Here is a 115,343-nt window from a genome sequence, read left to right on the forward strand (position 1 = left end):
GATTCTCAACCATACAGCCAATATCGCCGGTATGAAACCATCCATCTTCATCAATTACTTTTTTTGTTAATTCCGGATTTTTATAGTAACCGAGCATAATGTTTGGTCCTCGTGCCAATATTTCTCCATCCTCAGCTATTTTTACCTCTACACCTTCCAAAACCGGACCTACTGTACCAAATTTTACATCGGGATAAGCATTTTGGTTTGCAGCAATTATAGGTGAGGTTTCAGTTAATCCATAGCCTTCCTGAACAGGGATTCCAGCAGCCCAAAATAATCTTTCCAATCGAACCTGTAGGGCAGCACCTCCTGAACACATAAACATGATGTTTCCTCCAAGGGCTTCTTGCCATTTGCTAAAGATTAATTTGCGGGCAATGCCTAATTTGAAACTATACCACCAGCCATTGCTACCATTCAATTCAAATTTCTGTCCTAGGTTAACAGCCCACATAAAAATTGATTTTTTAAGGAAGGGAAGACTTTTTCCCTTAGCCATAATCTTATCATAGACTTTTTCTAATAATCGGGGAACGGTTGCGAAGCCATGTGGTTTTAATTCTCTTAAATTATCACCAATAGTTTCCATGCTTTCGGCATAGTAAATACTAATTCCTTTATACTGATATTGATAATTCACCATGCGTTCATATACATGATTGATAGGTAAAAAACTCAAACATTTATGATTGGAATTTAAAATTAAGCGTGCCGCTGATGCCAAAACATTGCTTGTGAAATTTTTGTGAGATAGCATTACTCCTTTTGGGTTTCCTGTTGTGCCTGATGTGTAAATGATAGTTAATAAATCATCTGGTTGAATGCTCTTTTTCAGATCTAATAAGCGTTCAGATTGTTTTTCTTTAACTTCTTCTCCAATATCGAGAAGTTTGGTCCAGTGAGTTGCAGAATTGACTTTATCAAATGCAAATACATATTTTACAGATGGGTGATCTTTCAATAATGGAGCAATCTTTTTGTAAAGATGATGATCTGAGATAAAAATGGCAATGGGTTCACAATGCCTGATAATAAAATCATAGCTTTTTGGGCTGATTGTTGGATACAAAGGAACATGAACGGCGCCAATTTGAGCCAAAGCCATGTCTAAAAAGTTCCACTCTGGACGATTATTTGATATGGAGATTACCTTGTCTCCTTTGGAAATGTTCTTGTCCAAAAAAGCATAACTCATCAAGTTGGAATAGTTGAGATATTGCTTTGTTGAATAACTATGCCATTCACCATTTTCCTTTTTTGCAAAGGCATCTGTTTTATCAAGGAAATTATCCCTGTAATTATCGAGTAAATCAAAAATGCGCGTAACCATAATTTTGAGATTAAAGTATGTAAGGTATTACAGCAATTCGATCAATTTTAATGTTTAACCGAGGCGCAAAATAGAATCAGTCTCTTATAAAAGAGATGAGAGGATAAATTGTGATTTAAGTTTTGTGTAAGAAGTGATTTGGGAGTTGGGACCGAATATTTTTCGGAGTCTTATTACACTATATAAAATTTACGAAAAGGTTTTCGAAAATAAAAGAATTATTGGTGAGAACTCTTTTTTTTTTGGTAAGCGAAAAAAAAGGAAGCTTTTAAAAGCTTCCTTTGAAATATTATAAATGATAGTTGGATATTTGTTGAAATCCGCGAAGGAAATCTTCTACATTCATTCTCTTTTTGCCTGCTTGTTGTAACATATTAATAGATATATATCCACCATCAACAGCAACTTTCAGATATTTTTTTCCATCGGTATGCAGACTTCCAATTTTATGTTGGTGCGAAACAATTTCTTTGTTGGTTCCAAATACTTTTAAACCGATATTTTTTCCTTCTTCATTTGGAATTAATTCAGTCCAGGCTGCAGGATAAGGGCTTAAACCTCTTATTAAATTGTGAATAGAATCAATACTTTTGCTCCAATCTACTTTGCAATCCTCCTTGAAAATTTTTGGTGCAGATTTTAAAGTTTCTGTATCTAAACTTTCTTGTGGAATTTGAGGGTAGTCTTCAGCTTCAATTGCTTTTACTGTTTTTACGACAAGCTCAGAACCAATATTCATTAATTTGTCATGAATAACTTCAACATTGTCATTTTCGTCAATATTAGTTTTTTCTTGAAAAAGAATGTTTCCAGTATCAATTTCGTGCTGTAAAAGAAAGGTTGAAACGCCAGTTTCTTTATCGCCATTAATAATTGCCCAGTTGATAGGAGCTGCTCCTCGGTATTGCGGTAGAAGAGATGCATGTAGATTTAATGTTCCATACTTTGGCATGTTCCAAACTACTTCAGGTAACATTTTAAATGCAACTACCACCTGTAAGTCAGCTTCAAGAGCTCTAAGATCATTCAGGAACTCTTCATTTCTAAATTTTTCAGGTTGAAGAATTTTTAATCCTTTTGAAACGGCAAATTTTTTAACTGCAGCTTCTTGTATTTTTTGACCTCTACCGGCAGGTTTGTCTGGGTTGGTTACAACACCAACTATATTACATCCTGCATTTAACAGAGCTTCTAAAGGAGCTACGGCAAAATCAGGAGTCCCCATATATACAATTTTCAAACTCATAGCTTACTCTTTTATTGTTCTGTTACCTTTGTTGTGTTTTGGAAAATAAGGGCAGTGTTTGCAGCCATTACCACAGCAATAACCTCTTTCAGTTAAATATTTTTTGGTGAGAATACGATATCCATCAGGACTCATATAGTAATCTATATCTGGTTTTAAATCATCAAACATATTAGTTTTGTTTTATTTGTAAAAACTCTTTTATGCTTTCATTCTTAATGGTTACGGAAAGATGATAATGTGAGATTTTGTATTGTTCATCTTCTATAATGATAACACCAGAACCTCTGCACACACCCATCCATGTATCTAAAAGTTCATCGAACCAAATGGTTTTTTTATCAGATGAAAGATATATTTTTCGATCAAAAGGCTTAAAATCCCAGGTAGTTCCTTTGTCAAAATAGGGTTTGCAAAATTGATGAAATTCTTCCTTTGTCCATCTTTCGCCAGGATCTGTTCCAATGTAAATGGCATCTTTACTCATTAAATCAAAATAGGTGTCCAGTTTTGCATTAGCTGCTGCCTGATGCCAATTATCTATAAGATTTAAGATTTGATTTTCACCTACAGCTTTATTATTGCTGCAGGATGAAAACAGTAAGAATGTGCTAATTGTGTATAAAATAATGAATTTACGCATTTTTCTTTTTGAAGAATTGCAATGGATTAATCTTTTTAAAGAAATCAATATAATTTTCAATATTAAAAACAGCCGAATCAGTTGTTGCCTTATAGGTTAAGACTATCCCTAATGGAAGGATTATTAATGATGATATCCACATGCCAAGAGCTGGATCAAGAACTAGTTGTTTCGCAGCTCTTTCTCCTGTCATTGAAATGACATAGTAGAAGATAAAGAATAGAATAGAAATAATTACTGGCATTCCCAAACCTCCTTTTCGAATTATCGCTCCTAGAGGTGCTCCGATAAAGAAAAATATCATACAGGCAAATGGCAATGTGAATTTACGATGCCACTCATTAGTGAATTTTTTAATCCATTTTTCTTTTACCAAAAACTCACCTTCTTTTCGTGATGAATTTTCCCTTGCTTTTCGTGCAAAAGTTAAAGCATTACTAATAGATGTTAATTGCTTTGTCATTGGAATAACTTGAAAAAGAGAATCAACATCTTTAGTTTCTTTAAGTAGTTCTTTTACTTTGATCGAGTCTGATCGAAGTTTTCTTACATCTTTTTTGAAATAATGTTTGGCAAGTAAACTTTTTACGAAACGGCTCTTGTATTTTTTTAGTTCAGTGCTTAATGAATCTTCTGAATGACTCAATTGCTTTAAATTAAGCATTCTGTAGTTTTTGTTGTATCGATCTTCATCTCCACGCTTTAATTTATTGCTTCGCAGAGGTACATTGGTTTCGTAAACTCCAAATTTTATTCTTCGGGAAGGGTGTTTCTTGTCTCTAACTTTTTCTCGAACATCCTCATACATGTTACCACTATACAAAGTTAGCTTCATGTTTTGTTTGTCTTCAGAAGTCACCATTGTACCCGAATCAGCTACAGTTACATTTGTATTACCTCTATCACCTTTTCCTTTTCTATGATCGTAAATCAAAAGATCACGCATCATTCCCGTTTCCTTGTCTATTGGACCAACTTTAATGCTAAATCCAGGCAAATCATTAGTGAAAATACCTTCCTTTAGAATTAATTCTGGTTTTTGTTTTTTGATATCGAGAAGAAGGGAAGTTGTTTTTAATGATGCGATTGGCATTACGTAATTGGCGAAGAAGAATGCACTTAAACTGATACAAATAATAAGAACAATTAGTGGTCGCATAATTCTTTGCAATGATATTCCCGCGGCTTTCATTGCGGTTAACTCGTAATTTTCCCCCATGTTTCCAAAGGTCATAATAGAAGCAAGTAAAATTGCTAATGGTAATGCCATTGGAACAAGAGTTGCCGAAACATAAAACAAAAATTCACCTATAACAATCCATTCCAAACCTTTTCCAACCAACTCATCGATATATCTCCATAAAAATTGCATTAGGAGAACAAACATACAGATGAAGAAGGTAAAGGTTAACGGACCTAGAAAACTTTTAAGTATAAATGAATGTAATCGTTTCATTCCAGAATATTTTGGTTGATATCAACAATAAAAATAGATTGCTGATTTCATCAATAGTAAAAACAATAAGCTAAAAAAGACCAATTACATGAAGAAACTGGTCTCTCAAGCTTACAAAAATAAGCTATTTTATTCAGGATTTGGCGATATGATGTGTTAAAAAATCATATACCTAATACATGTTTTAATTCTGAAATTTGGGAATCCCAAAGTTCAATACTCTCATCGATTTCATCCTCTTCTGCAAAGTCAGTAATAATCAATGATAAATCGTTGGTTAGAGCATCAATTTCAATTCTAAATTCAAAAAAGCTCTCGTCGTCTTCGCTATCCAACCAATGGAATCGAATTAATCGATTGTCTTTTTTTGATAGCAGTTCGGCTTGTTGTTCTGAGCCATCCCAGAAAAAAGTATAAACTTTTCCTTTTTGATTTACATCGTCAGCAAACCACTCAGATAGACCACTTGCACTGCTTAATCTATCGAAAATAACTTTCTGAGAAGCTTGAAGTACGTATTCCAGTTCAAATTTTTTCATTGATTGGGGCATAAATTTTTTGATAATAAATATAGGGAGAACTCTACTTTTTCAAAAAGCTCTCCATGTATTAAAATACGACACTAATAAGGTGAGATGTAAGTCAATACTTAAAAATTGACGCAAAGATACTTAAGAATTATTTAAATATAAAAAACTAAGCAAAATCTTTATACAAACTCATACTGTTAATCCTATTTATGTCATCAATATGGTATAAGGTAAGTAAAAAATTACAATTCTTTAAATTTGGTAATTTGATATTTTTTTGAAAAAATAATTGGGATTGGCTTTTTTTAAACAAAAAAGGATTCTATATTTGCACCGCATTAGAAAAACGGCGAGGTAGCTCAGCTGGTTAGAGCGCGTGATTCATAATCACGAGGTCGGCGGTTCAAGCCCGCCTCTCGCTACTAAAAAAGGGAAACAGTGAAAATTGTTTCCCTTTTTTTATGCTCGAAATTGGAACAACTTTATCTTTAAAAATATTTTAATATTTTTTTTAATGCGTAACATTTCTGTATAACAGATAGTTTAATGAGCACAGCTTGGAATGATTGTTTTTTTTCAGAAAAAAGATTTTTTTTAAACAAAAAAGGATTCTATATTTGCACCGCAATCAAGCAAAACGGCGAGGTAGCTCAGCTGGTTAGAGCGCGTGATTCATAATCACGAGGTCGGCGGTTCAAGCCCGCCTCTCGCTACTAAAAGGGGAAACAATGAAAATTGTTTCCCCTTTTTTCATATCCTTAATTTTCTCTTTCTAAATCATGATGATTTCGATTCATTGGTGATTAATTTGATGAATTATCAAAGTTTTTATAAAAAAAACACTTGTTAATCTAACATTAACCCTCTTGTTAATCTACTCCCTTTATATTAGTTGCCGAATTAATAATTAGATTTTTATCGAATGAGACTATTTGTACTAACCTCTTTTATTGGACTTATTTTTTTTAGTTCATGTTCTATTAAGAAGGAAGAAAGTTCAGCGTTGGGTTTTGTAGATCCTACTATTGGGAATGTTGGTCATATATTACAGCCCACCAGACCCACAGTTCAGTTGCCTAATCAAATGACAAGAATGTATCCTGATAGGAAGGATTATTTGGATGATCAGATTTCAAAATTTCCATTAAATGTAGTTTCTCATCGAATAGCTAGTGCTTTTTCAGTAAAACCATCAGTAGGAGATGTGAATGCAGAAAAATGGAATGAAAGGTTGACCTACGATCACGATCTGGAAGTTACCAGACCTTGGTATTATTCAACACAGTTGATAGATATTGAAGCAAAAGTAGAATATACAGTTGGAGAAAAAACAGGAATATTCAGATTTATCTATCCTAATGGAGTAAAAAAGAACCTTCATTTCGATCACTATTTTAAGAATGGTAATTTTCAAACAGAAAAGAATGTTATAACAGGTTTAGAAACATTTGATAATGTAAAAATATACTTGTACGCCACTTTATCAGGGAAACCTGTGTTTGAATTGGAAGATGATAAGTTATTGGCAAGTTATGCTGAAAATTCTGAGTCTGAAGTAGAATTAAAGTATGCGACCTCTTTTATTAGTGTTAATCAAGCCAAATTAAATTATGAGGCTGAGTTAATTAATGTATCATTTGAGGAATTACAAGCCAAAGGGGAACTAGCCTGGAGTAAAGTTATTAATCAGATTGAAGTAGAAGGAGGAACTGAAGCTCAAAAACGAAGTTTTTATACTTCTTTGTATCGTTGTTACGAGAGAATGACGAATATCTCAGAAGGAGGAAAGTATTTTAGTGGTTTTGACAATAAGATTCACAAAGGAGAACGCCCATTTTATGTTGATGATTGGGTTTGGGATACTTATTTAGCTCAGCATCCATTAAGAATGATTTTGCAGCCAGATGTGGAAGCCGATATGTTGCAATCTTACGTTGATATGTATAAGCAAAGTGGTTGGGTTCCACAATTTCCGGTAATATATGGTGATCATGCATGTATGAATGGATTCCATTCTTCCATTACATTTTGGGATGCTTATCAGAAAGGAATACGAAATTTTGATGTAGATAAGGCATTTGAAGGAATGCTGAAAAATGCGGAAGAAGCAACCATGTTGCCATGGAGAAATGGTGAGAAGTGTGAGTTGGATGATTTCTATCATAGAGAAGGATTTTACCCTGCTATTAAGGAAGGTGAAAAAGAACCATGCTCCAGAGTACATTCTTTTGAAAACAGACAGGCTGTAGCTATTACATTGGGACATTCTTACGATGATTGGGCTTTGGCTGAAATGGCAAAAGAGCTTAAACAGGATAAAGTTTACGAGAAGTATATTCCTCGTGCAAAGAATTACATCAATTTATGGCACCCTGAAAAGAAAATGTTCTTGCCTAAAGACGGGAATGGCAAATGGATTGATATTGATCCAAAATTTGATGGTGGTATGGGAGCCAGATCGTATTACGATGAGAATAATGGTTGGACCTACTTGTGGCAAACACAACATGATGTTGAAGGATTGATCTCATTAATGGGAGGAACTTCACAGTTTGAAGCCAATTTGGACCAAATGTTTCGTGAAGATTTAGGTCGTAGTAAGTTTGAATTTTGGGCAAAACTACCTGATGCTACTGGATTAGTAGGGCAGTTTTCAATGGGTAATGAACCAAGTTTTCACATTCCATATTTGTTCAATTATACCAATTCACCATGGAAAACACAGAAGTGGACTCGCTTTTTGCTAGATGTTTGGTTTAAGGATAATATTTTTGGAATTCCAGGTGATGAAGATGGTGGAGGAATGACAGCATTTGTTGTATTTACTTCAATGGGATTTTATCCTGTGACTCCAGGTTTGCCTGTTTATACAATTACAAGCCCTCTTTTCGAGAAAGTAAAGATCAATTTAGAAAACGGTAAAAGCTTTACCATGATTGCGAACAATTGTTCGAAACGAAATAAATACATTCAATCTGCCAAGCTAAATGGTAAAGTACTTGAAAAACCATGGTTTACACATGAAGATTTGATGAATGGAGCAACTATTGAATTGGAAATGGGAGAGTTGCCAAATAAAAGTTGGGGAGTAAAATAACAACCATTTAAATATAGGGTGTAAAATCCTGAATAATACATAGTAAAAGAAAATAGAGGATAGGGTCGGCATTTTGTCGACCTTATTTATTTTCATAGGATTTCAAATCCTTTATCTTTGTTATCCTTTAAAAATTTAAACATCTATATCATGACAAATAATTGGTTCGAGTGCAAAGTAAAATATGTTAAAATTGACGAAGTATCGGGTAAAGAAAAGAAAGTATCTGAGCCATATTTGGTAGATGCAATGTCGTTTACCGAAGCTGAAGCGAGAATTCACAAAGAATTGGAGCAAATGATAAGTGGTGAATTTAATGTTACCAATATTAGTAAATCTAATGTTGTAGAATTGTATCCAAACGAAAATGGAGATCGCTGGTATAAAGCAAAAGTTAGTTTTGTAGATGTTGATGAAGCATCAGGAAAAGAGAAGAAGGCAAACCAATATATGTTGGCTGAAGCGAACAATGTAAAAGAAGCTTATGAGTTTTTGGAAGACTGTTTAAGCGATATGATTGTACCTTTCGAGATTCCCGCAATTACGGAAAGTCCAATCATGGATGTTTTCCCATTTTTTACAGATGAAGTTAACGAAGAGATTCCAGAAAACTTAAAACCAATTTCGGAAATTGAGCCGAATGAAAATGAATTTGAATAGATCAGAATTTTCTGATCAGGTTTTTTACGGAAACGTTTGTTTTCTGTTGAAAAACATACATGTTAGGTTCTTGTTTTTGTTGTTTTTATATGTGTAACATGTAGATTAATAGCTGTTTGAGTGAATGGTTATGGTAAGTGCTAATTTTTACTTTTTTCTTCGGTAAAAAATCTTTCTTCTTATACATTTGTTCCCACAAACAAACACAAATTATTCATGCAATGGCATTCTTAAATTTTGAAAAGGGGATATTTCAAAATTTACTAAGGAGTCAGGCAAAAAGTATAATCACACAATGAAAACAAGAACTGAGCACGACCTAATTGGATACAAAGAAGTTCCTGAAGAGGCTTATTACGGTATTCAAACTTTACGAGCAATTGAAAATTTCAATATTTGCGGAGTTAAACTTAGTGCTTACCCTAAGTTTATTAAAGGTTTAACAATGGTGAAATGGGCCGCAGCCAAAGCGAATAACGAGCTTGGTTTGATGGCTACAGATACAACCGATGCTATTCTTAAAGCTTGTGAAGAGATTATTGATGGTAAATTTCACGAGAATTTTCCAGTTGATATGATTCAAGGTGGAGCAGGTACTTCTACCAATATGAATGTGAACGAGGTTATTGCTAACCGAGGATTGGAAATTTTGGGTTACCAAAAAGGAGAGTACGATCATTGTCATCCAAATAATCACGTTAATTTATCTCAATCAACAAATGATGCATATCCAACAGGAATTAAAATTGCATTGATTTTGATGAATGAGGATTTAGTTGCTGGATTAAAAAGCCTAATTGAAGCATTCCGCGCTAAAGGAGAAGAATTCAAGGATGTTTTGAAGATGGGTAGAACTCAACTTCAGGATGCGGTTCCAATGACCTTAGGACAAGAGTTTGAAGCTTGGGCTGTAACACTTGAAGAGGAAATTGAGAGATTGAATCAGAATGCTAAATTGTTCCTTGAAGTAAATATGGGAGCAACTGCAATTGGAACTGGTATCAACTCAGAGCCTGAATATTCAGATAAGTGTGTGAAACACTTGCGTGATATCACCAACCTGGATATTGTTTTAGCTGGTAACTTGATTGAAGCAACTCCAGATACAGGATCATATGTAATGTATTCATCAGCAGTTAAGCGTTTGGCAGTTAAATTGTCGAAAATTTGTAACGATTTACGTTTGCTTTCTTCTGGTCCTCGTTGTGGATTCAACGAAATTAACTTGCCAAAAATGCAACCAGGATCATCTATCATGCCAGGAAAAGTAAATCCTGTAATTCCTGAGGTTGTAAATCAGATTGCATATAAAGTTATTGGTAATGATTTGACTGTTACATTTGCTGCAGAAGCAGGACAATTGCAGTTGAATGTAATGGAGCCTGTATTGGTTCGTGCGATTCTTGAATCAATGGAAATGTTGGAGAATGGAATGGCAACATTAAAAGAGCGTTGCATTGAAGGAATTACTGCTAACGAAGAACATTGTAAAGAAATGGTATTAAACAGCATCGGAATTGTAACAGCTGTTAATCCAACATTAGGATATGAAGCTTCTTCTCGTATTGCTAAAAGAGCTTTGGCAGAAAACAGAAGTGTTTACGATTTAATTCTTGAAGAAGGATTATTGAGTAAGGAGAAGTTAGACGAAATTCTTTCTCCTGAAAGAATGATCAAGCCTCAAAAGTTTGTGAAGGCTTAAATAACAATACTCTATCATAAGAGTTCTTGGCGCACTAAAGAGGTTGCTTCGTTTATCGAGGTCAACCTCTTTTATTTTGTGGAATATTATTAAATTTATCTGATCAGAAATCTATGACATGACAGAAATAACTTTTAAGCCAATAGGAACAATTCGTACGCCGCACCTTTCTCGTGAGGGGATGCCAATTCAGCCTTTAAGTGCAACGGGTATAAAAGCAAAGGTTGAGCTCAATCCTGAATATGTGGAAGGATTAATGGACCTGGAATCTTTCTCTCATGTTATTTTGCTGTATCATTTGCATGAATCGAATGGATACGATTTACAGGTAAAACCTTTTATGGATGATGTTATACATGGATTGTTTGCCACTAGAGCTCCACGTCGTCCGAATGCAATTGGGATGTCAACTGTAAGGCTTGTTGGTATTGAAGACAATATTCTGCATGTTGAGGATGTTGATATTTTAGATGGAACACCATTGCTTGATATCAAACCATTCTTTTCCAAGTTCGACAACAGACCAGATGCAGTTTCAGGTTGGTTGGATGAAACATGGAAAGAAAAGAATTATAAGATTAAATCAGATAGAAGATTCTTAGAAAAGAAAAAGTAATCTACTCAAGTTGATTGGGGGATACTTCCCAAAATGTTTGGGTACTACTTCCCAAGTAGCTCGGGTAACACTACTCAAGATGTTTGGGCAGTATTTCCCAAGATGTTTGGGTAACACTGCTCAAGTGGTTTGAATACTGATTTAGTTTAGAACAAGATCTTTAAGTGTTGCTATCCATTTTGGATGATCGTTTAAACTTTCCACCAATACCAATTTTTCACCACCATTTTCTTCAAATATTTCAGCATATTCCATTCCTATTTCAATGGTTGTTTCCAAACAATCTGCTACAAATGCAGGGCTGAATACCATTAGTTTTTTAGCTCCTTTTTTAGGCAGCTCTTCAACTACTTTATCCGAGAATGGTTCCAGCCAATTTTTATCCAATCGCGATTGGAAGGCAACCGTGTACTTGTCTTTTGGAATATTGAGTTTTTCAGCCAGTAATCTGCTTGTTTCAAAACAGGTAGATTTATAGCAAAAATAGTCCGTTTCAGGTTTAAATTTTTTATGGCAATTGCAGGTATGACAATCGAGCTGAGGATGAACCTTGTTTATTTGCCTAATGGGTAAGCCATGATATGAGAATACAAAATGGTCAAATTCAGTTAAATCATGCTTGTTGGCATTGTCAGCAATTGTATCCAAATAACCTTCGTGATCGAAAAACTGATTTACAAATTTAATCTCTGGAATAACCTCCCAACTTTTAATAATATCCATAGCTTTCTCGTAAGTCGAGCCAGTGGTTGATGAAGCATATTGAGGATACATTGGTAAAATGACCAATTTGGCAGGCATGTCTAATCTTATTTTTTCTAAAACCTTTTTCATTGATGGTTCCTGATAGCGCATTGCCAATTCTACAGTATAGTTTTCATCTAATTCTTTTTGCAGTAATGTCTTTACCTTTTCACCATAAATCATCAAAGGTGAGCCCTCTTTAGTCCACAATTGCTTGTATATTTTCGATGATCCCTTTGCTCGAAAAGGAACAATAATCAGGTTTACTAAAATTTTACGAAGCAACCAAGGGATATCAATAACCCTACGATCGTTTAAAAACTCGAAAAGATAGGTGCGAACATTTGAAACACTGGGACTTTTAGGTGTTCCCAGGTTTAGAAGAAGAACAGTAGTTTTTTTAGGCATAGTAATAGCTATTCGATCGAAATTAAAAAGGAAACAATAGTACCTGTTTCCTCTGTTAAATTAATATTTTTTCTGCTATATGATACAACAAATGGAAATCAGATTTGTTCTTTCCAATTGATTCCTTTCTTTAGCAGTTGGATTGTTTCTTCTTCTTTTGAGCCTTCTTTGATTTCATATTGATAGGTCCACTTTACTTCTGGAGGCATGCTTACCAAAATGGATTCTGTTCTTCCATTGGTGTCCAATCCAAACTTAGTGCCTTTGTCCAGCACCAAATTAAATTCTACATATCGTCCACGACGATGCAATTGCCAATCTTTTTCCTGTTCAGAGTATGCTTTGTTCGCATTTTTAGTTATGATATGACAATAAAGAGGTGCAAATAAATTACCAACATCCATCACAAAACTAAAAAGTTCTTCTTTACTCATGCCATTAGCACCATTCAAATGATCGAAGAATATACCTCCAATACCACGAGTTTCTTCTCTAAACGGTAGGTAGAAATAATCATCAGCCCAAGGCTTAAATTTATTGTAGAATTCAGGATGATGACGATCACAAACCTCTTTTAATTTCGTATGGAATTCTTTGGCTTCCTCTTTATCTATATAAATTGGGGTAAGATCAATTCCTCCGCCAAACCAAAAAGTTCCATCTTCTAATTCAAAGTAACGAACATTCATATGAACAATTGGCACATGCGGATTCTCAGGATGCATAATTAAAGAGACACCTGTAGCAAAGAAATTCTCATTACTAAGTTTTAGTTTGTCTTTTATTTTATCTGGTAATATGCCATGAACAGCAGAAAACTGAACACCACCTTTTTCAATGATATTTCCATTTTTAATTACCCTACTGCGACCTCCTCCGCCACCTTCACGTTCCCATTTGTCTTCCTGGAATTTAGATTTACCATCTGTATTTTCCAAAACTTTGCATATTCGGTCTTGAAGTTCTTTGAATCTATCTGCAATTTGTTCTTTGTTCATAGACTTATCGTGAGGTATAATTATAGAGTTTCGTTTACTGGTTTGTTCTTTTTTCTGGAGAATCGGCTAATCATCTTTTTCTCAAAGTTCCAAAAGAATCTAAACTGTCCAAATACAGTTCCTACAATCAAAAGTAAAACCTGATATGTAGGTGTAATAATTAGAATACTTAAAAGTATGCGAAGTAGAATATTGGTATCTGATCCTATAGAGAAATAGTCAAAAATTGGATTTCGAACCATTACCGAAAGACTACCGGTTATTGAGAATACGATGAGAATTAAAATTAACTGGATGTTAGAAGTAATACCCCAACGTTTTTTAAGCTTTTCAATCATGTATTTTATTTAGAATTGTTTTGAATAAACAAATATAATATAAAATACCTTTTAGTCTGAAATAGGATGTAGGAATTCTATTTGATTTTATTGATGGCATAATAGAATAAGCCACTGTTGAGTTTAGAGCATAAAAAAGCCGCCTCAAAATGAGACGGCTTCCTTAAAATATATTTTCAATTTGCTTAGCTAGCAACTCTTTCAAGCCACTTAACCATAGCAAGCATAACAAACATTGAAAGGGCACAAGCCGCAACAAATACGAACCATGTTAACCACATTGGACTGTTTGTATATAAAATACCACCAATAAACAGGATTGAGTTACCTAAAGCTGTTGCAGCTAACCAAGCACCTTGCATAATTCCTTGCATGTGAGGAGGAGCAACTTTTGCTACGAAAGCAATTCCAAGAGGACTGATAAACAACTCAGCTACCGTTAATATGAAATATAAACCAACCATAATCCATGGGGTTAGTTTAATCGCTTCAAGTGCTTCAGGAGTCATTCCAGCTAATTCAGCTTTAGTTGGTACTGCAAAAGAGTATACCATTAAGAATACATAAGCCAAAGCTGCGATTCCCATACCAAAAGCAATTTTCTTAGGAGTAGAAAGGTTAATACCTTTTTTCTCTAAAAATCCAAAGAACCATACAATTACAGGAGTTAAGAATACAACAAATATTGGGTTCACAGCAGCAAAGATTTCTGCACCAATAATTTGAGTGAAGCCTAAGTCCATTTTAATAGCACTTAAATCAATATAATCTCTTGCAAAGTAAGTTAAAGAGTATCCGTTTTGGTGGAAAGCAAACCAGAAGAAAATAACAACTCCGAATACAGCGAAAAGAGCGTAAACACGTTGTTTAATTTCTTTAATATCCATTTGAATTTCTTCTTTCGATGGTCCTTCTTTATCACCATTATTAGCTTTGGCAGACATATCAGGGAACTTTGATTTATTAACTAAATAAATAATCAAAGAAACAGCCATCATTACAATAGCAGTCATAAATGCATACTGGAAACCAACACTGAAAACATTCAAGTAATCGTTTACAAAAGATCCTAGTTCAGGAGTAACACTACCACCATCCATTACTTCTTTTGCATATGTAGTTAGCTGATTTAATCTCTCAGGAAGCATTTCGGTACCTGCCTTAGCATGACCAACGTATTCGTGACATAATTCAGGTAAAGATGAATTATATAGGAAACCATTTGTCTTTAACCACCAGTTTCTAACACCTACAGCAATAAAAGGAGCAAAAAGAGCACCAATGTTGATAAACATATAGAACAACTGAAAACCTGATTCTCTTTTATCTCTATACTCATCTTTGTCGTACATCTGACCTACAAGAGCTTGTAAGTTTCCTTTAAATAATCCGTTACCAAAAGCAATAACGAATAAACCAAAACAAGTGATACCTAAATATAAAGCTTGATTAGGTACAGGAGTTGGAGTTGGAATAGCAATCATTACATACCCCAAAGCCATTACAATAAGACCAGTAAAAATAGTGCCCTTGTAATTTTTTGTTTTGTCGGCAATTCTACCGCCCACTAATGCCAATAAATATATTGAGGCATAGAATGCAGAATAAATGTATCCTGTTGTTGTTTCTGATAATCCAAACTTAGCAGAAATAAATAGTGTTAAGATTGCCATCATTATATAGAAGCCAAAACGTTCCCCCATATTAGTTAATGCTGCAGCAATCATTCCTTTAGGATGTCCTTTAAACATAAATGTTAGTTTTAATTTATAATAGTTTCGTTCTAGTTATGAGAACGACAAATATATAGAAAAAATCAGAAGTCTATAATGATTTGTAAGCGAATCGTACTTATTTAAATCGTTTTCGTAAGTAAAGCTAAATTTCAAAAGTTTAGTATCTTTGATAGGAATGCCTAAAATGCTTTATGTTTCTTGAGAAAATGAGCGTAAAGAGAAAGTTTCTTTAGTGTAATTTACTCTTATTAATACGCTTTCCGAATTAGACTTTTTCGATTTGAAACGGACTGTCTTTTGATATAACTTATAACAAAATATCTATGAAAATTTTTCCTTCTTCACTGGTCGCAAAGATTGATGCTTATACTATCGAGAATGAACCCATATCTTCAGTAGATTTAATGGAAAGAGCTACGCTAAAACTTTTTAATAAAATTGTTGATAAATTTCCTGCGCCTCGAAATTGTAAAATATTTGTGGGACCGGGAAATAATGGAGGGGATGGTTTGGCATTAGCAAGGCTACTAGCCGAGAAAAATTATACCGTAGAGGTATTTCTTGTTAAGATAAGTAACACATTATCCGATGATGCCGAAGTTAATCTGCAAAGATTAAAGTTGCTTAAAGCGGTTGATATTTATGAATTGGCTTCGGCAGATGCCATGCCTTGGTTATTTCCCGATGATATCGTGATTGATGCCATTTTTGGATCCGGTTTATCACGATCGATTGAAGGTGTTGCCTTAGAGGTTGTAAAGGCTATAAATGCTAGTGAAGCAAAAGTAATTGCTATAGACATACCCTCCGGATTAATGGGAGAAGACAATTCAAATAACAATTACCATGGAATCGTAAAAGCTGATATTACCTTAAGCTTTCAGTTTCCAAAATTGGCTTTTCTCTTTCCTGAGAATGATGTTTATGTTGGAGAATGGGAGGTTTTGTCTATTGGTTTGCATCCCGAAATTATTAGTTCTGAACCGACTCCATATAAAATATTAACGCGGGAATTTGTAAAATCATTACTAATGCCACGCAGAAAATTTGATCACAAAGGAACCTTTGGTCATGGATTGTTAATCAGTGGAAGCTATGGGAAAATGGGCGCTGCAATTCTTGCTTCACGAGCTGCATTACGTTCAGGAATAGGTTTGTTAACCTCTCATATTCCGCGATTGGGTTATGATATCATGCAAACAGCGGTTCCTGAAACCATGGTGAGTATCGATCGATCGGATATCATATTTACCGAATATCCTGAATTGGAACAATTTAAAGCCATTGCTATTGGTCCTGGAATTGACAAAAAGCAAAATTCTTACAAGGCGATGATCGATTTGCTGAAGGAAGTAAAGGTACCAGTGGTTGTTGACGCTGATGCTATTAATATTATTAGTGAGCATGCGGAGTTGAAAGAGGATTTACCAATGGGGTGTGTTTTTACGCCTCACATGAAAGAATTTGAACGTTTGGTTGGGAAATCAAACGACAGTTTTACAAGAAACAATATGCAGCGTGAGTTTGCAAGAGAACATGGATTAACAATGGTACTGAAAGGTGCTTATACAGCAATTGCTTGTCCGGAAGGGAGTTGTTATTTTAATCCAACCGGAAATCCAGGAATGGCAACAGCGGGAAGTGGGGATGTGCTTACAGGAATAATATTATCTTTGCTTTCACAAGGATATCCATCCAAGATAGCAGCGATTATTGGTGTTTATTTGCATGGATTGGCGGGAGATTTGGCAGTAGGAAAAATAGGAGTGGAGGCTCTTACTGCTGGCGATATTGTTGAATATTTGCCAAAAGCCTGGCTTGCATTAAAGAAGTAGCAATAAAACGAAAGGTAATGGCGTTAGAAATAATGTCTATATCAGTAAAATATAAATAACAATACGAATGATGCTAAGAAAATTAATGGTGTTCTGTATGATACTTGCTTTATCGTGGAACGCCAATGCTCAAAAAAGAAGAACTTTAGAAACGCCAAGTACGGTAATTTATGCTTTACCTCAAACGGTTTTAAAAGTAGATGTTGTTGCAGAGAAAACAATTCTTAAAAAAGGACCTTTTGCTGATTATGCACAAAAATATTTAGGTATTTCGGATGTGGTAAAAGCTGATGGAAACAGTTGGAAATTGAAAGCTATAGAATTAAACGGAAAAGGAGAGGTTGATTCGGAGCAGTTTCATAAACTAACTACTTCTGTTGATTACGAGCCATCTTTAATTGCCTTAACACCCGAAGGATTAATCCGTGGATTTAATTTAAGGAATAGTCAATTTGAGAATGTTGAAAAGGAAGTAATTGCTTTATCGGATCGTAATGTAGAAATTGAATATGGTAAGTTTTCAATTGATCCAATTCTGAAATATCAGGAGGATACTATATATAAGGTGGTGGAAACCGATACAGCTTTTGTAAAAATTCCGGTATTGGAAAAGCAAGCTCTTACAAAATCTTTGGAAGAGAAAGCCGAAGAGGCAGCTCACCAAATATTTAAATTGAGAAAAAGAAGATTTAAGATTTTGACCGCAAACTTTGAAGTTCTTCCACCAGATGGGAAGGCTTACCAGGTAATTGTTGAGGAGTTGGCAAAATTAGAACATGAATACATATCACTTTTCACAGGTAAAAAGGTGAGTATTAAAAAGACGTATCAGTTTTCTTACACTCCTAAGCAAGGGGAGAATGGTGGCGTTATTTTCCGTATGTCTCCACAAATGGGACCTGTTGGAGTTAATGATCTTGGAGGAAGACCAATTCGTGTCGATTTCAAAAATATGAATGTAACCGATGAATTAGCAATTCTACCTACTGCAGGAGTAGCTCCACATCAACAAATTAAATATCGAATTCCTGGAATGGCAGACGTAGCCATTTCGAATGGAAAAAGTGTTCTGTTGAAAAAGCGTATGGCAATTGCTCAATTCGGTAAGCTTGCAAGTATTCCAGCAGAAGTATTGCTTAACGAAAACTATAGCATCGAATTTTATCCTGAATTAGGATCGATTAAAAATGTAAGCAAATAGAAATCTAAAAGTTAGGGATTTCGATTGGTGTTCGGATTCTCAATAAATAGATTCTAAAATATAATGATCCCTCTCCAAACGGAGAGGGATTTTTCTTTTTAGATACATTTGTAATGTATTGATATATTGCTCCCCAGACAGGGTGGACCCCTTCACGGACACAAGGAAGTACTTCACGGACATAGGGGAGAGGCTCACGGACAAAAAAGTAGATTGACTTTATCGAGTAGCAATCTGTTTCATAAAGTGTGGCATAGCAAATAAAAGTACTGTAATTCTCTTTTTCCATTCTGAGATAGATCCGTCCAATGGGTAACTCTTAAAAATCCTTAATTCAGATTCTCTTTTTCGTATTCTCTTTCTGCCTTTATCAAAAAATATTACCTTTAGTGCTCTTAAATAATAAACACAAAAATTTAACGGAGGAAATATATAATGAGCAAAGAAATTTTAAGTCTCGAGCCAAAGGCGATCTGGGAGAATTTTTATTCACTAACTCAGATTCCACGTCCATCGAAGCATGAAGATGCAATTCAGGATTTCATGATGAAATTCGGACAGGATTTAGGTTTGGAAACCATTAAGGATGGAGTTGGAAATATTATTATTAAGAAGCCAGCTACTCCAGGTTTTGAGAATCGTCAAGGTGTGGTATTGCAAGGTCACCTGGATATGGTACCTCAGAAAAATGCTGATACTGAACATGATTTCGAGAAAGATCCGATTACTACTGTAATCGATGGTGACTGGGTAACTGCTGACGGTACTACTTTAGGTGCTGATAATGGTATGGGTGTTGCTGCGGCTATGGCTGTTCTTCAGGCTACTGATATTGAGCACGGACCGGTAGAGGCTTTGTTTACTGCTGATGAGGAAACTGGAATGACAGGTGCTTTCGGTCTTCAGAACGATGTTTTAGATGGTGATATCCTTTTAAACATGGACTCGGAAGATGAAGGTGAATTGTACGTAGGTTGTGCCGGTGGTATCGATGCTAATGTTACAATGAAATACAAAGAGGAGAAGCTTGAGAAAGGTCATGTAGCTTACAAGCTTTACATGAAAGGTCTTAAAGGTGGTCACTCAGGAATGGAAATTATTTTGGGTCGTGGTAACTCAAACAAATTGTTGTTCCGTTTCATCAAATTTGCAACTAAAAACTTCAAATTGAAGTTGGCATCTGTTGATGGTGGATCTCTTCGTAACGCAATTCCTCGTGAGTCGTTCGCAGTTGTTGCTGTTCCAGAAAAATACAACGAGAAATTCTTAGCTGCTGTTGCTGAATTTGAGGCTACTTATAAAGCTGAACTTTCTGCTGTTGAGCCAGATTTAGTATTCTTTGCAGAAGCTACAGATGCTCCTAAGAATGTTTTCAAAAAGAAATCTCAAAAGAATCTTACCAATGCAATTTACGCTTGTCCAAACGGTGTAATTCGCATGAGTGATGATATGCCAGGATTGGTTGAGACTTCTTTGAACCTTGCTCGTGTTTATAGCGAAAAAGGTACAATCATTGTTCAGGCATTGATTCGTTCGTCGGTTAATTCGGCTAAGGATGATTTGGCACAAATGGTTTCTTCTACTTTCGAATTGGCAGGTGGAAAAGTGAAATTGGAAGGTGAATATCCAGGATGGAAGCCAAACATGGATTCTCCTATCTTGAAAACCATGCAGGAAGTTTACAACAACAAGTATGGTAAGATACCGGAAATTAAAGCAATTCACGCTGGATTAGAGTGTGGTTTGTTAGGAGCTGTTTACCCAGCTTGGGATATGATCTCATTCGGACCAACTATCCGTTTCCCTCACTCTCCAGATGAGAAAGTGAAGACTGATACAGTTGTTAAATTCTGGGATTTCTTAGTAGAGACTTTGAAATATGTACCAGTAAAAGAGTCGGTTGAAGCATAAGTAAATGCTACCAGATATAAGAAAGGACGTACAATTTGTACGTCCTTTTTTTGTGCGACCTAACATGGTACGCCTCTACCTAAATCTTTTTAAAAGGAAATAGATTAGCAAAAAAAATAAGGCTCCAATTCCACTTGCTACCAATAGTGAACCAATGGCAAATTGCAGATAATTCTCCCCTAATGTTTTCAAGTTCATTAAATCGGGCACTTCGCTTTGAAAAGCCCCAGTTAAAGTAAATGTTCCCACCTGATATCCTACTATAAGAATTAAAGGAATAAGAGGAGGAATGCTACTGATATTAACCGTAATCAAGACCAAAACCTTATTCAAACGAAAAAGAACAGCCAATGAAATAGCTAAAGCTGTTTGAAATCCCCAGGCAGGAGAAAAGGCGAGAAATGCGCCTATTGCCAGAGAAAGAGCAATAACTGAATTGGAATTGTTTGCAGCTGTAATTTCAGCAACTACTACTTTTTTTACTTTTGCAAAGCTAAATTTTTCCAAATAGGCTTGATAGTTCATTTTCTTCATGTATTATCAGTAAACAAATGATATAATTGATTGTTCACTGAACGGCTAACTATTTATGGTCTTAATCCATTTTCCTTCAGTCGACAAATAATTTTTCATCAGATTAGCAGTCATGCAGGAATGAACTGGTAGGATTCCAATTAAATCTCCAATGGTAAACTGATCAAAAAGATCATCGCTACAGCGGATAATTCCGTGTTCTTGTGAAAGATTAGATAGAAAACCGCCACCTAGAATTTCACTCCATCCGTTTTCTGTAATGCGAACAATGCTTCCAAATAGTTTGGTTCCTTCATCATCAGCTTCGATAAATTCCTTAGAGAAATGTACGCCACCGCCATGAATCACCAGTTCTTTTCTATCAATGTTTCGTGCAATAATTGGACAAGCCATGGCAACAGCAATTTGATTTTCGTTGCAGGAGCCTAAAACGTATTGCATGATGTCAAAAAAGACAAAGTTACCAGGTCTGAGTTCGTCTATTCCATAAAATTCTTCGCTGATACTGCAGGCAGGAGTATCACCTAATGATACTTCAATGCTTGGAATGTCTTTGCGGAAAACATCTTTCAGTTCGTTCAGATCCAATAATGTTTTGCTGTGATTCTTGTGAATCTCATCCTGATCGCTTGCATTGTAGTTGTGTCCGGTGTGTGCAAGGAAACCTTTGCAGTTTAACTTCTCCGATTCCTTCATCAAATCAACCAATAGTTGCACAGAACCTATTGCCTCTGAAGGAATACCACTTCGTTGATATCCGGTATCCATCTTTATGAAAACATCGACTGAATGATCCAATTCAGAATCCAAAAACAGAATGCTTTCTCTCGATTCCAGAACCAGGTTCAATTGAATTTTAGATGCCAACTCATTTATCAAGTCTATTTCTCGAACATTAACAGGAATAGCAACTGTAATATCTTTCCAACCATTATCTGCAAAATATTTTGCCATGCTTAAGGATGATACGGCAATTGATTCTACACCTCGTTCTTTAAACCAAGCTCCAATTTCAGCCGATTGATGCGTCTTAAAGTGAGGTCGCAAGCGCGCATTGGCACGTTGTGCTCTTGCAATCATGTCTTCAATGTTAGCAATACATTTTGCTTTGTCTAATAATAGAGTTGGGCGAACGATTAAGGTATCGAGATTTGACATTATTGGAACGTTATTAATGAATTTGTGTATTATTTTATTTTTGATCGGATATCTTTCAACATGTTGTCTCTTAAATCGAGTAAGCTTCTAGATATACCAACTTTATAGATATGTGGACTGATAAAGCGTTTGTGTTCATCAGGTAATTGAGCAAAACGTTTTTTCAGATATTGATTGATTTCACTTGGTGTTTGTTCTTCAATAAGAATTTCTCCATTTTCCATAACCAATTGAGTCAATTCCTCATATTCAAAATTGGCAACCTCTGTATTTTTATCAGGATGAAAAGGGTGATATATTTTCTTTACATTTTCATCATTGGTTAGAAGAATGCCATCGCGAAAGAACATGCCATCCGAATCGATAAATCTTATCAACTTCTTTTTACCTGGCATTGTTATTTTTTCGATATTCTCAGATATTTTAAGTCTGGGATTTCCGTTGTTTTCAACTAACTTGTAGACACCATCGAGTGCTCCAGTATCTTTCCCGGTTACCAATTCGGTTCCAATTCCATATCCATCCAGCTGAGCTCCCTGTTCATTCAAACTCTTGATAACATATTCATTCAATTGGTTCGAGGCAAATATTTGAACGTAATCCAGATTGGCATCGTTCAACATTTTTCTGGCTTTCTTGCTAAGATAAGCAAGGTCGCCACTATCTAATCGTATTCCAATTAGTTTATGTCCTTTGGACTCCAATTCTTTGGCAACAATTATTGCATTTGGCAATCCTGATTTTAAGGTGTTGTAGGTGTCAACCAAAAGAACGGAATTCTCTGGATTGATTTCGGCATATTTTCTGAATGCTTCCAATTCTTCATCGAAACTTTGTACCCAAGCATGTGCTTGAGTTCCAGTAACAGGAATTCCATAATTGAAACCACTGTATACGTTCGATGTGGTGTCAGCACCACCAATAACAGCAGCACGACTGGCATGAACACCTCCTAATCCTTGAGCTCTGCGTAAGCCAAAGTCGGCAAAAGCTTTTTCTCCAATTACATTTCTAATTCTGCATGCTTTGGTGGCAATTAGCGATTGAAAGTTTAAATAATTTAGCAGGAGAGTTTCTACCAATTGAGCCTCGATGATATTACCTTCCACTCTAACAATGGGTTCGTTCGGAAATACAATTTCACCTTCACGAACACTATAAACTTTGGCATTGAACTTAAAATTCTCAAGATATTTTAAAAAATCATCTTTCAAACCTGCATTTTTCAAGAATTCGATATTCTTTTTATTGTAAGTAAAATTCTGAAGAATGTTCAATAAATCGTACAATCCTGCAAAAACGAGGTAGCCACCTTTATAAGGGTTGGTTCTATAGTAATAATCAAAAACCGTCTTTTCATTCTTTTTTCCGCTCAGGTAATATCCTTGAGCCATAGTGAGTTCGTAAAAGTCGGTATATAATCCAGAGTTTTCAGTTAATGTATTCATCGAATTAAATTAAATGCGAATCAGTATAAAATCTTCTCAAAGATAGGGAATATCTGCTTTGGATGTTCTAAATGTGGAATCAATATGGATAGGTTAAATATGTTGGTAGTCATTTGTTCCTGTCTCATTTAATCCTAAATTAGCGGCCTTTAAAAAATTCTTAAACACAAAAAATATTTAAAATGGTAATGACCGCACAATTACAACAAACACTTCGCGAGAGTAAAACGGCTCGTTGGATTGTTTTGGCCTTGGTATCATTTGTGATGCTAACAGGATATTTATTTACAGATATTTTATCTCCATTAAAACCATTATTGTTAAAGGATTCTGCTTTAGATTGGAACAATAGTTCTTATGGGTTTTTCACTGGAGCATATTCTTTATTTAATGTCTTCTTTTTATTCTTGATTATTGGTGGAATTATCCTTGATAAATTAGGTATTCGTTTCACAGGAATTACATTTGTTAGTTTAATGATTGTTGGTGCTGGTATCAATTACTATGCATTAACTCCTGCATTTGTTAATGGTGGTTTTGGATATGATTTCATGAATTCATTTTTCACTAGTTATAGTCCATCGGTAAAAATGGCTGCATTAGGATTTGCAACATTTGGTGTTGGTGTTGAGATTGCTGGGATTACGGTATCAAAAATTTTGGTGAAGTGGTTTAGAGGTAAAGAATTGGCTCTGGCTATGGGATTAGAGATGGCTACTGCTCGTTTTGGTATGTTAGCGGCATTTTGGTTTTCAACCAGAGTAGCCGGAGAGCAAGAAATTATTACTCGTCCTGTTGCTTTTGCAGCATTATTGCTTGTTGTTGGATTGTTGACTTTCCTAATTTATGCAATGATGGATGCAAAATACGATAAACAAGAAGGAGTTGAAGAGGCTTCTGCAGATCCAGAAGATGAATTTAAAATTTCTGATTTGGGTAAATTGTTTACGAATAAAGCATTCATGTACATCGCTATTTTGTGTGTATTATTCTATTCAGCAGTTTTCCCGTTTATGAAATATGCTGCAGATTTATTTGTAAATAAATTTGGAACAACTGCTGATACAGGTGGATTTATTGCTGGTCTTCTTCCATTAGGAACTATGGCTTTAACACCTTTATTTGGTAGTTATCTTGATAATAAAGGAAAAGGAGCAAGTATTATGATTTTTGGTTCAATCCTTTTAATTGCAGTACATTTGACTTTTGCTTTGGCTCCATCTTCAACTTTTATAGCTTGGGCTGGTATGATCGTGTTAGGTATTGGATTTTCTCTAGTTCCGGCATCGATGTGGCCATCAGTACCAAAAATTGTAGAAGATAGATACCTTGGTTCTGCTTATGCAGTAATATTTATGATTCAGAATATTGGATTGATGGTTGTTCCAATGTTGATCGGTTATGTTCTTGATGTTGTGAATCCAGGTGTTACTGAGCAAATTCAACAAGGTGTTGAAGGTGCAGTTTATAATTATACTGTTCCTATGTTGATATTTGCATCAACAGGTATTTTAGGTCTTTTGTTTGCATACTTGCTTAAGAAGGAAGATAAGAAGAAAGGATATGGTCTTGAATTACCGAACATTCAAAAATAATTTCAAAACATATATTATAGTTAAAAGCCACCTATTGGGTGGCTTTTTTCGTAAGCGGTTGTATATGATAAAATACAGGTTTGTTTTTTTAGGCATTAATCTTAATTTAGTAAGCTCTAAAATCTTAAAATAAATTTTAACCCAAAAATTATTGTAATGACAGATGCTATTAAAAAGACATTGAGAGATAGTGCAGGTGCCCGTTGGTTTGTGCTAATTCTCGTATCGGTAACTATGCTTATTGCATATACCTTCATGGAGGTTCTTTCTCCACTTCAAACTCAAATTCAGAGTACTTACGGATGGAGCGGTACTGATTGGGGAATAGTTACAGGAGCACAAGGATACTTGAATGTATTTGCTTTCATGCTGATTTTTGCAGGTATTATACTTGATAAAATGGGTATCAAATTTACTGCAGTAAGCTCAGGTGTAGTAATGATTATAGGTGCTATTGTAAAGTATTATGCATTTGCGCATAATTTTGAAATAGGTTCCACAATAATTGGAATAGATGCCAGAGTCTTTGTTTCTGCAGCTGGATTTGCAATATTCTGTGTAGGAGCTGAAGGAGCTGGAATTACCGTGTCAAGAATTATTGTAAAATGGTTTAAAGGAAAAGAAATGGCACTAGCTATGGGTACAGAGATGGCACTAGCACGTTTGGGTTCATTCCTTGCGTTATTCGGATCTCCACGTATTGCCAAAGCCTTTGATATACCTACAACAGTATTAGTAGGAACTATTGCTTTAAGTATTGCATTAATACTTTTCATTGTTTATTGTGTAATGGATGTGAAATTAGATAAACAAGTGGAAGATGAGGCTGAAGAAGAAGAGCCATTCAAAATTTCCGATCTATTGGTGATTGTCAAAAGCAAAGGATTCTGGTACATTGCTATTCTTTGTTTGTTATTCTATTCAGCAGTATTCCCATTCTATAAATTTTCGTCAGGTTTGATGGTAAATAAATTTGGTATTGATCCTTCAACAGCTGGTGATATTCCATCTATTTTGCCTTTTGGTACCATTCTTTTAACTCCATTATTTGGATATATCTATGATAGATATGGTAAAGGTGCTTCCATAATGATTCTTGGAGCTGTATTGCTTGTAATCGTTCATACTATTTTCTATTTACCTGCTTTAACAGCAACTTGGGTAGCTATTGCAGCAGTTATTCTTTTAGGTATTGCTTTCTCATTAGTTCCTTCAGCAATGTGGCCATCTGTACCTAAAATTATTCCAGAGAAGCAATTGGGATCTGCTTATGCACTTATTTTTTATGTGCAGAATATTGGACTAATGTTAGTTCCTATCTTATTAGGTGTAGTTTTGGATAAAACAAACCCAGGTATTAACGAAATGATTGAGAAAGCTATTGCTAATTTTAGAGCAGAAGGTGTTGATCCAGGAGATATTTCGTCAAAAGTTCAGGCTCTTAGAGAAGCAGGTGAAATACCAATGTTTGATTACTCATCAACTTGGTTAATTTTTGTTGGATTAACAGTTCTAGCTACTATTTTTGGTTTCTTATTGAAAGCTGAAGACCGTAAGAAAGGTTACGGACTGGAATTGCCAAATATTCAAAAATAGTTATCACAAATATTATTTTAAAAGCTGTCCTTCGGGGCGGCTTTTTTTATGCGATTACAAAAAGCTTTTGTATTTTCGGTGCTTCTTATAACTAACACTATATTAATGAATACAGAAGCTTTAAAAACCTCGTTAAGAGATTCGGCTGTTACACGATGGGCAATGTTACTTACCGTTGGATTTGTTCTTGCAGCAAATTACTATTTCTACGATGCCTTATCGCCATTAAAATCAACATTAACTAAAGAGCTTGGATTTACAAGTACTAATTTCGGATGGTTTGTTTCTGTCTATTCTGTGCCAAATGTATTTTTATGTATGGCAGTGCTCGGAGGTATTATTTTAGATAAACTAGGGATTCGCAGAACAGGCTTTATGTTTGTTTCTTTTATGGCTATTGGAGCCCTAGTTACAGCCTATGGTGCAAGCGACATGTATCGAAATGATGGAATCGGATATGCTTTTATGTCTTCATTTCTTCCCGGATATTCTCCAGAATTAAAAATGATGCTTTTAGGAAGGTTTCTATTTGGTTTAGGAGCAGAAACGAGTATTGTTGTTATTAGTAAAATCATTGTAAAATGGTTTAAAGGTAAGGAGTTGGCTTTGGCATTTGGTGTGAAGCTTGGCTTGGCAAGAACAGGTTCAATGTTGGCATTAATATTATCGCCTAGGTTGATAGGTTCTGAAGCTGGATGGACATTGGCAACATGGTTTGCTGCTCTTTTTGTAACTTCTGCACTATTGGTATTTATTGTATATATACTGTTCGATTTAAAATTAGATAAGCAAGTGCAAAAAGACACATTAGAAACAAAATCAGATCCTTTCCGTTTTTCTGACTTAGTAGAATTGCTAACCAATAGATCGTTTATTTTTGTTACATTTTTGTGTCTTACATTTTATTCTGCAGTGTTTCCATTCTTTGCTTTTTCGGCAGACTTTTTTGCAAATAAGTTTGGTTTAACTGAAATTCAAAGTGGCGATATTGCGGCTATGATGCCATTTGGTACTATGTTTTTTACACCATTATTTGGATTTTTTGTTGACAAATATGGTAAGGCAGCTTCATTGATGATATATGGCTCAATAATATTAACTGCTGTTCATCTTTGTTTCGCATTTTCTGGAATTACTCCTTATGCATTGATGGTTGTATTAGGTATTGCTTTCTCATTGGTTCCTGCGGCAATGTGGCCTTCGGTAGCAAAAATGGTGGACGAGAAGCGAATTGGAACTGCCTATGGTTTTATGTTTTCGGTTCAGAATCTTGGTTTATGGGCGTTTCCAATACTAGCGGGTATGATTTTAGATGGAACCAACCCAGTTGATGCAGAAAGATTGGATTATACTTACGCCATGATAATGTTTTCTTGTTTGGGAGTTATTGGTTTTATTTTCGCCCTATTATTGAAGCGTGAGGATAAGGTTTCAGGATATGGATTGGAATTGCCATCTAATAGCAAATAAAATTACAATTTAATTAATATGAAAAGCTGTCCCGTCGGGCAGCTTTTTTTGCTCCTGATTGTTAATGAATTGGTGCTTTTTACTAAAAGAAACTTGATTTTAAAGTAGGGTATTAGCTTGATTGCACGTTTAAATAATATATCGCATCGGCTCGCAACCTTTTTGGAGCAAGTGCATCTGTTATATAAAATGAATGCATTATGAATATGAAATTAAAAATCTTTTGTCTCGTAATTTTGCCTTTTATCTTTAGTTGTTCAACTGGGAAAATGATCTCAGAAAATGATCAGAAGGAATTTAACGAACAAACACATATAGGTTTACAATTCTCAAGAAATGGAGATTGCTGTTTTGAAACCAGGGATTGTGAAGGATTATGGGATAGGAGTAAGCAATCGATATTTCTATCCGGTCTGCTTATTCGTAAAGATAGTATTGGAACAATTGAACAATTGAATATTTCCATTAATGGAATTGATTTAAAGAACACAAGTTTTCCTCATATAATTAATGCTGAACTTGATGAGAGTGCGATGGTTGGTTGGTATAATGAGGCTGAGGTTAAACGTGAAAAATTTCTTTGTTCTGAATCTGATAATTCTTGTGAATTTCAAGGAAATGTAAAGAGAGATAAGATTAAATTAGTACTTACTAAATTTCAGAATAATGTTTTGGAAGGAAGATTCGAAGGTCGAATTTTTCTTAAGGGAACAGGAAATGTTCGATTTGTGAAAACAAGTGAATACAAAGACATAGTTGATGGTTCGTTTCGTATTAATCTTGATGATGCATCGAAAATTTCAGAAAAGAGTTTGGTTGCAGAAAAGCGATAATTTATTAGAAGCATATAAAATTCAAAGAGCGACACTTTTTATCGTATTGGGGTGTATTTTAAAAGGTGTTTATCAATGATGGGGATGTTGTTTTCGAAGTGGTGAAAACAGCATAAAAAAAATCCCGCCGTTTGGCGGGATTTTTTCATTTATTTAATTCTTGATTAGTCAAGATTTCTTTCGATTGTTTGTGCTCTGTTTGGACCAACAGAAACCACCTTTACAGGAACTCCTGTTTCTTTCTCAATAAAATCGATATAAGCATTAAATTCTTCTGGGAATTCATTTTCATGAGTTACAGAAGTCATATCAGTTTTCCAACCTTTAAATTCAGTTAAAACAGGCTTAATATCATCGGTCATTTCGTATGGTACATGCTCAACTTCTTCGCCATTTACGATATATGAAGTACAGATTTTGATGTTTTCAAAATCATCCATAACGTCAGATTTCATCATGGTCAATTCAGTAACACCATTAATCATGATTGAGTATTTTAAAGAAACCATATCTAACCATCCACATCTTCTTGGACGACCTGTAGTTGATCCATACTCGTTACCGTTGTCTCTTAATTGTTGTCCATCTTCGTCGAACAATTCGGTTGGGAAAGGTCCCATTCCTACGCGAGTACAATATGCCTTAAAAATACCAATAACTCTACCAATTCTGTTAGGAGCAATTCCTAATCCAGTACAAGCACCAGCACATACAGTGTTCGATGAGGTTACAAATGGATATGATCCGAAATCAATATCTAATAAAGTTCCCTGAGCACCTTCAGCAAGAATAGATTTACCTTCTTTTAAAGCGTCGTTTAGGAATTGTTCGCTATCAATTAATTGGAATTCGTTTAGCACTTTGATTCCTTCGAACCATTCCGCTTCGTATTCCGACATATCGTAATCGAACTCATAGAATTTGTCAAGCATTTGTCTGTGCTTGGCAACTAAAAGGTCGTATTTTTCTTTAAAATTACTGTTGATATCACCAACACGTAAACCGTTTCTACCGGTTTTATCCATGTAAGTTGGTCCAATCCCTTTTAAGGTCGATCCAATCTTAGATTTCCCTTTGGCTGCTTCCGAAGCTGCGTCAAGTATTCTGTGCGATGGCAAAATAAGATGAGCTTTTTTCGAAATAAATAAGGTTTTGGATAAATCAATACCTAGTTTTTTGATTCCTTCAATTTCTTTTTTGAAGATTACAGGATCAATAACAACACCATTACCAATAACGTTGATTTTATCATCGCGAAAGATTCCAGATGGAATGGTATGCAGTACGTGTTTAATTTCGTTAAATTCAAGTGTATGTCCGGCATTTGGTCCGCCTTGAAAACGGGTAATATAATCGTACTTTGGGGTTAGTACATCCACAACTTTTCCTTTACCCTCGTCTCCCCATTGGAGGCCTAAAAGTACATCAACTTTCATCTGTCTAATAATTTGAATTAAATCTTACATGTAAATATCCGTACCATTTTTTAATATCGGATTTATAAAACGGTTCGGTTTTCGATGTTAAATCTTGAAGGTAGGTCCCAAGTTTTAACAGTCAAAGGTAGTAATTATTTTCATTTTGCATGAGTGAAAATGAAGCTTGTTGATAAGTAGTTTAAAGACACAAAAAAACCTCTTAAAATAAGAGGTTTTTATAAAAGATGTATGTTGATAAATCTAGTTGTTTTCTAATTTTCTACATTCCTGACAGGTTCCGTAGATGTATAAAGAGTGGTGCGAAACTTTAAAATCCATGTCGTCTGAAACATTTCTTCTAACGTCATCAAGACGAGTATCGCAGAATTCAAGCACTTTTCCACAACGAGTACAGATTAAATGATCGTGCTTGTTACTATCATAAGCTTTTTCAAATTGAGCAATATTTTTACCAAACTGATGTTTGATAACTAACTTGCAATCTAAAAGAAGATCAATTGTATTGTAAAGCGTTGCTCTACTTACCCGATAGTTCTTATTTTTCATAAAGATGTACAGGGACTCAATGTCAAAGTGTCCTTCGCGAGAATAAATCTCATCTAAAATAGCATATCTTTCAGGGGTTTTTCGGTGTCCCTTTTTCTGAAGATATTCAGTAAACATCTTCTTGACAATTTCTTTGGTATCCTCGTTGCTCATATCTAAAAATAACCTAGGTGTTATCTAATCTAATTTAAAATAATGGGTCTAAAATAGTAATTTTTTTTAGAAAAGAGATGTTATTTAGAATAAATTTTAGTTTACGAGTACTCCTCAATATTTTCGATACGTTTCACATTATCCAGTCCTTTAATTTTGATTAATTTCATGATTAGATTATTGAGATCTTCGGTATTGTGAACGTAGAGATGTATTAATCCTTCGAATACACCATCGTGACTTTCAAAATGTAGGGATCTCATATTTACATCGTGATCCTTGGAAATGATATTGGTAACTTCATTCACAATTCCGATTTTATCGATGCCCGATAATTCAATAACTGCTAGAAATGACATTAATCGATGACTTGTCCAATCTGCAGCCAAAAGTCTGTCCCCCTGACTAGACATTAACTTAAGAGCATTTGGGCATTTCCTTTTGTGAATAGTTACATTATTTGCCATATCCACATAGCCTAGTACTTCATCTCCAGGGATTGGTTTACAGCAAGTAGCAATTTTATAAGTTTCATTAGCAGCCATTTCGCTAAGAACCAATGTTTTTTTCTTATCTACTTCTGGTTTTGTATCTTCCTGGGTTTCTGGAACTATTTCTTCTTTTTTATCTTTCGAATTGCCGAAGAATTGCAGTTTCCAGTATTTAATAAATTTACTTTTTGATTTTTTCTTTACTACCGATTCTATTTCATTGATATCAATTTTACCTAAGCCAATTTTATAGAAAAGTTCTTCCTTATTTGATAGGTTATAATGCTCCAGCATCTTACGGAAAGATTTGGAATTCACTTTTAAGCCAACATCTAGCAATTGACTTTCTACCATTTTGGCACCTTTAACGGTATATTCTTTTCTTTCCTTTTTAAATGCTGTTTTAATTTTTGATTTGGCTTTTGCAGTTACGATAAAATCAAGCCATTCATGTTTAGGTGATTGCTTTTCAGAGGTTAGAATTTCAACCTGATCACCACTTTTAAGAACATGACTTAAAGGCACAAGTTTATGATTTACCTTAGCACCAATACATTGATTACCTATATCGGTATGGATATCGTAGGCAAAATCAAGAGTGGTAGCATTTTTAGGTAAGGTTTTAATATGTCCTTTAGGAGTAAACACCTGAATCTCATGCGAAAAGAGGTTCAACTTGAACTCATCTAAAAAAGCCATTGCATCAGCTTCTGGATTATCAAGAATTTCTCTTACATCTTTTAGCCATTTATCCAGTTCGGACTCTCCTCCGTTTACATTGTATTTAGCTTGAACCGCAAAACCTTTTTCAGCGATATCATCCATTCGCTCAGTTCTGATCTGAAATTCCACCCAATTTCCAAGAGGTCCCATTGCAGTAACATGAAGTGCTTCGTATCCATTTGCTTTTGGAGTACTCACCCAATCTCTGATTCTTTCAGGTTTTGGTTTGTAGATATCCGTAATCAATGAATAAATATTCCAGCATTGATTTTTTTCAGGAATTCCATCTTCAGGTTTGAAAACAACGCGAACCGATAACTGATCGTAAATTTGTTCAATACTAACTTTTTGTGATTGCATTTTGGTCCAAATCGAATAGACAGATCGGGGACGGTTTTTTATTGAACTTCGAATGTTGTTTTCGCGAAGCTTAATTTTAATAGGAGCAATGATTTTTTTAATCAGTTTTTCCTGTCTCTCCTCATGTTCTCTTACTTTTTCCGAAATGGCATTATAATCTTCGGGATGTTCATATTTTAAACTGAGATTTTCAAGTTCAGTTTTAATAGAATACAATCCCATCCTATGTGCTAAAGGAGCAAAAAGGAATAAGGTTTCGCCAGCAATTTTCATTTGCTTTCGCAATGGCATCGAGTTTAAGGTTCGCATGTTGTGCAAACGATCTGCCATCTTTATTAGAATCACACGAAGATCATCCGATAATGTAAGAAGCATTTTTCGAAAATTCTCAGCTTGCATTGAAGTTGTTTGATCGAAAACGCCTTTTATTTTGGTTAAACCATCAACAATTTGAGAGACTTTGGTTCCAAATAAGTTTTCAATATCCTCAACAGTGTAGTCTGTATCTTCGACAACATCGTGCAGGAGAGAAGCAACAATCGATTTCGTTCCTAATCCCATTTCCTTAGCTGCGATATGTGCTACTTCAATTGGATGCAATATATAAGGTTCGCCTGATTTGCGACGCACTCCTTTATGAGCTTCCCATGCAAAATGGAAAGCTTTATCTATTAAATTTTTACTTTCTGCAGCGCGACTTCTTTTACAATCTTTTAAAAGAGATTCGTACGCATCAAGTACTAATTGTTTATCGTTTTCGGTCTCAACACTCATAAAAACCTTTCTGCTCAGTATTGTTAGTTGTAGTTGTTTCGTTTAAATGTAGCGAAAACTAACAATTTTTTAATATTAAAAAGAGGACTAATTTCTTTTATTTTATCGGAAAATATCGATTTTTCATCGTTTAAGACAAGAAAAGAGCAAGTTAATCCGTTCAAACTTATTATTTGTTGAAAATTTAGAACTAGTTAAGAACTGATTCGCAACTCGCAGGTCCACAAACAACTAGCTGCAAATCTTCTTCCTGGAAATATTTTATAGCCAAATTCTGAATATTTTCTGGTGTTATTTGTTTTAAATCTCTTATAAAAGTCTCATAATAAGAGTTGTCTAATCCAAATTGAAGATTTCCTTTTAAACTTTCAGAAAGAGCAAAAGGGCTATCTAAATTTCGTAACATTTCACCAGAAATGTAATTTTTCACCAGTTTTAATTCATCTTCTGGTACCAATTCATCTCTTAATCGCTTTATCTCTTTAAAAATTTCACTTATTGCATCTTTGCAAACATCGCTTCCAACTTCGGTGACAATAACAAAATGTCCGGCTTTTAAATGTGAAATTACAATTGAGTTAATACCATAAGTATATCCTTTATCTTCACGGATATTTTGCATTAATCGAGACCCAAAATAACCTCCTAAAATCAGATTGAACAACTGAAGGGTGGTGTAATCTTCATGAGTTTTGTTAATAATAGGTCTGCCAATTCTGATACAAGCCTGAACTGCATCATCCTTAGGGATAAAAGTTGATTTGTCTTTAGAGTGAACTACATCATGACCTGGATTATCAATTGGTTTACTTATTGACCATTTTTCGGATCCAAACAAATTTTCCAATTTTTCCAGAACTGTATCATCAACTTTTCCAGCAATAATAATATGGCAGTTCTCCGGACGATAGCATTTTTGATAAAAGGCTTTCACCTTTTCAAGATCCAATTGATCAAATTCTTCATCAGAAAAAGTATTGGCATAGGGATGGTTTTCACCATAAATAAGTTCGTTGAACTTATCCTTTGCCAAAACATTGGTTTTTTGATGCTCGATTTGATATTGCTGCTTTTTATTTAATAAGACTGTTTGAAACTCTTTTTTTGGAAAAGATGAATGTTTGATCAAATCTTCAGTTAGCTCTAATGTTTCAGTAAGATATTTATTGAGTGTGTAAAGACTGATGCTGGCATCGTGCTTGGCAGCCGCAAATCCAATGTAAGCACCGTAGTAATCAAATTTCTCTGCAATTTCAGCGGCATTGTATTTATTAGTTCCTTCGTTTAGCATGCTTGAAGCCATGCTAGCAATAAGTGGAGATTTTTGTGCCCAAACGCCTGCATTAAAAATGAATTCAATTTTCACAACATCCTGACTACCTCCATTAATAACGTGTACAGGAATATTGTTGCTTAAACTGTATTTTTGATCAGCTAGAATTTCAATGCTATCAACAGTTTTAAAATCGGGTGCTGTATTTCTATATAGTTTCTCCATTTTTATTTTTTCGCGTGATAATAAAGAACCGAACAATTCTCTTTTTTGAACAATTTGGCTGAGGTAGTTAAAATATCTTCCACACTTACTTTTTGATATCGATCTACTTCGGTATTGATTTCATTTGCATCACCTAATAGTTCATGAGTAGCTAAATTCATAGCTTTATTTAGGTAACTGATTTCAGAAAAAACCAATGAGGATTCAACTTTGTTCTTCACTTTTTGAAGTTCGTAGTCTGATACTTTTTCAGTAGCAATTTTATTCAGTTCTTCCCAAATTGCATCTTCTGCAACTTCAAACGACACTCCTTCTGTTAGTTTTCCGGTTACCAGAAATAAACCCGGTTCGTGATCTCCGGTTAAGTAAGCATCAATTGAAGAAAATAAGTTTTTCTCCTTTATCAGCGATTGAAAAATTCTCGATGATTGTCCATTGGATAAAACATCTGAGACCAAATCGGTTGAATAGAATTCATCATCAGTTCTTTTGCCCATATGGAATGCCATATAAATAGCATCGAAAGGAACATTTCTTTCAACATGCAAACTTCTGAATTCAGTTTGCTTTGGTTCTTCAGGAAGATTTCTTTGTGCAACTTCTCTGCGTTCAATTGGACCAAACCATTTTTCAGCCAATTGTTTTACATTTTCAGTTTCTACATTTCCTGAAACAACAAGAATGGCATTATTTGGCGCATAATGCTTAAAGAAAAATTCTTTTACTTCATCTAAATGAACGGTTTCAATTTGCTCAATTGATTTACCAATAGTAGACCATTGGTAAGGGTGTTTTTTATAAACCAATGGACGTAGATGCAACCATACATCACCATAAGGTTGATTAAAATATCGTTGCTTAAATTCTTCAATTACTACATTTCGCTGAACCTCTAGACTCTTTTCGCTGAAAGCCAAACTCAGCATTCTATCCGATTCCAACCAAAAAGCTGTTTCCAAATTTGCTTTTGGTACGGTAAGGTAATAATTCGTAACATCGTTACTTGTCCAGGCATTGTTATCGCCTCCAACAAGTTGTAATGGTTCATCGTAATTTGGAATATTAACAGATCCACCAAACATTAAATGTTCAAAAAGGTGAGCAAATCCGGTTCTTTCCGGATCTTCATCTTTTGCACCAATGTTGTATAGGATATTAACAGCTGCCATTGGTGTTGTTTCATCGTGATGAACAATCACTCGTAAGCCATTTTCTAATGTGAATTTATCGAATTCTATCATACGTTTAATTCCAAATTTGTTATGTTTGATACTGCTTCTTTATATTCTTTCTTTATCTCCGAAACAATATCAGCAACAGATTGAATTTCGAAGATCATAGCAGAAACTTGTCCAATTTCAAGTTCACCTTCATCAAGTTTACCTTCGAACATTCCTTTTTTGGCTCTTCCTTTTCCTAATATCTCTTTCATCTCTTCTGGAGATGCTCCTCTGCATTCAGCATCGTGAACCTGATCGAAAAAATGATTTTTTATCAATCGGGTAGGAGCGAGTTTTTTTAATGCTAATTTTGTTCCACCTTCAGCCAATCCAATTACAGATTTTTTAAATTCAATATGAGCTGATGATTCTTCGGCAACAGCAAAACGAGTTCCCATCTGAACTCCATCAGCACCCAAAACCATGGCGGCTAACATGCTATTTCCCGATCCTATTCCTCCTGCAGCAATAAGAGGCAATGTTGTTGCTTTTCTTGCCGATGGAATTAATGTCATTGTTGTCGTTTCTTCACGGCCGTTGTGTCCTCCGGCTTCGAAACCTTCTGCAACAATAGCATCAACACCGGCATCTTCGCATTTTTTAGCAAAGAATGCACTCGATACAACGTGCACAACAGTAATTCCATGTTCTTTTAAAAATGGAGTCCATTTTTTAGGACTTCCAGCTGATGTAAATACAATCTTCACTTCTTCCTTAACAATGATGTCCATGATTTTATCCATTTCAGGATAAAGCAGGGGTACATTTACGCCAAAAGGTTTATTGGTTGCAGCTTTGGTTTTTTGGATGTGTTCCTGAAAAGTTTCGGGATGCATCGATCCTGCACCAATTAATCCTAATCCTCCAGCATTACTTACGGCACTTGCAAGTCTCCAGCCCGAACACCATACCATTCCACCTTGAATAAGTGGTAAATCTATATTGAAAAGAGATGTGATTCTATTTTTCATCTTATACTTTACTTTTATATAATCAAAAAAAGACACAAGGCTAAAGTGTATGCTTGCGTCTTATTTGGATGTTTTGTGTGATGCAAATTTAGAAAAATTCTTGATAAGAATAAGATGTATAAGTATGATTTTAAGCATGCAATTTTCAAATGATTAGAGAATCAAGTAGTGCTTTTGTCTAATTTGTTCTTTAGATTAAATATGTATTCCAATTTCAGCCAATTTTATTGTGCTCTTTTCCATTTAGGTCTTGTATCTTAATAAACTAATTACTTATTTTTATGCCTGAAATTAAAAGAGGGGTTAACCATTGTCAATCAACGCGTTTCAGTTAATTGGCTGTATTACAAAAAAGAGTGAAGAAAAAATCATTATTAGGCCGTTTTCTAGTTTGGCGATTAAAGCATGTGAGCGATCGTCAGTTTATTTCTTTTATGGCCGTACTTATAGGTGTTACATCGGGAATTGCAGCCGTTATTATTAAGAATTCGGTGCACTTTATTAGTACTTTATTACAGAATAATTCCTCTGACGAATATCAGAATATACTATATGTGATCTATCCGACTATAGGTATTCTTGTAGCCGTTCTCTTTATAAAATTTGTAATTCGACGTCCGGTTCGGCATGGAATTCCGAATGTTTTGTATAGTATCTCGAAAACAAACGGTCAGATCAATCGTCACAATATGTTTTCATCGATTGTTACCTCTGCTTTTACTGTAGGTTTTGGTGGATCGGTAGGATTGGAGGGACCAACAGTAGCTACTGGTGCCGCTTTGGGTTCTAATATTGGTCGATTGTTTCATCTAAATTATAAACAGATTACTCTTCTATTAGGATGTGCGTGTGCTGGTGCAATGGCTGCTATTTTTAAAGCTCCTATTGCAGCTATTGTATTTGCTTTAGAGGTTATCATGTTGGATTTAACAATGTGGTCGCTAGTGCCGCTTTTGTTAGCATCAGCTTCGGCTGTTCTTACTTCGTATTTCTTTTTAGGAATGGATGTTTTGTATCCTTTTGAAGTAGAGAATGGCTTTGATATGAAAGATTTGCCATACTATATTGCTTTGGGAATTTTTACCGGTTTGATAGCTACTTATTTTACCAAGTCTTACATGTTTATTCATGGTATTTTTGAAAAGATAGATAATATCTATAAAAAATTGTTGATTGGTGCATTATCCTTAGGGGTAATCATTTTCTTTTTTCCTTCCTTATTTGGTGAGGGATATCATGCTATAAATGCATGTCTTTCTGGTGATTATTCTTATTTGTATAACAACTCTTTTTTCTATTCATTCAGTGAGAATTTTTGGGTGTTGATTGTGCTGTTTGTAATGGTAATTTTCTTTAAGGTGATTGCAGCCTCTATTACATTTGGAGCTGGTGGAGTAGGCGGTATTTTTGCGCCAACCCTTTTTATGGGGGTTAATGCGGGAGTCTTGTTTGCCAAAGTTGTGCAATACATGGGATTACGAGATTTGCAGGTGAATAACTTTGCTTTAATTGGAATGGCAGGAATGATTGCCGGTGTACTGCATGCACCATTAACCGGTTTATTCTTGATTGCTGATATTTCTGGTGGTTACCAGTTATTTGTTCCTTTGATGATTACGGCAACTATTTCTTACGCAACAGTAAAGACATTCGAACCTCACTCGGTTTATACCATTCAGTTGGCAAAGCGTAAGGAGTTAATGACTCACGATAAAGATCAAAACGTTCTGTCCTTAATGCGTGTAACTAAGTTGATAGAAAAGAACTTTAGTACCGTTAATGCAGATGCTACACTGGGCGATTTGGTTAAAGTTATTGCCAAAGCAAATCGTAATATATTTATTGTGATTGATGAAGAAAACAACTTTCAGGGTATCGTAAAAATGGATGATATCAGAGAAATCATGTTCCAACCTGAAAAATACGATGAGGTTTTTGTTCGTGATTTAATGGTTGTTCCTCAAGTAGTGATTCAACATGATGAATCGATGGCTGATGTTGCGAGGAAATATCAGTATTCGGATAAATTCAATTTAGTTGTTTTAAAAGATGGGAAATATTGTGGTTGTGTTTCTCGTGCTCAGATATTTTCTACCTATAGAAGAATGTTAAAACACTTTTCTGAAGATTAGTATTGGTTTCATTTGATTTTATAAAGAAGGAATTATAGCAAACGTTTGCTTGTTTGATGTTGTGATATAGTACTTTAACTTCTTTTTTGAAAAGTTTTTAAAAATTATTTAGAAAAGGGTTTTTCATTTCCGATTATCTATTACTTTTGCACTCACTTTTTAAAATCTGTTAAGACAATTAATTGCAGAACAGATAAGAAAATCAGATGAATACATCTTTTATTATAAGTTGCTAAACTTTTTTATGTATTTATCTAAAAGGCCGCCTGACTTCTTCAGCCATCCGACCTTTGAGTTTTAATTTAGTAGAGTTTAATTAGGCTAATCTGGATTCGGAGTAATGAAGAATAAAAGTTTGCTTTCCCGTTTTTTAATTTGGAGGGTAAAGAACATCAGGGAACGTCAATTCGTTCTAATTTTAAGTTTTATAGTTGGTCTTGTTAGTGGTTTGGCTGCCCTATTGTTGAAGAATGCCATTCATTTTACACACCATTTTTTAACACATCGTTTGCATGTTGAATCTGCCAACTTATTATATTTGGCATATCCAGCGGTGGGGATTCTCTTAACAGTTTTGTTCGTAAAGTTCTTTGTGAAGGATAATATTGGACATGGAGTTTCTAGAATTCTGTATGCCATATCGAAGAAAAACTCTTTGATAAAATCACATAATAATTTCTCTTCGGTGGTTGCCAGTACTCTAACTATTGGGTTTGGTGGATCGGTAGGAGCAGAGGCACCAGTAGTTTTAACGGGAGCATCCATTGGATCCAATTTGGGTCGAATGTTCCACATGAATCAAAAAATCATCACCCTGATGGTTGGTTGCGGTGCAGCAGGAGCAATTGGAGGAATCTTTAAAGCACCAATGGCTGGAATGGTATTTACACTGGAGGTGTTAATGCTTGATTTGACTATGGCATCGCTAATTCCATTGCTGATTTCATCGATTACAGGAGCAAGTATTTCCTATTTTTTCATGGGTAAAGGAGTGTTGCTATCCTATGATGTAACGGAGCCTTTTGTAATTGGTAACTTTCCATACTACATTCTGCTTGGTGTATTCGCAGGTTTGGTTTCTCTATATTTTACGCGTTTTTCCATGTATTTGGAATCTTTATTTGATAAGGTGACCAATTGCTATCGTAAAATGTTAATTGGTGGGCTTGCCTTGGGGATTCTAATCTTTTTATTTCCTCCACTTTATGGAGAAGGATACAGTACAATTCAAGCTCTATTAAATGGTGATCACACTTATTTAGTCAACAACAGTATCTTTTATTTTTTGAAAGATAACTATTGGTTGTTACTTGGTTATATCGTTCTGATATTAGGGTTTAAAGTTATTGCTTCAACCGTTACTACTGGTAGTGGAGGTGTTGGTGGTATTTTTGCACCATCCTTATTCTTAGGAGGTGTATCCGGCTTTTTTGTTGCTCGATTTGTGAATGGATTCAATTTTGTGAATCTATCAGAAAGTAATTTCACCCTTATTGGGATGGCTGGAATGATGGCTGGGGTAATGCATGCTCCTTTAACTGCAATTTTCCTTATTGTTGAGATTACTGGCGGTTACGAGTTGTTTATTCCAATCATGATTACGGCAACTATCGCTTACCTAACCATCATGTATTTTGAACCGCATTCTATTTATACCAAGCGTTTGGCAAAACGTGGAGAGTTGATCACTCATAATAAGGACAAAGCCGTTTTAACCCTAATGAAAATGGGTAGAGTGATCGAGACTGACCTGAAGAAAGTTAAGCCAGATGCAACTTTAGGAGAATTGGTAAAGATCATATCACATTCACAGCGAAATATTTTCCCAGTTGTTGATGAAGAGGAAAAGTTGTTGGGAATTGTATTGTTGGATGACATTCGAAATATCATGTTTAATCCAGAAATGTATGATGATACCTACGTTAGAAATCTGATGATAATGCCACCTGCGATATTGGATGCCGATGCTCCAATGGAGAAGGTGATGAGAAGATTTGAAGAAACAGGAGCCTGGAACCTTCCGGTTACTCAGGATGAAAAATATTTGGGATTTGTATCAAAAGCTAAAATCTTCAACGTATACCGAAGAGTTTTGGTGCACTTTTCAGATGAATAGTAGTTTTAGATTAGTTATAGGTTAGTTAGAAGCTTGCTCATTTATGGGCAAGCTTTTTAATTGTGTAAGATATAACACTAAAAAGCATTGCTCTTTAGTAGAATACTTATATTTGAGGCACAAAAACTATTAACAATGAACAACAAATATTACCAACCACTAAACTCTGATATTTGGCAAGGAAGAGTTGATGATGAGGAGGATTACGACTCTTTTCGATGGCATCAAATCATTCAACCATTAGATATAACAGGAAATAATATAAAGCCTGAAAAAGGATTTGGCTTACTTGGCTTTTGCTGCGATAAAGGTGTTCAACGAAATTTAGGACGAAAAGGAACCTCGAAAGCTCCTAATAGTATCCGTAAGGAGATGGCTAATTTACCATGTACTTTTCCACAGTCGACTCAAATTTACGATTGTGGAGATATTGTAAGTGAAGTTGGAGAGCTTGAAGATGTGCAAGAGGCTTTGGCTACTACTGTTTGTCGAATGTTACAGTTAGATCTTTTCCCTATTATTTTAGGTGGCGGACACGAAATAGCTTACGGACATTATTTAGGAATAGAACGATTCTTAAAACAGGAGAATCAGGAATTGGGAATCTTTAATTTAGATGCTCATTTTGACATGCGACCATATAAAAATGGGGCAAGTTCGGGAACCATGTTTGCTCAAATTGCAGATCGTTGCCAGAAACAGAGCAAAGATTTTCGCTACATGGTAGCCGGAATTCAGCAATATGGAAATACCGTAGGCTTGTTCAAAAAAGCGGACGATTTAAATGTAAAGTACCTGATGGCTCGTGACATTTCTAACGATACTATGTTTGCAGTAGGGCAGGATATAATTCGCTTTACCAAAAAGCAGAAAAAGATATACATGACACTTTGTTCCGATGTAATTTCATCGGCTTATGCTCCAGGAGTTAGTGCGCCTCAACCATTTGGTTTACATCCCGAAATAATCTTGAAACTGATCAAAACAGTCATTCAATCAGGAAAAGTAATCAGCTTTGATATTGCTGAGGTATCACCTCGTTTCGATGAAGACAATAGAACTTCCAAACTGGCAGCAATTATTATTTTTGCAGTTATCAATTCGGTAATTGAATTTGGGAATGGAGAGGATTGTAGTTGTTAGTTGAATTATAAGGTAATTCTTTTATGAGAAAATTCAATCACTATAAAAAGATGCTCCTATTTGTTTTTTCATTCCCTCTCAATTTGTTAAATTAGAAGCTATCACCCAAGATAGCTCTATGGCACAAACCACTCGTTGGCGCAGATTTCTGATTTGGAGATTGCGCCATATCACCAATCAAAACTTCATGCTTATTTTAAGTGTGTTTGTTGGAATTACTTCCGGAATGACTGCATTAATTCTAAAAACGGCAGTTTATCGTGGACGAGAGTTTTTATTGGAGGGAATCGATTGGACATATCAAAACTATCTGTTTTTTCTTTATCCAATGATAGGAGTGGGACTTACACTCCTCTTTAAGAAATACATTATTCGTGATTTTATTAAGCACAACATTACGGCACTACTGCAAGCCATATCGAAGCGAAACAGTATTGTGAAGTTTCACAAGGCTTATTCTTCGGTGATAGGTTCAATTATTACGGCAGGTTTTGGGGGAAGTATTGGTTTGGAGTCACCTATTATATCATCGGGAGCTGCCATAGGCTCGAATATGGCTCGTAATTTTCATCTTAATTATAAGGAGATTACTGTATTGATGGCTTGTGGAGCATCGGGCGCCATTGCTGCTATTTTTAATACCCCAATTGCAGCCATTGTTTTTGCTTTGGAAGTTTTACTCATTGACTTGTCTCGCTTTTCGCTGATACCACTTCTAACAGCATCGGTAAGTGGAGCAATTACCACAAAGTTATTTCTTGATGAGGATATCTTAATTGAATTTGCTATTACCTCACCATTTATGGTAAGAGATATTCCATTTTTTATTTTACTTGGGATTTTATCGGGTTTTACTTCGGTTTACTTTACCCGTATGTTTTTATGGATTGAGAATAAATTTGAAAGCATAAAGTTACGAGGAAACCGAATGTTGATAGGAGGTTTGGCGTTGGGAGTAATGATTTTCTATTTTCCAGCTCTTTATGGTGAGGGATACAATATGGTAAAAGCCTTAATTGGTGGACGATTGGATGAGGTGTTTCAATCGAGCTTGTTCGAGAATTATACTGAAGTATGGTATATGGTCATTATATTTATTGGTGCCATGGTTTTACTCAAGGTGATTGCAACATCTATTACCTTGGGAGCTGGTGGAATAGGCGGGATTTTTGCACCATCGGTATTCACCGGAGCTATGCTGGGCTTCCTTTTCGTATATATTTTCAATCATTTTCAGCTGGGTGAACCTTTGGATGCCAATAACTTTACATTGGTTGGAATGGCAAGTGTACTGGGAGGCGTATTACAGGCACCTTTAACAGGGATATTTCTAATTGCCGAAATTACCAGTGGCTACGAGCTGATTGTTCCGCTGATGTTATCAACTACTATATCTTTCATTACTGTAAAGAGTTTACAGAAAGAATCGATTGTAACCACTCAGTTGGCTAATAAAGGGGAATTGATAACCCACAATAAAGATAGGGCAGTGTTAACTTTTATGCAGTTGTCAAGAGTGATTGAAAGAGACTTGATCAGCATTAACGAAAATGCCACCTTAGAAGATTTGGTTAAAGTGATCTCTAAATCGAAGCGTAATATTTATCCTGTTTTAACCGAGGAAAGGTATTTAATAGGCGTGATTTTACTGGATGATGTGCGCGAAATCATGTTCAACAACGAAATGTATGCTACACCTATTAGCAATTTAATGATCATGCCACCTGCTTCTATATCCTATAAAGATTCTATGGAGGTGGTATTAAAGAAATTTACAGAAACAGGAGCATGGAATTTGCCTGTGATTGATGATGGAAAATACATTGGTTTTGTGTCGAAATCGAAATTGTTTTCTGCCTATCGTCAGCACTTGGTGAAAATTACTGCGGATTAATTTTGTAGGGATGTTGCATGCAATGTCTCTAAAGTTTTAAATGTCTATTTCATTGTTTGTTGACTTGTTGTGCTTGTGATATATTGAATCTCTTTTTCGGAAATATTCTTGTCTTTCTTTCATAAATTCGTTGTGGAGTGAATCCAAATCTTTGTGCATTTCTTTATTTCGTTCTTGTCTGAAAAACTGATGATTCTCCATCATTTCTTCCAATTCTTTAAAAAATTCTCTGTGGCTTGAATCTCTAAAGAAGAAATTCTTACGATTAAACTGAGGATCGAAAAAATCTTTATCGAAAAAATCATCAGAGAAGAATGGGTGGTGAAAGGATTTGTTCACCGAAGTATCTCTCTTGAAAAAATGTTGCATTCTTTCCTGCATTTCTTTTCTCATTTCATGAATATCCGAGAATTTTAAAAATACTGAATCGGGCATAAAATGATACGTGCTGTCTGATGACCAAGAATAAACATAGGTAGAGTCGTAACGAATAAGATTGCCATCTTTATCGTATTCTCGATTCACATCGATGTTTTTCTTCGGTAGATTTTTTTGAATCGTGTCTTGGCTAAATACTGAAGTAGATATTAGTAAAACACATAATGAGAGTAATATTTTACTTACATGTTTCATAATAAATAAGTTTATGGTTTTGCAAAATAAATTTACAAAACCTATGGCTTTTATCAGCGTTAAATTATTTTAAAAAGTATTAAAAAAGCTGCCCTTGTATAAGAGCAGCTGATTCCGAAACTATATATTGAATTAAAACTATTTCATGTGTTTTAAATTCACTGCATACATGATGATAAATAATATTGAAAACCCACCACCAATCATTGTATTTGTCAGCATTGCATTAAAATCAATTAAGGCAAGAGGGATTAATAGACCGAATAAGTTCGCAAAAGTATACAAGTAAAAACCATTCTTCATTAATTTAAACATCATAAAAACACCAATAAGGCTTAAAAGTGCGAATAAACCATAGGCACCTGTAATCATACCTAAATTGTTAGACATAGCCTCTAATTCTACAAGTTTATTTACTGCGCTATTGTAAAGATATCCAGAATCACTCCCAGAATCTTCCATCATTTCTACAGCTTCAGTTAATTGTTCTACTTGTTTAGGATAAGCATTCTCAAATGTAAAAAAAGTATACGCCCAGAAAATTAATCCAGCACCACTACCAATAAATGATAGTATGCAGATAACAGTCAAGAAAGTTGGTCTTTTTTTAGGTAGTTCAATAGTAGTTACATTTTCTTCCATAATTAAATAGTTTTTTTTGGGGATAAGTAATAAAATATATTAATTCATTTTTTTAAGGTTGATAGCGTAAAGGGCAATAAATAGAATTGTAAATACGCTAGAAAATAGAATTCCAATATTAATAAGTGGGTTGAATCCAATGAATATAGGAGCTGCAAAAAGCATTAATACCTGAGCCGTAGCATAAATATAGAATCCCATTTTTTTCATGCGAAACATGAGGATGGCTCCGGTTAAACTTGCAGCATACAAAAGAAATTCAGTTAAGGAGATAGCATACATGTGATCGATAGCTTTTTCAGCCATACCAAATGCCATTTCAACAATTTTTCTGGCAAAAGGTTCATCAATTTCGTCTAATGCATAAGTGTAGTCAGTCATATCGAACATCTGCATGAAAGGCGAGATGATCATTGCAATTAGTTTATTTACTAATCCCAGTCCACTGCCAATAAAGGTAAGAATGCACAATGCTGTTAATAGTCCGGGTCTTTGTTTTGGGGTAGTTTCAACAATTTCCATAGGTTCTAATTTATTGAATTCAAGTTTGATTTTGCATTTATAAATTTACAATAAACAAGTTAAGTATGAAAAAGATGTTCTCTTAATTAGATTTTATAATGGAAAATCAGGATAAGTTCAGATTTTTACACGATAATCATAACTTAAAATACTTGAGAGTGATTTAGAAACATGATAATAATCGCATTTAAGCAATGCTTTTTATTATATGCTTTATAAATGTTTGTTTAGGTATGAATTAAGCAAAGAATAATTTTTTTAATATCCCGATTTGTCTAATTTTGAACCTGCACTTTAGAAATAGAATTATTGATTAAATTTTGTGGTGCATTATCTTTTCAAGGGGGATTAAATTTCAGTAAACATGGGGCTTTAACCCTTTAAAACACTAACAAAACATTAAATCATTCCGAGTGAAATCGGGAAAAAGACAAACAACAATGGAAAGAGATATACAAATTTTCGACCTAATTGATCAGGAATACCTTCGTCAGAAAAATGGTATTGAATTGATTGCTTCTGAGAACTTCGTAAGTCAGCAAGTAATGGATGCGATGGGATCTTGTCTAACTAACAAGTATGCTGAAGGATATCCTGGAAAGCGTTACTATGGTGGTTGTCAGATTGTAGATCAGACAGAGCAGTTGGCAATTGACAGAGCATGTGAGCTTTTCGGTGCAGAGTATGCAAACGTACAGCCTCACTCTGGTGCACAGGCAAATGCTGCAGTATTTTATGCTTGTATGAAACCAGGTGATACTTTCTTGGGATTAGATTTGGCTCATGGTGGTCACCTATCTCACGGTTCTCCTGTAAACCTTTCAGGTAACCTTTACAATCCGGTTGCTTATCATGTAAATGAAGAGACTGGTTTAGTTGATTACGATGAGGTAGAAAAATTGGCTTTAGAGCACAATCCAAAAATGATTGTTGCTGGTGCTTCGGCATATTCTCGTGATTGGGATTTCCCACGTTTACGTGAAATTGCTGATAAAGTAGGTGCTATTTTAATGGCTGATATCGCTCACCCTGCAGGTTTAATTGCAAAAGGATTGTTGAGTAACCCAGTTCCTCACTGTCATGTTTGTACTACAACTACTCACAAAACTCTTCGTGGACCTCGTGGTGGTTTGATCATTGTAGGAAAAGATTTCGAAAACCCATTCGGAGCAAAAACTCCTAAAGGTGTTACTAAAATGATGTCTGCAGTTTTGGATTTCGCCGTATTCCCAGGACAGCAGGGTGGACCATTAGAGCATGTAATTGCTGCTAAGGCAGTTGCTTTTGGTGAAGCATTAACTGATTCTTATAAAGAGTATGCTATTCAGATGCAGAAGAATGCAAATGTAATGGCTGAGGAATTCATCAAATTAGGATATAAAGTAGTATCAGGTGGTACTGATAACCATTCAATGCTGATCGACTTACGTTCTAAGTTCCCTGAGATTACAGGTAAGAAAGTTGAAAATATCCTAGTTGAAGCAGATATCACTATCAATAAGAACATGGTTCCTTTCGATACTCGTTCTCCATTCTCAACTTCAGGTTTACGTGTTGGTACTCCAGCAATCACTACTCGTGGTTTAAAAGAGGAGCACATGCCAGTTATCGTTCAAATGATTGATGAGGTGATCTCAAATATCGAAAACGAAGAGGTAATTGCTTCGGTTCGTACTCGCGTAAATGAGATGATGTGTGAGCGTCCAATGTTTGCTTGGTAAATCAAATAAACAACATATAATTTCAAGAGGCTGTCATGTTTGACAGCCTCTTTGTTTTTTAACATGTTGAGATTCAATTTTTATCTGTAGTTTCGGACTATAAAATCTTTTGTTATGGAATGGTATTTTTATGTGTTGATTGTTTTGGTTGGAGTTTTTTCAGGGTTTTTAAACACTTTGGCTGGAAGTGGCTCGGTTATTAGTCTGGCAATGTTAATGTTTATGGGCTTGCCTGCTAATGTAGCAAATGGAACCAACCGTATAGCCATTCTCATGCAAAATATAGTTGGAGTTACCAGTTTTAAAAAGCAAAAGGTTTTCACCTTTAAAGAAGGGATATGGTTGGCATTGCCAGCAATTGTTGGTTCTGTAATTGGAGCAAGTTTAGCCGTTGAAATCAATGAAGATATTATGGAGAAAACCATAGGTGGACTTTTGGTATTTTTATTCTTTATTGTTCTTTATAAGCCCGATGCATGGGTTAAAGGGCAGGCAGGATTGATTCGTTCAAAGCCTAGCTTTTGGCAGATAGTGATCTTCTTTTTTATTGGTTTATACGGTGGGTTTATACAAGCCGGAGTTGGTTTTTTCCTTTTGTCAGGATTGGTTTTAGGTGCGGGCTTTGATTTGGTAAAAGCGAATGCGATTAAGGTTTTCATTGTACTTCTCTATACTCCTTTTGCCATTGGAGTTTTTATCATGAATGATCAAATTGATTACAAGATTGGCTTTATTTTGGCTGCTGGTAATATGATTGGAGCCTATATTGCAGCCAACTTCGCTGTTAGTTGGGGTGCCAAATTTGTTCGCTATATTTTATTGGGAGTTATTGTATTTGCTTCCCTTAAATTTATGGGAGTTTACGAAATGTTAGGTATTCTTTAGATCTTTAATTCAATTGAAAGTGATATGTAATTGTACCTTTTTGGTATGCAGGAGCTCCACTATCCGAATTGAATTTAGCTTTTAAAGCAGCTTTTCTTGCAGCTTCGAAAAGGGTAGCATTACTTGTTGTAGAACCTGGCATTCCTGGTCGAGCGCTCACAACTTTACCATTTTTATCTACTGTAATTTCAACTACTACTTTTCCACCTTCTTGTAAGTTGTATTGTGGTTTTGGTATTGATAATGAATTTCGTCCCTGTAAGTCGTATGAGACACCTTTGTTGCCTAATCCTGTTCCACTATAGTTATCAGAGTTAGTTGATTCTGTAGGCTGTCCCTGATTGCCTGATGGAAATGTTTTTCCCTGTGAACTATTGGAAGAAGTTCCTTGTCCGAAAACATTTTTTGCCTTGTTGTTTATGGCATCGATTTTTGCCTGACGTTCGGCTTCTTCCTTTCTTTTGCGTTCGATCTCAGCCAATCTTTGTCTTTCGGCTTCGGCTTCTCTTTGTTTTTTCAATTCAGCCTGGCGTTGATTCTCACGCTCAATTTTTGCCAATCGATCTTTTTCAGCTTTGTCTTTTCTTGCTTTTTCTTCTGCAGCTTTCTTTTTGGCTATTTCTTCAGCAGAAGGAAGTTCAGGTGCATCTTCGGTATCCTGAGTTAACACTTTCTCTTGCACATCACTGGCAGCAGGTTTCGATTTGGCAGGAGTAGGTTCAGGAAGTGAAGCCGGTAGAGTAGAAGCTATTTTTTTCTGAGTCTTTGCAGGTGCAGGATCTCTTCTTCCAGCACCTTGATTGGTATTTCCAAAGTTGACAAGAATTCCTTCCTCTTCGGGTAATGGAAGAGGAGTGTGAAATCCTAGAATGTACAATAACACTATTAATCCAATATGGAAAAAAAGTGTTCCTGCTACTCCTATTCTCTTGCTTTTGGAATTCTCCATATTTATTTTGCTCTTGTTGCTAAAATTAATTTGTACTTGTTGTTTTTAGCAATGTTCATCACTTTTACCACTTGCTCCATTGGTACCGACTTATCTACGTGTAGTGATATTGTCGGATCATCTTCTCGTGCTAATTTTCTCTGCAATTTGTGTTCTAATTGAGAAAAAGGCACCGGAGTAGTTTCCAAGAAGAAATTAAAATTCTTATCGATAGAAACTGTAGTGATTGGTTTTGCTGCGGTTTGATTACTACTTTTTGGTAACAACAACTTTAATGCATTTGGACTGATAAGAGTTGATGTGACCATAAAAAATATCAGTAACAAAAACACAATATCAGTCATAGATGACATGCTGAAAGTTGCATTAACCTTATTTCTGGTTTTAAGTGCCATGTGCTAATTACTTGATAGGTTCGTTTAATAAATCCATAAACTCAGTAGTTGTAGCTTCCATATTAAATACTACTTTTTCAACCTTGGCTACTAAGATATTGTATGCAAAATAGGCTATGATACCTACAGTAAGACCAGCCACGGTTGTTACCATTGCCTGGTAGATACCGCTTGACAATAATCCAACATCGATATTGTTACCTGCGTTCGACATGTCGTAGAATGCCTGAATCATTCCCATTACTGTTCCAAGGAAACCAATCATTGGAGCAGCACCAGCAACAGTTGCAAGTGTTGGAAGGTTTTTCTCAAGTTTAGATACTTCTAGATTTCCAATATTCTCGATTGCAGCATGAACATCGTTTAATGGACGTCCAATTCTCTTGATTCCTTTCGAAATCATTTTTGATACAGGAGTATCGTTCGTTTGACAAAGTGCCAAGGCAGAATCGATTTTTCCATCGTGAATGTAATCTCGAATGCGATTCATGAAGTTAGAATCAGCTTTAGCTGCCTTTCGAATTGCGAAATATCTTTCCAAAAAGATATACATGGCAATTACCGATAAGGCAAAAATAGGAATCATTATCCAGCCACCTTTAAAGGCTAAATCAACAAAATTTAAGGTCATTTCGGTAGCTTCAGCTCCTTGCTCTTCAATAGGTAATTCATTTTGAGCCATATCTTGCATTCCCGCAATAATCGAAAGGTAGTTCATATTTACTATTTTCTGGTTTAATCTAACACATAAAAAAACGAGATATAATACAGAATATTATATCTCGCTAAATTAATATTATTGTTTTTTAATCCCCATACAAAACAAGGGAATTTCAAACTCTAATGTAATAACATTGCTTGAAGGTAATATACACCCGCACCGGCAAGGTATCCGATAAATGCAAGAAGCGTAATTTTCTTCAAGTACCAGATGAAATCAATTTTTTCCATTCCCATTGCAGCAACACCTGCAGCCGAACCAATAATCAACATAGATCCACCGGTACCAGCACAATATGCAAGGAATTCCCAGAATAAACCATCCTGAACAAAGTTAGAAGCATAACCAACAGCTTCGGCTCCTTCGATTGGATACATACCCATTGCAGCTGCAACTAATGGTACATTATCCACAATTGAAGAAAGAACTCCAATAATCAAGTTAATGATATAGATATCATGAACATTTTTATCCAACCATGAGGCAAGAATATCTAGATGACCTGCAGACTGCATACTTGCAACAGCAGTAAGAATACCCAAGAAGAACAATACTGTAGGGACATCAACTTTTTTAAGAATTCCTGTAACATTCAAACGGCTCTTAAATTCATGATCTTTGTTTCTGTGCATAATTTCAGTAACTACCCACATTACACCCAAACCAAACAACATACCTAAGTATGGAGGTAAGTGTGTTGTAGTTTTAAATACAGGAACAAATAACAATGAAGCTACACCTAGACAAAGGATGAATACTCTTTCCTTGTGAGTAGTGTATTCTTTATCTTCACCTTCGGCAATCTGAGGGCGAGTAATATGACCTTTTAAATAAGTACTCACGATTATTAGAGGTACAATCATTGTGAATAAACTTGGAACAATTACTCGTGTAATGATATTGATAGTAGTTACTTGTCCACCAATCCAAAGCATGATTGTGGTAACATCACCAATTGGAGACCATGCTCCACCGGCATTTGCTGCCAATACGACCATTGATGCAAAGAACCAACGATCTTTCTGATCATCAATAAGTTTACGGATTAATGCAACAATTACAATTGTTGTAGTTAAATTATCTAATGCTGCCGACATAAAGAATGTTAAAACACTTAATATCCAAAGCAATTTTACTTTGTTAGTGGTTTTAATCTTATCGGTGATAATTTTAAATCCTTGATGTTGATCAACAATTTCAACAATAGTCATAGCTCCCAATAGGAAGAAAAGAATAGTTGAAATTTCAGAAAGGTGATGAAGAACTTCGTGGTGTGTAATGAAGTCTAGCATACCATGAGCATTATCCATTCCCGGGTTAATTGCAACATATTCATTCCAGGCTCTACTTACGCCAGTTGAAAGAATGTCGACACCACCAAAGACATAAATTGTCCAGGTTAATACCCCAATTAAAAGAGCAGACGCTGCTTTGTCAATTTTTAGTGGATGTTCAAGAGCAATTGCTGTATACCCAAGAACAAAAACCACAACCATTAATGCAAACATAATAATCGATTATTTTTTAGGTGAATTAAATTTTTTGTCGATAAGGTGCTAATATACTAATATTTGTTTGTCTAAATTGGGAAACAATTAAAGAAAAAAATCCTTTATTAAGACTGTTAAAAAACACTGGTTAGAGTGTTTTATAGGATCTCATATGATATTTATTTATCCTTTTTATCCTTCTTATTGCCTTTCAAAAAAGAAATGTATTTCTTGAATAGTCCGGAAAATGTATTGAAATCTTCTTTGTAAAAAATACCAATCCCTTGTGTATTTCTCGACTCTTCGTAAACCAAGTATTCATTAGAACGTGTAAAAGCTGTCAATTGTAATTTTCCTTTTTTATCCAACTTGATATTCACATCCACATCACCAACAATATCATTATCCCTTTCCTGATTGTTACCAGTTCCAACATTTCCATTAATAGTTACTTTGTCGTTAAATATTTGGGTAGATAAGGCAAGTTCTATTTCATCACTAGTTAAATCATCGCCTGGTCGATAACTTACTCCTATATCAAAATCATTACTAATTTGGCTAAGCCAATTGGATAATTGATTGGATAGTAGTTCACTAGTGGTTACCCCAACAGCATAGCTGGAATTTTTATTCTCGAAATTAGGATCGGTTGAACGCAAATATTCAGGAGTGTAAAAGCGGTTAAGTACTAGAAGAGATAGAATTTGTTTATTCATTTCATCTTCGGTAGAGAACAATCCTTCTAATATACTTTGCGTTTGCTGATCCAGAGTTGGAAAATCGATATTGAATTTGATAATAGGATTATCTAACCTTTGACTCAAATTCATATTACATTCAACTGGAATTTTACGTGTATTATCGATGTATGGGGTATTCAATAATAAATCGTACAGTGTGGTTTTTACATTGTATACTGCATTTATATTGACTGTTGCGTCGTAAGGATCTCCATTCCACTTAATATTACCACCATTTGCCAGGTCGAATTTTTTATTAATTACATTTTGCAGTGTGAACAAATAACTTCCTTTTTGAATTGTATAATCTCCAAATATCTTGAATTCTCCTTTAGTATCGATTTCTAATTTTAGGTTACCATTTCCTTTAGCCTTAAGAATGTCACCAATTTTTGAATCAAATATAATCTGAATATCGGTTTCCGGAGTGATTTCCAAATCGCAGTTCATTTTAATGCCAGATAGGTCAATTTTATAATCTTCAGAGGTAAGAGATTCAACTACTCTATTGGTATTTACAAAGGTGATGAAATTACTTTCTTGAATATCACCACTGTTATTAAGGGGAATGTTTATTCTTGTATTCTTTTCGGTTTTAGCTGTAATTTCAATATCCAAATCATTCACTGGTCCGTACAGAGCTGTTATTCCAGTCATGTATGCTTTGCCATAAAACAATTCGTTGTCGGTTATTTTTGTGTCAAGAACATTGAAATTTAAAGTGTTAATTTGCAGGTCAAAATTGAAGTTATTAAAATTATCGTGAGTAATTGCTCCAAATATTGTTGCTGTATTTTTATTTTGATCCTTAATCTGAAATTCGTTAAACCTTAGTTCTGAAGGAGTAATGATAATGCTGTCGTTGCAGGTATAGGTGGTTTTAAGTTGATTGATGGTGAATTCACTCTCCTCAAACTTTAATTTACCAGTTGGTTTTAATGCATCTGTTTCGCCTTCGATATGAATAGAACCCGTTGCATTACCTCTAATATTCGAAATATTCTCTTGTAAGTATGGATTTAAAAGATCCATTCTAAGACTATCAATTTTAATGTCCATGTTAATTGAATCAGAATCTGGAAAATATGCACCCTGTAAATCCAATTCTTTTTTTGATTTAAAATCGGTAAACGAGGAGAAGCTGAGCTTTTTTTCATATTTATCCCAATCACTAATCATGTATAAATTCCCCAGTGTATCTTGGTTTAAGATTAAGTCTTCGATTAATACATTTGAGTTGGATAGGCGATCACCATAAAAGTCAGATATTTGTACATAACCTCTAACTTTACCATTAATGCCAATATTTTGTTCTCTTGCTAAATCGTTTAGGTTTTGTAGGCTGATATTATGAATTTTGAAATTGATGCTATCATTTTGGTTCGTCGAAATTTTACCATCTAAACCAAAATATTGATTTTCACGCGCAATTCTGAAATTATCAATTTGATAGCTATTGCTATCTGCAACAAAATGAGATTTTTGAATGTGCCATACACTATCAGCCATAATAACAGTGCTTGGTAAGAGATTTACATTCCAAATTGGATTATTTGTTTTTTGTGATTTTTTTACCTTGCCTTCTGCAGATAAAAATCCACTATAGGTAACTTGATCCCAATTGTTCCAAAGAATATCTAGTTTAACTTTATTTTTACCTGCAGTAATTTTTTGGGATAAATTATAAAGTCCAAAGTCTTCTGAAAATAGCAATTGATTTGTTCTTCCCTTCAAAATTAACTCTTCCTCTGAAGTTGATAAATCAACTTTTAATTCGTCAAATGTTTTACCATCTATAATTAAACTGGAGGAATTAAAGTGCATGTCAAGTTTGTGTTCAAGAGCAATAATTTCACCATTAACCGATGTTCCAGGAGCCATGCTTATACTTGGGTAAAGAACCGAGGTAATTGGTTTGGTATCTTTTAAATTCAACGAAAATTTAAAATTGTTTATACTGTCTATTTTTGTGTACTCCTTATCTGGAGCATAAGCAGGCAAATAGTAATAGGTTAAATTAGCGATTGATGATACTAGTTTTCCAACCTCATAATTTCCTTCCACCTTCATATCTGATACGTCAGAATTTAAGATGATTCGCTTTAGTTTTGGAGAGGTAAATGAATTGATAGTAAATTTATCAAGCATAAATTCTCCCAGGCTATTTTTATAATTGGTATTATTTATTTCGATTATACCATTGGCATTATCTAAACCACTACCCGTAAAGTTTGCATCTACAGAGAAACTTAGTTCTGCTTTTTTATCCTTTGTGTTCAAATGCAGAGGATAAAGTTTAGCATGATTCAAATGAGAACTAAATTTCATAGTAGGAATTTCTTGTGAAAAGTCTACTTTCCCTGAGAAATCGAAACCAATATTCGGGTCTTGAATGGATATTTTACCATCAAATTGTTTTTCAGAGAAAAATCCATCCAATGATAAATTCTCATATTCATAGTCGTAAAAATCAACTTTAGAAATATTCCCCTTCATTACACCTTGTGTAGTTTCGGGTGATGTAAAGCCTTTAATTGCCACATTTAATGAAATGTGACCTACTTTTTCCTGATCAATTAATCCACCTAGATTGAACTCATGAGTCGTTAAATCTCCAGTAAAATCAAGTTTTCCATTTCCTTGATTTGGTTTAAAAAGAATATCTGTTTTTAGTTTTCCAAGTGCAGTTTTAAAATTACCATAAAATACAAAGTCATTTAAAAAACCATTAAATTTTCCTTTATATTCTATTAAACCTAAATTGTTGAAGTATTCAGGCAATTGAAAATGTTCCTTAGAGTAACCAGGAATGTATACCTTTTCAATATCAGGAATGCTGGTAGTAAGTTTTTTAAAGTCCGCTTCCAAATATGAATCTCTAAGATATGGTAAACCGTTCATGTAGAATTTACCCTTAAAATTAGTATTGCTTCCATAAACGATATCAATATTTCTACCTCTTAAATCGTAAATTGTGCCGTATACCTTTCCCGAAATTTTCCCACTTTCCCGAAAACCAAGTAACTTTTCATTAAAATATGCCAGATCAAGAAAACTAATTCTGGAAGAATTCAATTGAAAATCGAGCTGCATTTTTTTTGTAAACTTTGCCCAATAACCTTGTCCGGCAATATAACTAAAATACAGATGTTCTGCCTTTAAATTGCTATTTGTGGAGACAATATTAACGTCTTTTAAACCCCATTGTTTGTTAGTAATCCAGGAATGGGCGACGAAATCTTTCAAAACAAAGCCAGATTTCTCAACACAACTTAAGTGCTTGAGATCAAAATCAAGAGAATCACCGATTAATTTTATATCGCGAGCTTGTAATTTCAAATCTGTCACCAATATATCATCGTAGTTCATTCCAAAATCTTGATGAACTGCTTCTACAGTTTTGTAAGCAAATTTTGTTTTTTCAAGATCTATGTTGGAAATGCCTATAAACCAAGATTTTTTTAGTGTATCTTCGTTGGTGTTACTCGAATTACTAGAAAGAGAATCAATAAATACATCTAGGTTAAGAACCCTATCTTTATCTTCGTAAAGATTAAAGTAAGTTTTATTTAAACTCAATTTATTGATGTAAAGCTTTTTTTTCTTATAACTGAAGGAATCTATTTTTACTTTTAATTCATTTATATAAACCAAAGTGTCTTTTTGATAGTCTTCAATGTATAATCCTTCAAGAATAACACTTTTAAAAGGAGAAATATTAACACCTTCAATGCTAATTGGAGTGTTGGTTTGTTGGGAAAGATAATCAGCCAAATTGCGGCTTACATAGGTTTGAACAGTACTGCTTAAGAATAACAGATACATCAAACAGGGAATCATAATGATAACCGTTAATGCCCAAATTGATATTTTGAAAAATTTTTTAATAATTTTGCCGTTTTGTGAGATGCACAAAATTAGCTAAAAAGAAGAAGAATATAATACATACTTTGGGACGTTTAAACAGTTTTTTGATTTTTTTAACCTATTAAAGGACGAAGTTTAAGTTTGTCTCGATCTAATATAAAATTGATGAGTGTAATCATACTAGGAATTGAATCATCTTGTGATGATACTTCGGCATCGGTATTAAAGGATGGAATTATTTATTCCAATATAATTGCGAACCAAGATGTTCATATGAATTATGGTGGAGTAGTGCCTGAATTGGCTTCTCGTGCTCACCAGCAAAATATCATTCCTGTTGTTCATCAGGCTATGGAAAAAGCGGGAGTAACAGCTGATGAAATTGATGCGGTAGCTTTCACCAGAGGTCCGGGCTTACTTGGATCTTTGATGGTAGGAACTTCTTTTGCCAAAGGATTTGCCATGTCGAAAAATATACCCTTAATTGAGGTAAATCATTTGCAGGCACATATTCTAGCCCATTTTATTGATGATTTGAAAAACACATATGATCATCCTGGATTTCCATTTTTGGCTTTATTGGTATCAGGTGGTAATTCACAAATTATTGTAGTGAAAGATCATTTAGATATGGAAGTTATTGGGGAAACCATTGACGATGCAGCAGGAGAAGCTTTTGATAAATGTGCCAAAGTAATGGGCTTGCCTTATCCGGGAGGACCATTGATTGATAAAAATGCCAAACAAGGTAATCCTTTGGCATTTGAATTTAGTCGTCCAAGAATTCAGGGTTTGAATTATAGTTTTAGCGGTTTAAAGACTTCGTTTCTGTATTTTATTCGTGATAAAGTAAAAGAGAATCCAAATTTTGTTCAAGAAAACATGAATGATTTGTGTGCATCTCTGCAATATACAATTGTTGATATATTGATGAACAAAGTAAAGCGTGCGGCTAAAGAAACTGGTATTAATCAAGTAGCCATTGCAGGTGGAGTATCGGCAAATTCAGGTTTACAAAATGCTTTGCACGAGGCAGCCGAAAAACACAAATGGAAGGTATTTGTTCCTCAATTGGGATATTCTCTCGATAATGCTGCCATGATTGCGATTACAGGATACTTTAAGTATTTAAGAAATGAATTTGTAGGTCAGGATACAGCACCTTTTGCTCGAATGACTATTAAATAAAGAATAAAAAACGGAAGTCGATTGGCTTCCGTTTTTTTATTCGGTAATGTTTAAATAGTTTTTTAAAACTGTTAGCGAATTATCATTTAGATGGGAGAGATCTAAGCGAATTATCTCCTTATTTTTCATACTGATATCCATATTGTGATCAGAAATAGAGATATCCTTTATATCTTTAAGATAGACTTTAATCTCTTTCTTTTTCCATCCTGTTTTGTACTTTAATTTTCTGGAATTAATGATTAAATATTCATTTGGATAAAGAAATTTACATCCCAATAAAAGACCCGCAAAATAAATAGCAACCACGATCAATACAAGAATCGGATAATTACCATGTGGTAAAAAATCAAAATACCTATTGAATAAATAAAGGAGTATTGCAGAAATTAGAAAAGAGATTCCCATAGCAAGCTGTTTGCTTTTTGATACGTTATTGTTGATCTTATGATTCCGTATGTCAAATTCGAATTGAAGCATAATTCGTTTGCTTTAGGTTCTATCTAAAGTTAAGAAATATGATCCTTATAATAAATTAAATTTTGACTTCAATTATTCTTCAATAAATATCTGGTTGAAAAGACTATTTTGTTGCAATAAATCACTGTAGGAGTCAGAAATTAAATCTTTGGCATTTATTTCCAGGAGTTTGATGTAGAAGTTGCATTGCTCTTGTAGTTTTTCTTTGGTGGTATTTACTTCAAAATCGATTGCTTCAATTTCAATAAAATGACCAAGTCCAGCAACGGAATCAATATGAAATTTTACATTGTCGATAAAATAGATCTCTCTTTGCTTATCTACAACACATCTGGTTCCCATCGATTTTGTAAGAATTTCTTTTAAGTTCGAATCAGGAGAGGTTTTGTATAAACTAACCTTACTTTCTTTCGATCCTTTTTTATTTTCTCGGATGTAATGAATTAGGTTGTTTTCGATATTTCCTTCACGTAGTTTTAAACGTCCTGTTTTAGAATGAAAATAGGTGTCGATTTGGTGATCTAAACCTTTATATTCAGCATTATTAGCTTTTAAAATTTTTCGGATTTTATCTTGATTTTTACAATATGCTTTTATTTCGACAGTTACTGGCATGCTCTATTAATTTTATCAAAAATTTGTGAGCAAGATCGGGAAAAAAAGTCGAATTGTAATTGAATTAAAAAGGAATTAAATCTGCTTGGCTAGTTCAGTTACCTTCACTCCAATCTCTTTAATCTCCAAAATAAAATTTGGTTTCGAAGCATCAATAGCTGCTTGTGGCATAATGGAGGCAAGAGCATTTTTTGGGTTTTCTACAATCGAAATTCCACCATAATTGTTAATGGTTTTTAATCCTACAGCACCATCTTGATTTAGTCCGGTAAGAATAACACCAATTGCTTTAGTTTTACATGCCCAGGCTGCCGATTCGAATAAAACATCGATTGAAGGGCGGGAGTGATGTACTTTGGGATCGGTAGTGAAAGAAATGCTATTGTCGCTTTCAATTAACATGTGATAGTTGGGCGGGGCAAAGTAAACTGTTCCGTTTTCGATGAATTCCTTTTCTTCTGCTTCTTTAATACATAGCTCACTAATGTTATTTAGATAGGAGATAAAGGAATCGTTATTGTTATCGCCGATATGCAAAACAACAAGTACAGGCAAACAAAAATCTTTGGGTAAGGCTGGTATTATTGATTTTAAAGCCTCTAATCCTCCATATGAAGTTCCTATTACCAAAGCTTTTGTCATCGACTAATTTTTTTTTTAAATATTTTTTGTTTGGAATCAATATCTACAAAGTTGTTTTCGAATTGGGTAAACTTAAGAGATTCTTTTGAACCCAAACATAAATGACCGCTGTGAGTAAGGCTTTCGTGAAAAAGACCGATGACTTTGTTTTGCAATTCTCGGTTAAAATAAATGAGAACATTCCGGCAGAGAATAAGATTTACTTCAGCAAAAACATGATCTGTAACCAAATTGTGATCGGCAAACACAACTTTTTTAGAAAGTGCCTGATCGAATTTGATTGAACCATATTTGAGAGTGTAGTAGTCAGACAATTGAGCTTTGCCACTGGAATTAGAATAGTTTCGCTGAAATTTATCTAAATCTTGAGTGTGATAAATACCCAATTTTGCAATTTCTAATACTTTTCGATTAAAATCGGTAGCATAAATCTGACATCTGTCTAAAATTCCTTCCTCATGTAATAAAATGGCTAATGAGTAAACTTCCTCACCAGTAGAACATCCGGCATGCCAAATTTTAATAAACGGATAGGTTTTTAAGCTTGGAACAACATTTTCGCGAAACGACTTGTAAAAATCAGGATCGCGAAACATTTCTGTTACGTTTATAGATAAATCCTCAAGTAAGTCGATGAAAAACTCCTTGTCTCGAAGTACTTTTTCCTGCATTTGAGATACAGATGTAAAGTTACCAATCGACATTCGGTGCATCAATCTTCTTTTAACATGAGCCTTTGAATAATCCCTAAAATCATAACTGTATTTTTGGAAAATAGCTTCCAAAAATAAGGGAATTTCAATATCTATATTTTCAATACCAACAGAATTGCTTTGAGTCATAATGCTTACGCGATACTTTTTGAAATCTGGCTAAATATTTTTCTTAAAGCTTCTTCTTTAAACGGTTTGCTAATAAAATCATTCATACCTGCATTAATACAGTTTTGCTTATCTTCTACAAAAGCATTTGCCGTTAGTGCAATAATAAAAGTTTTATCTATTTCCGGATTTTCATTTTCAAAACTTCTTATTTTTTCAGTTGCACTAATTCCATCCAATACTGGCATTTGCATATCCATAAGAATTACCTGATAGTTATTTTCTTTATGCATTTCAAAAGCCTCCAATCCATTTTTGGCAACATCGCATTGTAAACCCATATGTCTCAAGGTTAGCATTGCAACTTTTTGGTTAATTGGGTTGTCTTCTGCAACTAGTATTGATAATTGTTTGGGAATTTCCACTTTTTCATTGTTAAACATATCTACCTCCTGATCTTTGTATCCAAATTTTAGTTCAAACATAAATTCTGATCCTACTTCTGGCTCACTTTCCAAACTTATTCTACCGCCCATTAGGTTGGTTAAGTTTTTTGAAATCGCCAATCCTAAACCTGTTCCTCCATACTGTCGAGTTGTTGAACTATCGGATTGTGTAAATTCTTTAAATAGTTTTTTTTGTGCTTCCCGAGATATTCCAATTCCCGTATCCTTTACTGAAAAGAACAAAGATACGTATTGCTTTGTTTTCTCGAGACATTTTACTGATAATTGAACTGAGCCTTTGTGTGTAAATTTTATTGCATTATTGGCAAGGTTCATAAGTATCTGATTCAACCTAAAAGAGTCACCAACTAGGTTTTTCGGAATGTCTTCATCAATATCTATAATAAAATCTATTCCTTTTTCTTTCGCTTTAAAATTTAATAAATAATAGATTGTATCTAAAAGTTTCTTGAGTTTAAAATCGATGCTTTCAATTTCAATTTGACCAGCCTCAATCTTTGAATAATCTAAAATATCATTAATTATTTGCAGAAGGTTTTCCCCTGAAGTGGTCATTACCTTCAGCATATCCTTTTGCTCATCGTTCAGTTCCGATTCTATAAGTATTCTCGATAAGCCTAAAATTCCATTCATCGGAGAACGGATTTCGTGAGACATGTTAGCCAAAAACATCGATTTAGCTCTGTTTGCATCTTCAGCTCTGGCTTTTTCAATTATTAACTCTTCATTTTTCGATTCAAGATATTTTAACAAAGAATCAAGCTCTTTTCGTTGCTGATACAAATCGAGAAATACCTTCACTTTTCCTTTAAGAATTTCAGGAATAATAGGTTTTGGAATAAAATCAACTGCTCCAGTTTCGATTCCTTTAATGATATGTAAATCGCTTTGATGAATAGCAGATACAAAAATTACAGGAAGAAGCTTAGTTTTTTTCCTTTGACGCATAAATTCAAGCGTTTCATAGCCATCCATTCCTGGCATTTGAACATCTAAGATTGCCATCGCAAATTCCTCTTTAAGAGTATGCTTTAGAGCCTCCTCTCCAGATGATGCTCTGACAAAATCAACGTCAAAATCACTCAGAATTCGCTCTAGACTAACTAGGTTCTCTAACTTATCATCAACTATTAGTATTTTTTCCTTTTTCATTTGTTATAATATCTTTTGAGCTAGTTGTAAAGCCAAATTTTCAACATTGAGAACAGTTTATTCTCATCAATAGGTTTGGACAAATAATCGTTCGCTCCTGAAGAAATTGCTTTCTGGTAATCATCTTTCATAGCTTTTGCTGTAAGACAGATTATTGGAACATCTTGTATTTCCGGAGTTTGTCGAATAACGGTCATGGCTTCATATCCATCCATTTCCGGCATCATTATATCCATTAAAACTAAATCTACATTCGCATTGTTTTTTAATACGTCAATGGCTATTTTGCCATTTTCAGCTTCAAGAACTTCCATATCCTTTTCTTCAAGAATCTTGCCTAAAGCAAATATATTTCTGATTTCATCATCAACAACCAATACTTTTTTGCCTTTAAAAATAGAGTCGTCAATTTCAGTAACCTTTACCTTGGGATTTTCTGGTGTTTTTGTTGCCACCTGATGTAAGAATAAACTTACTTCGTCCATTAGGCGTTCGTCCGATTTTAATCCTTTTAGAATAATTGAATTTGTATATTTACTCAGCTCTCTGTGTTCTTCACGAGATAAGTCTTTCCCCGTATAAATAATAGTATTAGGGACTTTAATATTTGCTTTGGATAATTTTTTTAGCAATTCATTTCCTGAGATATCAGGCAGACCGAGATCAAGAATTATACAGTCGTAATTTTTCTTTGAAATCAGGTCAAAAGCTTCTTCACCAGTTGCAGATTCATCAATCTGAACATTGGTTGGAGTCAAAATACTTTTTATCAATTGCCTAGTAGTATCATTGTCTTCAATTACCAAAATCTTTTTCGATTCGGTGAACAGTTGAGTTTTCATTTTATTAATTGCCTGAGAAACATTTGTAGCATTAACGGTTGGCAAATCTTTCAGGTCTCTTTCAATAAATCCTTCAACAGGATTTACAATATGCATTGGTAATTTAGAGGCATAAGAATTTAAACGTAATGGGTTTAAAACGTCTTCTCCTTTTTCAAGGATAAGTTCCATTCCAATAATTATTGCCGAAGGCTGATGCGCTTCAATTAATAAGATAGCATCGGCAACATTCGAAGCAACCAAAGCATGGAAACTACTCTCATGTATTTGATAGTACAGAGAAGTTGCTTCATCACGTTTAGGGTGAATTAAAACAACCGTTGAACCATTGTGAGGTATATCTCTATCATCATCAATAAAAATTGGCAATACAACCGGTTTGTTTTCGGTTTCTATAATTTCGTTTTCATTCTTAAGCGTAACAGGTTTAAGATTTTGAATTGTTGTTTTATTCTGCTTCTCAGGAATAAATAAGGTAAAACTAGATCCTTTACCTACTTCGCTTTCCAGGTGAATTTCACCACCTAACATTCTAGCCAATTCTTTCGAGATTGAAAGTCCTAAACCGGTTCCACCATACTGTCTTGAAGTACTTCCATCAGCTTGTTGAAAAGCTTCGAAAATGGCTTCCTTTTTCTCATCAGGAATACCAACTCCGGTATCTGTTACTGTAATTGAATAGGTATCTGAGGTTTTTAGATCACTTCTCCATAATTCTGAATTATCAACGGCTTTCTTCATTGAAACCGTTATTGCTCCTTTTGAGGTGAATTTTAAAGCATTTGACAGCAGATTTTTAATGATTTGATTTAATCTTAATGGATCTGTCTCAAGGTTTTTTGCGAAATCATCTGAGATATCTATATGGAAATCTAAGTTTTTCTTATCTGCCTGATGTTTGAAATCCATTAAAATTTCATTTTTGATATCATCAGGTTGAATCGATTCGAATTCAATATTCATTTTACCTGCTTCAATTTTCGACAGGTCTAAAATTTCATTAATCAGTTGGAGTAGATCTTTACCACTCTTATTTATGATTTGAGCTGATTCAATATCTTCATCAGTAAGATTTCCATTTTTATTTTTTACCAAAATTCCCGATAGAATAAGTAAACTATTTAACGGTGTTCTTAACTCATGAGACATGTTTGCCAAAAAGTCGGATTTGTATTGACTTGCTTGTTCCAATTCTCTGGCTTTAATCTCAATCTTGTCATGAGCAACAGATAATCCTTTATTTTTTTGTTCTATTTCTTCTTTCTGAATTTCAAGTTGATTTGTTCTTTCTTCAAGTTCTTCATTCGCCACTCTTAATTCCTCTTGCTGAACTTGAAGTTTTTTCTCATTTTCAGTTAAAATGCTTGTTTGTTCTGCAAGTTCCTCATTGGCAACTCTAAGTTCTTCTTGTTGAACTTGTAATTCACTTGCTTGTTCTTGGGTTGTTTTTAAAAGGTTTTCTAAACGAACACGAGCTAGAGTTGAGGCAATTTTCACGGTTATACTTTCGCGTACTGCTCTTACAAAATCAATAACTGATTCTGAGAATATTTTTATGGAAGCAATTTCCAAAACTCCCCACAATGCATCGTTGTATACTAAAGGAACCAAAAGAATATTATTTGGCATTACATCACCAGTGCCAGAAAATACATTAAAATAATCTTTAGGCAGATCTTTCAGGTGTTTTAGTTTTTTAGTTTGTGCAACTAGTCCTATTAAGCCATGACCTACACGAATATTTTTATATTGATTCTTATCAGGAATACCAAATGATGCAGCTAAGGATAAGGTTTCTTGTTCTTCGTGATAGACATATAAAGTACCTAATTCTGCAGATAAGAATTCAGACATAAAGCCTAAAGTTCTTGATGCTACTTCTTCTAATTCATGATCGCCCTGAAGTTCTTCATTTAATTGATTTACACCAGATCTGAACCAATGTGTTTCATCATTTGTAGCTTTTGAATCTTTTAATGTTTTTACCATCTGATTCAAAGAAATAGACAATTCATCTTCTTTCGATTTAGGTGTAAGATTAATACTTAAATCACCGTTGGCAACCATTCTTGTATAATCAACAACACTTTGAAAATCGTTTTGAATAATTTGGAAAGATTGAGCCAATGAGCCAATTTCATCTTTGGTATGAATACTTAAAGGAGTGTGATAATTTCCTTTAGCCATTAGTTTAAAATTACCAACCATTTCTTTTACAGGAACTGTAATTGATTTTGAGATATATTTGGCAAGTAATAATATTACAACACAAAGTATTATTGCTATAATTGCCATAGCCCAGACTAATGCACTATTAAATTTATGCGATAAGCTATTCACTTCATCACTAATTCCGGAATAATGCTTTTGTATTTCGTGCAATTCGAATTGAATTTTTTCAATATCAATAGTCGATTTTCCACTTTGTAATTCATTTTTGATAAGCTCTGCTGCATCTAAAGCTTTTTGCGAATATCCTCTCGTACTTTCAATTTCGCCACTTTTAAGACTATTTAATATTCTTAAACGGGAAACCATTAATTCTGCATTCTTTAATTCATGATTGTAAATTTCAGGAAAGCCATTAAAAAGATATTTAGCTATTTCTTTATTTGTTTTGATAGGATAAAATCCTTGTATCTTGAGAAGATCTTTTACCAGTTGGTTAGAACGATTGATATAAAAAGCAGAAGCCTCTCTGTATTTGTCTTCCTTAGTGATTTGAAATGAGTAGAAATTGTCGACCCCTTGCTGTAACAAACTTTCATGAACACGCAGTCCGTTAATCATGATGCTAACAGTTCGGCTGGTTTTGAAAAAGAAGCTGGAGGTCAGACTCAAAATTAAAATACTGATAAGAGTTAATACTGTTAATAACAGTAATTTAGATTTTAACTTCCAATCTTTGAACATTTTCATTGTAAAATGCATATTTATAATGTGCGATTAAGTAGTTGTTTCTTATTATAGTGATTTGTTTTTTTGAATCACGCAGATATTACGGTTTTCCTAGTGAATGGTTACTTTTTAAGTGTTAATATCTGTTTTTTTTCCATAAAAAAATGAAGTATCATGAAAATAAGATTATTTAAGTGGTTCTATCTCTTTTAAATATGGACTTTGTTGTTGTTTCTATTGTTAATAAAAAAATGTTAATGAATTGTTATTGTGTTTGGAAAAGAGAAAGCATAGCCATAGGTTTGTTAGTAATAAACAAAACTTATAATTAACCCATAATCAAAAAAACTATGAAATATTTAAGCTTATTGACTATGTGCCTGATGTTGCTTTCATGTAATCAAAAATCCAAGCAAAAAGATTCAGCTCCTAAGCAAGCAGAAATAAAGCAAATTGTTCAAACTATCGATCAGGTTATGCAAGCTGCAGAACAGAATGTTGGTAAACAGGTTCATTTTAAAGGTCTTGTTAATCATGTTTGTGCACACTCTGGTAAACGATGCATATTAAAAAATACAACTGGTGATTTATCTATTCGTGTTGAAGCTACAGGGAATTTGGAAGGTTTCAATAAAGAAATTGCAGGTAATGATTTAATTGTAACGGGAACTTTAAGAGAAAAAAGGTTGGATACGGCTTACATTAATGAATGGGAAAAAGATATCAAATCTAAACATGATGCCAAGGAAGGTGGAGAACACTGTAGTTCTGAAATGGCTAACATTAAGGAAATGCGCGATTGGATGAAAGAAAACAACAAAGATTATTATGCTATTTATTTTGTAGACGGAACCAGTTATGAAGTTGTGGAGTAAGAAGGGAGCAAGAAAATGGCTTAGATTAATACATCGTGATTTAGGCTATTTCTTTGTAGGAATTACAATTATTTATTCTGTTTCGGGTATTCTTTTAAATCATAAAAAAAATGGTGAAGATCCTGCATACAAAACAGAATACAAATCTTATAATTTAGAAGCAAGTCTTAGTCCTGATCAATTAACTTCATATTGGAGTGAGGAATTGGATGCTTATCCTTTAAATAGAATCCTTCCCAATGGAGATACATACGATATTTACCTTAAGGGAGGTTTGGGAAAGTATAATCCTGTAAATGGAAAGCTTACTTTTGAAGTGTATGAGAAAAAGGCTTGGGCATATTTTGTAAATAAGTTGCATTACAATAGTAAAAAAGGCTGGACAGTTATGGCGGATATTTTTGCAATTGCAATGTTAGTATTTGCATTATCGGGCATATTTATGGTGCCTGGCAAGAAAGGAGTAACAGGAAGAGGAAAATGGTTGATTGCCATTGGAATTATAATTCCATTTTTATTTTTCCTTTAAAATATAAGGTGCTGAGTCTATCAGCACCTTTTTTTATCCTAGCAAATGTAGATGCTTAATTGCAATTTGGCAGAATACTCTGTTTGGAATGATAATTGATCAGGAGAAGAGGAAATTGTAGATAACTATTTTGTTAATCGATTTATTCAAGTAAATTGCTCAATCTAAAATAAAACTAACCCATGAATAAAATTCTTATAAGTCTACTACTGATCATTTTTCATTTTAGCTCTATGAGTCAAAATAAGGAGTTGAAAAAATTGTATTCCAAAGGAAAATATGATCAGGTAATTAATAAAGCACAATCATTATTATCAGATAATACTAGTGATCCTGACTTAAATTCGATTTTAGGAAGAGCTTATACAGCATCTAAGCAATTTAAAATGGCTGTTCCGTATCTTGAAAAATCCATTCTTTCAGAATCGGTATCAGAAGAAACAAAAGCTTTGAGTAAAGCTTATTTAGCTAAGTGTTATTTTATTAATGGAGAAAAGAAAAAGGCGATAACTTATTTAAAAGAGTGCCAGAATGGCAGAGAATCGAAAGAGGCTGTTAGATACGCTCAAAAATATTTAAGCTTATTTCAAACAAGCATTTACTATAAGGCATGGGAAGTTGTTGAAGCCAAAAATATTAGATTTCATTTTCAGGATAAGAAAAAAGTTGAGAATGTGGATCAATACATGAGTAGGTTAGAGACCAACTACCAAAGAATAGTGAATTTGTTTACTATAGTTCCTACGAAAAAAATAGATGTGTTTGTTTGGAGCGATAAGCACGAAGCATATAGAAAGTTTGATAAACCTCTTAGCTTTTCAAATTCTGATTTGTGTATAGTGAATGTTTATAATAATCAGAAAGATGATTATGAATTTAACATCATGCTTGCCAATATGATGGTACGTCCAAAGTTTAAGAGCATGCTAATTGATAAAGGTCTGGCTGTGTATTTTGATACCATGGATAAAAACCTGTTTGCTATTGCTCGAAAAAGAATACCAAATGAGGATTTTTCACTGTTGGAACTTTGGGAAGATCCAACTGCTTATGAACGAAATTTAAGTTATCCTGTTGGTGCAGCTTTTGTCGAGTTTTTAATTAATAAAGGTGGAAAAGCGAAGTTAAAAGAGTTTTTAAAAGTACAAACGATTAAGAATGCAGAAAAGGTTTATCCTGATTTTGATAAACTTGTAAAAACGTTTGAAGCAATGTTACTGAGATAATATATTTGAGTTGATTTATTAATATTATAGTAAAAGCCGCCTTGGAAAGATTTCTAAGGCGGCTTTTTTTGTGTTAGAAAAGGTATTTGATTAGTGAAAAGATTATTCGTATTCTGATCTATTCATATTTTAAACTTTCTATCGGATTTTGAGTTGCTGATCTCCAACTTTGATAACTTACTGTGCAAATTGCAATTGCAAATGTCATTACAGCTACTGCAACAAACACCCACCAAGGCATGTTAATATGGAAAGCATATTCACTTAAATAGAAATCCATTGCATAGTAAGCAATTGGGAAGGCAATAATATTTGCAATTAATACCCATTTGGTAAAATCTTTAGAAAAAAGACCAATTAAACTATGTACTTCTGCACCTAATACTTTTCTAATTCCAATTTCTTTTGTTCTGGCTTCTGCCATAAACGATGCTAAGCCAAAGAGTCCTAAGCAGGAAATAATTATGGTTAGAATGGTAAAATACTTAAGAATTTTGATGGTGCTTTCTTCAGTTTTATACTGAGTGGCATAACGATCTTCCAAAAAATTAATAATTGTAGGAAAACCAGGATTGTATTTTTGGCAAACTTTTTCGATATGAGCCAATGCTCTACTATTACTGTTTGGTTCTATTCTAATAGATATAAATTGATAATAGCTACGTGAGAAAAATACCATTGGCTCAATTTTTTGATGCAATGATTTAAAATTAAAATCTTTTACAACACCAATAATTCTTGCTTCCATTTCATGTCGCTTAATGATATTATCAACAACATTTCCTTTGTCAATCATTCTGGCCAAAGTTTCGTTAATGATGATATTATTGGTGTCAGCAACAACATTTTCTTTACTAAAGAAACGTCCTTCAAGAAGTGATGTTTTAAAAACATCAATAAAATCTGGATCTGTAAAAAGTTGAGTTACTAATACATCTTTAGAATTTTCATCATTATTCCATTCATAACCACCACCATTAGAGTAAATTCCTATTGGCAGATGAGAGACTAATGTAGAAGAACTGATGGAAGGATCACGAGATAGTTCTTCTTTAATCTTATCGCTATTGCTATGCATATTGCCATTTAGTACGACAAAGGCAACATTTGATTTATCTATTCCGGTGGAAGTATTTTTTATAAAATTAGTCTGTAAACTTATTACAAGTGTACTAATTAATAAGATAACAGTAAGCGTAAATTGGAAAACGACCAATATTCTTCTAAAGTTAGATCCTTTATTTCCTGATTTTGTTACTCCTTTTATTACATCTACAGTTCGATAAGAAGTAAGGAAGAAGGCAGGATAAGCGCCAGCTAATAATCCGGTTACTATTACTACAGAAAATACAATGCCAATAAACTTCCAATCAATATAATTTAATATTAATTTTTGACCTAAAACTTGATTGAATTCGGGTAAGAATAGTCGAACAATTATTATAGCAAAATTAATTGCTATAAAAGAAACAAGAATTGATTCGAATAAGAATTGTCTGATTAGTTTCGATTTGGAAGAACCTATTGCTTTTTTTAAACCAATTTCTTTGGCTCTTTTGGCAGCTCGAGCTGTTGATAGATTCATGAAATTAAAGCAAGCTATCAGCAATATGAATAGAGCTATAATTAAAAACATTCTTATTTGTTTGATCCTAAATTCCTCACCTTCCAATGAATATAAATGAGTTTTACTGACAGGGAATAAGGATATTCTTTCTGTCGATTCTTCATCTACATGATCTTTATAAAAAGATCGTAGTTTTTCACTAACAGCATCTGGATCTGCATTTGGATCTAGTTCAACATATCCCGAATATGAATGGTTTCCCCAATGTTTCCATCCATCGTAAATCTTCTTTTTGAATTCATAAGGAAAGATTAAATCAAATTTAAAAGTTGAGTTGGAAGGTAGATCCTTTAAAACACCCGTAATGGTAAGTTCATATTTTTCCTCGAATTTAACTACTTGCCCAATTGGATCTTCGTTTCCAAAATATTTGTGAGCGAACTTTTCGGAGATTACCAAAGAGAACGGATCCTTAAAAACACTCTCTGGCGATCCCTTAAGTAAAGGGAAGGAGAACATTTGAAAGAAATCTGAATCAGCATGATATACCTCTTCGTAGTTCTTAATTCCATTAATAACAAAGAGAGAATTATCTCCCCAAGGATTATAATTTGTCGCTCGAATAATTTCGGGGTATTTTTCTTTAAGGGCGTCTGTTAATTTTCCAGGAATATTTGGCCATCCGTATTCTTGTCCACTGTATGTCTGCCAGTTTACAATTTGAAAAAGTTGTTTTTCCTTCTGATGAAACTTGTCGTAGCTCAATTCATGATTTACCCATAATAAAAGAAGTATTGTACAGGCCATACCAATGGCAAGTCCTGATATGTTTATAAAACTGTACCCTTTATTACGGATTAAGTTTCGATAGGCAATCTTTAAATTATTTAGAAACATAGTCGGCTAATATTTTTAAAGGGTTATTTTATTCATACTTTAGGCTAACTACTGGATTTTTCGTAGCTACTTTTAAGCTTTGATAGGCAACTGTAATTGTTGAAATTATAAGTAACAAGGCAAACACTGCAAGAAACAACCAGAAAGGAAAGTCAATTCTAAATGGATAACTGTGGAACCACTCCTCCATAGCAAAATAGGTAATTGGCCAGGAAATTAAAGAAGCAACAAGAATCCATTTGCTAAAATCTTTGCTAAAAATCAGAATCAACTGACGCATTGAAGCACCTAGTACTTTGCGCACACCAATTTCCTTTGTTCGTTCTTCAGCATTAAATGAAGCCAAACCAAAAAGTCCAAGACAAGAAATAATAATAGCCAATATTGAGGCATAAAGTAAGGTGCTAATAGTTGCTCTTTGGTTTTGGTACATATTATCGTAATGATCATCCAGGAAATTGTAAACTAATGGGAAATCAGGATTGTATTTAGAGCATATCTTTTCAATTTCCTGAACTGTTTTCATAGCATTTCCATCTACATATCGTACAAATAAGAAATCCGGATCACTACACTGTCGAAGCATGAATGGTTGCAGTTCTCGAGTGTTTGGTGTGCAATGATAATCTTTAACTACACCAATAATTCTTAAATCTTCGTTGTTTCCTGTGTGAATCATTTTATCAATTACAGATTCATCAGATATCATTTCAGCAAATTTCTCATTAATAATTACACAACTTGAGTCCGCCGCAGGATTATCGATATTGAAAGGTCTTCCTGAATGAAATTTAATTTTAAAAACATCGAAGAAATTTGCATCAACATTAGGATAAGTAATCAGAGGTTTAAATTCGGGATCTTTACCTTCCCAATCTTCGCCCCAACCATTACTAAAAACCCTGTAGGGTATATGTGAGCCATATGAAACATTATCAACAAGAGAGTTGCTCATGAGCTCACTTTTTATGGATTCGATCTTGTTACGCATTTGCTGATTAATATTAATAGAAATTACATTGTCTTTGTTTAAACCGACATCCATATTGGCAAGATACCTTGTTTGTAGTACAATAGTTAAGGTGCAAATTAGGAGAGATGAGGCTAATACAAACTGTGTAACCACTAAAATTTTTCTAAATCGATTGCTTCCTTTTCCACCTGAGAAAGTTCCTTTTAATACTGCAATAGGGTTGAAGGAAGATAAGTAAAATGCAGGATAGGCACCAGCAACAATTCCTGTGAATATGGTTACTCCCAAAATAATCAACCAGAATTCCAGAGATGAGTAATCTAAAATCAAATGCCTGCTCATTAAAGAATTGAATTGAGGCAAGAACAAGTGAGATAAAATAATAGCAAAATTTGCTGCAACTATCGTTATTAGTAATGATTCTCCAATAAACTGCTTGATTAATTGTGGATAGGTGGCACCAATCGCTTTTTTCAATCCAATTTCTTTAGCTCTTTTTGCTGCTCTGGCAGTAGAAAGGTTCATGAAATTGAAACAGGCAATAATCAAAATGAAAATGGCAATCATAAAAAACATCTTCACCTGAGTTATTTTGGTTGGTCTGCCATCGATATAATACAAATGCCTTTTGGTTAGCGGAAATAAAAAGACAGATTTCTCACTTTCTTTATCTACATGGTCAATGTAGAACTTATCTAATTTTTTATTTAAAACATCGATGTCAGTTCCCTTTGCGATTTTCGTATAGCCAAAATAGTTATGAGAACCCCAATGATCTGAATAAGGGTTTTGTTTTTTCAACATTTCGAATGGAGTCAAAAAGTCGAATTGAATTGAAGAATTACTTGGCACATCCTTTGTAACAGCCGTAATTACTAGAGGTTGCCTATTATCCACATTAACAATTTTACCAATTGGATTTTTATTTCCAAATATTCTTTTGGCTGCTTTTTCTGATAACACCAATGAATTGATATCATTTAAACACGTTTCCTTATTCCCATAAAGTAAAGAGAAATTAAAGATCTGGAAAAAGTCAGAGTCAGCGAATTTAATATTTTCATATTGTTTTTTGCCTTTGTACTCAATCAACAGTTTTTCTCCCCAGGCATTGTAATGAGTTGCATATTCAATTTCGGGATACTTTTCTTTTAGAACATCAATTAGTGGTGTAGGTAAATTAGGCATTGCATTTTTTTTACCATTCCAGGATTGATAGTTACAGACTTGGTAAATTGTATCAGTATCCTTATGAAAATTGTCGTAGCTCAATTCATGATTTACCCATAGCAATAATAAAATGGTACATGCCATACCAATAGCAAGACCCGATATATTAATAAAACTGTATCCTTTATTTCTGATAAGGTTACGGTAAGCAATCTTAAGATTATTTAGAAACATGCTCGTGGAGGTTATAATATTTCAGATTTTTCTTTAATTGTATTTATCTGCTTTTTGTGATTTTCACTCACAATGTGCCCGTCGAAAAGTTGAATGGTACGATTAGCACTTTCCGCATCGGAGCTGGAGTGTGTAACCATTACAATTGTAGTTCCTTCTTTATTTAATTCACTTAAAAGTTCCATAACTTCACGACCATTAGCAGAATCTAGATTTCCCGTAGGCTCATCGGCAAGAATTAAATTTGGATTTGAAACCACTGCTCGAGCGATTGCAACTCTTTGTTGTTGTCCGCCTGATAGTTGTTGCGGAAAATGTTTACTTCTATGAAGAATTTGGACTCTTTCAAGAACTTCGTTTACTCTTCTTTTGCGTTCGGAAGCGGGTATTTTTTGATAAACCAATGGTAACTCAACATTTTCGAAAACACTTAATTCATCAATTAGGTTAAAGCTCTGAAATACAAATCCAATATTCGATTTTCTCAATTGTGTTCTTTGTCTTTCAGTATAATTAGCTACTTCATCATTAATAAATTGAAATTTACCATTGGTTGGATTGTCCAATAAACCAATAATATTTAGAAGAGTAGATTTTCCACATCCTGAAGGTCCCATAATGGCTACAAATTCTCCTTTTTTAATATGCAGATTAACATTTGATAAGGCTAAAGTTTCAACTTCTTCAGTTCTAAATGTTTTACTAAGATTTTCTGTTTTTATCATGTTTTAAAGGTTTAAGTTTGATGGAAGATGTATGTCTATTTCTGTGCCAAGATCTGTATGTCTCATTATATCAGATAGAAAGGATGGGTGGTGTTATGCGTAAATTTAAAAAGTGTTTCAAAATCATCCAATACTTGTATCAAAATGGAACATTTAGTTTTTTAACTTAATGATTTGCATTAATTTTAATCGAAATAAAGAATCATACAATTTTCATGAATAAAAAAGGCAAACTTCTAATAATAGATGACAATAAAAGTGTTTTAAAATCGCTACAACTCTTTTTAAAGCATCATTTCAAGGAATTAGTTACCTGTAATAATCCAAATCAGATTCCTGGTTTAATGCTGCAGAATGAATTCGATGTAATTCTACTGGATATGAATTTTTCAGCCGGTGTAAATTCTGGTAATGAAGGTTTGTATTGGCTTAAAGAGATTCGGAAAAGATCTGAACATACCGTTGTAGTACTATTTACAGCCTATGGTGATGTAAATGTAGCTGTTAATTCGATGAAGCATGGTGCTACCGATTTTATCCTAAAGCCTTGGGACAATAAAAAGTTATTAGCTACTCTCGTAAGTGGAGTCGAATTGTACAGAACTAGGGTAGAGCTTGATGAATCGAAGCAACAAAGAAAGTTGTTAGAGAACGATTTAAAGCAAATAGTTACGAAGATGATAGGTGAATCGGACGCAATTAGAAATGTGCGAAAGATGATTGATAAGGTAGCTCAAACCGATGCTAATGTTCTAATTCTAGGTGAAAATGGAACAGGGAAGGAGATTGTTGCCAGGGAAATACACAATAAGTCGAAAAGACAAGATAAAATTTTTATGAGTGTAGATATGGGTTCATTAAGTGAATCTATTTTTGAAAGTGAATTGTTTGGACACATTAAGGGAGCTTTTACCGATGCCAAAGAAAATAGAAAAGGAAGATTTCAGGCTGCTACCGGAGGTAGTTTATTTTTGGATGAAATTGGAAACTTAAGTTCAACAATGCAATCCAAATTGTTGTCGGTTTTACAAAATCGAAAAGTTACTCCTCTCGGATCAAACAAAGAGGATAATGTCGATATTAGATTAATTTCTGCAACAAATGCAAATCTTATAGACTTAGTTGATGAAGGTTTATTTAGGGAAGATTTATTATATCGTATTAACACTGTTGTGATTGAAATGCCACCTTTACGAGATAGAGGTAAGGATATTTTATTGCTAGCCGATTATTATTTGAAAAAATTTGTTCAAAAATATGGTAAGCAACTAATGGTTTTAAATGAGGAAGTAAAAGCATTGTTACTGTCTTATACTTGGCCAGGAAACATTCGTGAATTGAGCCATTGTATGGAACGTGCCGTAATTTTAAATGATAAAAAAGTATTGGAACTTAACGATTTTCAATTAGACAATAAAAGCAATACAAATTCAATTGGTGATAAGGCAATAAGTCTTGAGGAAGCTGAGAAGATTTTAATTGAGAGTTCCATGAGAAGAAATAAAGGCAATATTAGTCATGTGGCACGAGAATTAAATATTGGCAGACAAACATTGTATAGAAAAATAGAAAAGTACAACCTTCTTTAAATATCATAAATGATCTATCGAAAATTATATATAACAGTTATAATTCGGGTTATTGGAATTGTAATAAACAGCTTTGTTTTAGCCTTAGTTTGGTTTAGTTATAGGGATATTTTAATTATTGCTAATCTTGTGGTAGTATTAATAATACAAACATGGTTGTTAATTCGAAAATTGAATAGTCTGAATTATGATTTGGAGAATTTCTTTAAATCTGTTCGAAATAACGATTCAAGCGTAAAGTTTAAATCGAAACGAAAGAATGATTATCCAGAATTGTATGCTCAGTTTGATTTAGTAAATCGAGATATTCAAAAAATAAAAATTGAGAACGAGAATCAAAATCAATATTTTAAGGTATTAGTAGAGCATGTTGGAATTGGATTGTTATCATTTGACAAAAAAGGGAAAGTATTACTGTTTAATCGTGCAGCAAAAGAGTTGTTTAATAAAATTCATTTGTTTCATATTAGTGATTTGGATAGGATACAGGAAGGTTTAGCAGAGTTAATCGAGAATTTAACTCCGTCTGAGCAGAAACTATTTTCGATATACAGGAATCACGAATTAATTCAGTTATCGCTTAAGGCTACTGATTTAAAAATGATTGATCAGAATATTAAATTGGTTTCGTTTCAGAATATTAAGAATGAATTGGATGAAAAAGAATTGGATTCATGGCAGAAGCTCATTCGAGTCTTAACACACGAAATCATGAATTCAATAAGTCCGGTGAATTCATCTATCTCTACGCTTGTAGATATGTATGCGGATAAAGTGAGTGATGGAAATGTTGATATCAATCACATGGATAATGAGATGATCGAGGATACCATTGAAGGTTTGGATATAATTGAGGAAAGAATATCCGGTATGGTTAAATTTGTAAGTAGATTTAGAGATTTGACTTTATTGCCAACTCCAGTATTTACGGAAGTGAACTTAACTGTAAAAATTCAGAGTTTAATTAAATTACTAAAGGATGATTTAAATAAAGCGAATATTGAACTGACCTTATCTTATCCCAATAACAATATTAAGGTCACAGCAGATTCAAGTATGATAGATCAAATTGTGATTAATCTAATGATGAATTCGATTCAAGCTTTAAATGATCGGGAAAATAAGAAAATAGAATTAAGAATTGGAATTAATCATCAAAACAAACCGTTTATTGAGCTGGAAGATAATGGTTGTGGTATTAATGAGGAATGCCAATCGGAGGTGTTTGTTCCTTTTTTTACAACTAAGAAAAATGGTACAGGTATTGGATTAAGTTTGTCTCGCCAATTGATGCGTTTGCATGGTGGAACTTTAACTTTTAAATCAGAACCAGATGTTTATACACAATTTACCATTCAATTTTGATTCATAAAGAAAATGTTAAAATTTGATAATAGGCTTGTTCAAGATAAAATTTTATCTAATTTTGCACTAGAAATACTAAATGAGTTCAAGTATGGCAAAATCTGATAAGGTGGAAATTCATGAATTGGTAACTAAGGTTGCAAGAGATATGATTATACGATTTGGTTTGCGTGGATTGAATATGGTAGAATTAGCTCGTGAATGTGGTTTAGCTAAGGCAACATTATATAAAATCATAGGAACCAAGGAAGATCTTGTACGTGAAATTGCTTATGAGATATTTAATTTGAACATTGTTAAAATGTTGGAACCATACAGAAGTATTGAAGATCCTATTGAGGCAACTCAAAAATTTATGGATAATTACTTTGGTTATGCAATTAAAGGACAAAAGGTATTAGTTCAGCAGATTTATAAGGAATATCCGTTAATAGAACAGGATGTTGAGAAAAAGTTCGAAGAAGAGATGAATATTGTAAATCAACGGTTTTTAGAATGGCAACAAGAAGGATACATTAGAAAGGATATTAATGTAGTGTACTGTATTGAAGCATTACAGGATCTAACGACTGTATATGTGACAAGTACTTTTGCTGAAGAAGAAACAATTGATAGATTACGTACATCATTTAAATGTATGGTGATTGGAATGGGAATTGAATTAAAATAATTAAGATGTGAGAATGAAATTAATAGGTTTCATTCTTATTTTCGCTCAAACATGAACTATATAGACTTGAATAGTCTATATTAATTATAGAAGAAGTTAAGGAAGTAGAGGTACTTCTGTATTTTTTGATTTAAAAATGAACCAAATGAACTTATATAGTTCATAAAGAATTTGAAATGACTACAAAAAAAATCTCAAAATTAGTGCTCCTGTTAGGAATTTTTGCTACAGGATTCATTTCGTGCAAAAAAGAGCCGAATACAAAAGTAGAACTGATTCAACCGGTCAAGATTTTTAAGGTTGGCAATTCAAATGGAAACTCAGCTGTTAAAGTATTTACAGGATTGGTAAAAGAATCCAGAGAGGTAAAATTAGCTTTCCAAATCCCTGGTCCTCTGGTTGGTTTAAATGTAGATCAAGGACAGTTTGTGAAAAAAGGAGAGTTAATTGCAGCAGTTAATGAGCGCGATTATCTTGTGCAATTGGAAGCAGCATGTGCTCAGTTTGATAATGCAAAGTTACAGGCAGAGAGATATGCAGTATTATACCAAAAGAAAAGTACTTCGAAAAGTGTTTTTGATCAAATGCAAGCAGTATTTAAGTTGGCTAAAGCACAGAAATCAGCTGCGGAAAATGCATTAAAAGACACCAAAATTTATGCTCCATTTTCGGGTTATGTACAAGCTATGTATGCTGAAAATTATGAGAAAGTTGGTGCTGGTCAACCTATTGTGTCATTGCTTGATTTAAATAGTCTAGAGATTGCAGTTTCATTAAGTGAAAATGATTTTTTACAAAAGAAATCATTTGTTGGATATACCGCAAAGTTTGAAAATTTTCCAGGTATTGATTTTGATTTAAAGCTAATTGAAATAGAGCAAAAACCTAACGGTGATAATTTCTTTAGAATGAGACTTGAAATTGATCGTCAAGGATTTCAAATAGTTCCAGGTATGGTGGCGAGTATTGAAACAAAGTTGGCTAGTAATTTCAGCACCACATGTAAAGTTCCTGTAGAAGCTGTGTTTAATAAAAAAGGGAAGTCGTATGTATGGATTTACGACAATACAAACATGTGTGTGAAGGAGAAAGTTGTTCGCCTTAAAGATTTTGATTCTAATGGAATGATCAATATTGAGAGTGGAATTAAAAATGGTGATTTAATTGTATCAGCAGGTGTTCATAGTTTACGTGAGGGACAAAAGGTGAAAATGTTAAGTAAGAAAGCTAATTCGAACATAGGAGGACAGTTATGAGTTTTACAGAAGCTGTTTTAAAGCAGCGGAAAGTATTGCTATTTGTTTTAATAGCTATTCTTTTTGGTGGGGTTGGTGCATTTTTAAATATGTCAAAGCTTGAAGATGCTGAAATTAGTGTAAAACAAGCAGTGATTATGACTAGTTATCCTGGAGCTTCTCCTCATGAGGTAGAGCTTAGGGTAACCGATATTCTGGAAACTGCAATTCAGGCGATGGATAATATTGACTTCATAGAATCAAGATCTTTAGCCGGATATTCTGAGATTACAGTGAATATTAAATCTTCTGTTGTAACAAAAGAACTGCCACAAGTTTGGGATATTTTACGTCGAAAAGTAAATGATATTAGTGCTTATTTACCTCAAGATGCATCTCATCCAATGGTCGTAGATGATTTTGGTGATGTATATGGTATTTTTCTCGCATTAAGTGGAGATGGTTTTCATGACGATGAGATTCAGGATTATGCTCGTTATATGAAACGAGAACTTTTATTGGTTGATGGAGTTAAGAGGATTGAATTATATGGAGAACAAAGAGCTTGCGTAAATATTGAATTGTCGCAAGAGAAAATGGCATTTTTAGGTGTGCATCCCTACAAAGTTATTGAAATTTTAAATAGTCAAAATAAAGTAGTTGATCCAGGGACTTTTAAGGTAGGAAGTAATCGGGTTCGAATCGCCTCGGAAGGAAGTTTTCATGAGCTTGAAGATCTAAAGAATATATTGGTTTCAGGAAGAGGTGAAACTTCTGTATATCTTAAAGATATTGCTAGTATTAAAAAGGATTATGTAACTCCTTATACTAACAAAATGAAATATAACCAAGTTCCTGCAATAGGTTTGGCCATTGCTATGGAAAAAGGTGGGAATGTTATTGAGTTAGGAGAACGTATTCAAAATAGAATTGATGTTTTAAAAGCAAATATTCCTGTAGGTATAAATATAAATAGAGTTTTTTATCAGCCAGAAAGAGTAAGTGTTGCCATTAGCCAGTTTATGGTTAATTTAATAGAATCGGTTTTAATTGTTGTGGTAGTATTATTAATAGCAATGGGATTTAGAACTGGATTGTTGATAGGTAGCGGGCTTATATTTACCATATTAGCCACTTTTGTCGTAATGTTAGGATTCGATATTGCATTGCAAAGGGTAAGTTTAGCAGCCATTATTATTGCAATGGGAATGCTAGTTGATAATGCCATTGTAATTGCGGATGGAATTTTGATTGACCTGAAAAAAGGTGTTCGTCGTGATCAGGCAATGATCAATACTACTAAACAAACCGCCATGCCATTATTGGGAGCCACCTTAGTTGCGATTTTGGCCTTTTTACCTATTTATTTGTCACCTGATAGCACGGGTGAATTTTGTGCAAGTCTTTTTCAGGTCATTGCGATTTCTCTTTTTATTAGTTGGATTTTGGCATTAACTCAAACTCCATATTTCTGTCATCTTTTTCTTCGAGGTAAAAAATACAGCAAAGATGAGAATGAGAACTCAGATCCTTATTCCGGTCAATTTTATCAAAAATTTCGTCATTTTGTTAAATTCTCTTTGCGTCACAAATCAGTTATTATAGGCTTAACCATATTGGTTTTCGTGTCTTCTATTTTTGTGTTTAAAAATGTGAAGCAGCTGTTTATGCCTAACCTTGAATATAATCAGTTTATTGTAGAGTATTATTTACCTACAGGAGCGGATATCGAAAATATTGAGAAAGATTTGAGCGAATTAGAAAGCTATTTATTAACTCAAGAGGAAGTTTTGAATGTTACAACTAGTTTAGGGGCTACACCAGCTCGGTATACATTGGTCAGACCTTTTACAATAAACAAAACCAATTATGGAGAACTGATTATTGATACGAAAGATTACGAGACAACAAAGCGATTTGGTAAAGAGTTGCAAAAATATGTAGATGAAAATTATTCTTGGGCACGTTGCAGAGTAAAGTACTATTCACCAATTTTTGCTGAATATATGATCGAGGCAAAGTTTTCGGGTCCAGATCCGGAAGTGTTACGTGATTTATCAGAACAAGCAGAGCAAATAATGCTTGCTGAACCTACTGCAGTTAAAGTAACAAACAATTGGAAAAATAAGGTAAAGGTTTGGAATCCGCATTTTTCTCAAGCTCAATCACGCCTAACGAATATTTCTCGTTCGGATGTTTCCAACGCATTGGCTTGTGCAACGGATGGTTTAACAATTGGGTTATTTTATCAGGCTGATGATATGTTGCCAATTGTTTTAAAAACAAAAACAAATAAGAAAAATTATATTGAAGCATTGGAGAATACACCGGTTTGGGGCAATGTTGCAAATAGTATTCCTTTGCGTCAGGTGGTTTCTGATATTGATATTGAATTTGAGGATCCAATGATTTTACGTTACGATCGCCGTAGAGCAATCATGGCTCAATGTGATCCTGCCAAAGGTTATAATGCTCCAGATGTATTTTCAAAAATACACGAAAAGATTGAGGCAATTCCTTTGCCAGAGGGATACGATTTTGAATGGCTTGGAGAGCATAAGGATAGTTTAGATGCGAATAATAATATCAATAAATTTTTGCCTTTGGCATTCCTGTTGATGGTAATTATAATCATGATGCTATTCAATAATTTTAGACAACCAATAATTATTTTCAGTATTCTTCCTTTGGCTTTTATTGGTGTAAGCTATGGCTTATGGTTAACCGGAAAACCATTTGGATTTATGCCAGTGCTTGGAACTTTAGGATTGATGGGAATGATGATTAAAAATGCTGTTGTACTTCTGGATCAAATCAATTTGGAAATTAAAGAAGGCAAGGATGTGCTAATGGCTATTGTTGATTCTGCAGTGTCGAGAATGCGACCGGTAATTATGGCATCTTTTACAACTATTTTAGGAATGATACCATTGATTTCTGATGAATTATTTGGAGGTATGGCAGTTGCTATCATGTTTGGTTTACTTATAGGTTCGGTAATTACACTAATAATTATTCCTGTACTATACGCAACATTTTACAAAGTTTCTACAAAAAATATAATGGATTTATAAACGGTTTTGAGAAAATCAATGAAAAATATATATAGTTTATTGCTTTGTGTTTTAATAACAACACATGCAATAGGTCAGGAAAAACTCTCTTTAAAAGAGAGTAGGAATTTGGCATTGGAATACAATCAGAAAATAAAAATTGCCGATGAAATGATAGGGGAAAGTAATGCGAACGTAAAATTCGCTTACACTCATTTTTTGCCAAATTTTTCAGCAAGTGCATCCTATAACTTTTATCATGATATTGATGATCTAAAAATGCCGGGATCGTTTTTACCAACAGCAAACAGTTTGACTGAAGCCAGACAAGGTATTTATTCTGGTACAAGCAATGTTTATTTTCCAGGTTTGGATATAAAAATGGGAAATATAGATTACTATTCTGCAAATCTGAATGTTTCTCAACCAATTTATTTTGGCGGAAAAATAAGAAGTTCCTATCACATGAGCCAAATGGGAGCTCAAATTTCTTCTTACAACAAAGATTTACAATCATCGGATGTGTTACTAGAGACTGATCAGGCATACTGGAATTTAGTATCGGTTAAGGAGAAAGTTGTTTTAGCAGATAAGTACACAAAAATGTTATCAGCGTTGGTTCGTGATCTTCAAAATGCTTTTGAATTGGAAATCACTACTAAAAATGAACTGTTAAAAGCGCAGGTACAATTAAATCAAGCAAAATTAGATTTATTTCGAGCTCAGAATGCACTTGTTTTATCTAAAATGGCACTTTGTCAAGTAATTGGGAAAGAAATAATGACAAATGTTGTAGCCATTGATACTACCATATCAATAGATCAAAATAATGTTGACGCGGATTACATGCAAAAGGCATTAGTGCAGCGACCCGAATTGTTAATGCTTGATAATCAGGTGAAAATATCTAAGGAACAAATTAAGAGTACACGTGCGGATTATCTTCCACAATTGGGTGTTGGAGCATCATATGGATATACAAGTAAGATTGAGAATCTGATAGGATCTTCAAAGATGTTTGCTGTTAAGGCAAGTTTATCAGTTCCTATTTTTCATTGGCAGGAACGTAAGCATAAAGTTGCAGCAGATAAATTTCGATCAAAGCAAACAGAATTGGAATTGGATAGAACAAAAGACTTAATAAAACTTGAAGTTCAACAAAGTTATTTCAATTTACAAGAAGCTTTGCAGCAAATAGAATTGGCTAAAGTTTCAATGAATCAAGCAAATGAAAATGTTGAGTTGACCCAAAATAGTTTCTACGAAGGTTTAGCGAATACCACAGAACTTTTAGATGCACAAGCATTTTGGCAGAATGCTCATAGTGAGTTAATAGATTCCAAAATCAATTACAAATTGAAAGAGGTTAGCTTTCAAAAATCAATTGGAGAATTAGCAAAATAGTGGGATGGAAGTGACCGAATCAACCAGTAGGATGGAATTGTTGGTGGTGCAACGATTTTTGATTCGGTCACTCCTTAATAAGGATATTATGGATGTTAGCGAAAAAGATCAGCGTAATAATTTGTATCAATTTGCCTTATCAAAGTTAATTGAACAAACGAATGATAATCTACGATTGTTGGAGAACCATCTTTATAGATTGAAGGTAAATCAGGATTATGTGATAACAACAGAAAATGAGATTGAAGAGCTTGTAGAATATATCAATCAGCATGGGGAAAAATAAGATTGGTATAAAACCTTGTACTATTTTAGGGTATTATTTTACGATCACCCTAACATGGATGATCGCATTCTTCTTTCTGCTGACATTTCAGATGAATCAGTATAGTTCGCTGTCAATTATGCAATTAGAGCATATTAATAGTACAATGTTATCTGGCGTAATTGCTGGTTTTATTTGGGGGACAATTTTCAAAATTGCTCAAAAACTAAAAGCTCATATACCTCTTTTTTTTCTATCAATACTACTTAGTGTTCTGGTAAATATTTCAAGTGCATATTTGCTAATTTACAGTATGTATAATTTAGGAGGTTTATTTACTTTTTCTGATTTTCCACAAAACTTCTCTCAATTAATAGATCTTTATAACTCACAATTATTCTATACAATATTAATCTATTTCTTTATTGTTGGCACTTTAATCGAAATTTTTCATGATATTGATAAGAAACTAGGAAAGGGAATTCTAATTAAATTTTTATTAGGCAGATACTATAAGCCTAAAGAAGAAGAGCGGATTTTTTTATTTATGGATTTGAAATCATCAACTTATTATGCAGAAAAATTAGGGCATTTCAAATACAGCAGATTGATACAGGATTGTTTTAAAGATATCTCTTCATCAGTGATGAAGAATAATGCAGAGGTCTACCAATTTGTGGGCGATGAGGTTGTTTTGACCTGGAAATTAGAAAAGGGAATTGAACAATTGAGATGTGTGAAATTATTTTACGATTTTTTGGAAACTATTGATAAGAAAAAGGAATATTATCAAACGAATTATGGTATGATTCCTGTATTTAAAGCAGGAATACATTCGGGCAAAGTAATGGTTGCCGAAGTCGGTGAATTAAAATCTGAGATTGCTTATCATGGCGACGCCATTAATACAGCATCACGAATTCAAGGTTTATGCAATAATTACAATTCTAGATTATTGGTTTCGGGCGATTTATTGAAAGAGCTTAAACAGAAAAATGAGTTAAGTCTACAAGTGAATTTTATTGCCAAAGTTTTACTTGCAGGTAAGGAGCAATCAACTAATTTATATACATTTTCTTCTAATTAAACTTCTACCTTTTCTCCTCTTCGTCCTTTTTTAAAGTATTTGTTAATGGTGTCCAAAAGTTTTTTCTCATCGAAAGGCTTAGCTATAAAATCATCACATCCGGCTTCCATGCTCTTATTTCTGTCTTCGCGGAAAGCATTAGCTGTTTGGGCAATAATTGGCAAATTATATCTCATTTTCTTGATCGACTGAGTAGCTTCTAATCCATTTATATCAGGCAGTCTTAGATCCATTAAAACCAAATTGATAGTTGGATTTCTTAAACTTAATTCAATGGCTTTATTTCCCGAAATAGTATGTAGTATTTTAACTTTAGTTGGCTTTAGAGCAGCTTCAATGTATTTGTAATTGGTTTCGTCATCTTCTACTACAAGAATTAGTTTGTCGTCCCATTTGTAGCCTTTCTTTTGTTGCTTCTTTTTCTCGGGAAGATTTTCACCTCCTACAGGCTTATATGGAATTGTAAAGAAGAATGTAGTTCCTTTATCTTCAACTGTAGCCATTCTAATTTTCCCACCCATTAACTCTACGAATCCTTTCGAAATTGCAAGTCCTAAACCTGTTCCACCATATTTTCTGGTAAACGATTCTTCAACCTGACGGAAGCGTTCAAAAATAATATCTTGCTTCTCTTTTTGGATACCTATTCCAGTATCTTTTACATAGAATTCAAGGAAGTCGTCTTCAATTAATTTGTAACCAAATTCAATGGATCCGGCAGAGGTAAATTTAAATGCATTACTTAAGAGGTTGGATAAAACCTGTCGGAGTTTTCTCTCCTCAGTAATGACCATTGTTTTTTCATTTGGTAAGGATTTTAGGACTCTAAATTCAATCTCATCGTCAGCAATATTATCTTTACTGAATTGCATGTGTAATTCATCCAGAATTACATTGAGAGAACACTGAGTTTCCTTAACTATTGTTTGTCCGGCATCTAGTTTCGAGATATCCAGAATATCATTGATAATTTTTAAAAGTTGATTGGAGCTTTTGTAAATAATATCGATATAAGCATTATTTTGCTCGTCTGATTTACCTGGTTTTCGAAGCATGTCGGCAAAACCAATAATACCATTCATTGGTGTTCGAATTTCATGCGACATGTTTGCCAGAAATGCCGATTTTAATCGATCACTCTCTTCAGCCTTTTCCTTAGATTTAACAAGTTCTTGTTGCGTGTTTATAATAGTGGTGATATCGTTTATAATAATCATTGAGGAGGTGTCTAAAGGCACCATAAAGAATTCACAGTGTCTAACTTCTCCAGATTTGGTTGTGATGTGAAATTCTTGTTTCTCTATATCTGTATTTTCTAATTTGGCTTTTTCTGCAGCATCACTCCAGGTCTTTTTGACCAAATCACGATACTCTTTATTTGGATAGCATGATTGGTACCAATCATCCGATGTTCTGATATCATTTAATGTATATCCGAACTGCTCGATAAATTTGTCGTTAAAATATTCAATATCTCTATTGGCATCGGTAATAACTACAGGTAGTGGAGATTTGTAAATCATCTGTTTCAAGCGACGCTCACTCTGAACAATGGCTTGTTGAGCATGTTTTCTCTCTGTAATATCACGAGCTGTTGATAATATCACGTGTTTGCCTTGCAATGTCACAAGTTGGTTAACGGTTTCCATTGGCGTTTTTTTACCATATTTAGAAACGAAAACTTGTTCACTTGTAAATTGTTTTTCTCTTGTTAATCTTTTGATAGAATCAACAACGTAATCTTCACTTAAATCTTCAATAAAATCGCCAAGTGATAAGTTCAAGACTTCGTTTCTTGTATATCCCAATTGAATACATGCTGTATCATTGGCTTCAATTAATTTAGAAGTTCCATCTCCCAAATATTCGTTCACCAAAATAATATCGGTACTTCCGTTAATAAGATTTCTGTATTTTTCCTCACTGGTAGCAAGGGCAGTAGTTCGTTCGGCAACACGCTCTTCTAATTTCTCATTAAAGGTTTTCAATTGCTCCGAATATTCATGAATTTCCTGATATTGTTCACGAATGGTTTGCTCACCTTTTTCACGTTCACTTATTTCATTTTGTAGCTTCGTATAGGTTTCAGTTAATTCCGATAAAGAATGGTTTAGTAAGTTTTCTTCGCTAATTCTTCTACCTGAACCGTGTCCATGTCCCTGATATATTGCCTGAGCCTTGTAAATGTATTTTTTTATCGGACGAGAAATACTGTCGGAAACAATAAATGTAATTGCAATACTAACCCCAATAATAAGAGCGGAAACAATGGTGAACCAAAGTAAAGTGGTGCGATGCTTTTCTGTAGCTTCTTTATAGCTTAAATTGGCATTGCTCTCTGCAAAATCAGTCATTACCTTTGTTTTCTGATTTAGCTTGTTTAAGTGCTCGGCAGCTTCACCATCAACCATTTTTTTAGCGCTTAATTCTTTTCCGCTAACTTTTAGGTCGATTATATCATTTCTTATTTCCTCCCATTCCAGAAAGGCACGATGGGCTTCTCCTACATCTCTTATATTGCCTAAAAATCTGTTAAAAACAGTATCAAATTCATTTTCAACCTTTAGGTGGTATAAATTAATGGTATCAATGGCCTGATCGAACTCTTCCTGAGTGTTGGCTAACAAAATATCCTTCATGGCACTTTCCATGATCTGGATATGTGTATTGATATCTCGAACACTATTACTTACCTTATAAGTGTGAGTATAAATAAATTCTGATTCTTTTCGGAGGTTTTTTACCTGGAAAATAGAGAGGACGAGGAATGATACCGTGAACAGTAGAATAAGTCCGAATCCGGCAAGCACTCGTGTACGAAATTTTAACTTATTTAGCATTTAGCTTCAACGTGTTATTTAGTGTGTAATTAGTGGTTGATTAGAGCCACATTGAGTTGCTTTCATTCCTAAGTTAGTTAATCTTATGGATTTACACAAGATTTTTGATTAAGGGCTTATTATTGCTTACGTAGAGAGTGTTTTATTCAACAAAAAAGGCAGCTCTAAATGAGCTGCCTATGAAATATAATGAATTGATTTTGATTTATACAATTCCGGAAAATCCCATAAAAGCCATTGCTAGTAATCCAGCTACAATAAGAGCTGCAGGAGTACCTTTCATACCTTTAGGAAGTTCAACTAAATCAAGATGTTCACGTAAACCAGCAAACAATACAAGAGCCAAGCCAAAACCAATTGCCGAAGCACCAGAGAAAACAACAGCTTCAAGCAAGTTGTAATCTTTTTGAATGGTCATAATGGCTACACCAAGAATTGCACAGTTTGTCGTAATCAAAGGAAGAAATACTCCCAATGCTTGATATAGTGCAGGACTCACCTTTTTCAAAATAATTTCTACCAATTGCACTAAAGAAGCAATTACTAGTATAAAGGTTATGGTTTGCATAAATCCAATGTTATATGGATTTAGAATATAGTTTTGAATCAGGTAAGTAACAATAGTCGCCAGAATCATAACGAAGGTAACGGCTCCTGTCATACCAACTGCAGTAGATACTTTTTTAGAAACACCGAGGAAAGGACAAATTCCAAGGAATTGCATCAATACTACATTATTAACAAATATCGCAGATATAATAATTACAATAAATTCCATAGTTTTTCTCCTTATGCTTTTCTCAGTTTGTTAATAAATGCAATTAAGTATCCTAACGCAATAAATGCTCCAGGTGCCAATACAAAAATCAACATACCGTAATTTTCGCTAAAAATTGTAATACCAAACATTTTACCAGCACCTAAAAATTCACGAACGGCACCTAACATGGTTAAAGCCATTGCAAAACCCAGTCCCATACTTAATCCATCGATGATTGAAGGAACCAATTTGTTTTTTGAAGCAAATGCTTCCGCGCGACCTAATACTACACAGTTTACAACAATTAAGGGGATAAATACGCCCAATTGTTCGTGTAACGCCGGTACATAACCTGCCATAATCAAATCAACCATTGTTACAAAGGATGCAATAATGACAATAAATGACGGTATCTTTACTTTATCAGGAATTTGAGAGCTTACCAATGAAATAACAAGGTTAGACATGATTAGTACGAAAGTAGTAGCTAATCCCATCCCCAAACCATTGATAGCAGAAGAAGTTACTCCAAGTGCAGGACACATACCCAACAATAGAGTAAAAACAGCATTTTCTTTAAAAAAGCCTTTTAAGAAATTTTCTTTATTAGTCATTACTTGGTTCCTCCTTCCATTTGTTTTGAGTACTCATTGTATGCAGTCTGTACAGCTTCCAAGAAAGCTCGTGAACTAATAGTTGCCGCTGTAATAGCATCAACATCACCACCATCTTTACTAACCGTTAAGTTTGCAGTACCAGGGTTTTTTCCTAAAATACTGCACTTAGATTTGGCAGGATCAATAGTTTTAAACCAAGGTTCCATTTTAGTACCCAAACCTGGAGTTTCTTTGTGTTCCAATACTGAGTAATTATTAATGCTGCCATCAGGTTTAAAGCCAACCATAATCCAGATATATCCTGAGAAACCATTGGTTGTATACGTTTTCACAGCAGTACCAACTAATTCGTTCCCTTTCTTTGCAGGATAGAATTCAAGCTTATCGCCACTAGGCATATCAACTGAATACATTTCGTCACTCGGGTTGTTATCGAACTCAGGCACGACTGCTTTAATCGCTTTTAATTTTTTTGCAAGCTTAGCTGCTGCAATTGGCTCCTTGGTTAACTCGTATAGTCCACCTAAGGCTGCCGAGGCTACAAGTGTTACAATGAATAACACAAGAACCATATTTATAAATGTAGATTCTTTTTTACCAGCCATGATTATTTCCTTTTTTCGCCGAAACGCTTAGGTTTAACATACACATTAATTAGTGGAACAAATGCATTCATAATAAGAATTGCAAATGAAACACCTTCAGGATAAGCTCCAAATACACGAATTACAACGGTTAATAATCCAATACCAATACCGTAAATAATCATCCCCTTGTTAGACATTGGAGAGGTGACGTAATCTGTTGCCATAAAAATTGCTCCCAATAGTAAACCACCAGTTAAGATGTGGAATAAAGGACCAGCATAAGCTTCAGGACTAGCTAGATTTAGAATACCAGAAAGAATAGCTACCGTTCCAATTACAGAAACAGGAATGTGCCAGGTGATGATTTTCTTAATTAGCATGTATATTAATCCAAGGATTAAGGCTGCACCAGCAATTTCACCCATTGAACCACCCATGTTACCTAAAAACAGATCCATATTTGATGGGATATCACCCATTAGCTTAGATAATGGCTCACCATTTTTTAAGCCCTCCTTAATAATGGCAAGTGGAGTAGCTCCGGTTTCGACATCGATATAACCTGATGATAAACCTGCAGGTTTTGGCCAGCTGGTCATTTGTACAGGGAATGAGATCAAAAGGAATACACGTCCAACCAATGCAGGATTGAATAAATTGTTTCCTAATCCTCCAAAAGTCATTTTACCAATACCAATGGCAACCAATGCACCAATTATAATAATCCAGATTGGAAGATTTGATGGTACGTTAAATGCTAAAAGAATACCAGTTATTAAAGCTGAACCATCGTTAATTGTTGGTTCGGTTTTAAGCAGATATTTGGAGATTAAAAATTCGAATAAATAACATGATGCTACGGCGGTTAGGGTAACAACTAGTGCACCTAATCCAAAGTAAAAGAACGAAAATAGTAGCGCCGGAAGCATCGCAAATACCACTCCATACATGTTTTTTTGTATGGAATCTCCACTGTGAACATGTGGAGATGGTGCGACAAGTACTTTGGTGTTCATATCTATTTGTTAATTAGTTTATTTGTAAATGTGTGAATGAGTATTATTAAATACTCAATGATAATTGCTAATTATTTACGTGCTCTCATAATTTGTCCAACTTTTCCTTTTCCTAATCGGATGTAATCCAATAAAGGACGGTTTGCAGGACAAGTAAAACTACAAGATCCACATTCGATACAGTCCATAACCGCATCTTTTTCCAAACGTTCGTAATCTTTCTTATCAGCACATACCATAAGTAAATAAGGTTCCAATCCCATTGGACAAACAGAAACACATTTACTACAACGGATACAAGCCTTGGTTGCTTTACGAGCAGTTTCTTCACGTGGAAGAAGTAATAAACCAGAACTACCTTTTGTTAGAGGTATATCAACACTTGTCAGTGCTTTACCCATCATAGGACCACCACCTACAATTTTACCTGTATCTTCAGGCATACCACCTGCAGCATCTATCAAATCTTTTATAGGTGTTCCAATTCTGAACATCCAGTTCGAAGGAGTTTGTAATGATTTTCCAGTAATGGTTGCAACTCGCTCGAAAAGAGGCTTGTTTTTTTGAACAGCTTCGTAAACCGCCAAAGCAGTTCCAACATTTTGAACCACGGCACCAACTTCAATCGGAAGCGCTCCCGAAGGAACCTCACGTTTGATAGTCGCAGATATCAATTGCTTTTCACCACCTTGAGGATATTGAGTTTTTAATGGACAGATCTCAATTCCCTGATAGTTTACTGCTAATTTGCTTAAGTGAGCTATTGCATCAGGTTTGTTATTTTCAATACCAATAATTGCTTTGTTAACACCTAAAGCCTTCATTAATATTTGAGTTCCTACCAATACTTCATCCCCTTTTTCCAACATCACTCTGTGGTCTGATGTAAGGTATGGCTCACATTCAACTGCGTTGATGATTAAAACTTCAGCAGTTTTGCCCGGAGGAACAGCTAGTTTAACATGAGCAGGGAAAGTTGCACCACCAAGTCCAACAATACCGGCATCGGCTACTTTTTTTACAATTTCTTCCTTGCTTGCGCTGATTTCTTTTACCAAATTTTTGCTGCGGTCGATATCTTCCAACCATTCGTCACCATCAACTTTAATGATGATTGCTTGACGACGGAAACCGCTGGCATCCATTATTTCGTCAACCTTAAAAACGGTACCCGAAACAGATGAATGAATATTTGCTGAAACGAAGCCTGATGATTTGGCAATTAATTGACCAACCTTAACTTCGTCGTTCTTTTTTACAATCGGAGTGGCAGGTGCACCAATATGCTGAGAAATTGGAATACTTACCATTTGAGGTATAGGCAATGCCTGGATTGCGCTATTTGCTGATAATTTGTTTTCAGCTGGATGAATACCTCCTAATGAAAATGTTTTTAACACTGATTATCCTCCTATTTATTTGTTATCAGATGTTTCGTCTTTTGAGTTATTGGCTTTAGGCTCTGTTTTTGGAGCTTTATCGGCTTTAACTTCTACTTTGGCAACAGGTTTAACTGTCTTAGGTGTTGGCTTTGCAGCTGGCTTTTCCTTACGTGGTGGAAAATTTAATTCGTGAATTGCATTTGTAGGACAAACAACAACACACTTTCTACAAAGTTTACACTTGTCGTAATCGATATATGCCAAATTGTTTTCAACGGTAATTGCATCGAAAGGACATTCCTTTTCGCACTTGCGACATCCGATACATGCTACCGAGCAAGCTTTTTTAGCTACTCCACCTTTGTCCTTGTTTACACAGGAAACAAAGATTCTGCGGCTCTTAGGTCCTTTTTTGCGAAGTTCGATAATGTTGTTTGGACATGCTTTAACACAAGCACCACAAGAAACACACTTGTCTTCAATAATAACTGGAAGACCTGTTTCCTTATCCATATACATGGCATCGAAATTACATGCATCAACACATTCGCCAAGACCTAAACAACCGTGCTGACAACCTGTTTCACCACTGTAAAGTGATGCAGCAATAGTACATGAAGTTGCTCCATCGTACTGATTGGTTTTTGGACGGTTTTCACAAGTCCCGTTACAACGAACTACTGCAACAGTTGGGTCTGCTGCTTTGATCTCGTGTCCTAAAAGGGCACCAACATGTGACATTACTGCCGCCCCACCTACAGGGCAGTTAAAATTTGAAATGTCGTCGGCTTTTACCAATGCTTCGGCAAAACCTCTACATCCGGGATAACCGCATCCACCGCAATTTGCGGCTGGTAATGCTTCTTCTACCTCGTCGATTCGAGGATCTTCGTACACTTTGAATTTTTGGGCTACAAAGTACAGTATGATAGCTGCTGTAACGCCAATCGCACACAAAGCCAGAATAGTGATAGCTATAATGCTCATAGAATTAAATATTTACGATTTTTTCGATTGTAAATGAAAACGTTTTCTTAAGACGCCCTTTAAAAAAGGACAATATGATATAATAAGGAAGCAAGATGGCTAAAGCCAGCAGACCGCTTATTAATTCGTTATTTGTAATTACGGTTGAAATGAAAAGAGTAAGAAGTACCAAAACAAATGGCAAAACGTAAGCCAGAAACAAAGCAAACCAACCCAAAGATTCCTGATAGGTAAGTTTCACTTTCTCTCCAATTGTAAATCGGTTTGTGTAATCAATAACATCAATCGATTTTTCCTTCATATCAGACATGGTGCAAGCACCTTTTGCATGACAACCAGCACAGGCAGACATATTTACGATGCCAACCGTAATCTTACCATCTTCTATTTCAAGAATGGTTCCCTCGTGATCAATTTGTTTGGGATTACTCATGTTTTTACTCCCTTTAGGTATTGAACTTTTTGAGTGTTATTATCTGTGTTTCAAATGGTTTGTGAACAGATATTATTTAACACATCGCAACAAAAATAACACTTTAGCCCACATTCTATTCTGACAAAAGTCTATTTATAGTGTGTTTAAATAGAGGGAGTTCCTTACTTTTGCAAAGTAGAGATTACAATTTTCAGTCTATCTCTATTGGTTACAGTTAGTTTGGGCAATTCAAGAAAAAAATCGCTATTATGAGCTATTTATGCAATCGTAGTAATTTAGACTGTCTTTAAATAAAATGAATAATTTATTGCTTCTCAGCAACCTGTTTAGAAAAGATGTTTTTCTATTTAAACTTGGTTGATTGTTAAAATCTATAGGGATTTATAGCAATTTAATAGGTCTTGTGAAGTGTTTAGTGCTTGATAATGAGTAAAATTAAAAGGGATCAATAAACGACTAGATATTCAGTTTTATAATACAAGAAGCACCTTATTTCTTTTATTTGATGGAATAAGGTGCTTTTATGTTGTTCCTATAAATACTACACGTTATTAAAATTGGAATTGAAGTGCAATGTATGGCATAACGGAGTTGTCAGCTTTATATTCTCCTGAATCTTGCTTATTCCAGGTCCATCGATAGTCAATACCGGTAACCAAAATAGGGCTAATTTTATAGGCAAATCGCATTAGAGCTAAGGAGTTTTCATCAAATTCGAAAGCATCGCTAAAATCTACTAAATTTCCTTTTGTGTAATATCCTTCTATGATTATTTTATCGAATAAATCCTTTGTTTTAAGATTCAACTGCATAGTAGCAGGCGTTTCTTTACTAACATTATCGGGTAAAAGTAAATTTCCGCCAACCAATAATTTATCCATGATTGATGCAGTTAAGGAGCCATAAATACCTTGTTTGTTTTTGGAATCGCCTAGCGCAAGAATTTTAGTATCCTTGTTTATTTCATAATGGGCATCGAAGAATTGAGGCATGTAATTATCGGTATACCATAATCTCTCGATTCTAGAATTCAGACGAAAGAAATTACCAATTACATTCATGTTAGCATTTAAGCCTAAACCCATTCCTTTTCCAGCTCCATACCCTTGTGTAGGAGGGATACTTTGATGATACGCTATTAAAGAATCGGATTTTACTTTAGAAAGTTTACTAAAATGAGCATATCCTGTAAGGTTGATAAAGCTGGAGTTGATAAAAGTCATTCCCATATCAAAACCATAGGCTTTTATTCCATCTGAAAGGAATTCATTTTTACCCGTATTTTCACCAAATCGGTCGGTTTGATCTTTATCACTAATATAAGTGAAGCCAAAATCAAGGGTTTTAATTACTGAAATACCACTTGCTCCAAATGGGCGAACATATGGTCGAATGGCAAACAGATTAAACGATTCGGTATTAAAATCGCTATACATTCCTTCGATCCCTACTACTTTCTTAATACGGATATCGTAGCTCAATCCAACTTTACGTTTTTCGAAACTTGGGGAGTTATTATAGTTGTTTAGCAAACTTCCGTAACCAATACTTTCGCCACGAAGTTGACCCATTTTTACATAAACTGGATCTTTCTTTTTGCGACCATAGCGAACGTAACTAATCAATCGAAGAATTCCAGATCCACTTTTTAGTTCATCACTGTAAAAATCTCCATTTTCGAGATTAAAATAGACTGGGATATCGAATCCTACGCCAACTTTACCCAAATTTAATTCAGGTTGAAATCTTGCACCAGCATAGTTTTCACCACCAATTCTGGCGAAAGCAAATGCACCTGTAAATAGGCTGATGGAGTCAGGATTACTTAAATTCTCAAAAGAATTATCATATCCATAAAAATTATTGTCTTCCTGAGCGAATACGATCCCTTTACAAAGGAATAAGGACAGAATAGAAAGGAGTAGTAGTTTTTTCATTTTAGTAAGATAATGGTTAATGTGTATGTACCGCATTACTGTTAGGACACCCTATTTTATTTTAATTATTAAATATAGTTTTAAATTATGTGAATGTTAACTTATTACACTCCAATTTATTTTGGTTTTACTCAATCGCTTTACCTGTTTGGCAAGAGTGAAATTTTCCTCTTTATCTAACAATGGGTCGTCATTTAAAATTTCCTGAGCGACATCTCTGGCGTATTGTAGCAGTTGTCCATCCTTGCCCAGATTTGCAATTTTAAGGTCATATGAAATTCCACTTTGCTGCGTACCTTCAATATTTCCGGGACCGCGCAGTTTTAAATCTACCTCAGCAATTTCGAATCCATCGTTAGTTCTAACCATAGTTTCCATACGCTTACGCGATTCGTTCGATATTTTGTAGGATGACATAAGAATGCAATAGGATTGTTCGGCACCACGTCCAACACGTCCTCTTAATTGATGTAATTGAGAGAGACCAAATCGTTCGGTACTTTCTATTACCATAACAGATGCATTTGGAACATTCACACCAACTTCGATAACAGTGGTAGCAACCATTATTTTCGTTTCGCCTTGAGCGAATTTTTGCATTTCAGCTTCCTTATCGGCAGGTTTCATTTTACCATGAACCATACTAATACCATATTTTTCGGGTGGAAAGAAATTCGCAACGCTCTCGAAACCTTCTTCTAGATTTTTGTAATCCATCTTTTCAGACTCCTTAATCATTGGGTATACCAGGTAGATCTGTCTGCCCAAGTCGATCTGTTTTTTCATGAACTCATAAACTTGTCGGCGCCTGTTCTCGAAATAATGTACCGTTTGTATTGGCTTTCTTCCAGGAGGTAATTCATCGATAACTGAAACTTCTAAGTCTCCATAAAGAGTCATTGCCAGGGTTCTTGGAATTGGTGTTGCTGTCATTACCAAAACATGCGGAGGAATGTTGTTCTTTTTCCACAAGCGAGCTCGTTGTGCTACTCCGAAACGATGTTGTTCATCGATAATGACCAATCCTAAGTTGTGAAATTGTACCACATCTTCCAGTAGTGCATGAGTTCCAATTAGTATTTGTAATTCTCCACTTTTTAGATCCTCATGAATTCTTCTTCTGTCTTTAACTTTAGTTGATCCGGTAAGTAAGGCAACATTAATATTCATTCCCTGAAGGAATTCAGTGATACTTTCAAGATGTTGAGTGGCTAAAATTTCGGTCGGCGCCATCAGGCATGCCTGGCAACCATTATCCAGAGCCATAAGCATACACATTAATCCAACCATAGTTTTACCACTTCCAACGTCACCTTGCAGTAGGCGATTCATCTGTTTACCAGAGCCAACATCTTTTCTAATTTCCTTGATAACTCTTTTTTGAGCGTTAGTTAATTCGAAAGGTAAATTGTTTTTATAGAATTGATTGAAATGTTTTCCTATTTGCCCAAATAAATGACCTTTATAAAGCACTTTACGCTTCATTTTCATTTTTAGGATGTTGAGTTGTATGTAAAACAACTCTTCAAACTTCAATCTGTATTGTGCTTTTTTTAGAATCTCGGCATTTTGAGGGAAATGAATTTGGAGGATTGCTTCATGCAGATTAATTAAACCTAATTTTTTTAGTAAGGGTGCAGGAAGTGTTTCCGGTATTTTTCCATTAACAGATTTAAGTGCATTTTCTTGCAGTTTTTGAATTGCTCTCGAATTCAAAAAACTATTCTTCATTTTTTCGGTAGTGAGATAAAAAGCTTGTAAGGATGCATTTATTTTCCCCTTCTTATTATCTACTTCCTCAATTTCGGGATGCACGATGTTTACCTTACGATTAAACTCCGAAGGCTTACCAAAAACAATATATTCTATATCAGGCTTAAGACTGTTTTTGATATATTTAATTCCCTTGAACCATACCAATTCCATAATGCCATTACCATCCGAGAAATATGCAACCAATCGTTGTTGGCGCTTCTCGCCAATTACTTCTATATCTGTTATCTTACCTTTTACCTGTATGTAAGGTAATTTTGAATGAATTTCGTTGATCTGATAAAACTTGGTTCTATCGATGTATTTGTATGGGAAATGATACAGTAAATCTTCGTAACTGTAGATGGAAAGTTCCTGATTTAATATTGTTGCCCTTTTAGGACCAACTCCTGTTAAAAATTTTATGTCTAGTCCTGCTAATTCTGACATTGATAAATGCTAATAGTTCTATAAATTTAGATCAAATCATTACTGAGTTTAGTAGGATGATTTGAAGAAGTTCAAATTTACAATTAAATTCGCCAAATATACCTACACAAGAACATGAGTCGTATTCAATATCGATTAAAAAAGAGATTGTACCGTTTAAAAGCGTATCGCAGAAAAGGCTTTGGAATTCATTCACCATATACTTTTTATTTGATAACAAGTGTGATAGAAGCAAAGTTGCATTATTATGCATTTGCGAAATTACAATTTCATCGAAAAAAGGCTATTGAGTTATTAAAAAGCAAGCTTAAGATAACAAGTGCTGATAAATCGGTTCATCTAAAATTTAAACAGGAAATTAAAAGACTAAAGGATGGGGAATCTATCGATCGATTGGTTTTTAGATTATTGAATTTTAGCAAAGCGAAGACTCCGGTATATTTTGGATCTGATTTTGGATACACTGCCAGTTATATGGCTAAAGTTGATTCCAGAAATAAGATAACAAAAGTAGGTAAGACTGAGGGGTTGAAGAGTATTTTTGATCAAATTATACATGAAGAATTGAAAATTTCAAACTTGGAAAACTTGAATTTCAATCAACTTAAAGATTCATTGCCAAAATTCGACTTTGTAGTTGTATCCGATTCGACATCCGCAGAGGTACTGAACTATTTGGAAAAAAATGATAACAAAATTTTAGCAAACGAGTGTTTTTTGATTGTTCTAAACATGTATAAGACAGAAAGGCTAGAATCTTTTTGGTTGAAGATGAGAGCAAAAGAGCATTATCGAGTTGGATTTGATTTATTTCATATGGGAATATTGATTGCCAAAGAAGGGATGCAAAAGCAAAATTATACACGAAAGTACAGGTTCTGATTCATTGCAAATTGGCTTAAAATTTTATCTTTGTTATAGCTCAAATAATTCAGTTTGAGAAAACTTGTATTATCAGCTCAAAGCATAAAATAATGGATAAATTTAAAGTATATACTAAAACTGGTGATTCTGGAACAACTGGCTTAATTGGCGGAACCAGAGTGCCAAAATATCATTTGCGTTTAGAGGCTTATGGTACTGTTGACGAATTGAATTCTTATATAGGATTAATAAGATCGCATGAATTGGAGGCAAAAACGAGAGAAGTTTTAAGTGCAGTTCAAAATAAACTGTTTTTAATTGGTTCTCGTCTAGCAACCGATGATAGTAAATCAGATTTAAAAGAGAAATTAATCATCGCCGAAGAGGATATTTTACTATTGGAATCGGAAATGGACAGGATGGATGAAAGTTTACCAGCCTTAAATAATTTTGTATTGCCAGGAGGTAGTCAATTGAATGGATTTTGTCATGTTGCCAGAACCGTTTGCCGAAGAGCGGAGCGCAGAGCCAATCAATTGTCGGCAGAGATTGACATAAATCCCTTATTATTGAAGTACTTAAATAGATTATCGGATTATCTGTTTATCCTGTCTCGTAAGGTTTTACTGGATGTTGGGGCTTCTGAAATTAAATGGGAACCTGACTTGTAAATTCGGAAAAAAAAATTATATTCGCAGAATAAAGGAATCTAAAAATATTTTGAACTTATGTACTGGACTTTAGAATTAGCCACGAAACTTGAAGATGCGCCATGGCCGGCAAGCAAAGATGAGTTGATTGATTATGCAATCCGCTCGGGTGCTCCGTTGGAGGTGATCGAGAATTTGCAGGAAATTGAGGAAGAAGGGGAGATTTTTGAAAGTATAGAAGATATATGGCCTGATTATCCTAGCAAAGGAGATTTTTTATTCAACGAAGATGAATACTAAAATAAAAAATGGGGTTTTTTAAAAACCCCATTTTTTGTATCCTTATTCTTTTAATATTGTTTGTGCATTTTTGGGTGGAATTTCTTTCCATATAAAAATATCCTCTTTCGATTTGGGTTGAATACCTTCAAACCATTTAAATTCTTTTAGAAATAGCATTTCTTTTTCTACTTCAAACAAAGGGTACATGTTGCCATCAGGCTTTTTAATAAATTTGATTTGATCAATCTTATTTTCCTGAATAAGAATGATTATATCGCTACTTTTTGCAACATTCATTCCTAATAATACTTCGTCATCTTTTGGATAGTAAAGAGTTTCACCATTTCCATCAATGTCTAATTGATAGATTTTGTTATCCTTAACATGACCTAGCATGTTTTTACCTTTTATTTGATTGTAAAAAACACTGTCTTCTTTTGCGGTTAAGAATGACGAACCTCTAAAATGAAGGTAACGTATTGCTTGATTTTGCGTTTGAATTCCAATGGTATCTGCAACCATTTGATTGCCTTGAGCCCATAAAACAGGATCTTGAAATAAACGAATGGTTGAATCTTGCATACTATAAACCAAAGAATCACATTTTCCTTGCAAATCAGGTCTGAAGAATTTCACATGATTAAATGCTTTGATTAATTCAAAATCTGCAGAGTCTTTCGAAATTGTGAGAGTATCAGAATGTAAAAACAACGAGTCTTGTTCCGCAACTTGAATAAATACGGCAGAGTCGGTCATTAATGCTTCTTCGGTATTTCTAAAAGTTTCCAAAAAATGACCTCTTAAAATAATGTTGTTGACGGTATCTTTAAGTTCTACATTGTCAAAAACTCTGGCTGTTTCGTTGTTTTTATCCAAATAGATACTATCTCCTTTAATCTGATATTCCTTACTATTTAGTGTTGTATTTTTAAAAAATTGAGATATTCCTGTGTTGGTATTGTACCATCCATCCTCAGAGTAAAGTGTTTCGTTTTCACTCACAATAGTAGTAGGACCTAAGATAAAAGCAGTTTTACTAATGGTATGGTATTTTAATGTGTCGGAATACAGGATGTAATCGTTACTGTGTACTTCAACTGTATCTTTAAAAAACAACATATCTTGTTTTGTGTAATATCTTCCAATATTACTGGTAAGAATATTTGTTGCGTCAACAATTTTACCATGGTTGAAATAGTAACCAACACTTTCGTTCATGTCAAAATCTAAAAAATCGGTTGTTATGGTGACTGATTTGTTTTTTAGTTTAACATTGTCACGCATTTCGGCAAGCCTGGTATTGCCATTGTATTTTAGATAATCGCCATATATGTGAACGGTATCAGCATTTATAATGTGTACTTTACCAAAGGCTTCAATTCTATTTTCGGTATCATATTGATTTACACTATCGCAATACATTTTAATATTACCATGTGTGATAAATACATTACCCCAAAATACATTTCTGGGTGGTTTTTCATTTCTTAAAAACAAACCATCATCTGAATTTTTAATATCAACTTTGGATTTTTTCTGAGCAGTAGTTGGAATACTACATAAACAGATGAATCCGGTTAAGATGATTAATAATATGTGTTGTTTTGCTACACTAGGCATTCGCATTTACTTTAATAATTCGCTAATGATATCTTCTAAGCTGACTCCTTCGGCTTCAGCTTTATAATTTTTCATGATTCTGTGTCGTAGTATCTCAATAGCTACGGCTTTTACATCATCAATATCAGGAGAATATTTTCCTGATAGTAATGCATGGGTTTTAGCACCAATAACCAAGTATTGTGATGCTCTTGGTCCTGCCCCCCAGTTAATATACTTATTAGCTATAGGGTGAGAATACTCCGTATTTGGTCTCGATTTGGCCGACAAATTTACAGCATATTCCAATACATTTTTATTAATTGGTACTTTTTGTACTAATTTTTGATAGTATGAAATTTTTTCCCCTGAAATTATTTTATTTAAAACAATTTCTTTGCCAGAAGTAGTGTTTTCCACAATTGTAAGCTCATCTTCAGGACTTGGGTAATCCAGGTATATACTAAACATGAAGCGATCTAACTGAGCTTCTGGTAAAGGATAAGTACCTTCTTGTTCGATCGGATTTTGTGTTGCTAGAACGAAAAATGGCTTTTCAATTTCATAATTTTTACCATTAACAGTTACCTTTTTCTCCTGCATAGCTTCCAATAAAGCAGATTGCGTTTTAGGAGGTGTACGGTTAATCTCGTCAGCAAGAAGGATATTGGCAAATAGCGGTCCTTTTAAAAAGTTGAATTTTCGTTCACTGTTTAAAATTTCTGTACCGATGATATCCGAAGGCATTAAATCAGGTGTAAACTGAATTCTTTGATATTTTAAATCTAAAACCTGAGAAATAGAATTTACAAGTAGTGTTTTTGCTAATCCTGGAACTCCTACCAATAGGCAGTGTCCGTTACTGAAAATTGAAATCAGTACTTTTTTGATGATATCATCCTGACCGTAGATTTTTTTACCAATCTCAGTCATGAGGTTTTGATAATCTTCATACAATGAATTTGCAGCTTCTACTTCTGTTTTAAAATTCATAAGAATGTCAATTTTGTACGTCCTTTAAATAATTAGACACAGCAAAAAGCTGTGTCTGAATTGTAAACTTTCAACCGTTTATTTTTGCCAACCTTTAAATCTAAAATTAGCATTTTTATAGTCGTCGTCGATATGAACGTAAGTATTAGCTTGTTTTTCTTTTATCCACTTATTAAGCACTGATTGCTGTTTTTTCTGAGTTAGCATACCTTCAAATTGGCTCCAGTCATCAGAAATGTTAGCTGCGTGTGATTTGGTTTCTGATTTAATCTTAATGATTTTATAGGCATCTTTACCACCCGAAACATCTAAGAAAGGGGCTGAAATTTCGTTAATTTTTAACTTATTTACCTGTTGGCTTATTGCAGGAGGTAAGTTGTCTTTTTCAAATTTTGAAGCTGCGGTGTAGGGATTTACTAACAATCCACCGTTGTTCCTGGTATCTTTATCATCAGAGAAGTAAAAAGCTGCTTCATCGAATTCCATTTTTTCTTTGCGAATCAAATCTGCTATACTATCCAATTGTGCAGTTGCATGTTCTCTTTTTTCTTCATCAATTTTTGGCTTTAACAGGATATGGCGAACATTGATACGTTCTCCTTTTCTATCAATTAACTGAATGATATGGAAACCGTATTCAGTTTCAACAATTTTAGAAACCTTATCCGTTTTAAGATTAAATGCCACATTGGCAAACTCAGGAACTAAGTTTGCTCTTGGAGTATATCCTAACTCTCCACCTCGTTGCGCGGTACCCTTATCTTCTGAATAAAGTACAGCCAATGTAGAAAAATTATCACCATTAAGCACTCTGTCACGATATCCTCTTAATTTTTCGCGTATTCTATCTTTTTCGTCATCAGAAATTTTAGGATATTTTACAATTTGCTGAACTTCTAATTCACCTGGAATAATTGGTAAACTGTCTTTGTTTAACTTGCTGTAAAAGTTACGTACTTCGGCAGGAGTAATGTGAATATCTTTCGTGATTTCAGCCTGCATTTTATCTTTGATCTTTTCGTTTCGTGTATCGTCACGAAGATCATTTTTCATTTCAAGAATCGTTTTGTTGAAATACTGCTCCAATTTTTCTTTGGTACCAATTCTTTGAATGTACATTTCCATTTTACGATCCAAATCATTTTCAACTTCCTGATCGGTAACTTCAATACTATCAATTTGAGCTTGCGCAATCATCAACTTTTGAATCAACAAATCTTCAAAAATTTCTGTTTTTAAATCAACACTTCCTGATGTATAACCCTGTGCCTGCAAACTGATGAATCTTTGTTCAACATCAGATTTGAGCACAACTTGATTACCAACCACGGCAATTATTTTATCAACAACATTATCCTGAGCATTTGTGGAAATAACACCCATTAACAATATTGCCAGAACCGTGTAAACTTTTCTAAAAATGTAACGCATATTTTATGGTTTAATATATTTTGAATTTGTTTTTTGATTCTGCATCCCGATAAATATTTTCTTCGAGATTTCGAATGAACTCTATTTTACGCTTATTTATTAAAATCTTTTTAATGTCGTCTCTTACAAAAGGCAGAGGAGCAACAGTATTCTTAAATTCAACTTCTTTTATTTTTGCAAAATAATAGTGCGTAGAATCTTCTGATTCAATGTGTTTTCTGTGTTTAAGAAGGTTGTCTTCGTTTTTTGAACTCACAGGCATTCTACTCAATAGATCATTTGCATTTATCCATTGATCGCTAAAATTATCAAAATTTGTTGCATTCTGAAAGCAGTAGTCTTCCAATTCTTCCCAATCTTCCTCTTTTTGTGATTTATATAGCTTTTGAATTTTTTTAAAATCCGGTACTGGTTTAGGAATTTTAATGAACAGAGCTTTTATAATATTTCTGTTTAAAATAAAGTTATTTGAAAATTTACGATAGTAATTGTCAATTTGAAAAGAGGTTACAATTGTATCTAGCTTTTGTTCGATTAATTGTTGTTGGTATTTGTGAATAATTAGCGATGATCGATAGTCTTCCACCATTTTGCTAACATCCTTATCTTCTTCGCTTAAATTTAATTCTGCTTTTGAAATAATCAATTGTTTTTTTACCCACTGATGAATATAATTGTCCGCAATTAATAGGCTATCTTCTTTATTGCTATTGTTAGGCACTATTGCCGAAATTTCACTAAAATAAAGAATATTGTCATTTACTTTTGCTGCAGGCTGATCGTTATCAGTGTTGTTACAGGCAATAATCCCAGTAAATGCAATTAGTAGTAATAGGTATTTATTCATTTTTGTTATTTGCAATTTTTAAAAATGTTGACTTTTTAATTGATAATGAATAGTTTTTCTTCAATTCATTCAACCAGATTTTTTCCAGTTCCATTCTGTAATCTTTAAGAACATTAGTCTTTATTTCGCTTAAGTCAGCATTTTTACCATATTTTTCAGAGTTTTGTTTAAAATATAGGGCTAAACCTTTAATGTTTTTCGTCGATTGATCCCATATTTTATATTTTGTAATGAAGTACACCAATACTCCATCTTCGTATTGTTTTAGTAATGATTTTAATTCAGGATTGTCTTCCTGTAAGCTTTTTTTGTAATGTGCTAAGATACTATTGTTTGTAAAACTAACATATAATCGATTGATGTATTCTTTAAAATTTTCATAAATATCCTTCGACGCTTGTTTGCTAAGAAAATCTGCAAAGCTTTCTTGTGAATAGTCTAATCCATCTATTGTAAATAAGGGTTGCCATAAATCGGCATAAGCGTAATCAAGAATTGAGTGAAAATTAGCAAGACGTTCTATGTATTCAGTGAATTGATATTCCTTTTTAAGTTTTTCGATTAGTTCGTGTTTTGATATTCTTGAGCGATCATCATTGTAAAGTAGAGCAAGCAATTCCTCTTTGCATGTATCAAAAGAAGAATAATCTTTTTTGTCTAATAGTTGAATGATATGGTAGCCAAATTCCGTTTTGATAGGCTTACTATATTCATTTTTCATTTTAAGCTGAAAGGCAGCTTTTTCTATTTTTTTATGAGTCTCAAATTGTCCAAACCAAGGAAGTTCTCCTTTATTTTTTTTGGAGGTGATATCATTAGAATATTTGTGAATTAATTGGGGAAAATCTTCTCCTTTTAACAATTGCAAATAAATTGAATCAGCCTTTTTTTTAAGTTCCTCGGATTTAGAATTCTTGCTGAATTCTAGCATCAAATGGCGAACTTTTAACTTTCCAGGGTTCTTAATTTTATCCAAGTGTTGAATGATATGGTACCCGTACTTTGTTCTTACAGGTTTCGAAAATTCTCCTTTAGGAGTATTGTAAACCGAAGATTCGAATGGATAGTCCATGTCAAACGTTGTGAAATATCCTGTTTCACCATCGTTTTTCCTTACTGAAAGATCGTCGGAATGCTGATCGGCGAGTTTGTTGAATTCTTTCCCTTTTTTTAGTGATTTATAAATACTTTTAGCTTCGTTGTATGCCTCCAATGTGTCTTTTGGAGTGGCGTGACCTTCAATTTTAACTAAAATGTGCCTTGCTTTTACAAAATGTTGAATTCTATTAAAGGTTTCTTGTAGTAGTTCCGGAGTGATATTAACAGGATATAGATAGCTATCGTAAGCTTGATTTTTATATGATTCCAATTCGAGTTGAACTTCTGGAATTGTATCAATTTGTAGCTTGTGTGCCTCCAGTGCTTTAACATGAAATTCAATATATAAATTTAATGCTTCATCAATTGGAGGAATATTGTGATGTTCATCAAGGAGTTTGCCGTTTTGATATAGCTTGATGAAGGTTTTTGAAGGGAAAGGAATATTGTTTAATGTAAAAAGGGTATCTGAATTAACCGATTGTCCATTTCCTAATAATGAGCAACACAAAAGAATTATCAGATATAAAAGACCTTTTCTCATTCAACGGTATTAAATAAAATGCAATGATCTTAAAAAAAAAGGTAACCCGAAAATACGGGTTACCTGAAAATATTAGATGTAATTATCTACTATAGTTTGGAGCTTCACGAGTAATTGCAACATCGTGAGGATGACTTTCAGCCATACCTGAAGCAGTAATTTTTACAAATTTGGCATTGTGTAATTGTTCGATATTAGCCGAACCACAATAGCCCATACCTGCTCTTAATCCACCAATTAACTGGTAAATTACTTCGTAAAGAGTACCTTTATATGGGACTCTTGCAACAATTCCTTCAGGAACTAATTTTTTGATATCATCTTCAGCATCTTGGAAGTAACGATCTTTTGAACCTTGTTGCATCGCTTCAACAGAACCCATACCTCGGTATGATTTGAACTTACGACCATTGTAAATGATAGTTTCTCCTGGAGATTCCTCAACACCCGCAAGTAATGATCCAGCCATAATACTGTCAGCACCAGCTGCAATAGCTTTTACAATATCACCAGAGTAACGAAGACCACCATCAGCAATTACTGGAACACCTGTTCCTTTTAATGCTTTTGAAACTTCATAAATAGCGCTCAACTGAGGAACACCAACACCAGCAATAACACGAGTGGTACAAATTGATCCCGGTCCGATACCTACTTTAACACCATCAGCACCAGCTTCAACTAACATTAAAGCAGCTTCAGGAGTAGCAATGTTACCAACAATAAATTGCATGTCAGGAAACATTTTCTTAGCAGTTTTTAAAACCTGAACCACACCTTTCGAATGACCGTGAGCTGTATCGATGATAATTGCATCTGCACTTGCTTGAACCAAAGCTTCAATTCTTTCTAGAGTATCTCCAGCAACACCAACAGCAGCAGCTACACGAAGTCTACCTTTTTCATCTTTACAAGCCAATGGTTTGTCTTTAGCCTTGGTAATGTCTTTGTATGTAACCAAGCCAATTAATTTGTTTTTTGAATCAACAACAGGAAGTTTTTCAATTTTATAAGCTTGAAGAATTTCCGCTGCTTTTTCCAGGTCTGTAGAATCAGAAGTGGTAACAATGTTTTCACTTGTCATTACCTCTGAAATAGGACGATCCATATCCAGTTCGAAACGCAAATCACGATTGGTAACAATACCCAAAAGAGATTTATCATTGTCAACAACTGGAATGCCACCAATTTTAAATTCCTTCATCAATGCAAGCGCATCTTGCACTGTTTTGTACGGAGCAATTGTAATTGGATCGTAAATCATACCATTCTCAGCTCTTTTAACAGTTAAAACCTGTTTAGCCTGAGATTTAATACTCATGTTCTTGTGAATTACACCAATACCACCTTCACGAGCAATTGAAATTGCAAGAGCCGATTCAGTAACAGTATCCATCGCAGCAGATACCATTGGAGCGTTAAGCGTAATTGAACGAGAGAATTTTGTTTTTAAACTCACGTCTCGTGGAAGTACTTCAGAATAAGAAGGAACCAAAAGAACGTCATCAAACGTTAGACCGTCAGAAATAATTTTATCAGATACGAATGACATTATGCAATAATTTTAGATTTAAATTGCATGCGAAATTACAAAAAAATAGCGGAATAGAACTTTATTAAAATTCTAAAAAGTGTTAATTACGCATTTCCTTATAAAAGTTACTATTTTTAATTTGTTTTTTGTCTGTCATAAATATCAATTTTAAGTCAAATTCATTGTCTGATAATAATATGGATCGTTTTAACGAGATTCTAAAAAAATATTGGGGGTATTCTGAGTTTAGACCTTTGCAGGATGAGATTATTAAATCTGTTTCTGAAGGGAAAGATACATTAGGATTAATGCCAACAGGAGGAGGTAAATCTCTTACTTTTCAGGTTCCAACTATGGCAACCGAAGGGATTTGTATTGTGGTTTCGCCTCTGATTGCTTTAATGAAGGATCAGGTTCTTAATTTAAAAGAAAAAGGAATAAAGGCGGAATTGTTATATTCTGGTCTTAGCAGTAAAGAAATTCAGATCATTCTTGACAAATGTTTGTTTGGAAATGTGAAATTTCTGTACATATCTCCGGAGAGAATTGGTTCTGATTTGTTTCGAAAAAAGGCAGTTCAGATGAATGTCTGTCTCATCGCAGTTGATGAATCGCACTGTATTTCGCAATGGGGATATGATTTTAGACCATCCTATTTAAAAATAGCAGAATTAAGAGAATTACTTCCTGATGTTCCAATTTTGGCATTAACAGCAACAGCAACCACTGATGTAGTAGATGATATTCAGGAAAGATTGGGTTTTTCTGAGAAAAATGTCTTTCGTAAGAGTTTTGAGCGTAAGAATTTGATTTATCTGGTTCGTGAAACCGAAGATAAAAACAGATATCTTTTAAAAATATTAAGCAAGCAAAAAGGAAGTTCGGTTGTATATGTTCGCAGCAGGAAAAAATGCAAAGAGATTGCAGAATTCTTAAAGAACAATAGAATTAAAGCGGAATTTTATCATGCGGGATTGCGAAATGAGGTAAAAGATTTTAGACAGGAGCGCTGGCGAAAAGGCACAGTTCAGGTTATGGTTGCCACCAATGCTTTTGGAATGGGAATTGATAAAGCTGATGTAAGAACAGTTGTACACATGGACTTACCCGATTCTTTGGAAGCCTATTTTCAGGAAGCGGGTAGAGCTGGAAGAGATGGTAAAAAGGCATTTGCTGTTCTTTTGTATTCGAATCCGGATAGAGTTCAACTTTTAAAGAGAATAACGACTGCTTTCCCTAAAAAGGAAATGATAATTCGGGTTTATCAGGCTTTAGGGAATTTTTTACAAGTTGCCGAAGGAGCAGGAAAAGATGCTGTTTTTGATTTTGACTTAGGCTTATTTTGTCAGAACTTTAAATTTAATGTGCTACAGGCATTCAATGCATTAAAGATATTGCAGCGTGCTGGTTATCTAGAGTTAACTGATGATTTGGAACATGAATCCAGAATTCACTTTGTAGTTCATAGAGATGAGTTGTATAAGTTTCAGGTGAACAATAAGGATTTTGATGCCTTTATAAAACTATTGCTGCGGTCTTTTACAGGTTTATTTACTGATTATGTGCCTATCAATTTTGATTCGTTGGCAAGTAGAACAAAAATTAAAAAGGAACTGATAATTGAATATCTTAAAGAATTGTCTCGTCACAAAATCATCAATTATATTCCTCGAAAAAAGACACCTTTTATAATATTTACACAAGAGCGATTGCCAACCAATTTTATAAAGATTACAAAGGATGTTTACGATAAGCGGAAAGATAATCTTGAAAAAAAGATACATTCGGTAATCCATTATGCCGAAACGGAAAATATTTGCAGATCAAAATTTTTATTAGAGTATTTCGGACAAGGACAAGCTCCTGAATGTGGTAAGTGCGATATCTGTAAATCGAAAGAGGATGAAGGATTGAAAAAAGAGGAGTTTAAGGCAATTTATAATGATATAATTAAACTGATAGATAAAAAGAGTGTTGAAGTGAATGAGATTGTAAAAGCACTATCCTATCCAGATGATAAAGTTTTGGAAGTGATTCGCTTTTTAAAGGATAACGAAGAAGTTGAAAGTGTAGATGGCAATCAAATAAAATGGATTCATTCCTGATGTAAAAGTAAGTGATAGTGAGATGGTTTTTGTTGAATTCCGGCGTGTCAGCTCTTATATTCATAAAATCTTGTTACTTTTGCAAGGTTATAGGAAAACATAGAGATGGAAGATAAATTTGAACACGTAGTATATTCTAAAAATGTAATTGAGTTTGTAACGGTAGCAAATGAGTTTTGTTTGTTGGTCGAAAATTCTGCTAAAGTTGAAAAGCTGGAGTTTGTTGAAACGGCTCAAAAAATATTACCATTATTATATCTTAAGGCAAGTATGTTGCCTAAAAATGAGGTCGAGCTAGACGAGGAAGTTGAAAAGTTTGTAACCGAATCCGATTGGGAGTTTATTCATTCATCAGTAAAAACAAGAATGGGAGCTCACAATGAATTTTTAGAAGTGTTCGAAGATGATATGGAGTACAGCGATACACCATTGGTTTCTTCTATTTCTGAAAATTTTGCCGATATTTATCAGGATCTTAAGGATTTTATAACATCCTATAAAATAGGAACACTTGAAGTGATGAACGATTCACTTTGGGATTTAAACAACCATTTTTATCAATATTGGGGACAAAAATTAGTGAATACACTTAGATCGATTCACCGATTGGTTGCCGACAAGGAGAGTTTAAGAGATGATGATAATATCTCTGCCTCAAATGTAGATAATATTGACATGAGTGGATCTATTTTCTCGCAGCGTCAGAGAGAATGGGGTGAGGAGAATGAGTAATCAAGGGAATAGACAAATTTCCCAAGAAAAAGAGTTATAAATGTTGCCATTTCAAAAATCAATTACGAGCGAAGAAGCGAATAAAATGCCACTAAAGGCTTTCGAAGGTGAAATTATATTGATTGATCAATATGAAGATCTGATGGAGGCAGTGCAATACTTAAAAAAGTATGATATACTTGGTTTCGATACAGAAACCCGACCGTCCTTTAAGAAAGGGAAGGTAAACGATGTTGCATTATTGCAGTTGGCTGCAAATTCAAAAACTTTTCTTTTTAGAATTAATAAGATTGGTCTTCCCTCTGAATTGACGGATTTACTAAAAGATCCGGAAATTATGAAAGTTGGCGCAGCTATAAAAGATGATATTCGTGGCTTGCAAAAGCTGAACGATTTTGATGCCAATGGATTTCTAGAATTACAAGATTACGTTTCAAACTTTGGAATTGAGAGTTTTTCATTAAAGAAATTATCAGCCATAGTTTTAAATTTCAGAATTTCTAAACGTCAGCAAGTATCCAATTGGGAAGCTTCAGAATTGAGCCCGGGACAATTGAGATATGCTGCTACCGATGCGTGGGTTTCTTTAAAGATTTTTGAAAAATTGAAGGCTTCAAAATCAGAAGAGTAGAATCGAAGTAAATTCCTATAGTAAAAAGGGGATTCGAATTAATGAAATGCAATTTTCTTTGTATTTCAACTTGATCAGAATAAAATACATTACCACATGATAAATTATCCTAAAGTATACCTAAAAAAAGGAAAGGAACATTCTATTAAACGTTTTCATCCTTGGATTTTTTCGGGTGCTGTTAGTAGAGTAGATGAAGGATTAGAGGAAGGAGACTTGGTTTCGGTTTACGATGCTCAAGATGAGTTCTTGGCTGTAGGACATATTGCAATTGGATCTATAGTTGTAAGAATTTTGTCTTTCGAAGAGAGAGAAATTAATCTGGATTATTGGATTGAGAAAATAAAATCGGCTTGCGATCTGCGTAAGGCAATTGATCTGTACGGAAACGAAAATAACAATGTATTTAGATTGGTGCATGGTGAAGGAGACGGATTACCAGGATTAATTATTGATTTTTATGCTGGAACAGCTGTTATACAGTGCCATTCGGTAGGAATGTATTTGCACAGAGAGGAAATTGCTGAAGCTTTACAAACTATTTTTGGAGCTGATTTAAAAGCTGTTTTCGATAAATCGGAAGGTACCATTCCATTTAAATCGGGAATTGAGCCTGAAAATGGATATTTATTCGGTGAAACAGAATCATTCACAGCTCTCGAGAATGGATTAAAATTCAATGTAGATTGGTTGAAAGGTCAAAAAACAGGATTTTTTATCGATCAAAGAGAGAATAGAAGTTTATTGGAACACTATTCAAAAGGTCGCTCTGTATTAAATATGTTTTGCTATACAGGTGGATTTTCGTTCTACGCAATGCGTGGAGGCGCTGAATTGGTTCACTCGGTTGATAGTTCTGCAAGAGCTATTGAGATCACAAAGGAGAACGTAGAGATGAATTTTCCTGGTGATAATCGTCATGACGCTTTTGCCGAAGATGCCTTTAAATATATGGACGAAACCTCGCAGAAATATGATTTAATTGTATTGGATCCACCGGCATTTGCAAAGCATAAAAAAGTGTTGGATAATGCCTTGAAAGGATATAAGAGATTAAATAGAAAAGGTTTTGAGCAGATTAAGCCAGGAGGAATTCTATTTACTTTTTCTTGCTCACAAGCTGTTAGTAAGGAAGACTTTAGAAAAACAGTTTTCGTAGCTGCTGCAAATGCTGGTAGAACTGTTCGTGTTTTGCATCAGTTAACTCAACCAGCCGATCATCCTGTTAATATATTCCATCCCGAAGGAGAATATCTTAAAGGATTGGTATTGTATGTTGAGTAGATACTTTTTCGTATCTTCAATGTCGTTTTATAGGGAGAGCATTCTATGTCTCTCCAATATTAATTTTAAAATCGAAACTAGTTGAAATTTTCTGAATTTGACTTTTCTCCTGAAATAATGGATGGTTTGGATGCCATGGGCTTCGAAACACCATCACCAGTTCAGGAACTATCCATACCTAAGATCATCGACAATAAAGACATGATCGTCTGTGCACAAACAGGAACAGGGAAAACTGCTGCCTATTTGTTACCAGTAATGGACAATATCCAAAAAAATAAAATTGAAGGATTTAGTACACTTATATTGGTGCCTACGAGGGAATTGGCAATGCAGATTGATCAACAAATGGAAGGTTTCGGATATTTTGTATCGGTAACCTCACTTTCGGTTTACGGAGGTGGTGATTCATCGGTTTGGGATCAGCAGAAAAAAGGCTTAATGGAAGGTGCTGATGTGGTAATTGCCACACCAGGTAGAATGATTTCTCACCTGAATTTGGGATATGTTGATACCTCGAAATTGAAACATTTGATCTTGGATGAGGCGGATCGCATGCTGGATATGGGCTTTTTTGAAGATTTGATGCAAATTGTAAGCCATCTGCCAAAAGAGCGTCAGAATTTGATGTTTTCGGCTACTATGCCTCCTAAAATTAGGGAATTGGCAGAAGAGATATTGGAAGAACCAGAAAGCATTAATATTGCCATTTCGAAACCTGCAGAAGGAGTTTTGCAAGCAGCTTATATGTTGCATGAAAACCAAAAAATTCCTTTGATCAATCACCTGTTAGAAGGTAAGGATTTGAAGAGTGTAATCATTTTTTCATCTACGAAAGTGAATGTGAAAGCGATTGCAAAAGATCTAAAAAAGCATAAATTCAGAGCTGCTGGAATTCAATCGGATTTGGAGCAGAATGAAAGAGAAGAGGTGTTGCGCGAGTTTAAAAACAGAAAGCATCAAATTTTAGTTGCGACTGATATTATTGCTCGTGGTATTGATATCGATTCTATCGATTTGGTAATCAATTTTGATGTGCCAAATGATGCAGAAGATTACGTGCACAGAGTAGGTAGAACTGCCAGAGCAGAATCGGAAGGTGTTGCTTTAACATTTATTACTCAGAAAGATCAAAACGATTTTAAGAAGATTGAAGATTTGATTGAATCGGAAGTTTATAAAATTCCGGTTCCTGCTGAATTGGGAGAAGCTCCTGATTACAAGCCAAAAACTTACTCAAAATCGAAACCAAAAGGAAAAAGAAAGTTCTTCAAAAAAAGAAGAGACAATAATAAGAAATAGAAAGCCTAAACTAACCAAGTATGACCCAAGCTGAATCTTACGACATGATTGTTGTAGGCGCAGGCATTAGCGGATTAAGCCTCGCCTATCAAGTTGCCCAATCGGGTAAAAAAGTTCTTGTTTTGGAAGCCGAAAACCGAATAGGTGGTTGTCTGAATACTTACTATCATGATAAGAATGATTTCTGGGTAGAAATGGGGGCGCATACTTTTTATGCCACTTACACCAATTTGATTCGACTGATTCAACAATCGGGATTGGAAAAGGATATTGTTGCTCGCGATAAAATCGGCATGAAAGTGTTTACCGACAAGCAAGAAAAAATCATGTCAAGAGTAAACAAATTTGAGCTGTTATGTTCTGGTCCAAATTTGTTTTTCTCGAAACGCGATGGCAAAACGGTAAAAGAATACTTCGGAAAGATTGTAGGAAAAAAGAATTATGAGAAAGTATTTAATAGAATGTTTAGTGCGGTAATCGTGCAAAAAGCAGATGATTTCTCCGCTGAATTTTTCCTAAAAAGAAGAAAAACCAAGAGTAAAGAACATCCTAAAAGCTTCGTTCTTAAAAAGGGAATGCAAAGCTTTATGCAAGCCCTAACGCAGTCCGATAACATGACTGTTCTATCCAATCAGAAAGTTTCTGATATTATAAAAGACGGGGAATATCAGGTAAAAACAGATTCGGGAATGGAATTTACCGCCAAGGATATTGCATTTGCCGTGGCTCCTACAGCTGCTGGTGAGATGCTTAGCAATGTCAGTTCAGAACTTTCGACTCTACTAAAAGAATATCAGACAAAAAATATCACTTCAAGAACAGTTGTGTTGCCAAAAGAGCAAGTAACATTCGATCCGGTATCTTTTATTATTCCTTTACAGGGATCTTGTTTGGCAATGGTAACTCGCGATGTGTTGTCACATACTGAATCAAGAGGATTCTCTTTCCATTTTGAAGAGAAGGATGGATCAAAGGAAAATCAGGAACAATTTATGTCTGAATTATTGGGCGTAGAACAATTGGGAGAAAGCAAGGAAGCCAATCATCAATTGCCAGTTTTGGAATTGGGACATGGGAAAAGAATTGAGGAGATAAAAAGGCTTGCCGAAAAGGAAAGTATTTATCTTACCGGAAATTACTTTAATGGATTGTCATTGGAAGATTGTGTAGAGAGATCGACACAGGAATTCGAGAGATACAATAATAAATGAAGAATTAGTAATGAATAATTTACTGATTTGAAATTCTAGTTTAAGAATGATAAGATGATGTTCTTTCACATTTTATAACTTAAATCTCATATCTAAAATAAACATGAAAAAATATATAGCACAAATCACGAAAAGCTTGCAATTGCAGGCTTTTCAAGTTGAAAATACAGTGCAATTGCTAAGCGAAGGAGCTACTTTACCTTTTATTGCCCGTTATCGTAAAGAGATGACTGGTAGTTTGGATGAGGTGCAAATTGCAAATGTAAAAGAAGAATTGGCACGTTTAAGCGAGTTGGATAAACGACGGGAAAGTATCCTGGAAGCCATAGATAAACAGGAGAAATTAACCGATGAACTTCGTGCAAGAATTGAAGCCTGTACAGAGTTGAA

At 34.3% G+C, this 115,343-nt stretch carries 91 protein-coding genes and 2 tRNA genes (2 of these 93 cut by a window edge); 41 read left to right on the plus strand and 52 right to left on the minus strand.

The genetic code is table 11. The features are described from left to right. From GCQ56_RS03155 to GCQ56_RS03175, 6 genes are all read right to left on the minus strand, one after another. On the minus strand, nucleotides 1-1,333 hold the 5' portion of the coding sequence (locus tag GCQ56_RS03155) for a long-chain fatty acid--CoA ligase (RefSeq protein WP_152732933.1). The gene continues 452 nt to the left of window position 1, outside the view; only the first 1,333 of its 1,785 coding nucleotides appear in the window; its start codon is at nucleotides 1,331-1,333; its stop codon lies beyond the left edge, outside the window. A gap of 289 nt (nucleotides 1,334-1,622) precedes the next feature. Further along, nucleotides 1,623-2,579 (minus strand): methionyl-tRNA formyltransferase, encoded by a 957-nt coding sequence (gene fmt / locus GCQ56_RS03160; RefSeq protein ID WP_227005974.1) that lies wholly within the window; start codon nucleotides 2,577-2,579, stop codon nucleotides 1,623-1,625. Nucleotides 2,580-2,582: 3 nt separating this feature from the next. Further along, nucleotides 2,583-2,750: a DUF5522 domain-containing protein gene (locus GCQ56_RS20240; RefSeq protein ID WP_193323698.1), complete on the minus strand. Its 168-nt coding sequence runs from the start codon at nucleotides 2,748-2,750 to the stop codon at nucleotides 2,583-2,585. 1 nt (nucleotide 2,751) lies between these two features. Then, complete coding sequence (locus GCQ56_RS03165) at nucleotides 2,752-3,222, minus strand: nuclear transport factor 2 family protein (protein ID WP_152732934.1); 471 nt, start codon at nucleotides 3,220-3,222, stop codon at nucleotides 2,752-2,754. Further along, nucleotides 3,215-4,678 (minus strand): LptF/LptG family permease, encoded by a 1,464-nt coding sequence (locus GCQ56_RS03170; RefSeq protein ID WP_152732935.1) that lies wholly within the window; start codon nucleotides 4,676-4,678, stop codon nucleotides 3,215-3,217. Before GCQ56_RS03170 ends, GCQ56_RS03165 begins: the two co-directional genes overlap by 8 nt. Before the next feature lie 164 nt (nucleotides 4,679-4,842). Next, nucleotides 4,843-5,217: an START-like domain-containing protein gene (locus tag GCQ56_RS03175; protein WP_227005975.1), complete on the minus strand. Its 375-nt coding sequence runs from the start codon at nucleotides 5,215-5,217 to the stop codon at nucleotides 4,843-4,845. A gap of 339 nt (nucleotides 5,218-5,556) precedes the next feature. Between GCQ56_RS03175 and GCQ56_RS03180 the strand changes: the two genes are divergently transcribed. From GCQ56_RS03180 to tsaA, 6 genes are all read left to right on the plus strand, one after another. Continuing rightward, nucleotides 5,557-5,630, plus strand: a tRNA-Met gene (locus GCQ56_RS03180). Nucleotides 5,631-5,847: 217 nt separating this feature from the next. Further along, nucleotides 5,848-5,921 (plus strand) — tRNA-Met (locus tag GCQ56_RS03185). 209 nt (nucleotides 5,922-6,130) lie between these two features. Continuing rightward, complete coding sequence (locus GCQ56_RS03190; RefSeq protein ID WP_152732937.1) at nucleotides 6,131-8,305, plus strand: GH92 family glycosyl hydrolase; 2,175 nt, start codon at nucleotides 6,131-6,133, stop codon at nucleotides 8,303-8,305. Between the two features lie 150 nt (nucleotides 8,306-8,455). Beyond that, nucleotides 8,456-8,965 carry a DUF4494 domain-containing protein gene (locus GCQ56_RS03195; protein WP_152732938.1) on the plus strand — a complete coding sequence of 170 codons (510 nt, stop codon included), beginning with the start codon at nucleotides 8,456-8,458 and terminating at the stop codon, nucleotides 8,963-8,965. A 295-nt stretch (nucleotides 8,966-9,260) separates the two neighbouring features. Beyond that, nucleotides 9,261-10,667 (plus strand): aspartate ammonia-lyase, encoded by a 1,407-nt coding sequence (gene aspA / locus GCQ56_RS03200; protein WP_152732939.1) that lies wholly within the window; start codon nucleotides 9,261-9,263, stop codon nucleotides 10,665-10,667. A 118-nt stretch (nucleotides 10,668-10,785) separates the two neighbouring features. After that, nucleotides 10,786-11,283 carry a tRNA (N6-threonylcarbamoyladenosine(37)-N6)-methyltransferase TrmO gene (gene tsaA, locus GCQ56_RS03205; protein WP_152732940.1) on the plus strand — a complete coding sequence of 166 codons (498 nt, stop codon included), beginning with the start codon at nucleotides 10,786-10,788 and terminating at the stop codon, nucleotides 11,281-11,283. A gap of 141 nt (nucleotides 11,284-11,424) precedes the next feature. Here tsaA and hemH read toward each other — a convergent pair whose 3' ends face one another. The 4 genes from hemH to GCQ56_RS03225 form a co-directional block, all read right to left on the minus strand. Beyond that, nucleotides 11,425-12,435 carry a ferrochelatase gene (gene hemH, locus GCQ56_RS03210; RefSeq protein WP_152732941.1) on the minus strand — a complete coding sequence of 337 codons (1,011 nt, stop codon included), beginning with the start codon at nucleotides 12,433-12,435 and terminating at the stop codon, nucleotides 11,425-11,427. A 98-nt stretch (nucleotides 12,436-12,533) separates the two neighbouring features. Further along, nucleotides 12,534-13,433 carry an oxygen-dependent coproporphyrinogen oxidase gene (hemF, locus tag GCQ56_RS03215; protein ID WP_152732942.1) on the minus strand — a complete coding sequence of 300 codons (900 nt, stop codon included), beginning with the start codon at nucleotides 13,431-13,433 and terminating at the stop codon, nucleotides 12,534-12,536. Between the two features lie 20 nt (nucleotides 13,434-13,453). Next, a complete protein-coding gene (locus GCQ56_RS03220) occupies nucleotides 13,454-13,771 on the minus strand; it encodes a DUF6787 family protein (RefSeq protein WP_152732943.1) in 318 nt (105 codons plus the stop codon). Between the two features lie 185 nt (nucleotides 13,772-13,956). Further along, nucleotides 13,957-15,522, minus strand: coding sequence for a peptide MFS transporter (locus GCQ56_RS03225; RefSeq protein WP_152732944.1), 1,566 nt, complete (start codon nucleotides 15,520-15,522; stop codon nucleotides 13,957-13,959). A 308-nt stretch (nucleotides 15,523-15,830) separates the two neighbouring features. Between GCQ56_RS03225 and GCQ56_RS03230 the strand changes: the two genes are divergently transcribed. The 3 genes from GCQ56_RS03230 (at nucleotide 15,831) to GCQ56_RS03240 (ending at nucleotide 20,454) form a co-directional block, all read left to right on the plus strand. Beyond that, nucleotides 15,831-17,342, plus strand: a complete 1,512-nt coding sequence (locus tag GCQ56_RS03230; RefSeq protein WP_152732945.1) for an NAD(P)H-hydrate dehydratase — start codon at nucleotides 15,831-15,833, stop codon at nucleotides 17,340-17,342. Between the two features lie 67 nt (nucleotides 17,343-17,409). Further along, entirely contained in the window at nucleotides 17,410-18,543 is a 1,134-nt protein-coding gene (locus tag GCQ56_RS03235; protein WP_152732946.1) for a DUF4831 family protein, read from the plus strand. 435 nt (nucleotides 18,544-18,978) lie between these two features. Beyond that, nucleotides 18,979-20,454 carry an aminoacyl-histidine dipeptidase gene (locus GCQ56_RS03240; protein ID WP_152732947.1) on the plus strand — a complete coding sequence of 492 codons (1,476 nt, stop codon included), beginning with the start codon at nucleotides 18,979-18,981 and terminating at the stop codon, nucleotides 20,452-20,454. 75 nt (nucleotides 20,455-20,529) lie between these two features. Here the strand turns inward: GCQ56_RS03240 and GCQ56_RS03245 are convergent, their stop codons facing one another. Genes GCQ56_RS03245 through GCQ56_RS03255 form a run of 3 tightly spaced genes read right to left on the minus strand, consistent with a single transcriptional unit; the run spans nucleotide 20,530 to nucleotide 23,594 of the window. Beyond that, the gene (locus tag GCQ56_RS03245) at nucleotides 20,530-20,988 is read right to left on the minus strand and encodes a DUF2062 domain-containing protein (RefSeq protein WP_152732948.1); all 459 of its coding nucleotides are present in this window, start codon (nucleotides 20,986-20,988) and stop codon (nucleotides 20,530-20,532) included. Nucleotides 20,989-21,033: 45 nt separating this feature from the next. Then, a complete protein-coding gene (locus GCQ56_RS03250) occupies nucleotides 21,034-22,146 on the minus strand; it encodes an alanine racemase (protein ID WP_152732949.1) in 1,113 nt (370 codons plus the stop codon). A gap of 29 nt (nucleotides 22,147-22,175) precedes the next feature. Next, complete coding sequence (locus tag GCQ56_RS03255; RefSeq protein ID WP_152732950.1) at nucleotides 22,176-23,594, minus strand: nicotinate phosphoribosyltransferase; 1,419 nt, start codon at nucleotides 23,592-23,594, stop codon at nucleotides 22,176-22,178. A gap of 182 nt (nucleotides 23,595-23,776) precedes the next feature. Between GCQ56_RS03255 and GCQ56_RS03260 the strand changes: the two genes are divergently transcribed. The 4 genes from GCQ56_RS03260 to GCQ56_RS03275 all read left to right on the plus strand — a co-directional run bounded on the left by GCQ56_RS03260 (nucleotide 23,777) and on the right by GCQ56_RS03275 (nucleotide 29,088). Beyond that, nucleotides 23,777-25,189, plus strand: coding sequence for an MFS transporter (locus GCQ56_RS03260; RefSeq protein ID WP_227005976.1), 1,413 nt, complete (start codon nucleotides 23,777-23,779; stop codon nucleotides 25,187-25,189). Between the two features lie 156 nt (nucleotides 25,190-25,345). Then, nucleotides 25,346-26,785, plus strand: a complete 1,440-nt coding sequence (locus GCQ56_RS03265; RefSeq protein ID WP_152732951.1) for an MFS transporter — start codon at nucleotides 25,346-25,348, stop codon at nucleotides 26,783-26,785. A gap of 105 nt (nucleotides 26,786-26,890) precedes the next feature. Further along, nucleotides 26,891-28,255: an MFS transporter gene (locus GCQ56_RS03270; RefSeq protein ID WP_193323699.1), complete on the plus strand. Its 1,365-nt coding sequence runs from the start codon at nucleotides 26,891-26,893 to the stop codon at nucleotides 28,253-28,255. A gap of 269 nt (nucleotides 28,256-28,524) precedes the next feature. Further along, on the plus strand, nucleotides 28,525-29,088 hold the full coding sequence (locus GCQ56_RS03275; RefSeq protein ID WP_152732953.1) for a hypothetical protein: 564 nt from the start codon (nucleotides 28,525-28,527) through the stop codon (nucleotides 29,086-29,088). A gap of 164 nt (nucleotides 29,089-29,252) precedes the next feature. On the opposite strand, the gene GCQ56_RS03280 is transcribed toward GCQ56_RS03275, so the two are convergent. From GCQ56_RS03280 to GCQ56_RS03305, 6 genes are all read right to left on the minus strand, one after another. Further along, nucleotides 29,253-30,524, minus strand: a complete 1,272-nt coding sequence (locus GCQ56_RS03280; RefSeq protein WP_152732954.1) for an adenylosuccinate synthase — start codon at nucleotides 30,522-30,524, stop codon at nucleotides 29,253-29,255. 243 nt (nucleotides 30,525-30,767) lie between these two features. Beyond that, the gene (locus GCQ56_RS03285; protein WP_054714678.1) at nucleotides 30,768-31,226 is read right to left on the minus strand and encodes a Fur family transcriptional regulator; all 459 of its coding nucleotides are present in this window, start codon (nucleotides 31,224-31,226) and stop codon (nucleotides 30,768-30,770) included. 101 nt (nucleotides 31,227-31,327) lie between these two features. Beyond that, nucleotides 31,328-33,574: a bifunctional (p)ppGpp synthetase/guanosine-3',5'-bis(diphosphate) 3'-pyrophosphohydrolase gene (locus GCQ56_RS03290; RefSeq protein ID WP_152732955.1), complete on the minus strand. Its 2,247-nt coding sequence runs from the start codon at nucleotides 33,572-33,574 to the stop codon at nucleotides 31,328-31,330. A 190-nt stretch (nucleotides 33,575-33,764) separates the two neighbouring features. Beyond that, nucleotides 33,765-35,072 (minus strand): pitrilysin family protein, encoded by a 1,308-nt coding sequence (locus tag GCQ56_RS03295; RefSeq protein WP_152732956.1) that lies wholly within the window; start codon nucleotides 35,070-35,072, stop codon nucleotides 33,765-33,767. Between the two features lie 2 nt (nucleotides 35,073-35,074). After that, a complete protein-coding gene (locus GCQ56_RS03300) occupies nucleotides 35,075-36,313 on the minus strand; it encodes a pitrilysin family protein (RefSeq protein ID WP_152732957.1) in 1,239 nt (412 codons plus the stop codon). Next, on the minus strand, nucleotides 36,310-37,263 hold the full coding sequence (locus GCQ56_RS03305; RefSeq protein ID WP_152732958.1) for a nitronate monooxygenase family protein: 954 nt from the start codon (nucleotides 37,261-37,263) through the stop codon (nucleotides 36,310-36,312). Before GCQ56_RS03305 ends, GCQ56_RS03300 begins: the two co-directional genes overlap by 4 nt. A gap of 356 nt (nucleotides 37,264-37,619) precedes the next feature. Between GCQ56_RS03305 and GCQ56_RS03310 the strand changes: the two genes are divergently transcribed. The 4 genes from GCQ56_RS03310 to GCQ56_RS03325 all read left to right on the plus strand — a co-directional run bounded on the left by GCQ56_RS03310 (nucleotide 37,620) and on the right by GCQ56_RS03325 (nucleotide 44,548). Further along, complete coding sequence (locus GCQ56_RS03310) at nucleotides 37,620-39,395, plus strand: chloride channel protein (RefSeq protein WP_299992906.1); 1,776 nt, start codon at nucleotides 37,620-37,622, stop codon at nucleotides 39,393-39,395. Nucleotides 39,396-39,735: 340 nt separating this feature from the next. After that, a complete protein-coding gene (locus GCQ56_RS03315; RefSeq protein ID WP_152732959.1) occupies nucleotides 39,736-41,511 on the plus strand; it encodes a chloride channel protein in 1,776 nt (591 codons plus the stop codon). A gap of 135 nt (nucleotides 41,512-41,646) precedes the next feature. Next, nucleotides 41,647-42,654 (plus strand): formimidoylglutamase, encoded by a 1,008-nt coding sequence (gene hutG / locus GCQ56_RS03320; RefSeq protein WP_152732960.1) that lies wholly within the window; start codon nucleotides 41,647-41,649, stop codon nucleotides 42,652-42,654. Nucleotides 42,655-42,772: 118 nt separating this feature from the next. Continuing rightward, nucleotides 42,773-44,548: a chloride channel protein gene (locus GCQ56_RS03325; RefSeq protein ID WP_152732961.1), complete on the plus strand. Its 1,776-nt coding sequence runs from the start codon at nucleotides 42,773-42,775 to the stop codon at nucleotides 44,546-44,548. Between the two features lie 36 nt (nucleotides 44,549-44,584). On the opposite strand, the gene GCQ56_RS03330 is transcribed toward GCQ56_RS03325, so the two are convergent. From GCQ56_RS03330 to GCQ56_RS03340, 3 genes are all read right to left on the minus strand, one after another. Beyond that, complete coding sequence (locus GCQ56_RS03330; protein WP_152732962.1) at nucleotides 44,585-45,181, minus strand: hypothetical protein; 597 nt, start codon at nucleotides 45,179-45,181, stop codon at nucleotides 44,585-44,587. A gap of 138 nt (nucleotides 45,182-45,319) precedes the next feature. Further along, nucleotides 45,320-45,823 (minus strand): hypothetical protein, encoded by a 504-nt coding sequence (locus GCQ56_RS03335; RefSeq protein ID WP_152732963.1) that lies wholly within the window; start codon nucleotides 45,821-45,823, stop codon nucleotides 45,320-45,322. Nucleotides 45,824-45,862: 39 nt separating this feature from the next. Continuing rightward, complete coding sequence (locus tag GCQ56_RS03340) at nucleotides 45,863-46,345, minus strand: hypothetical protein (RefSeq protein WP_152732964.1); 483 nt, start codon at nucleotides 46,343-46,345, stop codon at nucleotides 45,863-45,865. A gap of 440 nt (nucleotides 46,346-46,785) precedes the next feature. Between GCQ56_RS03340 and glyA the strand changes: the two genes are divergently transcribed. After that, nucleotides 46,786-48,066, plus strand: a complete 1,281-nt coding sequence (gene glyA / locus GCQ56_RS03345; RefSeq protein WP_152732965.1) for a serine hydroxymethyltransferase — start codon at nucleotides 46,786-46,788, stop codon at nucleotides 48,064-48,066. A 114-nt stretch (nucleotides 48,067-48,180) separates the two neighbouring features. After that, complete coding sequence (locus GCQ56_RS03350; RefSeq protein WP_152732966.1) at nucleotides 48,181-48,951, plus strand: sulfite exporter TauE/SafE family protein; 771 nt, start codon at nucleotides 48,181-48,183, stop codon at nucleotides 48,949-48,951. A 4-nt stretch (nucleotides 48,952-48,955) separates the two neighbouring features. On the opposite strand, the gene GCQ56_RS03355 is transcribed toward GCQ56_RS03350, so the two are convergent. The 5 genes from GCQ56_RS03355 to GCQ56_RS03375 all read right to left on the minus strand — a co-directional run bounded on the left by GCQ56_RS03355 (nucleotide 48,956) and on the right by GCQ56_RS03375 (nucleotide 57,086). Further along, entirely contained in the window at nucleotides 48,956-49,900 is a 945-nt protein-coding gene (locus tag GCQ56_RS03355) for a cell envelope integrity protein TolA (RefSeq protein ID WP_152732967.1), read from the minus strand. A 2-nt stretch (nucleotides 49,901-49,902) separates the two neighbouring features. Beyond that, a complete protein-coding gene (locus GCQ56_RS03360) occupies nucleotides 49,903-50,295 on the minus strand; it encodes a biopolymer transporter ExbD (protein ID WP_152732968.1) in 393 nt (130 codons plus the stop codon). 7 nt (nucleotides 50,296-50,302) lie between these two features. Next, on the minus strand, nucleotides 50,303-51,013 hold the full coding sequence (locus tag GCQ56_RS03365; protein WP_152732969.1) for a MotA/TolQ/ExbB proton channel family protein: 711 nt from the start codon (nucleotides 51,011-51,013) through the stop codon (nucleotides 50,303-50,305). Between the two features lie 122 nt (nucleotides 51,014-51,135). Further along, nucleotides 51,136-52,524, minus strand: a complete 1,389-nt coding sequence (nhaD, locus tag GCQ56_RS03370) for a sodium:proton antiporter NhaD (protein WP_152732970.1) — start codon at nucleotides 52,522-52,524, stop codon at nucleotides 51,136-51,138. Between the two features lie 161 nt (nucleotides 52,525-52,685). After that, the gene (locus GCQ56_RS03375; protein ID WP_152732971.1) at nucleotides 52,686-57,086 is read right to left on the minus strand and encodes a translocation/assembly module TamB domain-containing protein; all 4,401 of its coding nucleotides are present in this window, start codon (nucleotides 57,084-57,086) and stop codon (nucleotides 52,686-52,688) included. A gap of 192 nt (nucleotides 57,087-57,278) precedes the next feature. On the opposite strand from GCQ56_RS03375, the gene tsaD reads away from it, so the two are divergent. Further along, a complete protein-coding gene (gene tsaD / locus GCQ56_RS03380) occupies nucleotides 57,279-58,301 on the plus strand; it encodes a tRNA (adenosine(37)-N6)-threonylcarbamoyltransferase complex transferase subunit TsaD (RefSeq protein WP_152732972.1) in 1,023 nt (340 codons plus the stop codon). Nucleotides 58,302-58,337: 36 nt separating this feature from the next. On the opposite strand, the gene GCQ56_RS03385 is transcribed toward tsaD, so the two are convergent. The 6 genes from GCQ56_RS03385 to GCQ56_RS03410 form a co-directional block, all read right to left on the minus strand. Next, nucleotides 58,338-58,781 carry a hypothetical protein gene (locus GCQ56_RS03385; protein WP_152732973.1) on the minus strand — a complete coding sequence of 148 codons (444 nt, stop codon included), beginning with the start codon at nucleotides 58,779-58,781 and terminating at the stop codon, nucleotides 58,338-58,340. Nucleotides 58,782-58,853: 72 nt separating this feature from the next. Beyond that, nucleotides 58,854-59,396: a class IV adenylate cyclase gene (locus GCQ56_RS03390; protein ID WP_152732974.1), complete on the minus strand. Its 543-nt coding sequence runs from the start codon at nucleotides 59,394-59,396 to the stop codon at nucleotides 58,854-58,856. Nucleotides 59,397-59,471: 75 nt separating this feature from the next. Continuing rightward, complete coding sequence (locus GCQ56_RS03395) at nucleotides 59,472-60,038, minus strand: chemotaxis protein CheB (RefSeq protein ID WP_152732975.1); 567 nt, start codon at nucleotides 60,036-60,038, stop codon at nucleotides 59,472-59,474. Then, entirely contained in the window at nucleotides 60,035-60,880 is an 846-nt protein-coding gene (locus GCQ56_RS03400) for a protein-glutamate O-methyltransferase CheR (protein WP_152732976.1), read from the minus strand. The genes GCQ56_RS03395 and GCQ56_RS03400 overlap by 4 nt, the downstream gene beginning before the upstream one ends. A gap of 5 nt (nucleotides 60,881-60,885) precedes the next feature. Continuing rightward, nucleotides 60,886-62,478 (minus strand): response regulator, encoded by a 1,593-nt coding sequence (locus GCQ56_RS03405; protein ID WP_152732977.1) that lies wholly within the window; start codon nucleotides 62,476-62,478, stop codon nucleotides 60,886-60,888. 20 nt (nucleotides 62,479-62,498) lie between these two features. Further along, on the minus strand, nucleotides 62,499-66,110 hold the full coding sequence (locus GCQ56_RS03410) for a response regulator (RefSeq protein ID WP_193323700.1): 3,612 nt from the start codon (nucleotides 66,108-66,110) through the stop codon (nucleotides 62,499-62,501). A 458-nt stretch (nucleotides 66,111-66,568) separates the two neighbouring features. Here GCQ56_RS03410 and GCQ56_RS03415 point away from each other — a divergent pair, with 458 nt between their 5' ends. The 3 genes from GCQ56_RS03415 (at nucleotide 66,569) to GCQ56_RS03425 (ending at nucleotide 68,848) form a co-directional block, all read left to right on the plus strand. Further along, nucleotides 66,569-67,093, plus strand: a complete 525-nt coding sequence (locus GCQ56_RS03415) for a hypothetical protein (RefSeq protein WP_152732979.1) — start codon at nucleotides 66,569-66,571, stop codon at nucleotides 67,091-67,093. Next, nucleotides 67,077-67,622: a PepSY-associated TM helix domain-containing protein gene (locus GCQ56_RS03420; protein WP_152732980.1), complete on the plus strand. Its 546-nt coding sequence runs from the start codon at nucleotides 67,077-67,079 to the stop codon at nucleotides 67,620-67,622. The genes GCQ56_RS03415 and GCQ56_RS03420 overlap by 17 nt, the downstream gene beginning before the upstream one ends. 182 nt (nucleotides 67,623-67,804) lie before the next feature. After that, nucleotides 67,805-68,848 (plus strand): lipopolysaccharide assembly protein LapB, encoded by a 1,044-nt coding sequence (locus tag GCQ56_RS03425; RefSeq protein ID WP_152732981.1) that lies wholly within the window; start codon nucleotides 67,805-67,807, stop codon nucleotides 68,846-68,848. A gap of 118 nt (nucleotides 68,849-68,966) precedes the next feature. On the opposite strand, the gene GCQ56_RS03430 is transcribed toward GCQ56_RS03425, so the two are convergent. From GCQ56_RS03430 to GCQ56_RS03440, 3 genes are read right to left on the minus strand one after another with little or no spacing between them, the layout of a single operon-like run. Next, a complete protein-coding gene (locus tag GCQ56_RS03430; protein ID WP_152732982.1) occupies nucleotides 68,967-71,312 on the minus strand; it encodes an ABC transporter permease in 2,346 nt (781 codons plus the stop codon). Between the two features lie 28 nt (nucleotides 71,313-71,340). Further along, nucleotides 71,341-73,689 (minus strand): ABC transporter permease, encoded by a 2,349-nt coding sequence (locus tag GCQ56_RS03435; RefSeq protein WP_152732983.1) that lies wholly within the window; start codon nucleotides 73,687-73,689, stop codon nucleotides 71,341-71,343. Nucleotides 73,690-73,700: 11 nt separating this feature from the next. Continuing rightward, nucleotides 73,701-74,414, minus strand: coding sequence for an ABC transporter ATP-binding protein (locus GCQ56_RS03440; RefSeq protein ID WP_152732984.1), 714 nt, complete (start codon nucleotides 74,412-74,414; stop codon nucleotides 73,701-73,703). A 215-nt stretch (nucleotides 74,415-74,629) separates the two neighbouring features. Here GCQ56_RS03440 and GCQ56_RS03445 point away from each other — a divergent pair, with 215 nt between their 5' ends. From GCQ56_RS03445 to GCQ56_RS03480, 8 genes are all read left to right on the plus strand, one after another. After that, entirely contained in the window at nucleotides 74,630-76,003 is a 1,374-nt protein-coding gene (locus GCQ56_RS03445; RefSeq protein ID WP_152732985.1) for a sigma-54 dependent transcriptional regulator, read from the plus strand. Between the two features lie 9 nt (nucleotides 76,004-76,012). Continuing rightward, the gene (locus GCQ56_RS03450) at nucleotides 76,013-77,368 is read left to right on the plus strand and encodes a PAS domain-containing sensor histidine kinase (protein ID WP_152732986.1); all 1,356 of its coding nucleotides are present in this window, start codon (nucleotides 76,013-76,015) and stop codon (nucleotides 77,366-77,368) included. Nucleotides 77,369-77,459: 91 nt separating this feature from the next. After that, nucleotides 77,460-78,038 (plus strand): TetR/AcrR family transcriptional regulator, encoded by a 579-nt coding sequence (locus GCQ56_RS03455; RefSeq protein ID WP_193323701.1) that lies wholly within the window; start codon nucleotides 77,460-77,462, stop codon nucleotides 78,036-78,038. 176 nt (nucleotides 78,039-78,214) lie between these two features. After that, nucleotides 78,215-79,294, plus strand: coding sequence for an efflux RND transporter periplasmic adaptor subunit (locus GCQ56_RS03460; protein WP_152732988.1), 1,080 nt, complete (start codon nucleotides 78,215-78,217; stop codon nucleotides 79,292-79,294). Beyond that, nucleotides 79,291-82,347 (plus strand): efflux RND transporter permease subunit, encoded by a 3,057-nt coding sequence (locus GCQ56_RS03465; protein ID WP_152732989.1) that lies wholly within the window; start codon nucleotides 79,291-79,293, stop codon nucleotides 82,345-82,347. The genes GCQ56_RS03460 and GCQ56_RS03465 overlap by 4 nt, the downstream gene beginning before the upstream one ends. Nucleotides 82,348-82,365: 18 nt before the next feature. Further along, nucleotides 82,366-83,730 carry a TolC family protein gene (locus GCQ56_RS03470; RefSeq protein ID WP_152732990.1) on the plus strand — a complete coding sequence of 455 codons (1,365 nt, stop codon included), beginning with the start codon at nucleotides 82,366-82,368 and terminating at the stop codon, nucleotides 83,728-83,730. A 4-nt stretch (nucleotides 83,731-83,734) separates the two neighbouring features. Continuing rightward, nucleotides 83,735-84,016: a hypothetical protein gene (locus GCQ56_RS03475; RefSeq protein ID WP_152732991.1), complete on the plus strand. Its 282-nt coding sequence runs from the start codon at nucleotides 83,735-83,737 to the stop codon at nucleotides 84,014-84,016. Next, a complete protein-coding gene (locus GCQ56_RS03480) occupies nucleotides 84,003-85,082 on the plus strand; it encodes an adenylate/guanylate cyclase domain-containing protein (RefSeq protein ID WP_152732992.1) in 1,080 nt (359 codons plus the stop codon). Before GCQ56_RS03475 ends, GCQ56_RS03480 begins: the two co-directional genes overlap by 14 nt. Here GCQ56_RS03480 and GCQ56_RS03485 read toward each other — a convergent pair. The 10 genes from GCQ56_RS03485 to recG form a co-directional block, all read right to left on the minus strand. Next, a complete protein-coding gene (locus GCQ56_RS03485; RefSeq protein WP_152732993.1) occupies nucleotides 85,079-87,922 on the minus strand; it encodes an ATP-binding protein in 2,844 nt (947 codons plus the stop codon). The two genes, GCQ56_RS03480 and GCQ56_RS03485, sit on opposite strands and share 4 nt — an antisense overlap. A 205-nt stretch (nucleotides 87,923-88,127) precedes the next feature. Next, nucleotides 88,128-88,700, minus strand: coding sequence for an electron transport complex subunit RsxA (gene rsxA / locus GCQ56_RS03490; protein ID WP_152732994.1), 573 nt, complete (start codon nucleotides 88,698-88,700; stop codon nucleotides 88,128-88,130). Nucleotides 88,701-88,711: 11 nt separating this feature from the next. Continuing rightward, nucleotides 88,712-89,296, minus strand: coding sequence for an electron transport complex subunit RsxE (gene rsxE / locus GCQ56_RS03495; protein ID WP_152732995.1), 585 nt, complete (start codon nucleotides 89,294-89,296; stop codon nucleotides 88,712-88,714). Continuing rightward, complete coding sequence (locus GCQ56_RS03500) at nucleotides 89,296-89,904, minus strand: RnfABCDGE type electron transport complex subunit G (RefSeq protein ID WP_152732996.1); 609 nt, start codon at nucleotides 89,902-89,904, stop codon at nucleotides 89,296-89,298. Before GCQ56_RS03500 ends, rsxE begins: the two co-directional genes overlap by 1 nt. A gap of 2 nt (nucleotides 89,905-89,906) precedes the next feature. Then, nucleotides 89,907-90,902, minus strand: coding sequence for an RnfABCDGE type electron transport complex subunit D (locus GCQ56_RS03505; RefSeq protein WP_152732997.1), 996 nt, complete (start codon nucleotides 90,900-90,902; stop codon nucleotides 89,907-89,909). Between the two features lie 71 nt (nucleotides 90,903-90,973). Beyond that, nucleotides 90,974-92,302, minus strand: a complete 1,329-nt coding sequence (gene rsxC / locus GCQ56_RS03510; protein ID WP_299992887.1) for an electron transport complex subunit RsxC — start codon at nucleotides 92,300-92,302, stop codon at nucleotides 90,974-90,976. A 15-nt stretch (nucleotides 92,303-92,317) separates the two neighbouring features. After that, the gene (locus GCQ56_RS03515; RefSeq protein WP_152732998.1) at nucleotides 92,318-93,271 is read right to left on the minus strand and encodes a Fe-S cluster domain-containing protein; all 954 of its coding nucleotides are present in this window, start codon (nucleotides 93,269-93,271) and stop codon (nucleotides 92,318-92,320) included. 4 nt (nucleotides 93,272-93,275) lie between these two features. Further along, nucleotides 93,276-93,704, minus strand: coding sequence for a SoxR reducing system RseC family protein (locus tag GCQ56_RS03520; protein WP_152732999.1), 429 nt, complete (start codon nucleotides 93,702-93,704; stop codon nucleotides 93,276-93,278). Nucleotides 93,705-94,258: 554 nt separating this feature from the next. Beyond that, nucleotides 94,259-95,644, minus strand: coding sequence for a hypothetical protein (locus GCQ56_RS03525; protein ID WP_152733000.1), 1,386 nt, complete (start codon nucleotides 95,642-95,644; stop codon nucleotides 94,259-94,261). 96 nt (nucleotides 95,645-95,740) lie between these two features. Next, a complete protein-coding gene (recG, locus tag GCQ56_RS03530) occupies nucleotides 95,741-97,846 on the minus strand; it encodes an ATP-dependent DNA helicase RecG (RefSeq protein ID WP_152733001.1) in 2,106 nt (701 codons plus the stop codon). A gap of 114 nt (nucleotides 97,847-97,960) precedes the next feature. Between recG and GCQ56_RS03535 the strand changes: the two genes are divergently transcribed. The 3 genes from GCQ56_RS03535 (at nucleotide 97,961) to GCQ56_RS03545 (ending at nucleotide 99,660) form a co-directional block, all read left to right on the plus strand. Further along, nucleotides 97,961-98,728 carry a hypothetical protein gene (locus GCQ56_RS03535; protein WP_152733002.1) on the plus strand — a complete coding sequence of 256 codons (768 nt, stop codon included), beginning with the start codon at nucleotides 97,961-97,963 and terminating at the stop codon, nucleotides 98,726-98,728. A gap of 92 nt (nucleotides 98,729-98,820) precedes the next feature. Then, complete coding sequence (locus GCQ56_RS03540) at nucleotides 98,821-99,381, plus strand: cob(I)yrinic acid a,c-diamide adenosyltransferase (protein ID WP_152733003.1); 561 nt, start codon at nucleotides 98,821-98,823, stop codon at nucleotides 99,379-99,381. 57 nt (nucleotides 99,382-99,438) lie between these two features. Next, the gene (locus GCQ56_RS03545; RefSeq protein WP_054714819.1) at nucleotides 99,439-99,660 is read left to right on the plus strand and encodes a DUF2795 domain-containing protein; all 222 of its coding nucleotides are present in this window, start codon (nucleotides 99,439-99,441) and stop codon (nucleotides 99,658-99,660) included. Between the two features lie 42 nt (nucleotides 99,661-99,702). Here GCQ56_RS03545 and GCQ56_RS03550 read toward each other — a convergent pair whose 3' ends face one another. The 6 genes from GCQ56_RS03550 to guaB all read right to left on the minus strand — a co-directional run bounded on the left by GCQ56_RS03550 (nucleotide 99,703) and on the right by guaB (nucleotide 107,706). Further along, entirely contained in the window at nucleotides 99,703-101,262 is a 1,560-nt protein-coding gene (locus tag GCQ56_RS03550) for an OstA-like protein (RefSeq protein ID WP_193323702.1), read from the minus strand. Nucleotides 101,263-101,268: 6 nt separating this feature from the next. Further along, nucleotides 101,269-102,234 (minus strand): MoxR family ATPase, encoded by a 966-nt coding sequence (locus tag GCQ56_RS03555; protein WP_152733005.1) that lies wholly within the window; start codon nucleotides 102,232-102,234, stop codon nucleotides 101,269-101,271. Nucleotides 102,235-102,312: 78 nt separating this feature from the next. Continuing rightward, nucleotides 102,313-103,665, minus strand: coding sequence for a peptidylprolyl isomerase (locus GCQ56_RS03560; RefSeq protein ID WP_227005978.1), 1,353 nt, complete (start codon nucleotides 103,663-103,665; stop codon nucleotides 102,313-102,315). 10 nt (nucleotides 103,666-103,675) lie between these two features. Next, nucleotides 103,676-104,512, minus strand: coding sequence for a peptidyl-prolyl cis-trans isomerase (locus GCQ56_RS03565; RefSeq protein ID WP_152733006.1), 837 nt, complete (start codon nucleotides 104,510-104,512; stop codon nucleotides 103,676-103,678). Continuing rightward, complete coding sequence (locus GCQ56_RS03570; protein ID WP_152733007.1) at nucleotides 104,505-106,154, minus strand: peptidylprolyl isomerase; 1,650 nt, start codon at nucleotides 106,152-106,154, stop codon at nucleotides 104,505-104,507. The genes GCQ56_RS03565 and GCQ56_RS03570 overlap by 8 nt, the downstream gene beginning before the upstream one ends. Before the next feature lie 82 nt (nucleotides 106,155-106,236). After that, entirely contained in the window at nucleotides 106,237-107,706 is a 1,470-nt protein-coding gene (gene guaB, locus GCQ56_RS03575) for an IMP dehydrogenase (RefSeq protein ID WP_152733008.1), read from the minus strand. A 164-nt stretch (nucleotides 107,707-107,870) separates the two neighbouring features. On the opposite strand from guaB, the gene GCQ56_RS03580 reads away from it, so the two are divergent. The 7 genes from GCQ56_RS03580 to GCQ56_RS03610 form a co-directional block, all read left to right on the plus strand. Further along, nucleotides 107,871-109,793, plus strand: coding sequence for an ATP-dependent DNA helicase RecQ (locus GCQ56_RS03580; RefSeq protein WP_227005979.1), 1,923 nt, complete (start codon nucleotides 107,871-107,873; stop codon nucleotides 109,791-109,793). A gap of 105 nt (nucleotides 109,794-109,898) precedes the next feature. After that, complete coding sequence (locus tag GCQ56_RS03585; RefSeq protein WP_152733009.1) at nucleotides 109,899-110,525, plus strand: DUF5063 domain-containing protein; 627 nt, start codon at nucleotides 109,899-109,901, stop codon at nucleotides 110,523-110,525. 40 nt (nucleotides 110,526-110,565) lie between these two features. Continuing rightward, complete coding sequence (locus GCQ56_RS03590; RefSeq protein ID WP_152733010.1) at nucleotides 110,566-111,156, plus strand: 3'-5' exonuclease; 591 nt, start codon at nucleotides 110,566-110,568, stop codon at nucleotides 111,154-111,156. A 96-nt stretch (nucleotides 111,157-111,252) separates the two neighbouring features. Continuing rightward, nucleotides 111,253-112,440 carry a class I SAM-dependent rRNA methyltransferase gene (locus GCQ56_RS03595; RefSeq protein WP_152733011.1) on the plus strand — a complete coding sequence of 396 codons (1,188 nt, stop codon included), beginning with the start codon at nucleotides 111,253-111,255 and terminating at the stop codon, nucleotides 112,438-112,440. A gap of 81 nt (nucleotides 112,441-112,521) precedes the next feature. Beyond that, nucleotides 112,522-113,742 carry a DEAD/DEAH box helicase gene (locus GCQ56_RS03600; protein ID WP_152733012.1) on the plus strand — a complete coding sequence of 407 codons (1,221 nt, stop codon included), beginning with the start codon at nucleotides 112,522-112,524 and terminating at the stop codon, nucleotides 113,740-113,742. Between the two features lie 20 nt (nucleotides 113,743-113,762). After that, entirely contained in the window at nucleotides 113,763-114,953 is a 1,191-nt protein-coding gene (locus GCQ56_RS03605) for an NAD(P)/FAD-dependent oxidoreductase (protein WP_152733013.1), read from the plus strand. Nucleotides 114,954-115,056: 103 nt separating this feature from the next. Beyond that, nucleotides 115,057-115,343 carry the 5' end (the start) of a Tex family protein gene (locus GCQ56_RS03610; protein WP_152733014.1) on the plus strand. The gene runs 1,843 nt beyond the window's last position, so only the first 287 of its 2,130 coding nucleotides appear in the window; the start codon lies at nucleotides 115,057-115,059; the stop codon falls past the right edge of the window.

It is taken from the genome of Marinifilum sp. N1E240, assembly GCF_009295825.1.
Classification (GTDB): Bacteria; Bacteroidota; Bacteroidia; order Bacteroidales; family Marinifilaceae; genus Marinifilum_A; species Marinifilum_A sediminis.

Coding starts and splice junctions, on each gene's coding strand:
- fmt (WP_227005974.1), bottom strand. CDS start 2,579: ATGAGTTTGAAAATTGTATATATGGGGACTCCTGATTTTGCCGTAGCT.
- GCQ56_RS20240 (WP_193323698.1), bottom strand. CDS start 2,750: ATGTTTGATGATTTAAAACCAGATATAGATTACTATATGAGTCCTGAT.
- GCQ56_RS03165 (WP_152732934.1), bottom strand. CDS start 3,222: ATGCGTAAATTCATTATTTTATACACAATTAGCACATTCTTACTGTTT.
- GCQ56_RS03170 (WP_152732935.1), bottom strand. CDS start 4,678: ATGAAACGATTACATTCATTTATACTTAAAAGTTTTCTAGGTCCGTTA.
- GCQ56_RS03175 (WP_227005975.1), bottom strand. CDS start 5,217: ATGAAAAAATTTGAACTGGAATACGTACTTCAAGCTTCTCAGAAAGTT.
- GCQ56_RS03190 (WP_152732937.1), top strand. CDS start 6,131: ATGAGACTATTTGTACTAACCTCTTTTATTGGACTTATTTTTTTTAGT.
- GCQ56_RS03195 (WP_152732938.1), top strand. CDS start 8,456: ATGACAAATAATTGGTTCGAGTGCAAAGTAAAATATGTTAAAATTGAC.
- aspA (WP_152732939.1), top strand. CDS start 9,261: ATGAAAACAAGAACTGAGCACGACCTAATTGGATACAAAGAAGTTCCT.
- tsaA (WP_152732940.1), top strand. CDS start 10,786: ATGACAGAAATAACTTTTAAGCCAATAGGAACAATTCGTACGCCGCAC.
- hemH (WP_152732941.1), bottom strand. CDS start 12,435: ATGCCTAAAAAAACTACTGTTCTTCTTCTAAACCTGGGAACACCTAAA.
- hemF (WP_152732942.1), bottom strand. CDS start 13,433: ATGAACAAAGAACAAATTGCAGATAGATTCAAAGAACTTCAAGACCGA.
- GCQ56_RS03220 (WP_152732943.1), bottom strand. CDS start 13,771: ATGATTGAAAAGCTTAAAAAACGTTGGGGTATTACTTCTAACATCCAG.
- GCQ56_RS03225 (WP_152732944.1), bottom strand. CDS start 15,522: ATGTTTAAAGGACATCCTAAAGGAATGATTGCTGCAGCATTAACTAAT.
- GCQ56_RS03230 (WP_152732945.1), top strand. CDS start 15,831: ATGAAAATTTTTCCTTCTTCACTGGTCGCAAAGATTGATGCTTATACT.
- GCQ56_RS03235 (WP_152732946.1), top strand. CDS start 17,410: ATGATGCTAAGAAAATTAATGGTGTTCTGTATGATACTTGCTTTATCG.
- GCQ56_RS03240 (WP_152732947.1), top strand. CDS start 18,979: ATGAGCAAAGAAATTTTAAGTCTCGAGCCAAAGGCGATCTGGGAGAAT.
- GCQ56_RS03245 (WP_152732948.1), bottom strand. CDS start 20,988: ATGAAGAAAATGAACTATCAAGCCTATTTGGAAAAATTTAGCTTTGCA.
- GCQ56_RS03250 (WP_152732949.1), bottom strand. CDS start 22,146: ATGTCAAATCTCGATACCTTAATCGTTCGCCCAACTCTATTATTAGAC.
- GCQ56_RS03255 (WP_152732950.1), bottom strand. CDS start 23,594: ATGAATACATTAACTGAAAACTCTGGATTATATACCGACTTTTACGAA.
- GCQ56_RS03260 (WP_227005976.1), top strand. CDS start 23,777: ATGGTAATGACCGCACAATTACAACAAACACTTCGCGAGAGTAAAACG.
- GCQ56_RS03265 (WP_152732951.1), top strand. CDS start 25,346: ATGACAGATGCTATTAAAAAGACATTGAGAGATAGTGCAGGTGCCCGT.
- GCQ56_RS03270 (WP_193323699.1), top strand. CDS start 26,891: ATGAATACAGAAGCTTTAAAAACCTCGTTAAGAGATTCGGCTGTTACA.
- GCQ56_RS03275 (WP_152732953.1), top strand. CDS start 28,525: ATGATCTCAGAAAATGATCAGAAGGAATTTAACGAACAAACACATATA.
- GCQ56_RS03280 (WP_152732954.1), bottom strand. CDS start 30,524: ATGAAAGTTGATGTACTTTTAGGCCTCCAATGGGGAGACGAGGGTAAA.
- GCQ56_RS03285 (WP_054714678.1), bottom strand. CDS start 31,226: ATGAGCAACGAGGATACCAAAGAAATTGTCAAGAAGATGTTTACTGAA.
- GCQ56_RS03290 (WP_152732955.1), bottom strand. CDS start 33,574: ATGAGTGTTGAGACCGAAAACGATAAACAATTAGTACTTGATGCGTAC.
- GCQ56_RS03295 (WP_152732956.1), bottom strand. CDS start 35,072: ATGGAGAAACTATATAGAAATACAGCACCCGATTTTAAAACTGTTGAT.
- GCQ56_RS03300 (WP_152732957.1), bottom strand. CDS start 36,313: ATGATAGAATTCGATAAATTCACATTAGAAAATGGCTTACGAGTGATT.
- GCQ56_RS03305 (WP_152732958.1), bottom strand. CDS start 37,263: ATGAAAAATAGAATCACATCTCTTTTCAATATAGATTTACCACTTATT.
- GCQ56_RS03315 (WP_152732959.1), top strand. CDS start 39,736: ATGAAGAATAAAAGTTTGCTTTCCCGTTTTTTAATTTGGAGGGTAAAG.
- hutG (WP_152732960.1), top strand. CDS start 41,647: ATGAACAACAAATATTACCAACCACTAAACTCTGATATTTGGCAAGGA.
- GCQ56_RS03325 (WP_152732961.1), top strand. CDS start 42,773: ATGGCACAAACCACTCGTTGGCGCAGATTTCTGATTTGGAGATTGCGC.
- GCQ56_RS03330 (WP_152732962.1), bottom strand. CDS start 45,181: ATGAAACATGTAAGTAAAATATTACTCTCATTATGTGTTTTACTAATA.
- GCQ56_RS03335 (WP_152732963.1), bottom strand. CDS start 45,823: ATGGAAGAAAATGTAACTACTATTGAACTACCTAAAAAAAGACCAACT.
- GCQ56_RS03340 (WP_152732964.1), bottom strand. CDS start 46,345: ATGGAAATTGTTGAAACTACCCCAAAACAAAGACCCGGACTATTAACA.
- glyA (WP_152732965.1), top strand. CDS start 46,786: ATGGAAAGAGATATACAAATTTTCGACCTAATTGATCAGGAATACCTT.
- GCQ56_RS03350 (WP_152732966.1), top strand. CDS start 48,181: ATGGAATGGTATTTTTATGTGTTGATTGTTTTGGTTGGAGTTTTTTCA.
- GCQ56_RS03355 (WP_152732967.1), bottom strand. CDS start 49,900: ATGGAGAATTCCAAAAGCAAGAGAATAGGAGTAGCAGGAACACTTTTT.
- GCQ56_RS03360 (WP_152732968.1), bottom strand. CDS start 50,295: ATGGCACTTAAAACCAGAAATAAGGTTAATGCAACTTTCAGCATGTCA.
- GCQ56_RS03365 (WP_152732969.1), bottom strand. CDS start 51,013: ATGAACTACCTTTCGATTATTGCGGGAATGCAAGATATGGCTCAAAAT.
- nhaD (WP_152732970.1), bottom strand. CDS start 52,524: ATGTTTGCATTAATGGTTGTGGTTTTTGTTCTTGGGTATACAGCAATT.
- GCQ56_RS03375 (WP_152732971.1), bottom strand. CDS start 57,086: ATGATTCCCTGTTTGATGTATCTGTTATTCTTAAGCAGTACTGTTCAA.
- tsaD (WP_152732972.1), top strand. CDS start 57,279: ATGAGTGTAATCATACTAGGAATTGAATCATCTTGTGATGATACTTCG.
- GCQ56_RS03385 (WP_152732973.1), bottom strand. CDS start 58,781: ATGCTTCAATTCGAATTTGACATACGGAATCATAAGATCAACAATAAC.
- GCQ56_RS03390 (WP_152732974.1), bottom strand. CDS start 59,396: ATGCCAGTAACTGTCGAAATAAAAGCATATTGTAAAAATCAAGATAAA.
- GCQ56_RS03395 (WP_152732975.1), bottom strand. CDS start 60,038: ATGACAAAAGCTTTGGTAATAGGAACTTCATATGGAGGATTAGAGGCT.
- GCQ56_RS03400 (WP_152732976.1), bottom strand. CDS start 60,880: ATGACTCAAAGCAATTCTGTTGGTATTGAAAATATAGATATTGAAATT.
- GCQ56_RS03405 (WP_152732977.1), bottom strand. CDS start 62,478: ATGAAAAAGGAAAAAATACTAATAGTTGATGATAAGTTAGAGAACCTA.
- GCQ56_RS03410 (WP_193323700.1), bottom strand. CDS start 66,110: ATGATTAACGGACTGCGTGTTCATGAAAGTTTGTTACAGCAAGGGGTC.
- GCQ56_RS03415 (WP_152732979.1), top strand. CDS start 66,569: ATGAAATATTTAAGCTTATTGACTATGTGCCTGATGTTGCTTTCATGT.
- GCQ56_RS03420 (WP_152732980.1), top strand. CDS start 67,077: ATGAAGTTGTGGAGTAAGAAGGGAGCAAGAAAATGGCTTAGATTAATA.
- GCQ56_RS03425 (WP_152732981.1), top strand. CDS start 67,805: ATGAATAAAATTCTTATAAGTCTACTACTGATCATTTTTCATTTTAGC.
- GCQ56_RS03430 (WP_152732982.1), bottom strand. CDS start 71,312: ATGTTTCTAAATAATTTAAAGATTGCCTATCGAAACTTAATCCGTAAT.
- GCQ56_RS03435 (WP_152732983.1), bottom strand. CDS start 73,689: ATGTTTCTAAATAATCTTAAGATTGCTTACCGTAACCTTATCAGAAAT.
- GCQ56_RS03440 (WP_152732984.1), bottom strand. CDS start 74,414: ATGATAAAAACAGAAAATCTTAGTAAAACATTTAGAACTGAAGAAGTT.
- GCQ56_RS03445 (WP_152732985.1), top strand. CDS start 74,630: ATGAATAAAAAAGGCAAACTTCTAATAATAGATGACAATAAAAGTGTT.
- GCQ56_RS03450 (WP_152732986.1), top strand. CDS start 76,013: ATGATCTATCGAAAATTATATATAACAGTTATAATTCGGGTTATTGGA.
- GCQ56_RS03455 (WP_193323701.1), top strand. CDS start 77,460: ATGGCAAAATCTGATAAGGTGGAAATTCATGAATTGGTAACTAAGGTT.
- GCQ56_RS03460 (WP_152732988.1), top strand. CDS start 78,215: ATGACTACAAAAAAAATCTCAAAATTAGTGCTCCTGTTAGGAATTTTT.
- GCQ56_RS03465 (WP_152732989.1), top strand. CDS start 79,291: ATGAGTTTTACAGAAGCTGTTTTAAAGCAGCGGAAAGTATTGCTATTT.
- GCQ56_RS03470 (WP_152732990.1), top strand. CDS start 82,366: ATGAAAAATATATATAGTTTATTGCTTTGTGTTTTAATAACAACACAT.
- GCQ56_RS03475 (WP_152732991.1), top strand. CDS start 83,735: ATGGAAGTGACCGAATCAACCAGTAGGATGGAATTGTTGGTGGTGCAA.
- GCQ56_RS03480 (WP_152732992.1), top strand. CDS start 84,003: ATGGGGAAAAATAAGATTGGTATAAAACCTTGTACTATTTTAGGGTAT.
- GCQ56_RS03485 (WP_152732993.1), bottom strand. CDS start 87,922: ATGCTAAATAAGTTAAAATTTCGTACACGAGTGCTTGCCGGATTCGGA.
- rsxA (WP_152732994.1), bottom strand. CDS start 88,700: ATGGAATTTATTGTAATTATTATATCTGCGATATTTGTTAATAATGTA.
- rsxE (WP_152732995.1), bottom strand. CDS start 89,296: ATGACTAATAAAGAAAATTTCTTAAAAGGCTTTTTTAAAGAAAATGCT.
- GCQ56_RS03500 (WP_152732996.1), bottom strand. CDS start 89,904: ATGGCTGGTAAAAAAGAATCTACATTTATAAATATGGTTCTTGTGTTA.
- GCQ56_RS03505 (WP_152732997.1), bottom strand. CDS start 90,902: ATGAACACCAAAGTACTTGTCGCACCATCTCCACATGTTCACAGTGGA.
- GCQ56_RS03515 (WP_152732998.1), bottom strand. CDS start 93,271: ATGAGCATTATAGCTATCACTATTCTGGCTTTGTGTGCGATTGGCGTT.
- GCQ56_RS03520 (WP_152732999.1), bottom strand. CDS start 93,704: ATGAGTAATCCCAAACAAATTGATCACGAGGGAACCATTCTTGAAATA.
- GCQ56_RS03525 (WP_152733000.1), bottom strand. CDS start 95,644: ATGAAAAAACTACTACTCCTTTCTATTCTGTCCTTATTCCTTTGTAAA.
- recG (WP_152733001.1), bottom strand. CDS start 97,846: ATGTCAGAATTAGCAGGACTAGACATAAAATTTTTAACAGGAGTTGGT.
- GCQ56_RS03535 (WP_152733002.1), top strand. CDS start 97,961: ATGAGTCGTATTCAATATCGATTAAAAAAGAGATTGTACCGTTTAAAA.
- GCQ56_RS03540 (WP_152733003.1), top strand. CDS start 98,821: ATGGATAAATTTAAAGTATATACTAAAACTGGTGATTCTGGAACAACT.
- GCQ56_RS03545 (WP_054714819.1), top strand. CDS start 99,439: ATGTACTGGACTTTAGAATTAGCCACGAAACTTGAAGATGCGCCATGG.
- GCQ56_RS03550 (WP_193323702.1), bottom strand. CDS start 101,262: ATGCCTAGTGTAGCAAAACAACACATATTATTAATCATCTTAACCGGA.
- GCQ56_RS03555 (WP_152733005.1), bottom strand. CDS start 102,234: ATGAATTTTAAAACAGAAGTAGAAGCTGCAAATTCATTGTATGAAGAT.
- GCQ56_RS03560 (WP_227005978.1), bottom strand. CDS start 103,665: ATGCGTTACATTTTTAGAAAAGTTTACACGGTTCTGGCAATATTGTTA.
- GCQ56_RS03565 (WP_152733006.1), bottom strand. CDS start 104,512: ATGAATAAATACCTATTACTACTAATTGCATTTACTGGGATTATTGCC.
- GCQ56_RS03570 (WP_152733007.1), bottom strand. CDS start 106,154: ATGAGAAAAGGTCTTTTATATCTGATAATTCTTTTGTGTTGCTCATTA.
- guaB (WP_152733008.1), bottom strand. CDS start 107,706: ATGTCATTCGTATCTGATAAAATTATTTCTGACGGTCTAACGTTTGAT.
- GCQ56_RS03585 (WP_152733009.1), top strand. CDS start 109,899: ATGGAAGATAAATTTGAACACGTAGTATATTCTAAAAATGTAATTGAG.
- GCQ56_RS03590 (WP_152733010.1), top strand. CDS start 110,566: ATGTTGCCATTTCAAAAATCAATTACGAGCGAAGAAGCGAATAAAATG.
- GCQ56_RS03595 (WP_152733011.1), top strand. CDS start 111,253: ATGATAAATTATCCTAAAGTATACCTAAAAAAAGGAAAGGAACATTCT.
- GCQ56_RS03605 (WP_152733013.1), top strand. CDS start 113,763: ATGACCCAAGCTGAATCTTACGACATGATTGTTGTAGGCGCAGGCATT.